Raw genomic sequence first — 82262 nt, 5'->3', positions numbered from 1 at the left:
TAAGTGGGGCTCGATCAAGGACCATTCCTCGTCGGTGAGGTCTCCACGCGCCATGCCCGATGGCCTACCAGGACCGTCGGCCATACCGCAGGCAATCCCTCTGATCTCAACTCCGTACAGGCCCTAGTAGACCGAGATGTGCGGGTGGTCGTAGTGGTTGGCGGTGGTGCCGCCGCGGTCGGACATCGTCCGCCACGTCCCGGTACGCGCGTGCCAGATGCGCTGCCGGTAGATGATGTACATGATGCCCAGCCGCTTGGAGTTCTTGATGGCCCAGGCGGCGATCTCGTTGCCGCGCGCCACCTCGCCGGCCGTGGGCATGGAGCCGCCGCGGCTCAGCATGAAGTCGCACGCCCGGCCGAGCGGGTGCTCGCCGCCGTCCTGGATGGTGCGGTAGCAGCCGATGCCGAACGGCACGTCGAACCGTTCCTGGACGAGGGTCTTGACCAGGCGCATCCGGGGCGTGATGTGGTCGGCGCCCCCGGGGAGCTGGGGCACCCAGGTGCCGTCCGAGCGCCGCACGCCGGGCGCCTGGTAGAGCTGGTCGATCTTGTCCTTGATCTTGTCGATCTGCTTCACCGCCTTGCCCTTGCGCTCGGCGAGGTCGGCCACCTGGTCCGCCAGCTCCGCGGCGCGGGCGGCGGCCTCGGCCTCGGCGCGCGCGTGCTCGTCCCTGACCCGGGCGAACCCGCTCAGCCGGGCGTGCTGCCGGTCGGCGAGGTGCCGGGCGAGGGCCAGCCTGTTCAGCAGCGCGTTCGGGTCCCCGGCGCCGGAGAGAAGCAGCCGGTCGGCGGGCACGGCGTCGATGTACTGGGCGACGGCCATCGCGCGCAGCTCGGTCGACTCCCGGTCCAGGACCTCCTGGGCGGCGGCGAGCCGTTCCTTGGCGGCCTTCTCGGCCTTCTCCGCCTTCTCGCGGGCGATGCGGCCGTTGTAGTAGTCGGTGATGAGCCGGTCCGACTCCTTCTGGAGCGCGGCCAGCTCCTTCTTGAGCTGTTTGACCGTGGGTTTCGGCGCCGCCGTCGCGGGCCTGGGCTCGGCGCCCGTGATCACGGCCCCGCCCAGGGCACCCGTCAGCGTGAGGGCCAGCGCCAGGGGGAGGCGGAAAGGTCTGAGCGGGCCGCGCCGCCGGTGGGCGGGGGACGCAACCGCCACGCTTCTCCTTCGGCCGTGCCGCAGGGCCGCGCCGGGGGGATTTCGTGACGATCCGGCGAACACCCTCTTACCGAGGGTAGATAGTAGGGGATCACGCCGCTTCGCCGGGAATCAGGACATCTGCGGTTGGCGAGGTGGCGGGGGCGCGGGCGCCGGTGCCGTCGAAGGGCCGGCCGTTCCAGATGGCGAGGGCCGCCGCCATCGCGGCGGCGGTGGCGAGCAGCAGCCCGCCCGCGACCGCCCGCCGGGCGACGGGGCTCAGCGCGGGCTGGAACGGGTCACGCCGCCGCGCCGCGGGCCCGCGCGGTGCGTCCGTTGGCTCCGTCACGATGGCGGCGCACCTCCTGGCCGGATAAACCCGAGAAACGTGCCTTTAGGCGGATAAAGATCCTTCTGGCGGACGTTACCCCGCAGTGACGCGGCGTGTCGAGACGCGGACCCGCCGGAGTCGCGATCCATGCGGGATCGGCATGCCGGACGACGACCGGGAGCACTTGAGGACTGGAGAAGCGGCCTCAGGCGGCCTCGGCGGCGGCGAGGAGGTCACGCACGTTGCGGGCGGCGGTGCGGCCCGCGCGGTTGGCGCCGATCGTGCTGGCCGACGGGCCGTAGCCGACGAGCTGGAGGCGGGGCTCGGCCAGGACCCGGGTGCCGTCCACCGCGATCCCGCCGCCCGGTTCGCGCAGGTGGAGCGGCGTGAGGTGGCTCAGCGCCGAGCGGAACCCGGTGGCCCAGACGACGGCGTCGGCCACGGCCTCGGTGCCGTCGGCCCACGCGACGCCGCCGGGGGTGAGCCGGGCGAACATCGGCAGCCGTTCCAGGGCGCCCTTCTCCATGGCCTCACGGACGACCGTGGTGTAGCCGAGGCCGGTCACCGCGACGACGCTCTGCGGCGGCAGCCCGGCGCGTACCCGCTGCTCGACCAGGGCGACCGCCTCCCGGCGGGCGCTCTCGCCGAAGTCGTCCTCGCGGAAGACCGGCGGGCGGCGGGTCACCCACAGCGTGCCCGCCGCGACCCCGGCCAGCTCCGACAGGACGTGGGCGGCGGAATTGCCGCCGCCCACCACGACGACCCGCCGGCCGCGGAACTCCTCGGGCCCGCGGTAGGCGGCGTAGTGGAGCTGCCGGCCGCGGAAGTCGCGGGCGCCCGGATAGTACGGCCAGTGCGGACGGGTCCAGGTGCCCGTGGCGTTGACCACGGCGCGCGCCGCCCACTCCCCCGCGCCGGAGGTGACGGTCAGCCACTCGCCGGGGCCGCGCGTGACGGCGGAGACCTCGACCGGGCGGAGCACCTCCAGGCCGAGGTCGCGCTCGTAGGAGGCGTAGTAGGCGGGCACCACGGCGGCGGCCGGGCGGTCGCCGTCGGCGTCCCGGTCGCGGCCGCTGCCCGGCAGGTCGAACACGCCGTGGACCTTGTCCATGGTCAGGCTCGGCGAGCGGTGCCGCCACGCCCCGCCGGGCCCCTCGGCGGCGTCCAGGACCAGGGGGTCCAGGCCGAAGCGGCGCAGGAAGTACGCGCTGGACAGGCCCGCCTGCCCGGCGCCGATGACCACGACGTCGATCTTCTCCACGCCTCCTTCCAACCACGCGCCCGCGACGCCTCTTCCCGTCCTCGCACGCCCCTCTAGGAGATCCGGCGGAGCGTGCCACCGACGCGCCTCTAAGAGATCCGGCGGAGCGTGCCGCCTACGCGGTAGAGGTCCGCCGGGGCGGTCGCGGCGTGCGCGCGCCCGCCGAGCCGGACGCTCGCCGCCACCTCCGAGCCCAGGTAGCGGTTGACGCCCTTGACGAGGGCGTCGTCGAGCTCGCCCGCCTCCAGCCTGATCACCGCTGCGCCGCCCCGCGCCGCGACGACCTCCAGCTCGCGGCCGTCGAGGTCGATCCGGACCGGGCCCTCGTTGCCGTCCCTGACGAGGACCGTGAGGTGGGCGACGTCCCGTTCGGGGTGCGTCCGCAGGAACACGTCCGCGGCCCCCGCCACCACGCGGGCCCGTGGCGGCGCCGGCGCGGGAGGCGGTCCGGGAGGCAGGGCGGCGGCGAGGACTGTGCACGGGTTCAGGTCCTCGTCCAGGACCGGGACCGCGCCGTCCACCTCGACCACGCCTCCGGCGGCGATGTGGCCGGCCAGCGCGCGCTGCACGTGGCGGTGCAGGAACGGACCGCCCGGGACGGTCAGCCTCGGGTGGCCGGCGAGGTCCCCGGTCTCCAGGTCGACGATCCGGTAGTCGTGGCCGACGGCCCGCATGCGGTCGTGGAAGGCCCGCAGGGAACGGCCGCACACCACACTGTCCCCCGCGTCCCAGGCGGCGAGGCCCGCGTACGGGCGGTAGAGGCCGAAGCTGCCCCCGGTCACCGGGACGCAGGTGAGGAACTCGGCCCCGTGGCGGGCGAGGAAGCCGGCCAGGGCCGCCACGGCGGGCGCCTTCGCCGTCGCCGACCCGTCGGCGGCGATGGGCGCGCAGTCCGGGTACGGCGAGGGGGTGGCCGAGTCGAGCGACGCCGCCCACCCGGAGGTGGACACGCCGGTGTAGACGTTGAACCCGGTCGCCCCGGCCGCCAGCGCGAGCAGCGACTGGTGGAAGCTGGTGGCCGCGTCCTGGTAGGCCCGGTCGTAGAGCTGGGAGAAGCCCCAGTTCTCCTCCATGTTGGGGCCGGGGGCGAGCTTGGCCGCGACGACGTAGCGGAACCAGGCGTCGGGGTCGGCCGAGACGACGCCCATCCAGTTGGTGAACCCGTACGCGATGCCGCCCCACAGGGGCGGGCACACGCGGGCCAGCCAGTCGTCCAGCGCCTCCACCGTCGGCGGGTTGAGGTTGACGACCACGGGGACCCGGCCGTTCACCGCCTCCGCCCAGCGGCGGTAGACCTCGGCGAGGTAGGCGGCGTGGAAGCGGCCCCACCCGGTCAGCGTCGCCGTGTCCTCCCGGCCGGTGCGGGGCGGCTCGGCCCGTCCGGTCCGCTCGCGGTGCAGGGCCAGGGCGGAGGGGCTGTAGTCGTAGGCGGTCAGCGGGCGGGCGCCGTCGGTGTAGACGCCCTCGTTGGCGATCTGCGTGAGGATCACCGGGCCGTTCGGGTGGGCGGCGGCGTCGAGCACCTTCGCGCCGACGGCCGCCAGCCACTCCCCCGCCAGCGTGGCGAACGGCTCGGCCAGCGGGGCGGGCAGCGGCCGGCCGGGGGCGCGCGCCGGTGAGTCCGCCCACCGCGCCGGCTCGCCGGACGCGTCGAGCACCGGCTCGATCGCCGGGTTCCGCTCGGGGCACACCCAGTCGGGAAGCCCGCCGTAGGTGAGCTCGGCGTGGACGAACGGCCCGGGCTTGGCGACGACCTTCAGGCCCAGCCGGTGGCACAGGCCGAGGAAGCCGACCACGTCGCGGCCCGGAGCGGTGTGGCCGGTGAAGTCGGGCGGCGTGTCGGCCTCGGGCTGGTGGTGCCGCCACGGGATGTAGCAGGTCACCACCTCGATGCCCAGGTCGTCGCGCAGCGCCCTGAGCCGGTCGGGCCAGCGCGCCGGGTCGTCCCGGTAGTAGGGGTAGTCGGCGCTGACGAGCACCCGCGGCTCGCCGTCGACGACGATGACTCCCTCGTGGACCTCGATGGTCACGCTCACGCTCCTTACGCGTTCAGGACTTGAGGCCCGTGAAGGCGATGCCCTGCAGGATGCGCCGCTGGAAGACCAGCAGGACGCCGATGACCGGGAGCACGGCGAGCGTGGCGCCCGCCATGACGTAGTAGGCGCGCCCGCCGTCCGGGCTGGCGACGAGCTGCTGCAACGCCAGCGGCAGCGTGTACAGGTCGGGGTCGTTCAGCACGACGAGCGGCCAGACGAGGTCGTTCCAGTGGAACAGGAAGCTCGTGATGGTGACGACCGACAGCACGGGCGTGGACAGCGGCAGGACGACGCGCCAGAAGATCTGCATACGGCCCGCACCGTCGATGAGCGCCGCCTCCTCCAGCTCGACGGGGATCGACAGGAAGAACTGCCGCAGCAGGAAGATGTCGAGGACCGAGGCGACGTTGGGCAGGATCAGCCCCCATCCCGAGTCGAACATGCCGAGCGCCTGGGTGACGTGCAGGCGCGGGATGAGCAGCGTGATGGTGGGCACCATCATGCCGCCGAGCAGGACGACGAACAGCGTGTCCCGGCCGGGGAAGCGGATCCGGGCGAAGGCGTAGGCCGCCAGCGCGTCGATGAGCAGCTTGGCCGGCACCAGCACCAGGCACACCCACACGCTGTTGAGGAAGGCCCGGCCGAGCCCGCCGACCTGCAGCACGTACGCGTAGTTCTCCAGCGTGGCCGCCCACTCGCCGGTCCTGCGGTCGAGCGGCAGCAGGCTGGGGACCTTGGTGTAGATGTCCTGGCCGTGCTTGAACGAGGTCGCCAGCATCCACAGGAACGGCACCACGGACACCGCGACCAGCAGCACCAGGGCGAGGTACACGGAGGCCTTCCTCACGCCGCCTCCCTCCTGACGAACCTGAACTGCAGCGCGGTGACGATCACGATGAGGACGAGCAGGACGAACGACATCGCGCAGGCCGCTCCCATGGCGTCGTAGCGGAAGGCGAACAGGTACAGGTGCAGCACGTAGGTGAGGCCCGACTGCTCGGGACCGCCGGTGACGCTGCGCCCGGCCCCGGAGAAGATGACGTAGACCAGGCCGAACACCTGCAGCGCCGCGATCACCCCGGTGACCACCAGGTAGAACGTCGTGGGCCGGAGCATCGGCATGACCACGCGGCGGAGGCGCTGGACCGGCCCGGCCCCGTCGATCGTGGCCGCCTCGATGATCGCCGTGGGGATGCCCTTCAGCCCCGCCAGGTAGATGATCATCGAGATGCCGCACTGCCAGGCCGACACGAACGCGAGGGCCGGGACGACCAGCTCGGGGGTGTTCAGCCAGTTCTGCCCGGGGACGCCGAACAGCTCCAGGACGCTGTTGATCAGCCCGTACCTGGGGTCGTAGAGCCAGCGCCAGATCGCGCCGACCGCCGCCTCGGCGGTGACCACGGGCAGGAACAGCAGCAGCCGGAACACGTTCGACCCCCTGCGCACGGCGTTGACCAGCAGCGCCTGCACGAGCGCGGCGACCAGCGTCAGCGGGACGGCGATCAGCGTGTACTGGAGGGTGACCCGCACCGAGGTCCAGAAGTGGGGGTACTTGACGTCGTCGAACAGCAGGTCGGTGTAGTTGGCCAGGCCGACCCAGCGGGCGGGGGTGCGCAGGTCCCAGTCCGTGAAGCTGTAGTACAGGGCCGACAGCGCGGGATGGAGCAGGAAGACCAGGAAGTACGCCACCGCGGGGGCGACGAGGAGCCAGCCGATGAGGTGGTCCCGCCGCCGGGCGTCCGGGCGGCGGGGTCGCCGCCGGGGTCCGGGCGCCGCGGTGGGGGTCTCGGCGAGTGCCGGAGAGGCCATGTCAGCCGTTCCAGCCGAGCAGGGTGCGCGTCTTCGCCGCGGCGTCGGTCAGCGCCTGCCGCGGGGTGGCCTTGCCGCTGAGCGCGGTCTCGATGGCGGGTGCGATGATCTCGTCGTTGATCTGGATCCACTGCGGCACGGCGGGGCGGGCGTGCGCGACCTTGAGCTGGGCGAGGAACGCCTCGTTCTCCGGGCCCGTGCCCACGGGGGTGGCCTTGGTGTTGACGGGGAAGCCGCCCGCGGCGTCGGCGACGGCGCCGTTGTTGTCTTCGTCGCCCAGGAACAGCAGCCACTTCCAGGCCAGGTCGGCGTTCTTGGTGGTGGAGTAGACGACGGAGTTCTCGCCGCCGATGTTGCCCGCCGGCGCGGTCTTGTACGGCAGGGGCGCGACGCTGAAGTCGAGGTCGGGGAACTGCTCGCGGATCGTGGGGACGTCCCACGGCCCGGAGATCTGCATGGCCGCCAGGCCGTTCTCGAAGGGCTTGTCCGAGTCGGTGATCTTGCGGGGCGAGGACGGGAGGAGGTCGGCCCACAGGTGCAGGGCCTCCACGGCGGGCGGCTGGTCGAACAGGATCTTCTTGCCGGGCACGTCGGCCATCTCGCCGCCCGCGCCGGCCACCACGCCGGGGAACATCCAGGCGCCGTACCCGTCGCCCTTGGGCACGACCATGCCGGCGACGTCCTGGTGCGCCCGGTGGACCTGGTCGGCGACCTGCTTGAGCTCGTCCCACGTCTTGGGCGGGGTCGGGACGAGCTTCTTGTTGTAGAACAGGGCCACGCCGGTCTGGTCGACGGGCAGGCCGTAGTACTTGCCGTCGGAGCCGAGGTTGGTGTCGAGCGCGCCCTTGAAGTAGGTGCCGTCGGGGAACAGCCCGGCGGGCACCTCCTTGATCGTGCCGTCGAGCGCGTACTTGGACACGAGCGGCTGGTCGAGCACGCTGGCGTCGGGGGCGGTCTTCGCCGCGACGGCGCTGCCGAGCTTGGTGTTGAAGTCGTCCTTCGGAATCTTGACGATCTTGACGGACACGCCGGGGTTGGCCTTCTCGAAGTCCTTGCGGATCTTCTCCAGGACCTGGCCGGCCTGGGGGGTGCGGTCCTGATACGTCCAGTAGGTGAGCGTCCTGCCCTCGGCGGCGTCCGTGCCGCCGCCTCCGCACGCGGTGAGACCCGCGAGCAGGGCCGCCGTGACCGTGACTCCCGCGATCGTTCGGCTCATCTCATCTCCTCGTCAGCGGGGGGTGACCCAGACCATAATCTAAGCCTTAAAAAAAGTCAGCAATCGTACGGAACACTTCAGTAACGCGGATTTCACCGGCGTGCGAGCCACCACAGGAGTGATCATGAGCAGGACCGAGCGCAGGACAGTACGCGACCTCCGGCGCGGTCATCGGGCGATGCTGCTGCGGGCGCTGTACTTCGGCGGCCCCGCCAGCCGCCACGACCTGTGCGCCGCCACCGGCCTGAGCGCCGGGACCGTCAGCACGCTGACGGCCGACCTGCTCGACGAGGACGTCGTCGTGGAGGCCGGGCAGGTCGACTCCGACGGCGGCCGGCCCCGCGTGCTGCTGCGGGTCAACCCCGACCACGGCTACGCGATCGGCGTGGACGTGGGCGAGACGCAGGTCAGGGTGGAGCTGTTCGACCTCGGCATGACCGAGCGGGCCGGCGCCTCCTACGCCCTCCACTCGGCCCGGCACGACCCCGAGCTGGTCGTCCGGCACCTCCTGGAGGGCGTCGACACGGTCCTGGCCGACAGTGGGGTGCCCGCCGAGCGGGTGCTCGGGGTGGGGGTCGGCGTGCCCGGCATCGTGGAGGCGGGGCCCGACGCGCTCGTGCACGCCACCACGTTCGGCTGGAACGCGGTGCCCTTCGGCGCGCTCGTGCGCGCGGGCACGTCGCTGCCGCTGTTCGTGGACAACGGGGCCAAGACGATGGGCCAGGCGGAGCTGTGGTTCGGCTCGTGCCGGGGCGTCAGCGACGCCATCATCGTCTTCATCGGCTCGGGCGTGGGCTGCACGGTCGTCGCCGACGGCGCGATCTACCGCGGATCGGCCAGGGCCGCCGGCGAGCTCGGCCACCTCAAGATCGCCGCTGGCGGGCGGCCGTGCCGGTGCGGCGGTCGCGACTGCTTCGAGGCGTACGTGGGGGCCGAGGGCATCCTCGACCGCGCCGGGATCGCGGCCGACTCCGCCGACCAGCGGCCGGCGCTGGCCCGGCTGCTGGAGGCGGGCTCACCCGTCCTCGCCGGTACGGCGGAGCTCATCGGGCTCGGCCTGTCGAACCTGGTGCACCTGTTCGACCCGGAGCGCATCGTCATCGGCGGGTGGGCGGGGCTCATGCTGGGCGAGGGCCTGCTGGAGCCCATCCGGGCCGCCACGGCCGTCAACACCATGGCGTCCTTCCCGCCCGTGCCCATCGTGCTGGGCGGGCTCGGGGCGGACGCGGTGGCGATGGGCGCGGCGACACTGGTCGTGGAGGAGTTCCTGCGGGGAGCGCAGGCGGCGGGGGCGCAGGCGACCGCGTGACCGTTCCGGGGCTCCGTCTGGCCTGGTCGTACGGGCCGGCTCGCTCCGCGCTGCCCGGGGCGTCGTGCGCTACCCGCCTGGCGTGCCCGTCGTGCCTGGCGTGCCTGGCGTGCCCGTCATGCCTGGCGTGCCTGGCGTGCCTGGCGTGCCCGTCATGCCTGGCGTGCCTGGCGTGCCTGGCGTGCCCGTCGTGCTCGCCGCGGCGAGGAAGCGTTCGTACACGGTGTCGTAGGCGGCGGCGAGGGCCGGATCGCGCGGCTCGGGCTCGCGGGGCAGGACCGGCACGTCGTCGAGGGACCCGCCGGCCTGCCCGGCGACGAGCGCGGCCCCCGCGCACACCGCGTCGCCCGCCCGCACCACCTCCACGGGCGGCACGGACACCGCGGCCTTGACCCGCATCCACAGCGGGATCCTGACCTGCCCGCCGAACACCACGAGCCGCTCCGCCGCCGTCCCGGTCTCGGCGGTGAGCTCGGCGAGCGTCCAGCGCGTGTGCAGGCAGGTGCCCTCGACGGCTGCGGCCAGCAGGTCACCCGCGCCGTGCGCGGCGTCCAGCCCCTCCAACGTCAGGCGCCGCCGCGGGTCGGGCGCCGGGGCGGCCCGCCCGCGCAGGTACGGCTCGACGACGATCCCCGTGGGCAGCCGCACGCCCTCCAGCAACCGGGGCAGCACGGCGTACCTGTCCCCGGAGCCGGACCCGGACCCGGAACCGGCCCCGGACCCGGAGCCGGGGGCGGGGGCGAGGAGGTCGAGCAGCCAGTCGAACAGCGCGCCACTGCTGGACAGGCCACCCACGAGCACGACGTGCCGCCCGTCGAGGGACGGGTCGGCCGTGATGCCGAGGCCCAGGCCCGTCCGGGGGTCAGGGGGCGCGGTGGCGGGGACCATGACGGCCTCCGCCGTGCCCAGCGAGTCGCCGGCGTCGCCGGGGCGGCGGACGCCGGCGGCCCAGCACCCCACCATGTGGTCGTGTCCGGCGATCACCACGGGCGTCCCGGGGGTCACGCCGTCGAGGCCGGCCACCGCGCGGCCGACCGGCTCCACCGCCCCCGCCACCGGCGGCAGCACCTCGGGGGTGAGCCCGGCGAGCGCGAGCAGGTCCGGCTCGTACGTGTGCCCGGCCAGGTCGTAGGCGAGCGTGCGGGCGGCCAGCGTCTCGTGGGTGCGCAGCGCGCCCGTCAGAGCGTGGGCCACGGCGTCGGGCGCACCCGCCCACCAGCGCATCCGGTCCAGGACGGCGCGCTCGTGGCGGCGCAGCCACAGCCACCTGGCCAGCGGCGTCTTGGCGGTGGCACGGTGCCCGGTGACCCCGAACAGCGTCACCGCGTCGCGGGCCAGCTCGGCGGCCTCCTCGGCGCCCCGGGGGTCGGTCCACCACAGGAACGGGGTCAGCGGGCGGCCCTCGGCGTCGAGCGGCACGCCGGTCTCGGCCATGCCGGTGACGCCGATCGCGTCGGGCCGGCGCCCGGTCCGGGCCGCGCACCCCGCCAGCCCCGCACGCACCGCCGCGACCAGGGCGGGCAGCTCGCGCGGGGTCGGCCGGCGCACCTCGGCTACGCACCGGCCGTTCTCGTCGTGGAACCCCACCTTGACGTGCGTCGTCCCGACGTCCACCCCGGCCAGCGTGCGCATGGCCGGGAGCCTACGCGACAGCGCCCCCGCGTACCGGTGCGCGGCCCGCTCCCCCGCCCCCACCACGACCGGCACCGCCCAACCCGCCGCGAGCAGGGGCCCGGCTCGCCCTGGCACCGTGGACACGCGTGATCTGACTCCATGTCAGGCTGTACGTACCCATGACCAGAGACGTCGTACGAGCGACGAGGGAGAGCCGGTGCTGCACGTCAACCACGCCACGACCGCCGCACCCGGCGGTGCCAACGAGGACTACCTGGTCACCGGGCCGGCCTGGATCGCGGTTCTCGACGGGGCGACGGCGCCGCGGGACGTCGACTCCGGGTGCGTCCACGACGTGCGCTGGCTGGTCCGTACCCTCGCCATGGCCGTCGCCGAACGCATCGAGGAGCCGTGGCCGCTGACCCGGGTCCTCAGCGAAGCCATCCACGCGACCATGCGCGCGCACGGCGACGGCTGCGACCTCGTCAACCCCGACTCGCCCTCGGCCACCATCGCCATCGTCCGGCGCACCGGCGACCACGTCGACTACCTCGTGCTGTGCGACTCCCCCATCGCCATCCGGCATCGGGACGGCACCGTCACCGTCGTCGCCGACGACCGTCTAAATCACCTGCCGGGCGGACACCCCTATCGCCTGGAGCTGATCCGGTCACTGCGCAACCAGCCGGACGGGTTCTGGGTGGCCTCCACCGCGCCGCACGCCGCCGCCGAGGCCCTGACCGGCTCCGTGCCGGTGGCCGACGTGACGGGGATCGGCATGTTCACGGACGGCGTGACGAGGCTGGTCGAGTGGTACGGCCGCTCGTGGGAGCAGGTGCTCGACACCCTGACCGAGCGCGGCCCGGCGAGCCTGCTCGCCGACGTCCGCGAGGCCGAGCTCACCTACGGACCGCCGCGACCGGCCAAGGTCCACGACGACGCCACCGCCGCCTGGGTCCTGCCCATCCCCGTCACCTGACGACGACCACAGCCGCCGGATGCCCGGAACCCCGCCGACGGCGCGCGCGCTGACTCCGCCAGGACATCCAGCTCCTCTTCCAGGCCCCCTGCGCGCGCTCGATTCGAGGATGACCGTCGCCGCCCTGATCAGGGACGCGTGGGGGATCGATCCGTCTTGGGCTGGTGCCGCGCGAACGCTGGGACGAGGAGGCGCGCGCCCTGCTGAGCCGGGCCGGGCGGCGTCCCGAGCACACCGGCCGCTACCCGCACCGGTTCTCCGGCGCACAGCGTCAGCGCATCAGCATCCCCCACGCGCTCGCCGTGTGGCCCCGGCTGACCGTCTGCGACGGGGCGGCGTCCGCGCTGGACGTGTCGGCGCGGCCACAGATCCTCGACCTCCTCCAGGAGCTGCATCGCGACCTGGGCGTGGCCTAACTGACCGTCTCGCACGACCCGGGCGTGGCCCACCCGTTCATCTCGCACGACGACCTGGGCGTCGTCGGGCACATCTGCGACCGCATCGCGGTGATTCACCTCGCCAAGGTCGTCGAGACCGGCACAGGGACGAGGTCTACGGCGCCCCCTCGCCCCTGTACACGCACGCCCTGATGTGGGCGCACGCAGGCCCTGATGTGGGCGCACCCTGGCCCCTGATGTCGGCGCACGCCGGGCCCTGATGTCGGCCGCCCGAGCCTGGACGACCGGCGCGACGCCAGCGCGGCGAGATCGTGCTGACCTGCGATGTTCCCTCACCGTTGTCCCCTCCTTCAGGCTGCCGTTCCCGTACGCGCCGCCGGCGGGCCCAAGATCGGTGCCGGGACGAGGAACCGGCGCTGATCGACCGGGGCACGGGTCACCCGATCGCCGGTCACTTCCCCGGAGCCGTCCCGACCGCGATGACGACGGCGGGCGACACGGCCGCCGCGTGAAGGAATGATCCATGCAAGGCAAGATCCTGTCCGTGCTGGCAGCCGGAGCCGTCCTGGCCGCGGCCGCGTCAGCGGGGACCGGCACCGCCGCCGCGAGCGCCGCGACCAGCTGCGCGGACGCGCCGGCAACCCCCGTGACCACCGGCGCGGTGTTCAACGATCCGGCGGCCGGCGACGGGGCCGCCATCGTGACCAGGCTCTGCGGGCTCGTCAAGCAGACGCCCGCGGGAGCGCGCATCCAGGTCGCCCACTTCGTCATGTCCGGCACGGCGGGCACGGAGTTCGCCGGCGAACTGGTCAAGGCCCATCGGCGCGGCGTCGGCGTGCAGGTCATCCTGGACGGCGACACCCGCGGCGCCGCCGTGGCCCGGCAGCTCACGGCCGAGCTGGGCACCGACACCTCGGCCGGCTCGTGGGCGCACGTCTGCGCCGGCCCGCCCTCCGGCGGCACCGCCGCGTGCATCGGCAACAAGGGCCAGCACAACAAGTTCTACCTGTTCTCCCGCACCGGAGCCGCCTCCGACGTGGTGGTGCAGTCGTCGGCCAACCTGACCGACCTCAACTCCACGACGTACTGGAACAACGCGGTCGTCCTGCCCGGCAACAAGCGCCTGTACGCGGCCTACACCGGCTACTTCGCCGACCTGGCGGTCGAGCGCAAGAACCTCGACTACTACCGCGTCACCACGACCGGCGGGCCGGGCGGCTCCGTACGCGCCCACTTCTTCCCCCGGGCGGGCACGGACGCCACCACCGACCCCGTCGTCGAACACCTCGACAAGGTCTCCTGCCAGGGCGGCACGACGATCCGCGTCGGCATGTCCGAGTGGGACACCTACCGCATCGCGATCCCTGAGCGCCTGCGCGACCTGGCCGCCCGCGGCTGCACCGTGCGGATCGTCTACGGGATCATGGAGGACGAGGTCAAGCGGCTCCTGCTGGCCGAACCGCGCATCGAGCTGCGCACGCTCGGCGACGGCGGCGCGCTGCCCGGCCGCGTCCACTCCAAGTACCTGCTCGTCGAGGGCTCCTACGACGGCGACCGTGACGCCCACTGGGTTTTCACCGGCAGCCACAACTACATCGAGACGTCGCTGCGCCGCAACGACGAGACGCTGCTGCGGCTCAACGACAGGACCATCTATCAGCAGTACGTGGCGAATTTCGAGCGTATGCGGACGGTGGCTCCGACCGCGTCCTGAGCCCCGGTCGAGACCGGCCCGCCATCCTGAGCCCCGTCAGGACAGCGCGACCGCCCCTGGCCCCGCCGTCCTGAGCCTCCTCGGGACGGCGCACCGCCCCCGGTCCCACCGTCCCCGCAGGACGGCACAACGCCTCCCGCCCCGCCGTCGTGAGTCCCCACGGGCGGCGCAGCCGCACCCGGCCCCGCTGTCCTGAGTCCCCGCGGGACGGCGCACCGCCCCCGCTCCCACGTCCCCTTAGGACGGCGCAACGCAACCCGCCCCGCCGTCCTGAGTCATCTCGGGACTTAGGACGGTGCAACGCACCCCGCCCCGGCCGTCCTGAGACATCTCGGGACGGCGCGTCGTCCCCGGCCCCGGCGTCCAGAGCCCCCGGGGACGGTGCAACGCACCCCGCCCCGGCCGTCGTGAGTCCTCACGGGACGGCGCGGCCGCCCCCTGTCTCGGCGTTCAGAGCCCTCAGGACGGCGCAACGCACCCCACCCCGTCGCCCCGAGGCCGGATACGGTCAGCGGGCCGAGAAGGCGACGGCTGTCGTGGAGGCGATGAGAGTCGTCACCACCACCATGACGAGCACCGACCCGAGCGGGCTGTGGCGCTTGCGGGCCGGGGCGGCGAGCTTGCGTGGCACATGGGCGGCCACCCGGGCGGGCGTGGGCTCCGGCGTCGGCTCCGCCTTCGGTGAGGTGGTCGCGGACGGCTCCGGTGCAGCGGCGCGCACGGTGTGGCGTGCCGGCGTGCGGACCGGCGCCGAGCTGGGCGTCGGGGCAGGACTCCGCGTGGGCGCGGGGCGTCGCGTCGGCGTCACCCGGGGTGCCGGGGTGCGGGTCGGGGCGGACGAGGGCGTGGCGGTGGGCGACGGGGTGGCCGTCGGAGCGGGCGCGGCGCGGATGCGGCCGCAGGAGCCGATCTCGACGCTCACCACGGGCGGCACGTCCACGCAGACCGGCCCGGGAGGCGGTCCGCAGGAGCCGATGTGCACCAGGGCCACCGGCAGGTCGGCGCACACGGCCAGGCCGCCGCCTCTGCGGCTGTCACCCCCGTCGTCGTCCTGAGGGGCGGCGCCCACCCGTACCCCGGCGATGTCGACGATCGGCTCTCCGCCGCTCGTCGTGCGCCGGGCTCCGGCCTCGTCGCCGGAATCCCGCTTACGGGCCGGACTTCCGACCGATGCATGGACGTCGACCAAGGCCCTCGGCTCGGCGGCGTCGCCGCGGCCCCGCCTGTCGCCCGTCACCGCCGCGCCGTCCCGATCGACGCCAGTCCGGTCGTCGCCGTCCCGATCGACGCCAGTCCGGTCGTCGCCGTCCCGGTGAGCGCCGTCCCGATCGACGCCAGTCGAGTCGTCGCCGTTTCGGTAGGCGCCGTCCCGGTGGGCGCCGTCCCGGTGGGCGCCGTCCACCGGCCCGTGCGTCCCGGCTAGACCGCTCGTCCAGGCAGGGCCGCTCCTCGGGCTGCGGTCGTCGCGCATCGCGGCGCGGGCGAACAGCGGCGCCGCCAGCGGGCCCACGGCAGCCGCCGCGGAGCCGCCCGCCGCGAAGCCGACCCCAGCGGAGCCAACCCCCGTAGAAGAGCCGCCCTCCGCAGGAGAGCCGACCCCCGCGGGAGAACCGTCCCCCGCGGGAGAGCCGCCGTCTGCAGGGGAGCCTTTCGCGGTTCGCGAGCCGGAAGAGCCCGCCCCCGGCAAGCCGCCGACCCTCTCAGCACTCGCCGGAACGACGCTCGCCGGAACGACATTGACCAGAGCACCCCAAAGCGGAGCACCCCCGAGCAGAATGCCCCCGAGCGGAGCACCACCGAGCGGAACGTCCGCGGGGCCGGCCGAGAGAGCGCGGCCGGCCGAGAGAGCACCGCCCGCGAGGGATCGCGTCCCGGCGGCCTCGGCCGCGTGGGCGGCCGCAGGCAGGGACGCGGCGGCCGTCTCCCCCGCGAAGAGGGCGGCCGCAGGCGGAGGGGCGGCGGCCGTCTCCGCGGTGAAGGGGGCGGCCGCGGCCGGGACGCCCACGTACAAGGCCAGCAGCGTGCCGGCCAGGAAGAGCGGCGTGCGCCGGGCGCCCACGGTCACACGCCTCCGCCGATGCGGGCGAACTCCTGCAGCGCCGCCTTGAACGCGTCCGGTCCCACCGCCAGCGGCCCCGCGAACACGTGCGAGATGTCCCACGTCAGGTACGTGCCGAAGCCCAGCAGCGCGGCCATCGCCACGAGCGGGGCGAGCGCCATGCCGCGCGGCCGGGCCCCGGCCAGGAACGGGAAGACGATGACCACGATCCCGGTCAGGATCGTCAGGATGAGCAGGCCGGACGGCGGCGTGGCGGCGGCGTCGGCGGCGCGCTGCGAGCGGGCGGCAGACACGGTGGCCACGTGGTCGAGCACGGCGTCCTTGGCGTCCTTGGCGTCGTCGTCGTCCGTCGCGATGGCCGCGATCCGCGCGCGCAGGGCATCGAGCCGCTCGGTGCCGACCGGGTGCATGCGGCCCTGCTCCATCGCGGGCCACTCGTCGCCGACCACGAAGGTGACGTAGTCGCGCAGCCCGGCGCGGACGAGGCCGGGGGCGGTGCCGGGCAGGGCGGCGGCGGCCCAGTAGGCGTCGACGGCGGCCTGGCTCTCGGCCTGGGCGTTCTGCCGGGCGGCGTCGGCGGTGGTCCACGGCACGATGACGGCGATCGCGAAGACCAGCAGGAACAGCGCCGACAGCATCGCGCCGGCGTGGCCCGCCGAAGGACCGTCGGGCTGGCGGTCGTCCTCGCCGCGGCCCGTCATCCTGTACACAAGCGCGGTGAGCGCCACCACACCCACCGCCGCCGCGATCGCGAGCGCGTACGCCACCATAACGATCTCCTGTCACCTGCCGGATACGGAACGTCACTTGACTATCACAATCCGCGTTCAAAGATGAAGCCGTGATAACCGGAAAGCAAGGATCGACGCCCGGCGGGGCCGCGCGCGGCGCGCGGCTGGACGGATCGACCGCGACGCCGTTCTGACTGCGCCATTCGTCCAGGCGCGCTCTCGTTGTCAGGAAAAGGGCAGGATCATGCCGCGCGTGGAGAACAACCTTCTGAACGGCCGCAGGTTCGTCATGGTGAGCTCGACCGCGAGCGCGGTGGACCCGGAGCAGCCCACCGCGTTCCGCTACTGGGAGTCCGACGGGGTGGTGTGGGGCGACTACGAGGGCGACACCGTCACGCTGGGGCGGTTCGTCGGCAGCCGCGAGGGCGACGCCGTGACCATCTCGTACGTCCACGCCCTGAAGGCGGGCGGACGGGCCGGCGGCCAGAGCGTCAGCCGGGTCGAGCACGAGGACGACGGGCGGCTGCGCCTGGTCGAGGAGTTCCAGTTCGAGGGGGACGACACGCGGCACGTGAGCGTGTGCACCGAGGTGCCGTCCGCCCCCTGACCGAGATGACCGACCCCACGGAAAAGACCGACATGGCCGAAGGGCTCTGAGGTCAGTCGTCCTTGCGGAGGGCCGCACGGCCCTCCGCCGCGCCCACGAAGCGCATCTTGCCCAGGGGCACGTCCCCCTGCGCCTCCTGCGGCATCCGGCGGGCGGGCCGGTTGGCGCGGGCGTCGCGGTCGCTCGGCAGCACGTACGGCCGCCTGAGCACCTCGTCCAGGATGAACACCGTCTCGGTGGCCTTGACGGCCGGGATGTTGGCCAGCCGGTCCGTCACCATGGTGTGGACCTCGGCCACGTCGGCCACCCGCACCTGGATCATGGCGTCGTGCTGCCCCGTGGTGATCGCGCAGTACTCGACCTCCGGCATGCGGGCCAGTTCGGCCCGGAACTGCCGCCACATCTGCTGCCGCACGGTGACGAAGATCAGGGCGGTGATGCCCAGACCGGTGCGGACGTGGTCGATCTCGGCGGTGAACCGCTTGATGACGCCGTCCGCGCGCAGCGCCTCGAAGCGGGTGTAGGCGTTGGCGCGGGAGATGCCCACCCGCTCGGCCAGCGCCGACACCGAGATCCTGCCGTTCTCGCGCAGGACCTCAAGGATCTTCATATGGACGGAGTCCAGCTCGAGGCCGATGCCGATCCGTCCAGGCGGGCCGCCAGGGCCGCCACCATTCCTGGAAATATCACTCATTGTTACCCCTTGACTATTTATATACGTCTCGGGGACCACACGGGTCCTGGACGTTCTGCCGGACAATCCTGGACACCTTTCGACTGATCGTCCAACTGGAGGACCCTATGGCGACCCGCTCGCAGACGGCGGCCGTACTGCTCGCCGGTGCACTCGCTCTCGCCGCCTGCGGCAGCGGCGGCTCCGGGAAGAGCAACGGCGGCGGCTCCACCGCGCAGGGTGGCGGCAAGACGCTGGTCATCGACACCTCGTTCGACCTCAAGACCGCCGACCCGGGGCGCACCTACGAGCCGACCGGGCTGATCATCGGCAAGGCCGCGTACGAGACGCTGCTCACCTTCGAGGGCTCCGACGTGACCAAGCCGGTCCCGGCGCTGGCCGAGTCCTACGAGCTGTCCGAGGACGGCAAGGTCCTCACGCTCAAGCTGAAGAAGGGCGCCACGTTCGCCGACGGCTCGCCCGTCACGGCCGACGACGTGGTGTTCTCGCTGAGCCGCGTGCGCGACATGAAGGGCACCCCGTCGTTCCTGCTGGACGGCGTCGAGGTGGCCAAGACCGACGACTCGACCGTCACGCTGACCTCGAAGCAGGCCAACCCGGCGCTGCCGTACATCCTGCCCAACCCCGCGCTCGGCATCCTCAACAGCAAGCTCGCCAAGTCGCACGGCGCCACCGCCGACTCCCAGGACAAGGCCGAGCAGTACCTGAACTCCTCCTCCGCCGGCTCGGGCCCGTACCAGATCGAGTCGTTCAACGTGAGCAGCCAGGTGGTGCTCAAGAAGAACGACAAGTACTACGGGACCAAGCCGTTCTACGACAAGGTCGTCATCCGCAACGTCGAGGCCGCCACGCAGAAGCTCAACGTGCAGCGCGGTGACAGCCAGGTGGCGCTGAACCTGTCGGGCGACCAGGTCACCGGCATGCCGGCGAGCCTCACGGTCAAGAAGACCCCCTCGGCCAACGTCATCTTCCTGTTCGCCAACCAGGACTCCGGCATCAGCAAGACCACGCCGAACGCCAAGTTCGTCGAGGCCGTGCGCAAGGGCGTCGACTACGCGGGCCTGCTGGAGCTGGCCGGTGAGGGCGCGACGCAGACGCCGGGCGTGATCCCGTCTCAGCTGGTCGGCGCGCTCGGCGCCGACCAGGCGACCAAGCGGGACGTCGAGGGCGCCAAGGCGGCGCTGGCGGCCAGCGGCCTGTCCAACCCGACGGTGAAGCTGGAGTACCCGAGCGAGCTGACGGTGAACGGCCTGTCGTTCCAGCCGCTGGCCGAGCGGATCCAGGCCAACCTCAAGGAGGTCGGCATCACCGTGGACCTCCAGCCGGCGCCGGTCACCACGGCCCTGGACAACTACCGCAACGGCAAGGAGGAGATGGGCCTGTGGTACTGGGGCCCGGACTACCCCGACCCGAGCGACTACCTGGCGTTCCTGCCCGGCAAGACGGTCGGCCTGCGGGCCGGCTGGAAGGACGGCGCGGACAAGGCGGCCTCGGCCGCCGGTGACAAGGCCGCGGCCGCGGTCGGCGACGACGCGCGCAAGCAGGCGTACGCCGACATGCAGAAGCAGCTCAACGCCTCCAGCCCGTTCGTGCCGCTGATCCAGCCGGGCCAGAACATCGTGACCGCCACGTCCGTCACCGGCCTGGAGTACCACCCGGTGTGGACGGTGGACGTCGCCGACCTGGCCGGCAAGTGAGGCTCGTGACGTGTCGGCCATGACGTCCGCCAAGGAGGCCGCGGACGCCGCGCCCCGGGTCCGGCGCGGGCGGGGCGCGCACCCGCTCGCCCGGTTCCTCTTCCGGCGGATCCTGACCGCCGTGCTGCTGGCCTGGGGCATCACACTGGTGACGTTCGTCCTGACGAACCTGGTGCCGGGCGACCCGGTCACCGCCAACCTCGGCCAGCGGGCGCTCGGCGACCCGGCCATCGTGGCGCAGTGGCGCGCCGAGCACGGCCTGGACAAGCCGCTGTGGGAGCAGTATGCGCTGCACCTGCGCGGCCTCGTCCAGGGCGACTTCGGCGTCAGCCAGCAGAGCCACCGGCCGGTCGCCGAGGACCTGGCGCAGTTCGTGCCGGCGACGCTGGAGCTGGCGGGCGCGGCGATCGCCGTCTCGCTGGTGCTGGGCGTGGCCTTCGGCGTGGTCGCCGCGCTGCGCCGCGACCGGCTTCCGGACCACGTGCTGCGCGTGCTGAGCCTGATCGGCATCTCGGTGCCGACGTTCTGGCTGGCGCTGGTGGCGTTCTACGTGTTCTTCTACCGGCTGCAGATCACGCCCGGCAGCGGCCGGGTGGACCCGGCGCTCGGCGAGGCGCCGGCGGTGACCGGGCTGCAGACGGTGGACGCGCTGATCGCCGGTCAGTGGGACGTCTTCGTCTCCGCCGTCGGTCACCTGATCACCCCGGCGCTGGTGCTGGCGCTCTACACGATCGGCCTGCTGACGCGGTTCACCCGCTCGGCGGTGCTGGAGGTGCTCGGGCAGGACTACGTGCGGGCGGCCCGGGCCAAGGGCCTGCCCGGCCGGGTGATCCTGTTCCGCTACGTGCTGCGCTCGGCGCTGGTGCCGGTCATCACGGTGGCGGGCCTGGCGTTCGGCAGCCTGCTGTCCGGCACCGTGCTGGTCGAGGCGATCTTCGCCTGGCCGGGCGTCGGGCAGTACGCCTACAAGAGCGCCACCACCCTCGACCTGCCCGCCGTCATGGGCGTCGGCCTGGTCGTGGGCGTGGTCTACCTCGTCATCAACCTGATCGTGGACGTGCTGTACGGCGTCATCGACCCGCGTGTGAGGCTCCAGTGAAACGCGATCCCCTGGCCCGCAAGGGCCTGCTCGGGCGGCTGCCCGAGGCGTGGCGGCAGCCGCTGGCCGTCGTGGGCGGCGTGGTCGCGCTGGCCTGGCTGGTCGTCGCGCTCGCGGCGCCGCTGCTGGCGCCGCACGACCCGCTCGCGCAGGAGCTGCCGCGCCTGGCCCCGCCCGGTCCCGGGCACTGGTTCGGCACCGACCAGCTCGGCCGCGACATCCTCAGCCGCGTCCTGTACGGCGCGCGGGTGTCGATCCCGCTGACGCTGCTGCTGGTGGTGCTGTCAGTGCTGATCGGCGGCCTGCTCGGCGCGTGCGCCGGCTACTTCGGCCGGTGGGCCGACGAGACGATCATGCGGGTGGCGGACCTGGTGTTCGCCTTCCCCACGGTCATCCTGGCCATGGTGGTGGCCGCGGCGCTGGGCGCGAGCCTGGTCAACGCGGTGCTGGCCGTGCTGGTGGTCGCCTGGCCGGCCTACGCCCGCGTCACCCGCGGCCTGGTGCTGGGGGTGCGGGAGCGGGAGTTCGTGCTGAGCGGGCGGCTGCTGGGCTTCTCGGCCTGGCGCTCGCTGCGCGTGGACGTGCTGCCGAACGTCACCGGCCCGGTCCTGGTGCTGGCGACGCTGGACATCGGCACCGCGCTGCTGCTGCTGTCAGGCCTGTCCTTCCTCGGCCTGGGCGCCAAGCCGCCGTCGCCCGAGTGGGGCGCCATGGTGGCGGGCGGCGTCGAGGTGTTCGACAGCTGGTGGGTCGCGACGTTCCCGGGCCTGGCGATCCTGACGGTGGTGCTCGCGTTCAACTTCCTCGGCGACACCCTGCGCGACGCCCTCGACCCGCGGACGGCCCGCGCCATCAAGGAGCGTGCGCTGTGACCCTCGACATCACGGATCTGAAGGTCACGATCGGCGGCAGGGAGATCCTGCGCGGCGTGGACCTGTCGCTCCAGGAGGGCCGGGTCCACGGCCTGGCCGGCGAGAGCGGGTCCGGCAAGACCATGACCGGCCTGGCCGTGCTGGGTCTGCTGCCGCACGGCGCGCGGGCCACGGGCCGCATCGCGCTCGGCGAGCGCGACCTGCTGACGCTGCCGCCCCGGGAGCTGAACAAGGTGCGCGGCGGCGAGGTGGCCATGGTCTTCCAGGACCCGGCCACGAGCCTGCACCCCATGCTGTCGGTGGGCAGGCAGCTCACCGAGCACATGCGGCACCACCTCAAGCTGGACAAGCGGGAGGCGCGGGCCCGGGCGGTGGAGCTGCTCGGCAAGGTCCGCATCCCGGGCGCCGAGGAGGCCTACGGCCGCTTCCCGCACCAGTTCTCGGGCGGCATGCGCCAGCGCATCGCGATCGCGATCGCGCTGGCCTGCTCGCCGCGGGTGCTCATCGCCGACGAGCCGACGACCGCGCTCGACGTGACCGTGCAGGCCGGCGTGCTGCGGCTGCTGCGCGGGCTGTGCGACGAGCTGGGGCTCGCGGTGCTGCTGGTCACCCATGACCTCGGGGTCATGTCGGCGATCGCCGACGAGGTGAGCGTGATGAAGGACGGGCTCGTCGTGGAGACGGGGCCGCGCGGCAAGGTGCTGCGGGAGCCGTCGCACGCCTACACCCGCTCGCTGCTGGACTCGCTGCCTGGGGAGACCGCATGACGCTGGAAATCAAGGATCTGGTGGTCGAGCACCGCTCCCCCGGGCGTCCGGTGGTGCGGGCGGTGGCGGGGGCCAGCCTCACGGTACGGCCCGGCGAGGTCGTCGGGCTGGTCGGCGAGTCGGGGTGCGGCAAGTCGACGCTGGCCCGCGCGGTGTGCGGGCTGAACCCGGTCACCGAGGGGTCGATCACCTTCGAGGGCGTGCCGGTCACGCCGCTGGGGCTGCGCCGCCGCACGCTGACGGGCGTCCAGATGGTGTTCCAGGACCCGTACGCGTCGCTGAACCCGCGCCGGCGCGTCGGCGACCAGATCGCCGACGGCCTGCGGACCGCGCGCGACGGCGAGACGGACCCGGCCGACCTGCTGGAACGGGTGGGGCTGCCGCGCGAGTTCGCCGGGCGGCACCCGCACGAGTTCTCGGGCGGGCAGCGGCAGCGGATCGCGATCGCGCGGGCGCTGGCGGCCCGGCCGCGGATGCTGATCGGCGACGAGCCGATCTCGGCGCTGGACGCCTCGGCGCAGGCGCAGGTCGCCACGCTGATGCGGGACCTGGCGGTGGACTCGGGCGCGGGGCTGCTGTTCATCAGCCACGACCTGTCGGTGGTGCGGCTGATCGCCGACCGGATCGCCGTGATGTACCTGGGCCGGATCGTCGAGATCGGCGACACGGCCGAGGTGTGGGACAACCCGCGCCACCCGTACACGCAGGCGCTGCTGCGGGCGATCCCCAAGCCCGACGGCATGGGCGTGCTCCCGGAGGAGCTGACCGGGGACGTTCCGGACCCGGCGGCGCCGCCGGAGGGGTGCCGGTTCCATCCGCGCTGCCCGTTCGCGATGGACGTGTGCCGGGTGAAGGAGCCCGAGCCGGGGCCGGTGGCCTGCTGGCTGCACGAGCCCGCGTGACGACCGGCGGGGGGCGCACCCGGCCCGGGGCCGGGGACGGGAGGTCGCCGGCGGTCGCGGGCGCCCCGGAAGGGGGCGGGGGGTCGCCGGCGGTCGCGGGCGCCCCTGAAGGGGGCGGGCGGCTGGCGGCCGTGCGGGCCGCCATGGCCGCCGCGGAGGTGGACGCGCTGGTGCTGCGCCCGTCGCCCGACTTCCGCTTCCTCGGCGGCTCGGGCGGCGGGTTCCTCGTCGTCACGCCGGGGGTGTGCGAGGAGACGGGCGAGCCGGACCTGCTCGTCCCGGCCGGGGCGCGGCGGGTCGGGGTGGACCCGGAGATGCGGGTGCGCGAGTTGTTCGGCCTGTCGCTGGAGGCCGAGCTGGTGCCGGCGGCGGCCGTGCTGGCCCCGCTGCGGCTGCGCAAGGAGCCGGACGAGGTCGAGGCGGTGGCGCGGGCGGCCCAGGCGGCCGCGGCGGTGCTGGCCGGGGCTCGGGAGCTGGCCTGGTTCGGCGCGACCGAGCGGGCGATGGCGCGGCGGCTGGCCGGGATGCTGCTGGAGTCGGGCTGCGAGGAGGTCCTGTCGGTGGTGGTGGCGGCGGGCGAGCACACCGCCCGGCCGTCGCACCCGCCCGGCGACCGGGTGATCAACCCGGGTGACGCGCTGCACGTGTCGCTGTGCGGGCGGTGGGACGGGTACTGCGCGGAGGTGGCGCGGGTCTGCGCGGTGGCGGAGCCGCCGGACGACTTCGAGGCGATGTACTCGGTGGTGCTCGCCGCGCACGCCGCGGCCCGGCGGGCGGTACGGCCGGGTGCGGCGGCCTCGGAGGTGGCCGCGGCCGCGCGCGAGGTGATCGACGGCAGCGGCTACGGCCGGTTCGCCGCCCCGCACGCCGGGAGGGGGGTCGGCCTGAGCCACCAGGAGGGGCCGTGGCTGCGGGCGGGCGACGACACGCTCCTGGAGGCGGGGATGACGCTGTGCGTGGAGCCGGCGATCTACGTGCCGGAGCTGTTCGGGGCGCGGGTGGCGGACGTGGTGGTGTGCGCGGCGGACGGGGCGGCGCCGCTGGACGCGGGGGCGCTGTGGGTGCTGGACCGCTGACGGCGCTGGACTGCCTGATGTACGGTTCTATGCAACCATGCCGGATAAATCATCTTTAAGGTTGTTTGGGTGTTGTTTGAGAAGGGATGGGCTGCGTCCCCCCTGCGGTGGCTGATGGACACCCTGGGGCGCGCCCAGCTGGAACGGATGGCGGGCGAGCCCGGCCTCCTGGCGGCGGTGGACCAGCACGCCGCGGCGCTGCGCGACACGGTCGTCCTCGACCGCGAGACGCTCGGCGACTACCTCCTGGGCTTCGCCGACGAGCTGCGGCACCTCGGCTGGACCTTCCGCGGCGAGCCGGACGCCGTCTCCCTCCGGCTGACCGCCATCTGCTGGCTCACCCACGAGCTCGGGCTGCTGGCCGACGAGTCCCCCGCCTGAACGCGCGGACACCGGGCCCGGGCGCGCCATGCGTGCGCACCCAGGCCCGGAAAGCCCGCGTCGGACGTCGCAACCGGGGCGGGAGTCCAGTGTCGGACGTCGCGGCCGGGCGAGGAGTCGGCGTCAGACGTCGCGGCCGGGGTCGGGGCCGAGGCCGCCTCTCGGGCCGCCCTCGGTCCGCGGACCGTCCTCACCGGTCCGGCCGGTCGGACCCTGCCCGGTGGGCCGGCCCGGGTCCATCGGCTGGCCGGGAGGCATGGGCTGGCCGGACGGCATGGACTCGCCCGGAGGCATGGCCTGGCCGGACGGAGGCATGCTCTGCCCCGACGGGGCGGTGCCGCCCAGCTCGCCCGCCTGCTCGGCGCGCGGCGGCGCGCCGGCCGTCTCGGGCGCCCTGGCGGCCTCGGTCTCCGGGGCCATCCGCCGGGCGTCCTCACGTCCGCGCTGGTACGCCTCGGCCTGCGCCCGGGCCTGCGGCGCCTGGCTCTCCATGCGGGCGAGCCAGCGGTCCCACCGGTCCTGCATCGGCCGCACCATGCCGCCGCCGACGCCGATCGCGAGGATGGCGCCGATGGTCGCGAGCACGGTGATGAGCACCGGCGTGGTCACCGTGGTGGCGACGCCGATCTGGTTGAGCGCGGCGATGATGCCCAGCGCCCAGATGAACACGGCGGCGGCCGTCGCGATCCACCGGCCGTAGGAGAGCCCGCCCAGCATGCCGTTCAGGAGGTCGCGGACGGCGGCGGCGATGGCGCCGGCGACCACCACGATGATGATCGCCACGATCGCCCTGGGCAGCCACCCCACCACAGCGGTCAGCAGCGCCGAGATCGGGTTCGGCCCGAACACGCTGAAGGCGATCTGCAGCGTGACCAGAATGATCGCGTAGAAGATGATTCTCGCGACCAGGGTGCTGGCGTCGTAGCGGCTGCGCTCCATCACTCGCCCCATGCCGCTGCGCTGCACCGCGCGGTCGAAGCCCACCCGCTCGAGAATCTTGTCGGCGACCTTCTCCAGCCCCTTGGCGATCAGCCAGCCGATGACGAGTATGACGATGAAGGCGATCAGCCTGGGGACGAACAACGCGAGCTGCCGGAAGACGTCCGTCAGGCCTTGGCCGAAGTTGATGTCCACGGTTTCCTCCTTCGAGGATCCAACGCAGCAAAGGCACTACCCAAGACCGGACATTTCACGCACTCTCCGCGACCAGACATGCGCCCACCGCCATATCGGACATCGATTCCGCAGGTCAAGCGACAGCCAGCTCGGCCTCACAGTGTGTAATCGCCGATCGCGCAGGGTAATGATCAGGTCATGCTGCGCATCGGCGTCTCGGGCATGCACGGCTCGGCGGACATGGTCATCTGCGGGTGGCGCGACGGCCGGCCGGGCCGGCTCCGCACCGGCGTCAAGCTCGTCTTCGAGGCGGGCGGCGTCGTCCCGCGCCTGCCGGGGCTGCGTACCGGCACCCGGATGGCCCGCGGCGCGGAGGCCATCGCCCGGGAGCTGCGTGACGGCGTGGACGTGGTGCTCACCGCGCCCGGCGACCCGGCCGCGGTGGTCGTGGCGGCGGGCATGTGGCACTACGGCTGGACGAGCGAGGACGTGGGGGCGCTGGCGGGCGCGACGGTCGCGGGCCTGGCCCTGGCCGGGCAGCGCGCGCCCTGCGTCATGGAGATCCGCCGCGACGGCGGCGCCGCGCTCGACGGCGACGTGAAGGTGGACGCGGTGCTCGCCTGCCTGGCCGCCCGCTTCCGGGCGGGCCGCTACCCGACGCCGGTGGTGACGGTCCTGCTCGACTCGGTACGGCTCAGCCAGGAGGCGCCGTGCCGCGTCCGCATCGCCCCCTGCGCGGGAGAGCCCGCCCACGTCCGGTAGCGCGTCCGGTAGCGCGTCCGGTAGCGCGTCCGGTAGCGCGTCCGGTAGCGCGGGAACGGCGTGGGCGGCGGACGGGCGCCCGGCCGCACCGCCTACCGTAGGACGGGGCGGCCCCGCGTGCCGGGTGCCCTTCGACCAGGACCAGCACCCGCGGAGCAGGGAGTCAGCGTGAAGATCACTGGAGTTGAGCTGCGACGGATCGCGATGCCGCTGGTGGCGCCGTTCCGCACGTCGTTCGGCACCGAAACGGCCCGCGACGTGCTGCTGGTCAGGGTCGTCACGCCCGACGCCGAGGGCTGGGGCGAGTGCGTGGCGATGTCCGAGCCGCACTACTCCTCGGAGTACGTGGACGGCGCGGCCGAGGTGATCCGGCGCTTCCTGCTGCCCGCGCTGCCGTCCTCCCCGGACGTCCACGCCGTGGGCCGCGCCCTGGAGCCGGTCAAGGGGCATCGCATGGCCAAGGCGGCCCTGGAGACGGCCGTGCTCGACGCGCAGCTACGCGCGTCGGGCGAGTCGTTCGGCCGCTTCCTCGGCGCGGCGCGCGACCGGGTGCCCTGCGGCGTGTCGGTCGGCATCATGGACTCCGTCCCGCGCCTGCTCGACGCCGTCGAGGGCTACCTCGACGAGGGGTACGTGCGGATCAAGCTGAAGATCGAGCCCGGCTGGGACGTGGAGCCGGTCCGCGCGGTGCGCGAGCGTTTCGGCGACGACCTGCTGCTCCAGGTCGACGCGAACGCCGCCTACACGCTGGTGGACGCCCCCCGCCTGGCCCAGCTCGACGCGTTCGACCTGTTGCTGATCGAGCAGCCGCTGGCCAACGACGACCTCGTGCAGCACGCCCGCCTGGCGCGGCGGCTGCGCACCCCGATCTGCCTGGACGAGTCGATCGAGTCGGCCGAGCACGCCGCCGCGGCGATCGAGCTGGGCTCCTGCTCGATCGTCAACATCAAGCCGGGCCGGATCGGCGGCTACCTAGAGGCCCGGCGCATCCACGACCTGTGCCGGGCCCACGGCGTCGCGGTGTGGTGCGGCGGCATGCTGGAGACCGGGCTCGGCCGGGCCGCGAACGTGGCGCTGGCCGCCCTGCCCGGCTTCACGCTGCCGGGCGACACCTCGGCCTCGCGCCGCTACTACGCCACCGACATCACCGCGCCGTTCGAGCTGAGCGACGGCCACCTGGACGTGCCCACCGGGCCCGGACTGGGCGTGGACCCGGTCCCGTCGATCCTCGACGAGGTCACCACCTCCACCGAGTGGATCCCGCTCTGAGGCGGGGCCGCTTCCGGGCGTTCGTCCTGGGTAGGGGGTAGCGCATGGCTACGCTCATGGACAAGCTGCGCGGGTACCTGCGCAGCCCTCAGGGTCAGCAGACGATCGAGAAGGCCAAGCGGATGGCGAACGATCCGCACAACCAGGAGAAGGCGCGCCGGTTCCTGGACAAGCTGCGCACCAAGCGCCACTGAGCCGGGAGTCCCGGGGCCTCGCGTGAGGGCCCCGGGTCCCGTACGCCCCGACCAGGTCTCGGCCTCAGGCCAGGTCTCAGGCCGGGTCGAAGCGCAGCCGGAAGGCGGCCGGCTCGGCCCGCAGCTCGTAGGCGGGCAGCGTGCCGGGGCCGCAGCTCGCCGTGCCGACGCCCTGCTGGGCGCGGTCCAGGTTGACGTGGACGCGGTCGCCGGGCACGAGGTCGGGCCGGTGGCGGGCGCGTTCGAGGTCGGCCGTGCTCCAGCGCCGGGCCGTGAGCCCGAACACCGGGTCACCCGACACCCGCACGCCCCGCCCGCCGGGCCCGGTCAGCGTGGCCCAGCGGACCTCCGCCCGGTGCCCGTTCTCCTGGGGGCGCACGTACGGGGTCTGCATCGCGTCCACGGACGCCGACCAGCGGCCGACCCGGGCGGCCATCCCGGTGTCGGGGTACGCCTCGCCGGGGCCGCGGCCGAACCAGGTGACGTCGCCCAGCTCGCCGGGCAGCGCCATGACGACGCCGAGCCTGGGGATCGGGCCGGTCCACCCGCCCTCCGGCTCGACCTCGACGGTCAGGACGAGGCCGTCGCCGTCGGCGTCCCAGCGGTAGGTGACGCGCAGGCCGAGGTCGGTCGCGGCGGGGGCGACCCGCGTGCGCACGGCCAGGCCGGTGCCCGCGTCCCCGGTGGTCACCTCGTCCACGCGGTGGGTGAGCCGGTGCAGGCCGGTCGCCCGCCAGGCGGCGACCAGCCCGCCGTAGCGGTCGTTGTCCGTGGGGGCCCGCCACAGCTCCAGGCGCGGCCCGTCCACGTCGAAGCCGAACAGCCGCACGAGACGGCCGCGGGCGTCGAACCGCCCGCCCCCGACGATGTACTCCCCGGCGGCCGGCCCGCGGACGGTGAACTCCCCGGTCGTGGGCTCGCGGACGACACCGTCCGCCGCCGCCCCCTCACCCGCACCGGCACGCGACAGGGCCGCCGGCACGGCCGGGGAGAGGCGGGTCTGGCCCCACGCCACCTCGTGCCCGGCCTCGGCCCACGGCTCGTCGCGGGCCAGGACGGCGCGCACGGTGAGCCACCGCTCCCCCTCGCCCGGCGGCGCGGCGGGCAGCTTGACCTCGCCGCCCTCGGCGGGCACGTCGAGAGCGAAGCGCGCCACCTGCTCCCCCTCCGCCTCCACCGTCGCCACGAACTCCAGGTGCGCCAGGTCGCGGAAGCCGTAGGCGTTACGGACCCGTACGACGCCCTCGTCGAAGGCGAAGCGGACCGGCTCGAACACCTTCTTCAGGTCCAGCAGCCCGGGCGACGGCGTGCGGTCGGGGAAGACGAGCCCGTCGATGACGAAGTTGCCGTCGTGGACCGGCTCGCCGTAGTCGCCGCCGTAGGCGTAGCCGTGCTCGGGGTGGACGAGGCCGTGGTCGATCCACTCCCACACGAAGCCGCCGGCCAGCCGCGGATACCGTTCGAACAGCTCCTGGTACTCGGCCAGGCCGCCGGGCCCGAGGCCCATCGCGTGGGCGTACTCGCACTGCATGAACGGCATCGCGCGCCGCCGCGCGTCGAGCTCCGGGTCGGGCAGCGGGTCCTCGGTGCCGCGGCCGATCGCCTCGACCTCGGCGTGGCCGGCGTACATCCGCGAGTACACGTCGGCGTTCGCGCACGACCAGTCGCCCTCGTAGTGGATCGGCCGGGACGGGTCGCGCTCGCGCGTCCAGCCGGCCATGACGGCGAGGTTGCGGCCGACGCCCGCCTCGTTGCCGAGTGACCACATGATGATGCTCGGGTGGTTCTTGTCGCGCTCGACCATGCGGCGCATGCGGTCGAGCAGCGCCTCCTCCCAGCGCGGGTCGTCGGTGGGGTTGGCGCGCCAGCCGACCTGGCCGAAGCCGTGGGTCTCCAGGTCGCACTCGTCCACGACCCACAGGCCGAGCTCGTCACACAGGTCGAGGAACGCGGGGTGGGGCGGGTAGTGGCTGGTGCGCACGGCGTTGACGTTGTGCCGCTTCATCAGCAGGATGTCCTGCCGCATGGTCTCGTACGGCACGGTCCGCCCGTGCTCGGGGTGGAACTCGTGCCGGTTCACGCCCTTGAGCAGCAGCGGCCGGCCGTTGGCGAGCAGGACGCCGTCCTGGATGGCGACGGTCCGGAAGCCGACGCGCAGGCGCACGGTCTCCTCCGGGCAGGCCACGACGGCGTCGTACAGGCGCGGCGTCTCGGCGGACCACGGCTCCACGTCCACGGTGACCGGCGTGCCGGGCTCCAGGCCGTCGACGCCCAGCTCGGGCACGCTGAGCCGGCCGGGGCCGTCGAAGCTGAGCGTCCCCCGCCCGGTGCCGGCGTCGTAGGAGGCGCGGACGAACACGTCGGCGGTGGACCGGGTGAGCGTGACGTCCCGGAAGATGCCGGGAAGCCACCACATGTCCTGGTCCTCCAGGTAGCTGGCGGCCGACCACTGGTGGACGCGGACGGCCAGCACGTTGCGGCCCGGCCGCAGGTACGGGCCGGCGTCGAACTCGGCGGGCAGCCTGCTGCCGGTGGTGAAGCCGAGCTCGTGGCCGTTGAGCCAGACCCGGGCGTACGACTCGACGCCCTCGAGGCGCAGCCGGCCGCCGCTCCATCCCTCGGGCAGGTCGAAGGCGCGGCGGTAGTCGCCGGTGGGGTTCTCGGTGGGGACGTGCGGCGGGTCGATCGGGAAGGGGTACGACACGTTGGTGTAGGCCGGCGCGCCGTGGCCGTGCAGCGGCCAGTGCGACGGCACGGGCAGCTCGTCCCACGCGGAGTCGTCGTGATCGGGGTCGGCGAAGTCCTCCGGCACGTCGGCCGCGGGCGACAGGCGGAAGCGCCACATGCCGTCGAGGACGAGGGAGGGCGCGTCGGAACGCAGGGCCGCCCGGGGCGCCAGGCGGCCCGAGCCGGGGGTGAAGTGTGCGAGATCCATCGCCGCCCCAGCCTAGAGGTTGCGGCCGGTTTCGTCAGCGATGAGCTGATCGGGCGTCGGAGCTGAGCGTAAGTGTTGCTTGGGCTTGGGCGGGAATCTGTCGGTCTGCCGGGTCTTGGCTTCGGCTGGACGTCCCCGCAAGGTGGGACGGAGGGATCCGGACGACGAGGGACGACGAGGGGGACATGGTGGGCACGGCCGCCGACGACACCCGCACGACCGCAGGCGACGAGACCGGCGGCGAGGGCGCGCGGCTCGCGCGCCTCGTCGCCGCGCTGCGCGAGGCGGGCTGCGGCGAGGTGGCGGCCGACGCCGGCCGGCGCGCCCAGTACTCCGCCGACGCGTCCAACTACCGGCGCGTCCCCATGGCCGTGGTGTTCCCCCGCGAACGGCGGCACGTCGTCGAGGCGGTCGCGGTGTGCCGCCGTCTGGGCGTGCCGATCACCTCGCGCGGCGCCGGGACGAGCACCTCGGGCCAGGCCGTCGGCTCGGGCGTGGTCCTCGACTTCTCCCGCTACCTCAACCGCGTCCTCGCCGTGGACCCGCAGGCGCGCACGGCGACCGTCGAGCCGGGCGTCGTCCTGGACGACCTGCAGGCGGCCGCCGCCGCCCACGGGCTGGTCTTCGGCGCCGACCCGTCCACGCACAGCCGTTGCACGCTCGGCGGCATGATCGGCAACAACGCGTGCGGCTCCCACTCGCTGGCCTGGGGGCGCACCGCCGACAACCTGGTGGAGCTGGAGGTGCTCACCTACGGCGGGACCGTGATGACGGTCGGCGCGATGACCGGCGAGGAGGTCGCGGCGGCGGTGGCCGAGGGCGGCGAGCGCGGCCGGCTGGTCGGCGCGCTGGCGGAGCTGGCCCGCCGCAACCTCGCCACGCTGCGGACCGGCCTCGGCCGTTTCCCCCGGCAGGTGTCGGGCTACGGGCTGGAGCACCTGCTGCCCGAGCACGGCTTCCATCTGGCCCGCGCGCTGGCGGGCAGCGAGGGCACCTGCGCGGTGATCCTGTCGGCGACCGTGCGCCTGGTCGCGCCGCCGCCGGCGCGCGCCCTGGTCGTCCTCGGGTTCGAGGGGGCGGGCGAGGCGGCGGACGCGGTCCCCGCGCTGCTGGAGCACCGGCCGCTGGCCCTGGAGGGCCTGGACCGGGCGCTGACCGGCATCGTGACCCGGCCGGCGACGCGGGCCGAGATCGAGGCGCTGCCGCCGGGGCAGGCGTGGCTGTTCGCCGAGCTGGGCGGCGAGCCGGCGGAGCTGCCCGAGCGGGCGCTGGCCCTGGGCGAGGCCGCGGGGCGGGCGGCCGGGTTCACCGGCGCACTGACCGTCACCGACCCGGAGCGGGCGCGGCGCCTTTGGCGGATCCGGGAGGACGGCGCGGGCCTGGCGACCCGGATGCCCGACGGCTCGGAGGCGTGGCCCGGCTGGGAGGACGCCGCGGTGCCGCCCGAGCGGCTCGGCTCGTACCTGCGCGGCTTCACCGCCCTCATGGACCGCCACGGGCTGCGCGGCGCCGTGTACGGCCACTTCGGCGAGGGCTGCCTGCACGTGCGGATCGACTTCGACTTCGGCACCGACAAGGGCGTGGCGACGTTCCGGTCCTTCGTCACGGACGCGGCCCGCCTGGTGGCCGAGCACGGCGGCTCGCTGTCCGGCGAGCACGGCGACGGCCAGGCCCGCTCCGAGCTGCTGCCGCTCATGTACGGGCCGGAGGTCATGGCCCTGTTCGAGCGGTTCAAGGACCTGTGGGACCCCGACGGCGGCCTCAACCCCGGCATGATCGTCCGGCCCCGGCCGGTGGACGGCGACCTGCGCGTGGACCCGCGGCGGCCGGCGATCCCGCTGGCCACCGTCCTGCCGCTGCACGCCGACGGCGGCGACCTGGCCCGGGCCGCCCGCCGCTGCGTCGGCGTCGGCAAGTGCCGCACCGCCGAGCACCGGGGCGACGTCATGTGCCCCAGCTACCGCGTCACACTCGACGAGAAGGACTCCACGCGCGGGCGCGCCCGCCTGCTGTACGAGATGACGCAGGGGCAGGTGATCAGCACCGGCTGGCGCTCGCCGGAGGTGCGCGACGCGCTCGACCTGTGCCTGTCGTGCAAGGGGTGCAGCGTGGACTGCCCCGTGGGCGTGGACGTGGCCACCTACAAGTCGGAGTTCCTCCACCACCACTACCGCCATCGCCTGCGGCCCGCCTCGCACTACTCGATGGGCTGGCTGCCGCTGCTCGCCCGGCCCGCCTCGCGGATGCCGCGCCTGGTGAACGCGGTGCTGTCCTCGCGCCTGTCGCCGCTGGTCAAGCGGCTCGGCGGGATCGCGGCCGAGCGCGAGCTGCCCCGCTTCGCCGACCGGACGTTCCTGTCGTGGTTCCGGCGCCGGCCGGCCCCGGAGGGCGAGGCGCCGCGCGGGCCGGTGACGCTCTGGGTGGACTCCTTCAACAACCACTTCGCCCCTTCGGTGCTGCGCGCCGGCGTCCGGGTGCTGGAGAGCGCCGGGTACGAGGTGCGCGTGCCGCCGGGCACGCAGTGCTGCGGCCTGACCTGGTTCACCACCGGCCAGCTCGGCACGGCCCGCCGCCTCGGCCGCCGGACCCTGGACGCGCTCGGGCCGTCGCTGGAGGCGGGCGTGCCGGTCGTCGGGCTGGAGCCGAGCTGCACGGCCGCGCTCAGGACGGACGTACCTGAGCTGCTCCACGAGGACGGGCGGGCCCGCCTGCTCGCGGAGTCGACCGTGGGCCTGGCCGAGCTGCTGGTCCGCTCCGGCTGGGAGCCGCCCCGGGCCGGGGGCCGCTCGATCAGCCAGACCCACTGCCACCAGCACGCCACGAGCGGCTTCGACGCCGACGCCGAGCTGCTGCGGCGCATGGGCGTGGACAACACCGTGCTGAGGTCCGGCTGCTGCGGGCTGGCCGGCAACTTCGGGTTCGAGCGGGAGCACTACGCGGTGTCGGTGGCGGCGGGCGAGCAGGTGCTGCTGCCGGCCGTACGGGCCGCCGGGCAGGACACCGCCGTGCTGGCCGACGGCTTCAGCTGCCGCACCCAGATCGCCCAGGGCGCCGGGAGGCGGGCCACCCACCTCGCCGAGCTGATCGCCGAAGCCCTCTGATCCCGATCTTCTTCGCGTACCACCGGGAAAGGCAACGCATGTCAACGATCACCCAGGGGCGGCTGCGTGCCGCGTTCGCGCGCCGCCTGTCGGAGATGTACGGCCGGGAGGTCCCCGCGTACCGGACGCTCGTGGAGGTCTCCCAGGAGGTCAACCTCGACGTCCTGCGGCGGGCCGGGGCCGGGGCGGAGCGGCTGGGCTCCATCGGCCGGGTCACGGCCGAGCGGCACGGCGCCATCCGCGTCGGCACGCCCGGCGAGCTGCGGCAGGTGGCGCGGATCTTCGGGGCGATGGGGATGCGGCCGGTCGGCTTCTACGACCTGCGCGACACGGCCTCCAGCGCCGTGCCCGTCGTCTCGACGGCCTTCCGGCCGGTGACGGAGGACGAGCTGGCCGCCAACCCGTTCCGGGTGTTCACCTCGATGCTCACCCCCGGCGACCCGCGCTTCTTCGACGCCGGTCTGCGGGCGCGGCTGGAGGCGTTCCTGGCGGCCAGGCGGCTGTTCCCACCGGAGCTGCTGGAGCTGGCCGGCGAGGCCGAGGCCGCGGGCGGGCTGCCGGAGGAGCGGGCCGAGCGCTTCCTGCGGCTCGCCGTCGAGGCGTTCGCGCTGTCCACCGAGCCGATCGACCGGGCCTGGTACGAGGAGCTGGAGCGCGTGTCGGCGGTCGCGGCCGACATCGGCGGGGTGGCGAGCACGCACATCAACCACCTGACGCCGCGCGTGCTCGACATCGACGACCTGTACCGGCGGATGACCGAGCGCGGCATCACCATGATCGACGCGATCCAGGGGCCGCCCCGCTGGCCGGGGCCCGACGTGCTGCTCCGGCAGACGTCGTTCCGGGCGCTGGCCGAGCCGCGCGTCCTGCGAGAACCGGACGGGGCGGTGACGACGGGGTCGCTGCGGGTGCGCTTCGGCGAGGTGGAGGCGCGCGGGATCGCGCTCACCCGCGACGGGCGCCGCCTCCACGACGACCTGCTCGCCCGCGCCGACCACCTGGCCCGCGAGACCGTCCCGGCCGGCGCGGGCGCCTCCGGGGGCGCTTCCGGAGGCTCGGGCGGCTCGCCGGTCCCGGGCGGCTCGCCTGTCGGGGCCGGGCGGGGGGAGGCCGCGCGGCGCGACGCGGTGGCCCGCGACCTGTGGGAGCGGGAGTTCCCCGCCTCCGAGCGGGACCTCGCCGCGCGCCGCATGGGGTTCTTCACCTACCACGCGGTCGAGGACCGCCCGCGCGACGGCCGCCCGCCGGTGGCCGGCCTCGCCGAGCTGCTGGACGCCGGCTGGCTGCGCGCCGAGCCCATCGTGTACGAGGACTTCCTGCCCCGCTCGGCGGCCGGGATCTTCCAGTCCAACCTCAGCGGCGAGGGCATCAAGGACGACAGCCTCACCGGCGCCGGGTACGACCTCGGGCTGCTGTCGGAGGCGATCGGCCGCGAGGTGCTGGACCCGTTCGCACTCTACGAGGCCCAGCAGGAGCGCTCCCTCCAGGAGGCCGCCCGCACCCTCGGCCTCCCCGCCATCCCCTGACCGCTCCCCGACCGGCACGCCCTCACCTTCCCCTCAACGGAGACCCGTCCATGACCACGACCGCCCTTCCCTCCACCGACGCGCTGCGACAGCGCGCGCTCGACGTCCTGGCCCGCCTGGACGCCGTCCCCGCCGAGGGCCGCGGCGTGCGCGCCCGCACGCCCGTCACCGGCGAGAGCCTGCTCGACCTGGCCACCACCAGCCCCGACGCCGCGGACGAGGCCGTCGCCGCCGCGCACGCCGCGTTCCTGTCCTGGCGGGCCGTGCCCGCGCCGCGCCGCGGCGAGCTGGTGCGCCGGCTCGGCGACCTGCTCCGCGAGCACAAGGCCGACCTGGCCGACCTCGTCACGATCGAGGCGGGCAAGATCCGCTCGGAGGCGCTCGGCGAGGTCCAGGAGATGATCGACATCTGCGACTTCGCCGTCGGACTGTCCCGCCAGCTCTACGGGCGCACCATCGCCTCCGAGCGGCCGGGCCACCGGCTCACCGAGACCTGGCACCCCCTGGGCGTCGTGGGCGTCATCTCGGCGTTCAACTTCCCTGCGGCCGTGTGGGCGTGGAACACGGCCGTCGCCCTGGTCTGCGGCGACACCGTGGTGTGGAAGCCGTCCGAGCTGACCCCGCTCACCGCGCTGGCCTGCGACCGCCTGCTCGCCAGGGCGGCCGACGAGAGCGGCGCGCCGCGCGAGGTGCACCGGCTGCTGCTCGGCGACCGCGCCCTCGGGGAGTTGCTGGCCGACGACCCGCGGGTGGCCCTGGTCAGCGCCACCGGCTCCGTGCGGATGGGGCGCCAGGTCGGTCCCCGCGTGGCCGCGCGCTTCGGCCGCACGCTGCTGGAGCTGGGCGGCAACAACGCCGCCGTCGTCGCCCCGTCGGCCGACCTGGACCTCGCCGCGCCCGCGATCGTGTTCGCGGCCGCCGGCACGGCCGGGCAGCGCTGCACCACGCTGCGGCGGCTCATCGCGCACGAGGACGTCGCCGACGCCCTCCTCGACCGGCTGACCTCCGCGTACGGGCGGCTGCCCATCGGCGACCCGTTCGACGACGCCACGCTGGTCGGGCCGCTCATCACCGGGCAGGCGCACGACGCGATGCGGCACGCCCTCGGCACCGCCCGGGCCGAGGGCGGCAAGCTGCTCGCCGGCGGCGGCCGCCGCCTGGCCGACGCCGCGCCGGCCGCCTTCTACGCCGAGCCGGCGATCGTGCGCGTCGAGGGACAGAACGGCATCGTGCGGGAGGAGACGTTCGCCCCGATCCTGTACGTCCAGACGTACCGCACGCTGGACGAGGCGATCGAGCTGAACAACGCGGTCCCCCAGGGGCTGTCGTCCAGCGTCTTCACCCGCGACGTGGGCGAGGCCGAGCTGTTCACCTCGGCGACGGGCTCCGACTGCGGGATCGTCAACGTCAACATCGGCACGTCCGGGGCCGAGATCGGCGGGGCGTTCGGCGGGGAGAAGGAGACGGGCGGCGGGCGCGAGTCCGGCTCGGACGCGTGGCGCGCCTACATGCGGCGCTCGACCGCCACCGTGAACTACTCCGACCGGCTCACCCTGGCCCAGAACGTCAGCTTCCTCTGAACGCTCCGCCACCCCATGCCCCCGGGTCCGCGGCCGAACGCCGCGGGACCCGGGGGTCACAGCTATTTTTCAGGGTCGATATCCGGGCAGCTTCCGCGCACCTGGGAGGACCGGCCGATATGACGGAGACGATGGTTTCCGGAACTCTGCGTTGATCTTGTGCGTATAACTGCGCGTCGAGTACCGTCGCAGCGTGCAAACGGTTTCCGCCGACGTGAACCGCCCATAGTCAGAACGCCTCGCCGAAACCGTGCCGGCCGCCCGTCCGGGCGCGACCGGTGACCGCGCAATTCCTTCACCCGTCACGCTGTTCCGCCCTGCCCGAAAAGAATCGGAGTGGATCGTGGCATTGTCAGACCTCCGCGCCCGGAACGCGAAAAGAAAAGCCTCGCGGCTGCTGGCCGCGACTCTCGCCGGGATCGTCTGCGTGAGCATCAGCGCGACCCCCGCGTCCGCACACTGGAACGGGACCGGCCAGCTCATCGCCCGCATCGGCCTCTACCCCTACAACTACAACGACACGTGGCAGAAGCCGATGAACAAGGCGCTGGCCAACTGGAACGCCACGTCCTCCCCCGCCGACATCTACAAGAACCGGAACTCCGGCTCGACCATCACCGTGAAGTCGTACCGGAACACCTGGTACGGGCACTACACCCGATGCGGCGACAGCTGCCTGTACATCAAGCTGAACAGCCGCACCATCAACCGGGACGCGAGCAATTTCTCCAACTACGTGACCGGCGTCTTCGTCCACGAATTGGGGCACGCGCTCAATCTCGCGCACAACAGCACCACCTCCATCATGAACCACAGCAGAAATCGCGACACGATGACCAAACCGCAGTCGCATGACGTCTCGGACGTCAACGCCTATTACTGACCGGCTCCGCCCCGACGACATTCACGAGGAGAACGGGAGTCGAAGTCGATGAAGGCTCGAATGCGGCGGCTCGGGGTGGCCGCCCTGGCTGTGCTGTTGCTGTCCGCCTGCGCGGCGGAGGAGAAGAACGTCATCTACGCGGCGGACTATCCGGCGTACGACAGCGCCGACGCGCTGTTCACCGGGGCGAAGCTGGTGATCGAGGGCCGGCTGACCGGGACGAAACGCGTCATGACGGAGGTCGAGCCGGCGGACGACGCCACCGAGACCGATCCGCGGCTGAATCCGAACGCCGGTGTCACGCCCGACGCGGAGGCTCCGCCCGCCGGGCCGCCCACGGTCATGACGGTCAGTTCCGTCGAGGTGCTCAAGGTGCGCAAGGGGCCGGCCCGGGTCGGCCAGGTCATCCAGGTGAAGGAGCTCGGCGGCACGCTGGACGGCGTGACGTACGAGGAGGCGGACGCGACGCCGTTGAAGACGGGCGTCACGTACATGTTGTTCCTGGAGACCTATCCCGACTCGCCGGCCTCGCTCCTCAACCCGGAGCAGGCCAAGTACGTCGTCACCTCGGCGGGCACGTATTCGGCGATGCCGGACAACCCGGTCAGGCTTGAGGACGCCGACGTCCAGCGGTTGTCGATCAAGGAGTGAGACCGCGCCCCGGCCCTGGAGCGGGACGGCGTCAGGGCCGGGGCGCGGTCAGGTCGTAGACGCGGCGGGCGTTCCCCGCGGCCACCATGGCCGCCACCCGCGCCGCCTGGCCCGCCGACCACTCCCCTTCGGCCACGAACTCGCCCAGGACCCGCGCCAGGGCCCGCCGCCACAGCGTCGCGCCGAGATGGTGCAGCTCGGCCGGACCCCACGCGTCCGAGGAGAACAGCAGCTTGGCGAACGGCGCCACCTCCAGGCTCTGCGCCACCAGGGCGGCGGCGCGGGCGCCGGTGTAGGTGACGCCGAGGCCCACGTCGAGGTGGACGGCCGGGTAGGCGTGGGCGAGGTGGCCGGCGTGGCGGACGTACGGATAGCAGTGGAGCAGCATGATCGGCACCCCGGTCGGCTCGGCCCGCTCGACGAAGCCGCGCAGCAGGAGCGGGTCCGCCCGGCGCAGGTCCACGTCGGGGTCGCCGAAGCCGGTGTGGAACTGGAGCGGGAGCCCTCGGTCGAGGCCGGTCCAGATGAGGTGCCGCAGCAGCACGGGGTCGGTGACCCGCCACCCGCGCCGCCGCTGATCGGCGGCCGTCACCGGCACCGCGTCCTGCACCAGGCCGAGCCGTCTCTCCGGTCCCCTGCGGAATCCGTCGTCCGGTCCCGTCCCGGCTCCTCCCCCGGATCCTCCGTGCGGCGCGTCGTCCGGTCCCGTCCCGGTTCCTCCCCCGGGTCGTCCGGGCGGCGCGTCGTCCGGAGCCGCCTGGCTCTCCCCCGGCCGGCGGCCGGCCGCCTCGGCCTCCCCCAACCGGCGGCCGGCTGCCTCGCCCTCCCCCAACCGGCGGCCGGCTGCCTCGCCCTCCCCCAACCGGCGGCCGGCTGCCTCGCCCTCCCCCAACCGGCGGCCGACTGCCTCGCCCTCCCCCAGCCAGCGGCCGGCCGCCTCCGCGACCTCGGCCGCCGAGGGCCGTGACGGGTCGAAGTCGAGGCCGTGCCGGTAGGCCACGACGGTCTTCAGGCCGCGCGCCGTACGGGTGCGTTCCCACAGCGCCTCGGCGAAGCGCCGCGCGAACGCGCCCGCCCCGCAGCCGGAGGCCGCCACCTGCTCGGCGACCTGCTCCAGCCGCACCACCTCGTCCACGGGCACGCCGGTGACCTCCGCCATACCGCCGGGGCCCAGGATCTCCTCGCCCCGGTAGCCGGTCTCCAGCAGGTAGTGCTCGACGCCGGAGGCGCCGAGGAGCCGCCGGTTGACCTCGTCGGCGCCGAGCCGGGCCCGGCGCGCCAGGTACTCCTCGGGCGAGGTGTGCGGGTCGAGCCCCAGCTCGGGGGCGCAGTGCCGGAGGATGGCGTGCCCGAGCTGGGAGTCGAACATGGTCATCCAGGCCGGCACCGGGCGGTCCGACTCGGTGATCAGCTCCTCGAACGCCCGGCGGGACAGGTCGTGCGCGGTGGCGCCGTGGACGTGGTGGTCCACCAGGGGCAGCTCGTCGACGAGCTCGGTGAGGTCGGCGGCCATCGGCGGTCCTCCCCGGGTTCCGGCGCGCGTCCGATGCCGCCGTACCCACCCGCCGCCCCCCTCAAGCGGCACGCCGGGGCCCCCGCCCGCCGACCTCTCATCCGGCACGCCGCCGGACCCTCCCGCCGACCCCTCAGGCGGCACGCCGGGGGACAGGTGGCCGCCGCATGGGCGAGGGCGCCCGCCCGGGGCCGGGCAGACGCCCTCAAAGCGTCACATCGGGATGTCGAGACGTCGAGACGTCAGGCGGCGGCCTTGGCGGTGATCGCGACCGTGGCCTGGCGGGTGACCCCGCTGACCGTGACCGCGACCGTCACCTGTCCCGCGCGCCGAGCCGTCAGCGTGCCCGTCTCCGGGTCGAGCACCGCCACGTGCCATGGCTTGGCCGTACGGGCCGGGCCGACGTGCAGGTTGGGTGAGCCCGACCAGGCGGCCGACACCGGGTAGGCCGCCGGGACCGCCCGCGTCCCCTGCTTGACCTCGGCCGCGACCCGGTCGGTGCCGCCGGCGGCGAGCGTGGCGGGGGCCGTGAGCGTGAGCTCGTCCACGTGCGGGCGCACCTGCGTGCCGATCCAGGCGGGCGCGTCCACGAACCAGTTGCGCCGGACCTGCTCGGCCTCCTTCGCCGTCACCGGGTCCACGCCCCACAGCGACCACCCGGTGAACCCGCCGTCGTCCGCGGCCGTGGCCGGGTTCTTGCCGGAGTTGCCGTTGATGAAGTACGGCACCGCGTCCACCCGCGAGGCGTGGAAGGTGCCGACGTGCGCGCCGATGTAGGCGGCGCCCTTGCCGGTGGTCCGCTGGAAGTCGGCGAGCCACTGCTCGACCAGCGCGGCCTCCTTGCGGTCGCCGAGCTGGCTGCCCTTGCCGGGCGTGGGGTCACGCGGCGGCACGTGGAACAGCACGGCGACCGAGCCGACCGAGGCGTCGCGGGCCGCCGCGTCGAGCTGCTCGCGCAGCATCGCGACCTGCTCGAAGCCGCCGCCGCGCAGGTTCAGGCGCGAGGTGTCGAGCGTGACGAAGCGGGTGCCCTTGTGGTCGAACGTCTGGTACGTGTCGCCGAAGACGGCCTTGAAGTTGTCGATCTTGCCGCCCATGACCTCGTGGTTGCCGGGCACGTAGTGGTACGGCAGCGCGCCGCCCAGCTCCTCGTCGAGGATGCGCTTGGCCAGCGCGAAGTCCTCCGGCGACGCCTCGTCCACGAGGTCGCCGTTGATGAGCAGGAAGTCCGGCTCGGCGGCCTTGATCTCGCGCAGCGTGCGGCGGGCGTTGCGGACGATGTCGCTGTCGGGGTCGCGGGCCACGAACTGGGCGTCCGACATGACCGCGAACCGCCACGGCATCGCGGCCACGTCCGGCCTGACCACCGGGTCGCTGACCTTGGCGGCGGGCGGGGCCGTCACCGACGGCGGCACCTTGGCGACGAGCCCGTCGATGACGATCTCGTTGGTGTACTTCTGGTCGGCGCGCGTCTCGGCCACGTAGAAGCGCCGCAGCTTCAGCGGGTAGTTGACGCCCGCCGGCACCGCGAACTCGACGTACTTCCAGCCGGTCCACGTCATGTACGGTCCGCGCAGGATCTGCGACTGGCCGAGCGCGTCGTAGAACTCCAGGCTGGGCCACTCGCCCTTGCCGGTGGAGTTGATCCACATCCCGAACGCCTGCGGCTGCCCCGGCACGACGATCTGCTGGGGCGGGCTGGCGTACGCGGCGCGGGTGGCGGTGGACTGGGTGAAGTCGTAGGCCAGCTTGAGGCCGCCCCCGCTCTGCCCGGTCGTGGCCGACAGGGAGCCGGTGGCGCGGGCCGCGGCGAACGTCCAGGACGCGGCGTCGTCGAAGCCGGCGACCGGCTTGTCCTCGAAGCCGACCGTGACGGGCACGGCGGCGCTGATCGAGCCGACCTTGGCGGTGATGAGGCCGGAGCCGGTCTCCTTCTTGGCCTTGACCGTGAAGTACCCCTGGTCGGCCGGCGTCACCTCGAACAGGTCCTTGTCGTAGGACAGGGTCAGGTCGGAGGGCTCGATGGGCGCCGAGTTGCCGTTGCGGTCATAGCCGACGACGCCGAACGTGGCGCTGCCGGAGGCGCCGGGCAGGCCGACGCGGTCGGTGGTGAGGCCGAGGCGCCGCAGCGGCTGCAGGACGGTGAGCTCCAGCGTGCCCTTGGCGGCGCCGCGCGAGGCGGTGACGGTGGTCTGGCCGGGCACGAGGGCGTGGAACTTCCCGTCGCGGACGACGCCGTGGACGGCCGGCTCGGAGCGCCAGGCCGGGGTGCCGGCGGCGGGGCCGTACGTCTCGTCGTACCCGGCGGCGGTCAGGCGCCGGGTGAGGCCGGGGAAGACGCGGTCGGGCCGGCCGCCCGCGACCGGGCCGGTGCCGGGCACGCGGGACGGGTCGCCGGCGGTCTCCAGCCAGAAGCCCTTCAGCTTGCCGCTGCCCTCGGGGGAGAACAGGGCGATGCCGTTGGGGACGTGCCGCTCGCCGCCGTCGGACGGGCTGTTCTCGACCTGGACGTCGGCCTGGCCCGGCTCGCGGGCGAGCATGGTCGAGGAGCCGCCGCCGTCGAGGTTGAGGGCGTTGGCGGCGCCCAGCTCGGCCATCATCGCGGCCAGCTCGTTGAGGGTGACGCCACGGCTGTCGGCCTGGCGGCCGTCCACGGTCAGCAGGTACATCTTGCGGCCGTCGGCGGAGAAGCCGACCGCGGTGCGCGGGTGCGCGGCCGGGTCGGCGGAGTTCTGCACGACGCCGTCCTTGACCAGCACGTAGTTGCCGCCGACGGCGGCCTTGAGCGTGCTGCCGTCGGTCGTCTTCGGCCGGTAGGCGACGTCGATCCGGTCGCCGGCCCTGAGCGCGGCCAGCGCGGCGGCGCCGCCGTCGCGGCCCAGCAGGACGGTCGTGCCCGCCGGGATGGGGCCGGTGCCGGCCGCCTGCCGCACCTCGGCGACGACGCCGTCCCTGAGGACGACCTCGGTGACGGCGGAGGCGCCCTCGACGGCGCGGGCCCGCGTGTAGGAGCCCCACAGCGGCGTGAACAGGCCGACGCCGTCCTTCTGGATCACCTGGTTGAACTGGGTGAGCGTGACCGGCGCGCCGCCCGCCGGGGTGGCGGTGCCCTCGAAGTACGCCTTGAGGACCCGGCCGACGCCGTCGCCGGTGATCGCGACGGCGTTCTCGTGGCCTGCGACGGGCGACTGGATGAGGGTGCCGTTCTGGATGCCGACGCCCTGGGCGGCGCCGGAGGCGTTGATGTCGAAGAAGTCGCCGTTGACGGCCACGACGGCCCGGGCGCGCTTGGCGGGGCCGGACAGCGGCTCGGTCTTGGTGACCTCGCCGGAGTAGACGTAGTCGGCCTTGGCGCCGCCGAGGTCGGCGGTGACGGCGTCGCCGCGCAGCCAGCCGAGCGCGTCGTAGCTGTCGAAGGAGGTGAGCGAGACGCCGGGGGCGACGGGCCGCGTCCGCTTGTCGGTCTCCAGCCGCTGCGTGGCTGCCGCGGCGGTGGCCGTGGCGTCGGCCAGGAGCGTGGAGGCGGGAGGGTAGGACGACGCTTCGAGCGCGTCCTCGGCGGGGGGCTGGGGGTCGGCCTGCGCCGGGAGCGCGACTCCTAACAGGAGCGCGGACGCGGCGGCGGCCACGTAACGGAGGGTCTGCACGACCGAACTCAATCGCTCGCGACTATAACTTTCAAGACTTGGCGATGAACTAAAAGAAAACTTCAAGAGCGGCCGCGGGACAGAGGGCCGTCGCACCCGCGCCCCGGCTCGGCGGGAGCGGGACGCGGGGCGCGGGCGGGTACGCGGAGGGGTCAGGCGGGGGTGGGGGCCGCGCCGTGGGGTTCGAGGGCGTCGGGCTGGGCGTCGCCGGCCTCGGGCTCGGGCATCGGCGAGCGCAGGCCCGCGTACAGCACCAGCGGCACGGCCAGCGACACCGCCATGGACAGCACCGCCGTGCCCGAGTCGTTGACCAGCATGCCCACCACGCCGCTCACCAGCGCGCCCACGAGGCCGGCCCGCAGCATCGGGGCCCGGGCGAACGCCTGCGGCACCAGGCCGGCGCTCACCTTGGCCGGCCGCAGCAGCGCGAAGATGAGGAACGCCAGCCCGACGATCACGATCGGCATGAGGTTGGGCGAGAGCATGGTGTTGAGCATCGCCCCGAGCTTGCGGCCGATCATGGGCAGGAACGTCCCGTCGATCACCTGGCCGACGAACCGGCCGAGGTGCGTCTGCGACGCGACGGGCCGCGTGTGGTCCAGCACCGCGATGATCGTCACCGCCACGCCGCCCAGCACGCAGAACCCGGCGAGCTTGATCAGCGACACCCGCCGTCCCGCCACCAGCATCGCCGTCACCGCGATGCCGGGCACGAAGGCGATCACGCCGCCGAAGTCGCTGCCCACGCCCGGCCAGCCGGCCAGCAGCATGGCGACGAGGCCGAGCGTGGAGACCAGCGCGACCGCGACCGTCCGGCGGCCGACCCGCACGAGGTGGTCGGCGGCGACGGCGGTCACCATGAGCACGGCGGTGGCCAGCAGCGCGAACGGGATGTTGGCCAGCCCGTAGTAGCGGCCGCCCACGACGGCGGTGTAGCCCATGAGGCTGTTGAACTGCAGGGTCGTGCCGCTCAGCAGGTCGCCGACCAGGGTGGCGGCGGTGACCCCGGCGACCACGGCGGGCGGGCCGAGCGGATGGCGCCGCCACGGGCCCGCCACGGCCGCCAGGACGATCAGGGCCGCGATCCCGAGCACCCCGCCGACCAGGGCCGCGGTCGGCACGCCGGCGCGCACCCACGGCAGCAGGTTCACCAGGTACGTGGAGACGGGGATCGAGGCGACCCCCAGGGCGGCGACGCCCACCGCGTAGGGCCGCCTGCGGCGCGAGAGCAGCAGGTAGGCGGTGACGTAGAACGACACCTGCAGGATGGCGAACCCGGTGAAGAACAGGCCGGTCGTGGAGCGCACGGTGGTGCCGGTCAGGTCGGACTCGCGCAGGTGCGCGACGGCCTCGTCCAGTTTCAGCACGGCGCCCGGGTGCCAGGGGACGCCGATGACGGTGGCCGGCGCCGCGATGCCGGCGGCGGCCAGCACGGTGGGGGCGATGTCGGGCAGGATGACGATGTCGTCGCGCCGGGTCGAGGTGGTGCCGAGCAGCGCCCCCGGCTTCGCCTGGGAGCCCTTCCACATGGCCACCCGCAGGTGCGGCATGGTGCCGTGGTCGCCGATGCCGGCCAGCACCACGTCGCTGCCGGCCGGGATCCTGGCCAGTGCCTCGCCGACCTTCGCGTCGGCGGCGCGCGCCGCCTCCTCGCGCCGCGCCGGCGTCAGCGCCTCGGGCTCGGCGGGCAGCCCGCCGCCGGAGACGTACGGGGTGATCAGCTCGTTCACGTCGACGGCCGTCACGCGGCAGCGCGTCCAGTCGGCCAGCGCGGCGGGCTCGGCGGCGTACACGTCCACCTTGCCCTCCAGGTCGGCCAGGGCGAGCGCCGCCCCCGGGCCGACCGCGGCCGTGCACTGCCCGGCGGCGTGGACGGCCTGGCCGAGCGTGCCCGCGTACGTGCCGTCGCGAAGGCCGCGCAGGTCCTGGAAACCGGGCACGACCGCGCCGGTGCCGCGCGTCTCGGGCTCCGGCGGCAGGCCGCAGCCGTGGCCGACCGCGGAGCGGATGCCGGCGGAGACGCTCAGCCAGCCGTCGTACGGGCACGCGACGGTGCCGACGGTCTTGACCGAGACCGATCCGAGCGCGCTCTGGCCCGCGAGCCCCCACAGGTGGGGGGTGCGGGCCGGGTCGAGGTCGTTCCAGTGCAGGCCGGGCACGCCGATGAAGACGACACGCCTGTCCGCGCTCGTTCGCGCCGCCGCGACCGCGCCCTTCGCCGCGGCCGTGCCCGTCGATTCAACCGCGCGCGCGGCCTGCGCCGTCGTGCCGGTCGTTTCCGTGGCCTGGGCCGCGGCGGGCTGTGCCAGCCACAGCGTCGTCGCGGCCGTGAGCAGCAGCGCCCACCTCACCGTCGGTGCCCCCATCCGGATGAGGAGCTCCGCGCGGCTGTGACACCCCGGCCGCCGCCCGGCGCTCGAGTCGGGAAGTGTCGGAAACCTAGCACGTGCCCGTCCCCGGGCGCTCTCCTTTTCGATCACATTTGATCATGCCGTTGACCGCGAATCCGCACGGTGACGGGGTTCTCACGCCGCTCGCCCCCGCGCCGGGCACCTCCGCGGCACAGGTCTCCGAGCAGCTACGTACCCGGCGATCCGGGCACCAACCGCCGGGGGTGCGCCATCGCCCCGAAGCCGTCATTCCTCCGATGTCTCCCCCATCCTTGCCGGCCGCACCCCAGGGACATGGCCGAGCAGGCGGCGAACATCCCATCACTGGCGCTCCCGCGATCGGCGGCGCAGACTGGAATCACGGCGATCCGTCGAGTTGGAGCACCCGTGGACAATTACCTCGATCACATGCCGGTCCTGTCCCGAGGGAGACATCGCAACCCGAAGCGCGGTGCCTGCTTCATGGAGCTGGCGTCCTATCTCGCCGGCGAGCGGTGGAGCGATCACCCGGCCTGCACGCACCCGCTGCTGGCCGCGCTCGCCCGCTTGGTCAACGACAACACGAGCGACGACAACCGGGGCAGGCTCATCGAGCTGGTCCCGTCCATCATCGGCCTGGCCGGCGACGACCTGCGCCTCGACGCGCAGATCTCCCTCCGGTGCGCGACGACTGCGCTGCCGGTGGCGGCCGCCGAGCGGCAGCTCGCGCTGGCGGTCTCGGTGCTGGCGGCCGAGGAGGTCATGTGCCGCCTCGACGGGGCACCGCCGGGGCGGCTGAGCGAGCGCAGCGAAGCGGCACTGGCCCAGGTGCCGCGCGCGGCCGAGCAGGCCAGGAAGTTCAGCCGCGCGGCGAAGCTCACGGAGAAGGGTTTCCGCCGCTACGCCGCGCCGAACGCGGTGCAGCTGTCGGTGGTGGGGATCGTGCAGGCGTGCATCCCCGACCCGGACACGCTGCTGCGGGAGCTGCTGACCGAGGCGATCGCCGACTGTTCGGCGCTCGTCCACGGCCCCGCCCTGCCCGCGCCTCTGCCCGCGCCCCGGCCCGCCACCGGACCGGCGCCGGGCTCCGCCGTCCCGCCGGCCGAAGCCGGCGCGACCGATCCGGCGCCCGCTCTTCGCGCACACCCGTAACGCCTCGAAAGATCGGCCGGGGGCGGTCAGTGACCGCCCCCGGCCGATGCGTCATGACCCTCCACGCCACCCTTCGGCGCGCCTGTCGCGGCACCCGTCCTGACCTGGGGTCCCAGCCCGTCCGGGACCTCCCACGGCCCGAGCAGGTGTTCGATCCGGGCCCGGCTTCCCCGGTAACGCCGCAGCTCAGGCAAGCCTCGCCTTCGTTGCGGCTCCTCCGGAACTATGCCTAAATTTCACATAGAAATAGGCATTTGGAGGCATTGTCATGACCGTCGAGCTCGCCCAGCCGCAGTCCCCCGAGCTGCACCACACCCACCGTGACGTGACGGGCGGATGGCTGCGGCCGGCGGTGTTCGGCGCCATGGACGGACTCGTCTCGAACTTCGCGTTGATCGCCGGTGTCGTGGGCGCCGCGGGCGCGGGCCGCGGGGCGGTGCTGGCCGGGTTCGCCGGGCTGGTCGCGGGCGCGTGCTCGATGGCCGCCGGCGAGTACACCTCCGTGAAGTCGCAGACGGAGCTGATGCGCGCCGAGATCGCCGTGGAGCGGCGCGAGCTCGCGCGCAACCCGGAGGGTGAGCAGGCCGAGCTGGCCGCCCTCTACCGGGCCCGCGGACTGGACGCCGAGCTGGCCCGCAAGGTCGCCGCCGGGCTGTCGGCGGACCCGGAGCAGGCGCTGCGCGTCCACGTGCGCGAGGAGCTGGGCGTGGACCCCGACGACCTGCCCTCGCCGCGGCTGGCCGCCGCCTCGTCGTTCGGCGCGTTCGCCGCCGGGGCTCTGGTGCCGCTGGCGCCCTTCCTGTTCGGGGCGTCGGGGCTGACGGTGGCGGTGGTGCTGAGCGTGCTGGCGCTGTTCGGGTTCGGCGCGGTGGTGGCGCGCATGACGGCCCGGCCCTGGTGGCTGGGCGGCCTGCGCCAGCTCGCCCTGGGCGTCGGCGCCGCGGCCGTGACCTTCGGCATCGGCCATCTGCTGGGCGTCACCGTCTCCTGATCCGCCCCTTGAACGGCGGAGGGTCCCGTACGCCCGGAAAACGTACGGGACCCTCGCCGGGCTAACGGCGGCGGCGCTTCTTGAGGATGGACCGGAGCATGAGCAGAAGCACGACGAAGGTGATCTGGCCGCCGATCACGATGCGGGTGACGTCCACCGCGGGCTGCCAGCGCACGTCGTCGTTCTTGATCACGTAGACGCCCGCGGGCCAGGCGGCGTAGCCGAAGCCGCCGCCGCTGCCCGTGCCGCTCTCCTCCCCCTCCGCCGCCTGGCGCCTGCCCTCGCCGCCGCCGCCCCCTCCGGCGACGCGGGCGACCGGGACGACGGTGACATCGCCCTGACGCACAGGCTCACCGAAGACGCGCCTCACGACCCCGGCGTCCCCGGACTTCTCGATGAGCTGTTTGATGTCCATCCCGTCATGATCCGCCCTGGACGCGGCGGAGCGCCACCATCTCGCTGCGGTAGTCGGGCCCGTACAGCGACCACGAGGCCGGGGTCAGTCCGTGGTGCATGAGCGCCGCCCCGTGCCGGCGCACGCCGGCCCCGTCCTCGTAGAGCGCTTCGGGGTCGAGCCCCTCCAGGCGCAGTCTGCGGGGCGGCCGCTCGTCCAGCTTGTACGGGTTGTAGGCGAGCACCACGACCCGGTCGCCCAGCGTGTACTGCACCGCCGAGGCCGTGACGCCCGGCGAGCCGGTCAGGCGGCGCAGCTCGCCGTGCTGGATGACCGGCCGCACCTCCTTGTACGCGGCGACCAGCTCCCGCGCCTCGGCCAGCTCCTCCTCGCTCCAGCGGGTCAGGTCACCGCCGATGCCGAGCGTGCCGGCCATGGCCACGTGGAAGCGGTAGCGCAGCGGCACCTCCCGCCCGGTGATCGGGTTGGGGCTGTCGGTCACCCAGCACGACATCACGCTCGCCGGGTACAGGTAGGAGAAGCCGTCCTGGATGGCCTGGCGGTCGCGGGCGTCGGTGTTGTCGGAGGTCCACACCTGGTCGGTGCGGCGCAGGATGCCGAGGTCTGCCCGGCCGCCGCCGCCGGAGCACGACTCGATCCGCAGGCCGGGGTGGCGGGCGCGCAGCTCGTCCATGATGGCGTACACGCCGCGGGTGTGCTCGATCCACAGCAGGTCGCCGCCCTCGGCCCAGCCGGCCTGGCTGAAGCTGCGGTTCATGTCCCACTTGAGGTAGGCCAGGCCGTACTCGGTGACGAGCCCGTCCAGCCAGGCGAGCGCCCAGGCGCGCACGTCCTCGCGGCCGAAGTTGAGGACGAGCTGGTTGCGCATGGTGTCGCGGCGGCGGCCCGGGAAGTGCAGCGTCCAGTCGGGGTGCTCGCGGTAGAGGTCGCTGTCGGGGTTGACCATCTCGGGCTCCACCCAGAGCCCGGCCTGCATGCCCAGGTCGCGGGCGCCGTCGAACAGCTTGCCGAGCCCCTGCGGGAAGCGGTCGGGGTTGGGCCACCAGTCGCCGAGGCCGCGCGTGTCGTCGGTGCGGGTGCCGAACCAGCCGTCGTCGACGACGAACAGCTCGACGCCCAGCTCGGCGGCCCGCCGGGCGAGCGCGAGCTGGCCGTCCTCGGTGACGTCGAAGCCGGTGGCCTCCCACGAGTTGTACAGGACGGGCCGCTCCTCGGCCGGGGTGGGCAGCACGTGCCCGCGCGCGTAGGCGTGCCAGGCGCGGCTGGCGGCGCCGTACCCGCCGGTGGTGTGCAGCCCGAGGGCGGACGGCGTGCGCAGGGCCGCGCCCGGCGCGAGGGGCCAGGTGAGGCCCTCGTGGCCGAACCCGGCGGTGACGGCCACGTCGCCCTCGGGGCGGCGCTGCGCGGTGAGCCGCCACGAGCCGCTCCAGGCCAGCGCGACGCTCCACACCTCCCCGGTGGTCTCACCGGCGTCGCCGATCATGATCCAGGGGTTGGCCCGGTGCGAGGTGGTGCCGGTCCTGCTGGTGAACGTGGTCTCGCCGACCGGCAGCTCGCCCCGGTGGAGCCGGGTCTCGCGGCCCCAGGCGCCGGCCACGCCGGTGCAGCGGTGCCCGGCCTGCTCGGGCAGCGCCCACGCGCCGGAGTCGAGCCGCTGCAGGTGGACGGGCTCGCCGGATTCGTTGGTCACCGCGGTCCAGCGCTCGACCACGTCGGTGTCGTCGTGGACGCGCACGAACAGGCCGACGCGCAGGCCGTGGACCTGGTCGCGCAGCACCAGCTCCAGCTCGCCGGGCCCGTGCTCGACGGCCCGGTCGAAGGACAGCTCGACCGAGCGGACGCCGCCGGGATACACGGCCTGCAGCGACGGCACCCCCCAGCGGCGCCCGCCGTCGACGGGCAGCAGCTCGCAGACGTCGGCCGGGTCGTGGAAACCGGTGACGAACCAGGCCGTGGCGTCGGCGGCGACCTCCTCGAGCGCGGCCCCGGGCAGCCTCGGCCCCCAGTAGTGCTGGACGACGCGGGTGTCGTCGGCGCTCTCGACGCCGAAGACGTACGCGGTGGCCGGGGTGAGGGCGGCCCAGGTGTGCTGGCGGCCGGGAACCGGGATGACTGGCATGGGAGAGATCCTCCGGTGCCCCGGCACGCCACGTCAATCGGGCCGGCGGCGCCACCCGCCGGGGCCGCCGAGAGGGTCAGGCGCGCCGGCCGCGCAGCTCGCGGTAGCGGCGGACGAGCGTGGCCGTGGACGGGTCCGGGAGGTCGCTCGGCGGCTGCTCGCCGGTGAGGGCGGGCGCGAGGTCGAGCGCCATCTTCTTGCCCAGCTCCACGCCCCACTGGTCGAAGGAGTCGATCCCCCAGATCGTGCCCTCGACGAACACGATGTGCTCGTACAGGGCGACGAGCTGCCCCAGCGTGGACGGGGTGAGCTTGGGCGCGAGGATGGTGGAGCTGGGCCGGTTGCCGGGCATCACCTTGTGCGGCGCGATGTGCGCCGGCGTGCCCTCGGCGGCGATCTCCCCGGCGGTCTTGCCGAACGCCAGCGCGGAGCTCTGCGCGAACAGGTTGGCCGACAGCAGGTCGTGCATGCCCTCGCGGTCCTCGTACGGCTCGGCGAAGCCGATGAAGTCGGCGGGGACGAGGCGCGTGCCCTGGTGGAGGAGCTGGTAGAAGGCGTGCTGGCCGTTGGTGCCGGGCTCGCCCCAGAAGATCTCGCCGGTGTCGGTGGTGACCGGCTCGCCGTCGGCGCGCACCGACTTGCCGTTGGACTCCATGGTGAGCTGCTGGAGGTAGGCGGGGAAGCGGTGCAGGCGCTGGCTGTAGGGCAGGACGGCGTGGGTCTCGGCGTCGAAGAAGTCGGTGTACCACACCCCGAGCAGGCCCATCAGGACCGGCATGTTGGCGTCCAGCGGGGCGGTGCGGAAGTGCTCGTCGATCGCGTGGAAGCCGGCCAGCATCTCGCGGAACCGCTCCGGCCCGATGGCGATCATGAGGGAGAGGCCGATGGCGCCGTCGTAGGAGTAGCGGCCGCCGACCCAGTCCCAGAAGCCGAACATGTTGTCGGTGTCGATGCCGAACTCGGCGACCTTGGCGGCGTTGGTGGAGACGGCCACGAAGTGCTTGGCCACGGCCTCCTCGCCGAGCGCGCCGACCAGCCACTGCCGGGCCACCTTGGCGTTGGTGAGCGTCTCCAGCGTGGTGAACGTCTTGGAGCTGACCACGACGAGCGTGGTGGCCGGGTCGAGGCCGGCCAGGGTGCCGGTGATGTCGGCCGGGTCGATGTTGGAGACGAACCGGGCCTCGATGCCGGCGTCGGCGTAGTCGCGCAGCGCCTCGTAGGCCATGGCGGGGCCGAGGTCGGAGCCGCCGATGCCGATGTTGACGACGGTGGCGATGGGCTGCCCGGTGGCGCCGCGCCACTGCTGGGAGCGGACCCGCTCGGCGAAGGCGCTCATCTTGTCGAGCACGGCGTGGACGTCGCCGGCCACGTCCTGCCCGTCGACGGTCAGGTCGGCGCCGGGCGGCAGGCGCAGCGCCGTGTGCAGGACGGCGCGGTCCTCGCTGACGTTGATGTGCTCGCCGGAGAACATGGCGTCGATCCGCTCGCGCAGCCCGGCCCGCTCGGCCAGCGCCACGAGCAGGTCGATCGTCTCGCCGGTGGCGCGGTGCTTGGCGTAGTCGAGGAACAGGTCGCCGGCGGTCAGCGTCATCCGCTCCGCGCGCCCCGGATCCTCCGCGAACAGCTCGCGCAGGTGCCTGCCGGCCAGCTCCTCGTGGTGCTTGCCCAGCGCCGCCCACTCCTGGCTGCGGGTGATGTCGCCGCTCACTTGTCCTCCTGCGTCATCGTTCAAGGGTGCCGTCAATCCGATCACACGGTTCACATGGTTCCGTAACCCCGTACCCCGGGGGACGGATTCCGCGCATGGCGCAGGCCACTCTTTGCCGCGGGGAGAGGGGACGGGGTCAGTGGGAGTCGCGGCCCACCGCGTCGCCGCCGGAGCCGATGAGGAAGTCGAGGTCGGCGCCCCGGTCGGCCTGGGTGACGTGGTCGACGTAGAGGCGTTCCCAGCCGCGTACGGGCCGGGCGTGGCCGGTCGTGACGGGGTCGCGGGCGGCCAGCTCGCCGTCGGGCAGGTCGACGTCGAGGCGGCGGGCGGCCACGTCGAGCACGATCGGGTCGCCGGTGCGGACCCGCGCCAGCGGCCCGCCGGCGGCGGCCTCGGGCGAGGTGTGCAGGACGACGGTGCCGTAGGCGGTGCCGCTCATGCGGGCGTCGCTGACGCGCACCATGTCGCGCACGCCCTTGGCGAGCAGCTTGGCGGGCAGCGGCAGGTTGCCGACCTCGGGCATGCCGGGGTAGCCCTTGGGGCCGCAGCCGCGCAGCACGAGGACGGAGGTCTCGTCCACGTCGAGGCCGGGCGCGTCGAGCCGGGCGTGCAGGTCCTCGACGCTGTCGAAGACGACGGCCCGGCCGCGGTGGCGCAGCAGCCCGGGCGAGGCGGCGGCGGGCTTGATCACGGCGCCGCCGGGGGCGAGGTTGCCGCGCAGGACCGCGATGCCCGCGTCGGGCAGCAGCGGCTCGGCGCGCCGCCGGATGACGGTCTCGTCCCAGATCTCGGCCTCGGCGAGGTAGGCGGTGAGCGGCCGGCCGGTGACGGTGACGGGACGCGGGTCGAGCAGGTCCTCGACCTCGCGCAGCAGGGCCAGCAGCCCGCCCGCGCGGTACAGGTCGTCCATGAGGTGGCGGCCGGCCGGCTGCAGGTCGGCGAGCAGCGGGACTCCGGCGCCGGTGCGGTCGAAGTCGTCGAGGTCGAGCGGCACGCCGAGGCGGCCGGCGATGGCCAGCAGATGGATGACGGCGTTGGTGGAGCCGCCGATCGCGGCGAGGGTGACGATCGCGTTGAGGAACGAGCCGCGGGTCATCACCTGGCTGGGGCGGCGCTCCCGCCGTACGAGCTCGACGGCCAGCTCGCCCGCGGCGTGGGAGCGTTCGAGCAGCATGCTGTCGGGGGCGGGGGTGCCGGCGGTGCCGGGGATGGTCATGCCGAGCGCCTCGGCCACGCAGGCCATGGTGGAGGCGGTGCCCATGGTGTTGCAGTGGCCGCGGCTGCGCACCATCGACGACTCCGAGCGCAGGAACGCCTCGCGCGACAGGGTGCCGGCGCGCACCTCCTCGCTGAGCCGCCACACGTCGGTGCCGCAGCCGAGCGGCACGCCGCGGTAGTGGCCGGTCAGCATGGGGCCGCCGGGCACGACGAGCGCGGGCAGGTCGACGGAGGCCGCGGCCATGAGCAGCGAGGGGATCGTCTTGTCGCACCCGCCGAGCAGCACCACGCCGTCGATCGGGTTGGCGCGCAGCATCTCCTCGGTGGCCATGGCGGCGAGGTTGCGCCACAGCATGGCGGTGGGCCGGAGGTTGGTCTCGCCGAGGGAGACGACGGGCAGGTCGAGCGGGACGCCGCCCGCGGCCCACACGCCGTGCTGCACGCTCTCGGCCACCTCGTTCAGGTGGGCGTTGCAGGGGGTGAGGTCGGAGGCGGTGTTGGCGATCGCGATGTGCGGCCGGTCGCCGCCGAAGGCCGACGCGGGCAGTCCGCGGCGCATCCAGGCGCGGTGGATGTAGGAGTTCCGGTCGTCGCCGGAGTACCACCGCGCGCTACGGAGCCCCATGGGGCGCAGCCTATCGTGTGGTCTTCATCACCATGTGAACGGTCGTTCCGCCCGGACCGGTGGCGAAGGCGGCGCCGTCGGTCAGGCGGCGGATCAGCCAGATGCCGCGCCCGCCCACCTGCGAGGGGGCGGGCAGGTCGGTCTCCTCCAGGAAGGACGCCGGGATGCCGGGGCCGAAGTCGCGGATCTCGCACAGCAGCCGGTCGCCGTCGTGCCACAGGCGCAGCCGGCCGCGTCCGCCCGCGTGGGCGACGACGTTGACCAGGCACTCGTTGACCGCCATGACGAAGTCGAGGAGCCGGGTGGACTCGAGCCCGTTGGCCTCCGACAGGCGCTGCGCGTCGGCGCGCGTGCCGGAAAGGGTGTCCTTCTCGAAGAAGGTGTCGAGCAGCGGAGGAGTGTCCGCCGGGCCGCGATCGGAGTTCACGGGTCGCCTGCCTGGGTGGTTGGCCTGCGTGGATGGGCTGCGCCGTCAGGTCGCCTCGCGCTCCCGGCCGGGCAGCGACATCGCGATGCGCACGGCGGTGCCGTCCGGGCCGGTCGTGATGGCGACCTTATCGGCCAGGCGCCTGATGAGCCAAATGCCCCAACCGCCCGCCGAGGTCATGGGCGGCGGGTCCTCCTTGTCCAGCGTGCGCCCGGAGATCCCGCTCCCGTAGTCACGGATCTCGCACATCACGCTGTCGCCGTCCCTCCACAGTCGTAGCACCCCCCTTCCGTCGGCGTAGGCGATCGCGTTGACGACCGCCTCGTTGACGGCGAGCACGAGATCGACGGCGCGCTCGTCCGCCAGGCCGTGGGCCAGCGCGAACCGTTCCACGGCTCCGCGTGCCCCCGCCACGTCCGCCTCGGTGAATGTCATGGCGAACGCCTGTGTTCTCGATGACCGGATGTCCATGACGCCTCACTCAGCCGGTTGCCTGGTCCCCTGCCACAGGAGGGCCGTTCTAATCAACGCGTGTGAGCCGTCGGTCTGAAGGAACCATCATGGGATGGACGATATCGACGCATACTGGCGGGCGGCGAACTATCTGTCGGTCGGCCAGATCTATCTGCTCGACAATCCTCTCCTGACGGAGCCGCTCCGGCCCGAGCACGTCAAACCGCGACTGCTGGGCCACTGGGGCACCACGCCGGGGCTGAACTTCAGCTTCGCCCACCTCAACCGGGTCATCCGGCAGCGCGACCAGGACATGATCTACATCGCGGGGCCCGGTCACGGGGGGCCGGCGGCGGTGGCGCACGCCTGGCTGGAGGGCTCCTACACCGAGCGGTACCCGGACATCGGCCAGGACCAGGAGGGCATGCGGCGGCTGTTCCGCCAGTTCTCCTTCCCGGGCGGCATCCCGAGCCACGTGGCGCCGGAGACGCCCGGCTCGATCCACGAGGGCGGCGAGCTCGGCTATTCGCTGGCGCATGCCTTCGGCGCGGCCTTCGACAACCCGGACCTGGTCGTCGCGTGCGTCGTCGGCGACGGCGAGGCGGAGACCGGCCCGCTGGCGGCGAGCTGGCACTCCAACAAGCTGCTCGACCGGCGCCATGACGGCGCGGTCCTGCCCATCCTGCACCTCAACGGCTACAAGATCGCCAATCCGACGGTGCTGGCCCGGATCCCCGAGGCGGACCTGCTCCAGCTCATGCGCGGCTACGGCTACCTGCCGCACGTGGTGGGCCCGGACCACCAGGAGATGGCCGCGACGCTGGACACGGTGTTCGACGAGATCGCCGCGTACAAGGGGGGCGACTCCGACCGGCTGCCCATGATCGTGCTGCGCACCCCCAAGGGCTGGACCGGGCCGAAGGAGGTGGACGGGCTGCCGGTGGAGGGCACGTGGCGCGCCCACCAGGTGCCCCTCGGAGACGTGCGCAACCACCCGGAGCGGCTGGAGCAGCTCGAGGCGTGGATGCGCTCCTACCGGCCCGAGGAGCTGTTCGCGCCGGACGGCGGCCCGGTGCCCGCGATCAGGCGGACCGTGCCCGAGGGGCCGCGCCGGATGAGCGCCAACCCGCACGCCAACGGGGGCGAGCTGCTGGCGCCGCTGCGGCTGCCGGACTTCCGCGAGCACGCCGTGGAGGTCAAGTCGCCGGCCGCCACGACCAGCGAGCCGACCCGCGTGCTCGGCGGGCTGCTGCGCGACGTGATCGCGGCCAACCCGCGCACGTTCCGGCTGATGGGGCCGGACGAGACCGCCTCGAACCGGCTGTCGGAGGTCTTCGAGGTCACCGACCGCGCCTGGAACGCCGAGCTGAAGCCCACGGACGAGAACCTGGCGCCCGGCGGCCGGGTCATGGAGGTCCTGTCGGAGCACCTGTGCCAGGGCTGGCTGGAGGGCTACCTGCTGACCGGCCGGCACGGGCTGTTCAACTGCTACGAGGCGTTCATCCACATCATCGACGCCATGTTCAACCAGCACGCCAAGTGGCTGGAGTCGTCGAAGAAGATCCCGTGGCGGCGGCCGGTGGCCTCGCTGACGTACCTGCTGTCGTCGCACGTGTGGCGGCAGGACCACAACGGCTTCAGCCACCAGGACCCGGGCTTCCTGGACGTGGTGGTCAACAAGAAGCCGTCCGTGGTGCGGGTCTACCTGCCGCCGGACGCGAACACGCTGCTGTCGGTGGGCGACCACTGCCTGCGCTCGCGCGACTACGTCAACGTCATCGTCGCCGGCAAGCAGCCGGTGCTCGACCTGTTCACCATGGACGAGGCGATCGCGCACTGCACGCGCGGGCTCGGCATCCTGCCGTGGGCGAGCACCGACGACGGCACCGCGCCGGACGTGGTGCTGGCCTGCGCGGGCGACGTGCCCACGCTGGAGACGCTGGCCGCGGCGGCGATGCTGCGCGAGCACCTGCCGGAGCTGAAAGTGCGCGTGATCAACGTGGTCGACCTCATGCGGCTGCAGCCGCGCTCGGAGCACCCGCACGGCATGACGGACGCCGAGTACGACGCCCTGTTCACCACCGACAAGCCGGTGATCTTCAACTTCCACGGCTATCCGCAGCTCATCCACCGGCTCACCTACCGGCGGAGCAACCACGCGAACCTGCACGTGCGCGGCTACAAGGAGGAGGGCACCACCACGACGCCGTTCGACATGGCGATGCTCAACGACATCGACCGCTACCACCTCGTCATGGACGTCATCGACCGCGTCCCCGGTCTCGGCACCACCGCTGCGCACCTGCGCCAGCGCATGTCGGACACCCGGCTGCGGGCCCGCGCGCACACCCGCGAGCACGGCGAGGACGCTCCCGAGATCAGCGGGTGGACATGGCCGCACGGATCCTCGTCCTGAACACCGGCTCCTCCTCCATCAAGTACGAGCTGATCGACGTCGGCTCCCGCGAGCGCGCGGCCCGGGGGCTGGTCGAGCGGATCGGCGAGGAGGAGGGGCGGCTGACGCACCGGGCGGACGCCGGGCGGGGCCGGCCGTACGCGTGCGAGCGGGCGTTCCCCGGGCACGCGGAGGCCCTGGCGGCCGTGCTGGAGGCGTTCGACAAGGCCGGCCCGGAGCTGGAACCGGTCGCGGTCGGGCACCGGGTCGTGCACGGCGGGACCCGCTTCCGGGAGGCCGTGCTCGTGGACGACGGCGTGATCGCCGCCATCGAGGAGCTGGCGCCGCTCGCCCCGCTGCACAACCCGGTGAACCTGGCCGGGGTGCGGGTGGCGCGCGACGCCTTCCCGGGCGTGCCGCAGGTCGCCGTGTTCGACACGGCCTTCCACCGGACGCTGCCGCCGGAGGCGTACACGTACGCGGTGCCCCGGGAGTGGGGGGTGCGGCGGTTCGGCTTCCACGGGACGTCGTGCGCGTACGTGTCGCGGCGGGCGGCCGAGCTGCTGGGCCGTACCCCGGAGGAGACGAACCTGATCGTGCTGCACCTCGGCAACGGCGCGAGCGCCACCGCGATCGAGGGCGGCCGCAGCGTGGACACCTCGATGGGGCTTTCGCCGCTGGAGGGCCTGGTCATGGGCACCCGCTCCGGCGACGTGGACCCCGCGCTGCTGGGTTACCTGAAGCGGGCGCGCGGGCTGGACGTCGAGGAGGCCGAGCGGGCGCTGAGCCGGGAGGCCGGCCTGCTCGCGCTGGCCGGGTCCGGCGACATGCGGGAGGTGCGCCGGCGCGCCGCCGGCGGCGACGGGCGGGCGCGCCTGGCGCTGGAGGTCTACACGCGGCGGATCCGCAAGTACGTCGGCGCCTACTGCGCGCTGCTCGGCCGGGTGGACGCGGTCGTGTTCACCGGCGGCGTCGGCGAGCACGACGCCGCCACCCGGGCCGGGGCGCTGGCCGGGATGGACCGCTTCGGCCTGGCCCTGGACGAGGCGCGCAACGCCGCGGACGCCTCCGGGGAGCGGTTCGTGTCGGCGGACGGGTCCGCGACGGCGGTGCTCGTCGTCCCCACCGACGAGGAGTGGGAGATCGCCCGCCAGGCGCTCGCCCTCCTCTGACGCTCACCTCATTTCGCACAACTGGGACGGAAGCCGCTAAATGGTACGGTCTCCGTGTCATCAGCGGATCACACGAGCGGGGAGACGGGTGGAGGTCGAGCAGACGGCGCTGCCGGGCATCGGACTGCGGCACGAGTTCACGACGCAGAGCGGCAGACGCGTGGCGGTGATCTCCCACCGCACCGGCCGCCGCGACCTCGTGATCTACGACAAGGGCGACCCGGACCGCGCCTGCGAGACGGTCAAGCTGAACGACGAGGAGGCCGAGGCGCTGGTCGAGCTGCTCGGCGCGCCCCGCATCGTGCAGCGGCTCAACCAGCTCCACCAGCAGGTCGAGGGCCTGGTCAGCGTCCAGCTCCCCGTGCCGTCCACCTCTCCGTACGCCGGGCGGCCCATGGGCGACGCCCGCGTGCGCACCCGCACCGGCGCGTCCGTCGTCGCCGTGGTGCGCGGGCCGCAGGTCGTCACCAGCCCCGGCCCCGACTTCGGCCTCGCGGCCAACGACATCGTGGTGGTCGTGGGCGGCGCGGACAGCACCGCCGAGGTGGCCGACATCCTGGCGCACGGGTAGGGCCGCGGGTGCACGATACCGCGATCCTCCTGCTCGAAATCGGCGCGGTCCTGCTGGGTCTCGGCGTGCTCGGCGCCCTGGCCCTGCGGGCCGGCATCTCCCCCATCCCCCTCTACCTGATCGCCGGGCTGGCCTTCGGCACCGGCGGCGTGCTGCCCCTCGCCACCAGCACGGACTTCATCTCCGCGGGCGCTGAGCTGGGCGTCGTCCTGCTGCTGCTCACGCTCGGCCTGGAGTACAACGCCGACGAGCTCGTCACCAGCCTGCGCGGCAACGCCCGGGCCGGGCTCGTGGACCTGGTGCTCAACGCCGCGCCGGGCGCGATCTGCGCGCTGCTGCTCGGCTGGGGGCCGGTGGCGGCGGTCGCCATGGCCGGCGTCACCTACGCCACCTCCTCCGGCATCACCGCCAAGGTCCTGTCAGACCTCGGCTGGATCGGCAACCGCGAGACGCCGACGGTGCTGTCGCTGCTGGTGTTCGAGGACCTGACGATGGCCCTCTACCTGCCGGTGCTGACGGCCCTGCTGGCCGGGCTGAGCCTGCTGAGCGGGGCGCTCACCGTCGCGATCGCGCTGGCCACGGTCAGCGTGGTGCTCCTGGTCGCGCTGCGCTTCGGCCGCTTCATCGAGGCGTTCGTCTCCAGCCCGAACTCCGAGGTGCTGCTGCTCAAGGTCGTCGGGCTCGCGCTGCTGGTGGCCGGGCTGGCCCAGCAGCTCCAGGTGTCGGCGGCCGTCGGGGCGTTCCTCGTGGGCATCGCCCTGTCGGGGCAGCTCGCCCACGACGCGCGGGCGCTGCTGGAGCCGCTGCGCGACCTGTTCGCCGCGGTGTTCTTCGTCTTCTTCGGCTTCCAGACCGACCCCGGCAAGATCCTGCCGGTGGCGGGGCTGGCGGCGTTACTGGCCGTGGTCAGCATGGCGACCAAGCTGCTGACCGGCATGTACGCGGCCCGGCGGGCGGGCATCGCCCGCGCCGGTCAGGCCCGGGCCGGCATCGCGCTCATCCCCCGGGGCGAGTTCAACATCGTGATCGCGGGGCTGGCGGTGGCGGCCGGCGTCCACCCGGACCTCGGGCCGCTGGCGGCGGCGTACGTGCTGATCCTGGCCGCCTTCGGGCCGCTCGCGGCCAAGCTCGTGCAGCCCCTCATCACGTCGCTGACCCGGCGCGCCGCCGGCGAGACCGCCTGACGGCCGGTCCGGGGACATTTTGTCGGTCGCGGTTTTGTCGGTGGCGGTGGCTAGCCTGCCCGCATGGCCGAACGTATGCACGGGCACCGCCCTCCGCCGACCGACACGGAGATCCACTCCGCCGACTGGGACGGCCGCGAGCTGGACCGCGAGGTCCACCGGCGGGTCCTGTTCGCCGACGTGGACATGACGGAGGCGACCGACCGCGGGTCCGTGTTCGACGAGTGCGTCTTCCGCGACGTCCGGTTCAACGTGTCGGTCCACGAGGACGCCCGGTTCGCGAGCTGCACGTTCGTGCGCTGCTCGTTCTTCGACGCCACGTTCCGGGGGTGCAAGCTGACGGGGAGCATGTTCGACGACTGCTCGTACGGGCTGCTCAAGGTCGAGGGGGGCGACTGGTCGTTCGCCGGGCTCGCGGGCGCCGACCTGCGGGGCAGCAGTTTCCGCGAGGTACGGCTGCGCGAGGCCGACCTCACCGGGGCCCGGCTCGAAGGCGCCTCGCTGCTGCGCTGCGACCTGTCCGGCGCCTTGGTGCACAGCGCCGACCTCACCCGGTGCGATCTGCGGGGCAGCGACCTCGACGGGCTCGACCTGCTCACCGCCAAGATCGGCGGGGCGGTCGTCGACGTCCAGCAGGCGACGGTCGTGGCCGCCACCCTGGGCCTCGACGTGCGCTGACGCCGCGCCGATTCGGCGTGCCCTGGCTCGGGTTCGGCGTGCCCCGGCTCGGCGTGCCCCGGTTCGGGCGTCGACGTCTCGGGGCACCGTCCCTGATCGCGGCGAGGCACCCCGGCGCGTCCGAGAGGATCCCGCCCCGGGACGCGCGGAGGAGGACGCGCTTCCCCGGACACGCGGAAGGGTTCCCAGGACACGGGGAAGGGGATGTGCCTCCCCGGACGCGAGGAGTTCCCCGGACACGCGGAGGGGGACGCGCCGCCCCGGACACCCGGAGGGGTTTCCGGACGTCCGGACGGGGACGCGCCTCCCCGCACGCGTAGAAAGGAATGCGCCTCCGGACACGCGGAGGGGTTCCCCGGACGTGCGGAAGAAGGCGCGCCTCCCCGCACGCGTGGAAGGGGATGCCCCCCGCCCCGCCGTGACCGGGCGGTGTGAGGTTCTGAGAGGCTGATGGGGTCGGCATGAGGGTGAGTCTGGGGAGGCGGACGTGAGCGACGAGTTCGACGTGATCGTGATCGGCGGCGGGCCGGCCGGGGAGAACGTGGCGGCACGAGCCGTGCGCGGCGGGCTCACGGCCGCCGTCGTGGAGAACCGCCTGCTCGGCGGCGAATGCTCGTACTGGGCGTGCATCCCGAGCAAGGCCCTGCTGCGTCCGGTGGAGCTGGCCGCCGAGGTCGGGCGGGTGCCCGGCCTGACGATCGGCCCCATCGAGGCGGGCAAGGTGCTGGCCCGGCGCGACGAGGCGGTGTCCCACTACGACGACTCCGGGCAGGTGCGGTGGCTGGACGGGGTGCCGGCCACGTTCCTGCGCGGCGCCGGACGGCTCGACGGGCCGCGCCGCGTCCGGGTCACCGCCCCCGACGGCTCCGAGCGCACCGTCACCGCGCGCCACGCGGTGGTGCTGGCCACCGGCAGCACCGCGGCCGTCCCGCCGGTGCCCGGGCTGCGCGAGGCCAGTCCCTGGACCAGCCACGAGGTGACCGCCGCCACGTCCGTGCCCGAGCGGCTGGCCGTCATCGGCGGCGGCGTGGTGGCCTGCGAGATGGCCCAGGCCATGCACGGCCTCGGCGCCCGGCAGACCACGATGCTCGTGCGCGGCGACCGGCTGCTGCCCCGGATGGAGCCGTTCGCCGGCGAGCTGCTGGCCGCCTCGTTCGCCGACGCGGGGATCGACGTGCGGCTGCGCACCGGCGCCGTCGCGGTCGAGCGGCCGGAGCCCGGCGGCAAGGTGACGATCCGGCTGCCCGACGGGCCGCCGCTGGAGGCCGACGAGCTGCTCGTCGCGACCGGCCGCAAGCCGGCCACCTCCCAGGTCGGCCTCGACACCGTGGGGCTCGAGCGGGGCCGGTACGTCGAGGTCGACGACAGCATGCGCGCCACCGGCGTCGACGGCGGCTGGCTGTACGCGGTCGGCGACGCCAACGGCCGCAACCTGCTCACCCACATGGGCAAGTACCAGGCGCGGGTCTGCGGCGACGTCATCGCCGCCCGGGCCAAGGGCGAGCCCGACGACCTGCCGGCGCTGCGCGACACGGCCGACGGCCGCGGCGCGCCCCAGGTGGTCTTCACCGACCCGCAGATCTGCTCCGTCGGCCTCACCGAGGCCGCCGCCCGCGAGGCGGGCTTCCGGATCAGGACCGTGGAGTACGACCTGGGCTCGGTGTCGGGCGCGTACCTGCTCGGCGACGGCTACCGGGGACGGGCCAAGGCCGTGGTGGACGAGGACCGCCAGGTGCTGCTCGGGGTGACGTTCGCCGGGCCGGGCGTGGCCGAGCTGCTGCACGCGGCGACGATCGCGGTCACCGGCGAGGTGCCGCTGGAGCGGCTGTGGCATGCCGTGCCGTCGTTCCCGACGGTCAGCGAGATCTGGCTGCGCCTGCTGGAGACGTACGGGCTCTGACGCGCGGGCTCTGGCTGCCGGGCTCTGACTGCCGAGGTCTGATGACCGGGCCCTGACGACCGGGCCCTGACGACCGGCGTCTTGGCGGGAGGCGAGTCTTGACGCGGAGGGGGCGGGCCGCCCCGTCGATGGCGCGGCCCGCCCCCGGCACGCCGGGTGTGAACTCCCTTTACCGGGCCCGGTCCTCGTCGTCCTCGTTGTCGTAGATGGTCGGTTCGAGGTTCGCCGGGACGTGCACCGTGGCGCTTCCGGTCTGCTGGGCCGGGTGCGCTGACACGGCGGCGGCGACGGCGCCCGAGACGGTGAAGGCTCCGGCCACCACGGCGGCGGCGACGAGCAGGTGCTTCAGCATCGTGGATCACTCCGTGGATGTCGGGTGGTCCGGGTGGTCCGGACCGGACGGAGCGTCGACTGGGTTCCCGGGAATCGCCCATGCGGCGCGGAACACCTCTCAACGTAGCCAGGGGCTCGCGGCGGGGTCGCCCGCGCGGCGGCAAAGCCTCGCCCATGGCGACCGGCCCCACGTTCGGGCGAACCTCCCCGGCGAGTCAGGCTTCCCCGGCGGCTCGTCGCGATCCACGAACCCGGGACGATCCGTTGACTCAGGAGGGCTTGCCGGACGTCGTGCTGTTCCTGTCGCCGTCCGGCGCCGGACTGTTCCCGTCGCCGGACGACGACCGGCGGTTCTCGGCGACGCGGCGGCCCGCCCACAGCAGGATCGCCGCCGCGGCGAGGCCGAGCAGGATGTTGGTGCCCGTCCCGACGTACTGCTCCACCCGCGACCAGTTGTCGCCCAGCAGGTAGCCCGCCACGACGAGCAGGGTGTTCCAGACGAGACTGCCGATCGCGGTCAGCGCGCAGAACGTGGCCAGCGGCATGCGCTCCAGACCGGCCGGCACGGAGATGAGGCTGCGGATGACCGGCACCATCCGCCCGAACAGCACCGTCCTGCGGCCGTGCCGGTCGAACCAGTCCTCGGCCTTCTCGACGTCCGACGGCTTGACCAGCGGCACCTTGGCGGCCAGGGCGTGGATGCGCTCGCGTCCGAGCAGCGCGCCCAGCCCGTACAGGACCAGCGCCCCCGCCACCGCGCCGAGCGTCGTCCAGACCAGCACCTCCCACAGCGCCATCCGGCCCTTGCCCGCCGAGAATCCGGCCAGCGGCAGGATGACCTCGCTCGGCAGCGGCGGGAACACGTGCTCCAGCGCCACGATGAGCCCGGCGCCCGGCGCGCCGAGCGCGTCCATGAGCCCCATGGCCCAGCCGGCGATCCCGTCGGGGGCGGGGGACGTCCCGGTGGACGCCACGGTCGCGGAGGTCATCGATCCGGCTCCTCGTCTGTCGTCGGCGGTGTCCGGAAGATCCTCTAGCCGGTGCGGACGGGTGTATGCGTGACCGGGCGTCAGGAATGGACGCGGCCACGGCGGGAACATGATCGTCGTGAGCCCCCCGCCCATCGACGCCGCCATGCTGGAGAGCCGGGTCCGCCGGCGGCTCTCGGAGGCGGGATTCACCGTGGAACGCCGCGACGCGGACGGCGACGGCGGGCTGCGGGTGTGGCACGAGCCGGGCCGCGGCGTGGTCGTCTCGTGGGAGCCGGACGCCGTGCCCGGCGAGGAGCACGCGGCGCGTTACCGGCTGATCCGGGGCGCGGTGCGGCTCGCGTTACGGACCCTCCTCGCCGACGCCGGCTACCACGTGCGCGAGGACGAAGGCCGGATGATCGTCACGTCCCGCGACCAGCCCTGACGCCGAGCGGGCCAGGGAGTTCAGCCGGTCACGCAGCCACGCGGAGGTCGACCGGGTGGTCAGGGGGCGGTCGACCGGGTGGTCAGGGGGCGGTCGGCCGGGTGGTCAGGGGGCGGTCAGTGCCGCGTCGATGGCCTTGGCTTCGCGCTCCAGCCACGCCTCGCGTCTTTTGATCCTGTCGCCGACGCCCTCCTCCCACATGCGCGCCCAGCCGCCGCCCCGTTCCTCGGCGATCTGCTTCATGGAGAACCACGCCCGCCGGGTGCGCAGCACGGCGACCTCGACGAGGCGGGAACGGTCGGCGCCCGACATCCCGTAGGCGTCGGCGACGATGCGGCAGCGGCGCGGCACGTTCACCTCGCGCAGCGGCGGATCGGCGTCGGCGGGGTCGCCCAGCGGCGCCCAGTACAGCATCACGTTCAGCGCCTCCTCCACCCTGGCGACCGGTTTCGCCATGTCGAAGTCGATCAACGCGGCCGCCTCGCCGCCGCGGAACACGATGTTGTCCGGCGTGCAGTCCATGTGGCCGACCAGCTCGGCCGGGTACGGGGGCTTGGGCGGCATGCCCGGCGGCTCCGCGAACCCGTACCCCGGCCGCACCCCCTCGGGCACGACGAACCCCGCGACGGCGTCGTCGTAGTCGCGCACGAGCCGCCCGACGGAGGCCAGCCGTTCCTCGTCGGCGATCCACGCCGGCCTCGGCCGCCCGGCGACCTCGCCGGGAACGAAGGTCAGCACCTCCCGCCCGGCCGCGTCGATGCCGAGGAACCGCGGAGCGCCCGCGAACCCGACCTCCTCCAGATGGCGCAACAGCGCGTGGACGAGCGGGGCGTTGGGCCCGACCGGACGGCGCACCGTGTCGCCGACCCGCACGACGCCCTCGGTGACGTCCCCGCCGGCGAGCGGGATCTCGGGCCCGGGTTCGTGCGGTTCGGTGTACGTGCCAGAGGTCATGTCCGCTCCGGGGGTAGAGGGCCCCGCGGCTCGGCCCGCCGGGCGAAATCCCGATCTTACGAGCCACGCGGCCGCGCCGGGCGGCAAGGCGGAGTACCCGTCACCACTCCGGGATCCATCGCCACTCCAGGACCCCGTCACCTGTCCCCGGACCCGTCACCTTTCCGGGCCCCTCACCTCTCCAGCGCGCGGTCGCGGCAGGCGTGCGGCGCGTTCACCGGGTTGCAGCGGGCGACGGCGCCGCCGGGCAGCTCGGCCGTGTAGTCGCTGCCGTGGCGCGCCGACAGGCCGATCACCGGGAAGTCGGTGCTGACCATCTGCGCCCCGCTCGACAGCGCGGCCTCCAGCCGGCTCGTGTCGCCGGTGCGGGCCTCGGTGAACGGCACGTCGGCGCGGGTGCGCACGTAGTAGCCGCGCCGCACCATGTCGCGGATCTGCGCGGTGTTGTCGCCCTGGGGCTCGTTCCAGCCGACGAACGCGGCGTCGGCGCGGCCGGGCCGGGAGTTGGTGAACAGCACCCGTCCTTCCAGGCTGGGCCGTCCCTCCAGGTACGCGGCCTGGAGCGCGGGGGTCTGGTTGTCCATGAAGAACATCACCTTGCCGCGCGAGGACGCGAGCTCCGGCCAGCCGCGGGTCAGGACCGACTGCTCCAGCGTCAGGCCGGGGCGGCGGACGTCGTCCGGGGTGATCATCCGCTCGGCGGGGAAGACCGAGCGGATCTCCTTGTCCAGCGCCTCCAGCAGCGCCTTGTTCCAGGCCGGGCTCTTGGCGCCGCCCTGCGCCTCCTTGGCCGGGTCGGTGCTCTTCAGCTCGGTGAGGATGGTCAGCGGAACGTGGCCGGGGTGCGCGTCGGACCAGCGGCGCACCTGGCGCAGGCAGGCGGTCAGGGTGGAGCAGACGGTGCCGTAGTCGTGGTCGGCCCAGTGCAGCACCTTGAAGCCCGGTTCCCGCAGGGCGGGGTCGCTCAGCGGGGGCAGGCCGGCGTCGCGGCGGACGAGCGGCGCGGTGTAGAGGCCGCCGGCGGGGTCGGGGAAGACGTCGAGCTCGATGCCGCGCACGCGCTGGTCGGCGAACTGGCGGTCGAGCGCCGGATAGGAGTACTGGAGGTTCCACCAGTTGGCGTCGGTCCTGCGCTGGACGTCCTTCTCGGCGTCGGCCAGCTCCCGGTGGTAGCTGTTGTGGGTGGCCATGGTCTGGAGCTGGTTGACGCGTACCGCGTCCCGTCCGGTGGATACGGCGGTCTGCCGCGAGGTGGCCGCCTGGGAGGCGGTGGCGGTGGGGAGTGCTGCCATCGCGGCGAGCACGGCGCCGGTGAGCAAGGGGGCGGTCAGCAGGGCGGGGACGCGGCGGGGGCGCATGGGTCTCCTAGCGGTTCGGGGTGTACCGGGACAGACCGTGTGGGGAGCGGGTTAACACCTGATCATGAAATATCCAAACAAGACCGGAAAAATGCGCGAATAGCCCGGCGGTCGAGGTGCGCCACACCGGGAACCTCTCGGGGGCGTGAAGACGGGCCGCCGTCCGAGGTCGCGCGACGGCCCGGTCAGGTCAGGGCAGGTCGGGGCGAGTCGAGGCGGAAGGGGGCGAGGCGGGTCACGTCATTGCGGGTCAGATCAGGGCGGGTCAGATCAGGCGGGTCAGGTGAGGGCGCGGGCGTTCCAGGCGCGGATCGTGGCGTGGCAGGGTTCCCAGGCCCGCCACACGTCGCGGCCCCACTCCCAGACGAGGCGTCCGTGCTCGGCCGGGTCCCGGGCGGCCAGCACGTCGGCGACCGTCATCAAGCCGTCCAGCCGGGGCGGCCGCAGCCAGTGGAAGTAGTCCGGGCGGCCGGCCATCATCCGCTTGTGCAGCGCCGGGCCGTCACGGGGGTCGGCGCCCTCCTCGACGAACAGGCACAACGTCATCAGGCACAACGCCAGGCGCTGGACCTCCCGCCGGCCGTCGCCCCCGGGGTGCTGGGCGACGTACGCGTCCACGACGAGCTGGTGCACGGGGCGGTGGCCGGCGATGCCGTACGAGCGGGCCAGCAGCTCTCCGTAACGCTCCCAGCACTCCGCCGACGCCCCGTACGCGTCAGGTCGTGCCCCTCCCCCGGCCGGGGCCGCCAGCCCGCACCCGGGACAGACCACCACCACGCTCACCACCGCCCCCTCCTCCCGTCACCACGACACGACATTCCCTCACCGCGCCGTCTTGACGACCCGGCGATCGCGCCGTGGGCGACGTTACGGCCTCACGCGGCGTGAGGGTCCAACCGCCGCCCCACCCGCGACGCCCACTTCTGATCATGGATGCGGGACGGTAGGTTGATCCACGGTGTGCCGGGAAGGCTGGTCGGCGGTCCTGTCGTCATGCCCCGGAGAGCCCCATGCGTGCCCGTGACCTCGTCGCCGACTTCCCCACCGTGGGCCTCGACACCCCGGTGGCCGACGCCGCCCGGCTGCTGGCCGACCACGACCTGCCGGGCCTGATCGTGGTGGACGAGCACGGTCTCCCGGCCGGGATCCTGCCCGGCACCCAGGTGCTGCGGCTGGCCGTGCCGGGCTACTGCCTCGACGATCCGGCGCTGGCGCGGGTGGTGGACGAGGCGCACGCCGACGTGTTCATGCGCTCGATCTCCGGCCGTACGGTACGCGAGGCGATGCCGCCCCGCCCACGGGAGCTGCCCGTGACCGACCCGGACGCGACGGTGCTGGAGCTGGCCGCGCTCATGGCGCGCACCCACAGCCCGCTCGTGGCCGTCGTCGACGCCGGCGGGCTGCGGGGCGCCGTGACGCTCCAGGCGCTGGTGGACCGGCTGGTCGAGCAGTGACGCTCCAGGCGCTGATGAACTGGCTGGTCGAGCAGTGACGCTCACCGCGTGGCTGGCGGTCGCCGCCTTCCTCGGGGCGTACGCGCTGATCGCGACGGAGAGGGTGCACCGCGTCGCCGCCGCGCTGGGCGGGGCGGCGGTCATGCTGGTGATCCACGCCACCGCCGCCGGGCCGGCGTTCTTCTCCGAGCGCACCGGCATCGACTGGAACGTCGTCTTCCTGCTGCTCGGCATGATGATCATCGTGGGAGTGCTGAAGCGCACCGGCGTGTTCGAGTACCTCGCCATCTGGGCCGCCAAGCGTGCCCGGGGCCGGCCGTACCGGCTCATGGTGCTGCTCGTGGTGATCACCGCGTCGGCGTCGGCGCTGCTCGACAACGTGACGACCGTGCTGCTCGTCGCGCCCGTGACGTTCCTGGTGTGCGAGCGGCTGGCGCTGCCGGTGGCGCCGTACCTCATCGCCGAGGCCATGGCCTCCAACATCGGCGGCACCGCCACGCTCGTCGGCGACCCGCCGAACATCATCATCGCCAGCCGGGCCGGCCTGACCTTCAACGACTTCCTCCTGCACCTGACGCCGCTGGTCGTGGTGCTGGTGGCGGTGTTCGCACTGCTGTGCCGGGTGCTGTTCCGCGACGCGTTCCGGTACGACCCCGACCGGGCCGCCGAGATCATGGCGCTGAACGAGCGGGAGGCCATCGCCGACCGGCGGCTGCTGTGGCAGAGCCTGACCGTGCTCGCGCTGGTCATGGCGGCGTTCGTGCTGCACCCGGTGCTGCACTACGAGCCCTCGGTGGTGGCGCTGCTGGGCGCCGGGGCGCTGGTCGCGCTCACGGAGATCACCACGGAGGAGGCGATCGCCGAGGTCGAGTGGCCGACGCTGGTGTTCTTCGCCGGGTTGTTCGTCATGGTCGGCGCGCTGGTCCACACCGGGGTCATCGGGGAGGTGGCGCGGGCGGCGGCCGGGGCGGCCGAGGGACGGCCGGAGGCCACCGTGATGGCGATGCTGTGGGGCTCGGCCGGGCTGTCGGCCATCGTGGACAACATCCCGTACGTCGCCACCATGAGCCCCATCGTCGAGCAGCTCGTGCATGCCGCCGGGGGCGGCGACCAGGCGCGGGCGCTGTGGTGGGCGCTCGCGCTCGGCGCCGACCTCGGCGGCAACGCGACGGCCGTCGGCGCGGCGGCCAACGTGGTGGTGATCGGCATCGCCGCCCGCAACGGGACGCGGATCAGCTTCTGGGGGTTCACCCGGTACGGCCTGATCGTGACGGTCACCACGGTCGCGCTGGCGACGCCGTACCTGTGGCTGCGCTACCTGCTCTGACGCCCGGCGGTCCGGTCAGCCGGCGGCGCGGTGCCGCTCGTAGAGCTGGCCGAGGCGGTCGATGCGCCAGAGCTGGCCGAGCACCACCAGCGTGGCCCCGAAGACGGTCGGCCAGACCTCCAGCGCCACCAGTCCCCAGATCAGCAGGGCGAAACCGGTGACGCCGACGGCGACCAGCAGCCGCTGCACCCTCCGGTGGTCGCCGTCGACGAGCGACCTGTCGTACAGCCACAGCTTCTCGCCGTAGATGCCCTTGGCGGCCCAGCTCTCGGCCCGCTCGACGGCCGGGAAGACGTGCGGGTTGGCCGCCAGCCACACGACGACCAGCGCCACCCCGGCCAGGCACCACCAGCCGACCCACGCCCGGCTCCAGACGGCCAGGATCATGAGCGGGATGGCCGCGAACCTGGTCCAGACGCTCCACGGGTTGGCGTGGCGTCTCCACGCCTCGTCGGTCATGCCGGCGGCCGTGGCGTATCTCTTCAGCACGCTCATGCGGTGAGCCCCCTCGCCAGCGCGTCGATGGTGGCGTCCAGCACCTGCTCGTGGTCGGCGCCGAACCGGTCGCGGTTCAGCACGACGAGCCCGGCCGTGCGGACGACGCCCACGAGGATCTCGGGCGGCACACCGGGAATGATCACGCCGTCGGCCTGGCCCTGGGCGAAGTAGCGGATCAGCGGCTGCACCAGGTGCGGGGTGACGCGGGCGATCTCCTCGGGCCCCACCCGGCGGGCGACCGCCTGCAGCTCGTCGGGGTGGGTGAGCAGGCGCCGGTAGAACGGGTCGCCGGTCAGCACCTCGGTCGCCGCCCGCATGAGCGCGGCCAGCGCCTCCGTGCTGGGCGGTCTGCTCAACGCCTCCGCCAGCCGCCTGCCGACCAGGGGCGCCCTGCGGATCATCACGTCCTTGTAGAGGGCCTCCTTCGAGTCGTAGAACGCGTAGAAGCTGCCCTTGGCGATGCCGGAGGGCGCGACGAGCTCCTCCAGCGACGTCTTCTTCAGCCCCTGGGTCGCGAAGAGCTCCTCGGCGGTGTCGAGGAGGGAGGCGGTGATGCGCTCCCTGTCCTCGGCGGTGAACGCCACAGCCATACTGACCACCTATGACCGGATCGGATATTGGGTCATAGCCTAACACCAGCTCGCCCCCCTGATCCTGAAAAATCATGAGAAAGGAGGGTTGAGGGCACGACAACCGGGCATGGCAGGACATTCCTGCACGTCAACCACGAGGAGGGGCCTAGTGCTCACCCTGACAGAAAACGCTGCCCAGGCCATCCGCGACCTCACGGCGTCCGCGCCGGAGCCGTCGCAGAGCGGCGTCCGCATCGCGTCGCAGGGGCAGGACACGGGCACGCTCACCCTTTCGCTGGCCAGCCAGCCGGAGCCGACCGACGCCGTCGTCGAGGAGCAGGGGGCGCGCGTCTATCTCGACCCGGTCGCGGCGACCGTGCTCGACGACAAGTCGCTGGACGCGGGGGCCGACGAGAAGGGCGCCGTGTCGTTCCTGGTGACCGACCAGTCCGCCACCACCTGACCTCTCACCGGTCCGGCCGCGCCCGGACCCGCCCACCGGCCCGGTACGTTCATCCGTACCGGGCCGGCGGCGTTCCGGCGCCAGGAGTGAGGGGCGAGCGGACGGGTCAGGCGTCGGAGAGCAGCTTGTGGACGTACCGGAGCTGCTCCTCGCGCTGGAAGCCCTGGCCGCCCTCGTGCCCGTTCCACGGCCAGACCGTGATCTCCTTGGGGCCCTGCCAGTGGTTGTAGGCGGCGAAGACCGTGGACGGCGGGCAGACGTCGTCCATCAGCGCCACCGAGTACAGGACGGGGACCTGGCCGCGGGCGGCGAAGTGGAGGCCGTCGAAGTAGGCCAGGGTGCGGAAGACCTGCTCCTCGTCGCCGCGGCGGGTGGCGAGGAAGCGCACGATCTCCTGGTACGGGTCGCGATCGGTGATCTCGACGGCCCGGCGGAAGTGCGTCAGGAACGGCACGTCGATGAGCGCCCCCGCGACCGACGGGCACAGGGCGGCGGTGGCCTGCGCGATGCCGCCGCCCTGGCTGCCGCCCGAGACGATGATCCGGTTCTCGTCCACGGCCGGGTGCGTGGCGGCCACCTCGACGGCGCGCACGGCGTCGGTGAAGACCCGCCGGTAGTAGTACTCCTCCGGGTCGAGGATGCCCTTGGTCATCATGCCGGGGGCGTGCGGGTGCGTGGCGCCGTGGGGGTCGCCGGTGGCGCCCGGATGCCCGACGCTGGCGCCGCCGTGGCCGCGGGTCTCCATGACGAGCACGGCGTACCCGGCGGCCGGCCACATCAGGTGGTCGTGCGGGAAGCCACGTCCGCCGCTGTAGCCGATGTAGTGCATCACGCAGGGGATCGGGCCCTCGGCGTCACGCGGGGTGATGAACCAGCCGCTGATCCGGTGACCGCCCCAGCCGGCGAACGACACGTCGTACACGTCCACGGAGGCGAACGGCAGGTCGTAGCGCGTGAACTCCGGCGCGAGGTCGAAGCCCCGCGCCTCCTCCAGCGTGCGCGTCCAGAAGTCCGCGAAGTCGGCGGGCTCGTCACGCTCGGGACGGTACGTGCGGAGCTGCTCAAGCGGCAGGTCGAACAGGGCCACGAAGATCTCCAACCTGGGGAACCCGGGGACAGGGGTGGAGCCATTTCACCGCATCTGACCAGGCAAGCGCTATCCCGTAGGCGGGGAAGCTTTCCCGGGCGCTTCCCGGGTAGGTGCGGGGGAATGAACGATCACCTGGTGAGGATCGCGCACCCCCGCCTCCGTCCCGGCCTGGCCATGGAGGCGCCCGTTGACCCGAGCGACTTCCTGCTGCTGTTCACGGACGACACCGAGGCGCGGGCGCGGCTCGCGCGCGACGACTCGGGACGGCCGGTGCTGCGGGTGGGCGCCCGGATGCGGCTGGACGGGACGGTGGTCGACGAGGAGATCTGGACGGTGCGCGAGCTGGTGCGCCGGCCAGGCCTGACCGTCATCCGGCTAGGCGACGCCCTGACCTGACCCGGCCACCCCGCTCCGCCGTCGCCGGGTCACTCGACGACGAGCTCGACCGGGATGTTGCCGCGGGTGGCGTTGGAGTACGGGCACACCTGGTGGGCGGCCTCCACCAGGGCGCGCCCCTCCTCCCCCTGAAGGTGGTCGGGCAGCTCGACCCGGAGGACGACCGACAGCGCGAAGCCGCCGTCGCCGTTCGGGCCGATGCCGACCTCCGCGGTGACGGACGCCTCCGAGACGTCGGCCTTGGCCCGCCTGGCCACGACCCCGAGGGCGCTGGCGAAGCAGGCGGCGTAGCCGGCGGCGAAGAGCTGCTCGGGGTTGGTGCCGGCGCCGGTGCCGCCCAGCTCCTTCGGCGGGGCGAGGGCCACGTCGAGCTTGCCGTCGGAGGTGACGGCGCGGCCCTCACGGCCGGCGGCGGTGGCGATCGCGGTGTAGAGGACGCTCACGGCTGCGCTCCTTATCGATTGGGTGCAACTCGATTGTGCACAACTCAATTGATGCCCGTCAAATCGGCTACGATGGGGGCATGGACGCTCTCCGCCTCGACGACCAGGTGTGCTTCGCCGTGCACGCCGCCTCGCGCGCCCTCGACGCGGTCTACCGGCGGGAGCTGGCGGCGCTGGGGCTGACGTACCCGCAGTACCTCGTGATGCTCGTGCTGTGGGAGCGGGGCCAGGTCTCGGTCAAGGACCTCGGCGTGGCGCTGCGGCTCGACTCCGGCACGCTGTCGCCGCTGCTCAAGCGCCTGGAGGCGGCCGGGGTCGTGCGCCGCGAGCGCGACCCGGGCGACGAGCGGTCGGTGCTGGTGCGGCTCACGCCCGAGGGCGCGCTGCTGCGGGCGCGGGCCGAGCCGCTGCCCCGGCGCATCATGGAGGCGTCGGGGATGGGGCCGGACGAACTGGCCGACCTGCACCGGACCCTGGGCCGCCTGACCCGCTCCCTCACCGAGTCCGCCACCCGCGCCTGACCCGCTCCCTCACCGAGTCCGCCACCCGCGCCTGACCTGCTCCCTCACCGAGCCGTCACCGAGCCGTCATGTGCATCTGCCTCGCGTGCGGCCGGGGACAACGGTCAGCGGGCGTCCGGTCGGGTGGAGGGGACGGCGCAGTGGCCGGCCTTGACCCCGGCCACCTTCCAGCCGGAGTCCGGGAACGGCGACATGAAGTGCGTCAGCAGATCCACCGCGTAGTCCGGCACCTGGCCGCCCGGGTCGAGCAGCGACACCATCTGCGGCCCGTCCGCGCCGCGCAGCGTGATGGAGTTGCCCTCGCGCCCCTCCGCGAACCCCGGCCGGGCGTCCACCGTCAGGCACGCCAGCCGCACCCCGGCGGCGCTGATCGACTGCCGGGCGCCGATGCGCCGCATCCGCTGGTCGTAGCGGCGCAGCGCGAGGGAGGTGGCGCGGCCCAGCCGCACCGAGTCGCGGAAGACGTCGGCGCCGACCTTGCGGCTCAGGCGCACGTCCAGCCGTACGTCGGGCCGCAGGTCCACGCCCTTGGCCGCGAGGTCCAGCCGGCCGTACGCGCCCTCGAAGCCCGGCGTGAGGTACCCCACCGCCGCCGGCGCCTTCAGCCCGAACGGGACCTTGCCCGGCCGCACCCGCAGCCACGACACGCGGCGCGCCGCGATCGAGAGGTCCTGGACCGCGCTGCGCTCCAGCCCGAACTCGCCGCTGACCTGGTAGGACAGGAAGCCGGTCGTGTACGGGACGTCCTTGGCGACGGCCAGGCGCTGGCGGGCGACCGGGTCGATGGTGAGGCCGGCGCGCACCGCGAGCCGTCCGGTGGGCACGGGCCTGGACATCAGGTCGGCGCCCTGGCCGCCGGGGCCAGGGCGGATGGTGGTGTCGGCGGCCAGGTCGGTGACGGAGAGCGCCACGCCGCCGAGCCGCCCGCTCGGGTCGACGAGCCCGCCCTCCACGGCCAGCCGCCCGTCGAGGCCGTTCAGCCCCTTGCCCGCGATCAGCCGCCTCTTGCTTTCGGTCAGCCCCTTGCCCGCGATCAGCCGCCTCTTGCTTTCGGTCAGCCCCTTGCCCGCGGTCAGCCCCTTGCCCGCGGCCTTGCCCGCGGTCAGCCCCTTGGCCGGGGCCAGCCCCTTGGCCGCGGCACGGCCCGTCTTGCCGCCCGCGTCCTGGCCCGTTCCGGCTCCGGGGGCGGAAACGGCCTTGTAGGTGAGGGCGGGGACGCGCAGGGCGCCGCCGGACGCGTCGGTGTCCAGGCCGAAGACGGCCGGCACGTCGCCGAGCTCCAGCTCGCCGCTGCCCGCCCCCGGCACGGTGACCGCGGCGCTGAGCCGCCTGACCGGCGCCGAGTCGGTGACGCGGACGCGGGTACGCGCCCCGTACGTGCCCTGGACGTCCAGCGCCGCGGGCACCGGATCGACGGCCAGCCGCCCGCGCACGCCGCCCGCCTCCGCGTGGACGGTGAGCGACCCCAGCGTCACGGCCGGGCGCACCCGGTACGCGGCCCGTACGACGCCGTGCCCGCCCACCTCGAACGGCCCGATCGCCATGCTCGTGACGGTGCGCGGCAGGCCGGTGAGCGTGGCGCGCGCCTGCACCGGGACGGGCGCGAGGACGGAGCTGGCGAGGTAGACGTCGAGGCCGCCGCCCCGCGGCCGGAAGCCGTCGAACGTGACCGCCCTCCTGGCCGGGTCCACGGTGACGCGGTCGGGCAGCCCGTTCAGGTCCACGTACGCCTGGACGCCGAAACAGCCGCGCCCGGCGACGCAGAACGCCCCCTCCTGGCAGCCAGGCGTCCCGGGGGCGCAGCGGCCGTCGACCAGCGAGACGCCGCCGCTCACGGCCGGGGCGGCGGCCATGCCGCGCAGGGCGCCCACCTTCCCGGCCCAGGCCCGTGCCCGCAGGTCCAGCCCGGCGCCCACGCCCTGCCCTGTCTCCGCGCCCGTGCCTGCCCGCGCGCCTGTGCCTGCCCGCGTTCCCGTGCCTGTCCCTGTCCGGGTGCCTGTCTCGGTGCCCGGTTGCGCGCCGCCGGCGCCCTCGCGGGAGTCGGCCGGGCCGCCGGTGTAGGTGATCACTCCGTTCGCGGACGTGACGGACAGCCGTCCCGGAAGCGGCCCGACGTGTCCCAGCAGCCCGAATCGCAGGTCGCCCCGGGTGACGTCGGCGTCGAGCGCCAGCCGCTGCCGCGCCGCCCCCAGCCCGGCCGTGAAGCCCGCCTCCTCCGTGGTGAAGTCCACGGTCCTCAGGCCCGTGACGCGCACGCTCGCGTCGAGGTCGCCGGTGGCCTCGTCGTAGTGGGCCGCCAGGTGCGGTCCCGTGGGCACGCGGACGCCGTCGTGGTTGCTGAACGCCAGCTCCGCCGACCTCACCGGCCCCGACAGGCCGCGGAACCGGTACGCCCCGGGGGCCCAGGAGGCGTCGAAGCGGGCCGGCACGCCGGTGACGCGCGCGGAGGCCCTGACGTACCGGCCGTCCACCTTGGCTCGGGCCAGCGCGGCGACGGAGCCGACGGACCGGTCGGACGTCCAGGTGAGGGTGCGGTCCGCGGTGTCGGCCACCAGCCGCACCCGCCGCCCCGCACCCGCGATCTCCGCCCGCACGTCGTCCCCCTTGCCGCCATCGCCCACAGTCACGGAGGCGGGGGCGCCCGGGGCCGCGGCGGCGGTGGCGGCCGGGGCCGCGGCGGCCGGGGCGGCTGGGGCTGCCGGAGCGGCCGGGCCCCTGGCGGCGTACAGCCGGACCCGGGGCAGCCGCGAGCCGCCCGTGACCTCGACCTCGGACCTCTCCCCCAGCGTCCAGGACGCCGCCACCTCGCCGCGCGTCCCGAACACGGTCGCGTCGAGGGTCGGCCCCTGCTTCAGGTCCGTGTACGCGACCCGCGCCTCGCGGATCACGCCCGACCCCCGATAGACGGCCTTGCGGGCGGCCGGCGCGAGGGTCACGTCCACGTCGCCGGGCGTGTTGGACAGCTCGACCCGGGCCAGCCGGGTGCCGTCGAGGCTCGCCGCGGCGACGAACGACCGTCCCGGAGCGCCCTTCAGGCTGGCGCGGGGCGTGGCCCCGTAGGTCACGTCCAGCCCGGACACCCCGGACACCAGCGCCGAGACGCCCAGCGCGGCCCCGTCCTTGATCATGGTGACGTGGCCGCCGCGCGGGCTGGACACCGCGCCGCCGCCCCGCTGGAGCACCACCGCGAGCCGACCGATCGCCGAGGCCGACGTCTCGGTGACCCGGCGCGCGGCCGGGTCGGTCTCCAGCCGTACCTTGGCCGGCAGCCCGTCGAGCTCGGCCCGCAGCACGGTCTCGGCGGCGGCCCGGTCGAAGCAGACCAGCTCGGCCGATCCCGCCCGCCCCCCGCCGGACGTCACCTCCAGCGCGTGGCGTCCCTGGTCGGTCTCGTACGAGGCCGTCAGCGCCGGCGGGACGTCGCGCAGCTTCGCGCTCATCGCCCGGGAGAGGCGGCCGTCGCGGTAGGCGTAGCTGCGCAGCTCGGCCCGCCCGGCCGGGCTCGACCCGGAGAAGCGCACCCGGGCGCTCCCGTCGCGCCGGGCCAGCTCGACCCGGGCGCGGGTGGGCATGCGGTCGAGCACCGCGCGGACGTACCTGCCGCCGTCCACGGCCACCGCGTCCACCCGGGCGGGGGCGGAGGCGGACATCTCCAGCGCGGGGGTGCCGAGCGTGGCGTCCACGGTGAGGCTCCCGGTGACGGGCGTCTGGGTGAGGCTGACCGCGGTACGGCCGGTCAGACCGGCCACGACGGCCGCGGACGCGCCCGGGTCCGTGCGCTTGACCTCGGCCCGTACCCGCTTGCCGGACAGGTCGACCGTGAACGTCCCGCGGTCGGCGGCCGACAGCGACGCCCCCTTCCGGAGCCCGTCGAACCCGACCGAGACCCGCCCGTCGTACTCCGCCCACACGCGCGCCCTCGGCTTCTCCGCCGCACCGGGCAGCCGCCGCACGGCGAACCCGAGCCCCACGGCGCCCTCCTGGGGGCGGGCGGCCGGCACCAGGTCGGCGGCCAGATCCGGAACGCCGTCACCCGTCACGTCGGCCATCGCGGGCACCGCCACGGGCCGGACGGCCGAGCAGGAGACCGGCACCTCGACGCTCTCCACGCACAGCCGGTACGTCAGCCCGGGCGCCGCCACCGCCGCGCCGTCCGCCCTTGCACTGCCTCCGGCCATACCCCCTCCCCCTCCGCCCAGCGCGCCGGTGAGGGCGTCGGCGAGGGAGCGGGACAGGGCGGCCGACGGGTTCTTCAGCGTCAGGGGGCGGGCGTCCTCGGTGCCGGGGAGCACGGACCGCACGTCGGGGCCCTTCGCGCCGACCTGGCGGGACGCCTCGCGCTCGACCTCGCTCACCAGCCGCGAGCCCGCCGGGACGGTGATCTCCGGCGCGGCGGGGCCGGCGGGCCGCCCTCCGGTCTCCCGGAGGGCGGGCGAGGGCTCCATGGGGACGTTCACGGTGGCGGGAGCGGGCCGGCGGACGGACGGCACGGGCCGCACCTCCGCCCCGGAAGCAGAGGCGGAGGAATGCGCCGTCCGGGCGGCGCCGGAGACTTGCGCCGCCCGGACGGTACCCCGCATCGGGTGGGGCGCCGCGGCGTCCACCGCCGCGCCCGCCGGCTCCGCGGCCGACGCGGGTTCCGCCGCTGTGGAACCCGCCGTCAGTACGGCACCGGCCAAGGACGCGGAGGCGAGCACGCGCGCGAACGCGTGCCGTGGATACCGCGACATCTAACGCCTTACCCCCGAAGCGGTCTCAATCATCACATCTCTAACAAGAGTTACGACCCGACCACATTTCCTCACTGGTCGTCAATCTGGACCCGACATGGGGCTCCAGGTGTCGATCACTCTGCCGGTGCGATGCCGCCCCGTATGACGCGTTCAGCGCTCCAGGACCGTGACGCCGAGCGCCTGCGGCAGGTACCTGACCTCGCTGTACACCGAGCGGCTCTTCCCGCCGATCTTGGCCACCCCACTGTGGATGCCGTACGCGGAGGTGCCGTTGAACCAGGGACCGCCGCTGTCCCCGGGCTTGGTGACCGCCTTGTCCATCGCGACCATGTCGCACTCCCGGTCGAAGCACAGGTTGATCCGGTAGATCTTGGCGCTGGACTTGTAGCCGCTCGTCCGGCCGTAGTTCGACAGGCGCACGCCCTGCACGGCCCAGCGGGTCTCGTCCACGTACCGGGTCTTGCCCTTGTTGTAGTAGAAGGTCTTCGCCGCCGTGTAGCTGCCGCGCGAGAACCACGCCACGTCGCCGTGGCCGCCGCTGTGGCTGCCCTTGCGGGTGACGATGGTGTAGTCGTTCGTGTCGTGGTTGTGGTAGCGCTGCTTGGAGGGATACCCGCAGTGGGCCGCCGTCGAGACCCCCGTCGTGCTGCCCTTCTTGACGGTGAACCCGGTCGTGCAGACCGCTTCGCCGCCCGTGGTGTTCAGCAGACCGCCGCCGCGGATGTACGCCTGGGGCTGGAACTCCAGTTGGTCGGCGACCTCGATGTCGATCTTGATGGCGGGGTTGGAGGAAGCCAGCCGGGCGGGCAGCAGAGCAGCGCGGAAGCGCTCCTTGGCCGCCGGGTCGGTGATCGGCTCCTTCGGCTGCGTCTGGATGGTGATGACGCCGGTCTCGACGTCGTACTCGCCGGAGCTGGTGGCGACGTCGGGCCGGGCGAGGATCTCGTAGTGCGTGGCCTTGAGCGTCTGCCGCAGCTCCTCCTCGGAGTACGGCCGGCCGCCGAGGACCTTCACGGGGTGGCGCACGGTCTTGGCGAGGTTCGTCACCGTCACGGGAGCCTCGCCCTTGAAGGCGATCGACGCGCTGGAACCGTCCTCGGCGACCACCGCTCCGGCGTAGGTGTCCGGGAAGGAGTCCCGCGCCTGGTTGGCTACCCTGACGAAGTCGTCCTGCCAGCCGTAGCGGGTGACGGCCTCCTCCAGCGTGATGCCTTCCTCGGTGGCGGCCTGCCGGAGGTCCTCCATCTCGGCGGCGTCGACGTTGCCGACGCTGGCCGTGTCCTCCGCGGTCTCCTCCGGGCCGCTCTCCTCGGGCACATCCGTGCTGTCGTCCTGCTCGACGGCCGGGGGTGTGGGGGTGTCACCCTGCGCGGCCGTCCCGGACTCCGGGGTGGCGCCGTACGCGACGGCGGGGGCGACGGATATCGCGACGGTGGCCGCGACCGCGACCCCGAGTAACTTCCTGTACACGTGCCGATCCTTTCCTCGTGTCCCTCATGCGGGACGAACGCGGCAGGATCATCACAGGTGGCGGTTCACAAACGGTTCACCTCACAGCGTCAGCGAACATCACATATCGTCCTCTGTCGTGAGATCTACGTCGCGCCGTGAGGCCTGAGTGGAGGTACGCCTCCTGGGCGCGCTGCACGTCCTGACCGCGGACGGCCGTACCGTCGCGGTGACGCGGCGCAAGCACCGCCAGCTCCTCGCCCTGCTGTGCCTGACCCCGGGCCTGGGCGTCTCGGTGGACCGGCTGGTCCGCGGGCTCTGGAACGGCCGGGAGCCGCGCTCCGCGCGGGGCAACGTCAAGACCTACGTCTGCGACCTGCGCGTGCTGCTCGGTCCGGAGGTCAGGATCGAGGCCGTCCCCCACGGGTACCGCGTCGGCGGCGCCGACGTGGACGCCGTGCGGTTCGCGGCCCTGGCCGACGCGGGCCGGCGGGCCCTGGAGGCCGGACGGTACGAGGAGGCGGCCCGCGAGCTGGCGGCGGCGCTGGCGCTGTGGACCGGGCCCGCCCTCGACGGCCTCGGCGACGGCGCCGACCTCCTCGGCCTGGCCGCCGACCAGCTCGCCGGCCGGCGCCTGTCCGCGGTGCACGATCACGTCGAGGCGCTGCTGGCGCTGCGGCGCCTGGACGAGGCCGTCGCCCACCTGCGGGCGGCGCTGGCCGACGACCCGCTGCGCGAGCGGCTCTGGGCGCAGCTCATGCTGGCCCTGTACCGGGACGGCCGGCGGGCGGAGGCCCTGGACGCCTACCGGGAGGCCTGGGCGGTCATCACGGAGTCCCAGGGGCTGGACCCCGGCAGGGACCTGGCGACCCTGCACGCGAGGATCCTGTCCGACGACCCGTCCCTGGGCTGAGCTTCGCTACCGGGCGGCCCCCTGGGGCAGCAGCGCCTCGGCCAGCCGCCGCCACTGCGGCATGGCCGTGCGCCCCGGCTCGACGCCGAGCACCTGCACGCCGACGTGGTCGGCCCCGGCGTCGAGGTGGTCGTGCAGCCTGCGGACGATCGTGTCGAGGTCGCCCCAGTACACCAGGGCGTCGACGAGCCGGTCGCTGCCCCGGCCGCCGTCGAGGTCGGCCTCGGTGTAGCCGAGCCGCAGGAACTTGGCCACGTTGTACGGGCTCGTGAAGTACCCGTGCAGGTGCTCGCGCGCGATCGCGCGCGCCGTGGCCGGATCGGTCTCGAACAGGACCGCCTGCTCGACGCCCAGGAACGGCCGCTCGCCCAGCACCTCGCGGGCCTGCGCCGTGTGCTCCACCGTCACGTGGTACGTGTGCGCGCCCTGGGCCCGGTCGCGGGCCAGCTCCAGCATCTTCGGCCCGTACCCGGCCAGCAGCCGCCGCATCGGCGAGCGGGGCAGCGGGTTCGCGCTCGTGGCGGCGTCCATCTCGTCCAGGTAGTCGCTCATGGCCCGCAGCGGGCGGGCCGTGGGGGCGCCGCCGACGCCGAGGCCGAGCAGGTGGCGGCCGGGGTAGGCGTCGGCGAGGAGCAGCGCCGCGCCCCTGGTCCAGCGCGGCCCGCGGGAGCCGATCCGCGCGATGCCGTTGACGACCGTCATGCGCTCGGTGCTCGCCAGCAGGAACCCGGCGTGCGTCAGCGCCTCGCGCCCGTCCCGCTCCGGGATCCAGAACGCCTGCCAGCCGAGCTCCTCCAGCTCCTGGACGGACTCCCGCATCATGCTCGCCGGCTGGTCCTCGAAGTCGAACGTCCAGACCCCGAAGCGGCCCAGGTCCATCCCGTCGATCGCGCCCATGTCTCCTCCTGCCGAACGGCGACGACGTGGAGCCGGCCTTCGCGGCATCCACATATCGAAGTATCGCAGAAATTCGATATGAGAAGTCACATCGCACCCCGCCACGGTGTCGCAATCGCGACATGGCAGACAAACGGCACGGGCGACACCTGGTGTGGCCGGCACCCCATCACCCACTCTCGTGTCCACTGGTTGCTGCTACGAG

The 82262-nt window shown here is 73.7% G+C and carries 69 protein-coding genes; 35 read left to right on the top strand and 34 right to left on the bottom strand.

The window, feature by feature from the left end:
- Positions 1-123: 123 nt before the first annotated feature.
- From HTZ77_RS23280 to HTZ77_RS23250, 7 genes are all read right to left on the bottom strand, one after another.
- Positions 124-1155: a coiled-coil domain-containing protein gene (locus HTZ77_RS23280; RefSeq protein WP_175591754.1), complete on the bottom strand. Its 1032-nt coding sequence runs from the start codon at positions 1153-1155 to the stop codon at positions 124-126.
- A 91-nt stretch (positions 1156-1246) separates the two neighbouring features.
- Positions 1247-1483, bottom strand: coding sequence for a hypothetical protein (locus HTZ77_RS23275; RefSeq protein WP_175591753.1), 237 nt, complete (start codon positions 1481-1483; stop codon positions 1247-1249).
- 187 nt (positions 1484-1670) lie between these two features.
- Entirely contained in the window at positions 1671-2726 is a 1056-nt protein-coding gene (locus HTZ77_RS23270; protein WP_175591752.1) for an FAD-dependent oxidoreductase, read from the bottom strand.
- A gap of 89 nt (positions 2727-2815) precedes the next feature.
- A complete protein-coding gene (locus HTZ77_RS23265) occupies positions 2816-4756 on the bottom strand; it encodes a beta-galactosidase (protein ID WP_175591751.1) in 1941 nt (646 codons plus the stop codon).
- A 19-nt stretch (positions 4757-4775) separates the two neighbouring features.
- Positions 4776-5609 (bottom strand): carbohydrate ABC transporter permease, encoded by an 834-nt coding sequence (locus HTZ77_RS47585; RefSeq protein ID WP_175591750.1) that lies wholly within the window; start codon positions 5607-5609, stop codon positions 4776-4778.
- Entirely contained in the window at positions 5606-6571 is a 966-nt protein-coding gene (locus HTZ77_RS23255) for a carbohydrate ABC transporter permease (protein ID WP_175591749.1), read from the bottom strand. Before HTZ77_RS23255 ends, HTZ77_RS47585 begins: the two co-directional genes overlap by 4 nt.
- A gap of 1 nt (position 6572) precedes the next feature.
- On the bottom strand, positions 6573-7787 hold the full coding sequence (locus HTZ77_RS23250; RefSeq protein ID WP_175591748.1) for a sugar ABC transporter substrate-binding protein: 1215 nt from the start codon (positions 7785-7787) through the stop codon (positions 6573-6575).
- 124 nt (positions 7788-7911) lie between these two features.
- Between HTZ77_RS23250 and HTZ77_RS23245 the strand changes: the two genes are divergently transcribed.
- A complete protein-coding gene (locus tag HTZ77_RS23245) occupies positions 7912-9096 on the top strand; it encodes an ROK family transcriptional regulator (RefSeq protein WP_175591747.1) in 1185 nt (394 codons plus the stop codon).
- A 69-nt stretch (positions 9097-9165) separates the two neighbouring features.
- Here HTZ77_RS23245 and HTZ77_RS23240 read toward each other — a convergent pair whose 3' ends face one another.
- Positions 9166-10854, bottom strand: a complete 1689-nt coding sequence (locus HTZ77_RS23240) for an FGGY-family carbohydrate kinase (RefSeq protein WP_328808719.1) — start codon at positions 10852-10854, stop codon at positions 9166-9168.
- Positions 10855-10927: 73 nt separating this feature from the next.
- Here HTZ77_RS23240 and HTZ77_RS23235 point away from each other — a divergent pair, with 73 nt between their 5' ends.
- From HTZ77_RS23235 to HTZ77_RS23225, 3 genes are all read left to right on the top strand, one after another.
- Positions 10928-11689, top strand: coding sequence for a protein phosphatase 2C domain-containing protein (locus HTZ77_RS23235; protein ID WP_328808718.1), 762 nt, complete (start codon positions 10928-10930; stop codon positions 11687-11689).
- A 164-nt stretch (positions 11690-11853) separates the two neighbouring features.
- Complete coding sequence (locus HTZ77_RS23230; protein ID WP_175591745.1) at positions 11854-12105, top strand: ABC transporter ATP-binding protein; 252 nt, start codon at positions 11854-11856, stop codon at positions 12103-12105.
- A 505-nt stretch (positions 12106-12610) separates the two neighbouring features.
- Positions 12611-13801, top strand: coding sequence for a phospholipase D-like domain-containing protein (locus HTZ77_RS23225; RefSeq protein WP_175591744.1), 1191 nt, complete (start codon positions 12611-12613; stop codon positions 13799-13801).
- A gap of 508 nt (positions 13802-14309) precedes the next feature.
- On the opposite strand, the gene HTZ77_RS23220 is transcribed toward HTZ77_RS23225, so the two are convergent.
- Both HTZ77_RS23220 and HTZ77_RS23215 read right to left on the bottom strand, forming a co-directional pair.
- Positions 14310-15311 (bottom strand): hypothetical protein, encoded by a 1002-nt coding sequence (locus tag HTZ77_RS23220; protein ID WP_175591743.1) that lies wholly within the window; start codon positions 15309-15311, stop codon positions 14310-14312.
- Between the two features lie 551 nt (positions 15312-15862).
- Complete coding sequence (locus HTZ77_RS23215; protein WP_175591742.1) at positions 15863-16630, bottom strand: bestrophin-like domain; 768 nt, start codon at positions 16628-16630, stop codon at positions 15863-15865.
- 214 nt (positions 16631-16844) lie between these two features.
- On the opposite strand from HTZ77_RS23215, the gene HTZ77_RS23210 reads away from it, so the two are divergent.
- Complete coding sequence (locus HTZ77_RS23210) at positions 16845-17198, top strand: hypothetical protein (RefSeq protein ID WP_328808717.1); 354 nt, start codon at positions 16845-16847, stop codon at positions 17196-17198.
- Positions 17199-17250: 52 nt separating this feature from the next.
- On the opposite strand, the gene HTZ77_RS23205 is transcribed toward HTZ77_RS23210, so the two are convergent.
- Positions 17251-17892: an Lrp/AsnC family transcriptional regulator gene (locus HTZ77_RS23205; RefSeq protein ID WP_175591741.1), complete on the bottom strand. Its 642-nt coding sequence runs from the start codon at positions 17890-17892 to the stop codon at positions 17251-17253.
- Positions 17893-17999: 107 nt separating this feature from the next.
- On the opposite strand from HTZ77_RS23205, the gene HTZ77_RS23200 reads away from it, so the two are divergent.
- The 7 genes from HTZ77_RS23200 to HTZ77_RS23170 all read left to right on the top strand — a co-directional run bounded on the left by HTZ77_RS23200 (position 18000) and on the right by HTZ77_RS23170 (position 24686).
- Entirely contained in the window at positions 18000-19589 is a 1590-nt protein-coding gene (locus HTZ77_RS23200; RefSeq protein ID WP_175591740.1) for an ABC transporter substrate-binding protein, read from the top strand.
- A 19-nt stretch (positions 19590-19608) separates the two neighbouring features.
- Positions 19609-20688, top strand: a complete 1080-nt coding sequence (locus HTZ77_RS23195) for an ABC transporter permease (RefSeq protein WP_175591739.1) — start codon at positions 19609-19611, stop codon at positions 20686-20688.
- The gene (locus HTZ77_RS23190; RefSeq protein WP_328808716.1) at positions 20685-21560 is read left to right on the top strand and encodes an ABC transporter permease; all 876 of its coding nucleotides are present in this window, start codon (positions 20685-20687) and stop codon (positions 21558-21560) included. The genes HTZ77_RS23195 and HTZ77_RS23190 overlap by 4 nt, the downstream gene beginning before the upstream one ends.
- Positions 21557-22327, top strand: a complete 771-nt coding sequence (locus HTZ77_RS23185) for an ABC transporter ATP-binding protein (protein WP_175591738.1) — start codon at positions 21557-21559, stop codon at positions 22325-22327. The genes HTZ77_RS23190 and HTZ77_RS23185 overlap by 4 nt, the downstream gene beginning before the upstream one ends.
- A complete protein-coding gene (locus HTZ77_RS23180; protein ID WP_175591737.1) occupies positions 22324-23229 on the top strand; it encodes an ABC transporter ATP-binding protein in 906 nt (301 codons plus the stop codon). The genes HTZ77_RS23185 and HTZ77_RS23180 overlap by 4 nt, the downstream gene beginning before the upstream one ends.
- A complete protein-coding gene (locus HTZ77_RS23175) occupies positions 23226-24305 on the top strand; it encodes a M24 family metallopeptidase (protein ID WP_328808715.1) in 1080 nt (359 codons plus the stop codon). Before HTZ77_RS23180 ends, HTZ77_RS23175 begins: the two co-directional genes overlap by 4 nt.
- 114 nt (positions 24306-24419) lie before the next feature.
- On the top strand, positions 24420-24686 hold the full coding sequence (locus HTZ77_RS23170) for a DUF6401 family natural product biosynthesis protein (RefSeq protein WP_175591736.1): 267 nt from the start codon (positions 24420-24422) through the stop codon (positions 24684-24686).
- 123 nt (positions 24687-24809) lie between these two features.
- Here HTZ77_RS23170 and HTZ77_RS47580 read toward each other — a convergent pair whose 3' ends face one another.
- Complete coding sequence (locus HTZ77_RS47580) at positions 24810-25820, bottom strand: mechanosensitive ion channel family protein (protein ID WP_175591735.1); 1011 nt, start codon at positions 25818-25820, stop codon at positions 24810-24812.
- Between the two features lie 180 nt (positions 25821-26000).
- Between HTZ77_RS47580 and HTZ77_RS23160 the strand changes: the two genes are divergently transcribed.
- From HTZ77_RS23160 to HTZ77_RS23150, 3 genes are all read left to right on the top strand, one after another.
- Positions 26001-26564: an acyclic terpene utilization AtuA family protein gene (locus HTZ77_RS23160; RefSeq protein ID WP_175591734.1), complete on the top strand. Its 564-nt coding sequence runs from the start codon at positions 26001-26003 to the stop codon at positions 26562-26564.
- A gap of 168 nt (positions 26565-26732) precedes the next feature.
- Positions 26733-27833, top strand: coding sequence for an o-succinylbenzoate synthase (gene menC, locus HTZ77_RS23155; RefSeq protein ID WP_175591733.1), 1101 nt, complete (start codon positions 26733-26735; stop codon positions 27831-27833).
- A gap of 44 nt (positions 27834-27877) precedes the next feature.
- A complete protein-coding gene (locus HTZ77_RS23150) occupies positions 27878-28027 on the top strand; it encodes a hypothetical protein (RefSeq protein WP_175591732.1) in 150 nt (49 codons plus the stop codon).
- Positions 28028-28103: 76 nt separating this feature from the next.
- On the opposite strand, the gene HTZ77_RS23145 is transcribed toward HTZ77_RS23150, so the two are convergent.
- A complete protein-coding gene (locus HTZ77_RS23145; RefSeq protein WP_175591731.1) occupies positions 28104-30962 on the bottom strand; it encodes a glycoside hydrolase family 2 TIM barrel-domain containing protein in 2859 nt (952 codons plus the stop codon).
- A 185-nt stretch (positions 30963-31147) separates the two neighbouring features.
- Between HTZ77_RS23145 and HTZ77_RS23140 the strand changes: the two genes are divergently transcribed.
- From HTZ77_RS23140 to HTZ77_RS23120, 5 genes are all read left to right on the top strand, one after another.
- Positions 31148-34063 carry an FAD-binding and (Fe-S)-binding domain-containing protein gene (locus HTZ77_RS23140; protein WP_175591730.1) on the top strand — a complete coding sequence of 972 codons (2916 nt, stop codon included), beginning with the start codon at positions 31148-31150 and terminating at the stop codon, positions 34061-34063.
- A 38-nt stretch (positions 34064-34101) separates the two neighbouring features.
- Positions 34102-35589, top strand: a complete 1488-nt coding sequence (gene hglS, locus HTZ77_RS23135) for a 2-oxoadipate dioxygenase/decarboxylase (RefSeq protein ID WP_175591729.1) — start codon at positions 34102-34104, stop codon at positions 35587-35589.
- Between the two features lie 50 nt (positions 35590-35639).
- Positions 35640-37169: an L-piperidine-6-carboxylate dehydrogenase gene (amaB, locus tag HTZ77_RS23130; RefSeq protein ID WP_175591728.1), complete on the top strand. Its 1530-nt coding sequence runs from the start codon at positions 35640-35642 to the stop codon at positions 37167-37169.
- Between the two features lie 343 nt (positions 37170-37512).
- Positions 37513-38052: a zinc metalloprotease gene (locus HTZ77_RS23125; protein WP_175591727.1), complete on the top strand. Its 540-nt coding sequence runs from the start codon at positions 37513-37515 to the stop codon at positions 38050-38052.
- Positions 38053-38100: 48 nt separating this feature from the next.
- The gene (locus tag HTZ77_RS23120) at positions 38101-38703 is read left to right on the top strand and encodes a hypothetical protein (protein WP_175591726.1); all 603 of its coding nucleotides are present in this window, start codon (positions 38101-38103) and stop codon (positions 38701-38703) included.
- Between the two features lie 31 nt (positions 38704-38734).
- Here the strand turns inward: HTZ77_RS23120 and HTZ77_RS23115 are convergent, their stop codons facing one another.
- The 3 genes from HTZ77_RS23115 to HTZ77_RS23105 form a co-directional block, all read right to left on the bottom strand.
- Entirely contained in the window at positions 38735-40216 is a 1482-nt protein-coding gene (locus HTZ77_RS23115; protein WP_175591725.1) for an amidohydrolase family protein, read from the bottom strand.
- A gap of 242 nt (positions 40217-40458) precedes the next feature.
- Positions 40459-43863, bottom strand: coding sequence for a phosphodiester glycosidase family protein (locus tag HTZ77_RS23110; RefSeq protein WP_328808714.1), 3405 nt, complete (start codon positions 43861-43863; stop codon positions 40459-40461).
- Between the two features lie 152 nt (positions 43864-44015).
- Complete coding sequence (locus HTZ77_RS23105; RefSeq protein WP_175591724.1) at positions 44016-46229, bottom strand: hypothetical protein; 2214 nt, start codon at positions 46227-46229, stop codon at positions 44016-44018.
- 486 nt (positions 46230-46715) lie between these two features.
- Between HTZ77_RS23105 and HTZ77_RS23100 the strand changes: the two genes are divergently transcribed.
- Positions 46716-47384 carry a hypothetical protein gene (locus HTZ77_RS23100; protein ID WP_205303069.1) on the top strand — a complete coding sequence of 223 codons (669 nt, stop codon included), beginning with the start codon at positions 46716-46718 and terminating at the stop codon, positions 47382-47384.
- Positions 47385-47652: 268 nt separating this feature from the next.
- Positions 47653-48375, top strand: coding sequence for a VIT1/CCC1 transporter family protein (locus HTZ77_RS23095; RefSeq protein WP_175591723.1), 723 nt, complete (start codon positions 47653-47655; stop codon positions 48373-48375).
- Positions 48376-48436: 61 nt separating this feature from the next.
- On the opposite strand, the gene HTZ77_RS23090 is transcribed toward HTZ77_RS23095, so the two are convergent.
- The 6 genes from HTZ77_RS23090 to HTZ77_RS23065 form a co-directional block, all read right to left on the bottom strand.
- The gene (locus HTZ77_RS23090) at positions 48437-48790 is read right to left on the bottom strand and encodes a spore germination protein GerW family protein (RefSeq protein ID WP_175591722.1); all 354 of its coding nucleotides are present in this window, start codon (positions 48788-48790) and stop codon (positions 48437-48439) included.
- Positions 48791-48794: 4 nt separating this feature from the next.
- Positions 48795-50909 (bottom strand): alpha-galactosidase, encoded by a 2115-nt coding sequence (locus HTZ77_RS23085; RefSeq protein WP_175591721.1) that lies wholly within the window; start codon positions 50907-50909, stop codon positions 48795-48797.
- Positions 50910-50985: 76 nt separating this feature from the next.
- Entirely contained in the window at positions 50986-52617 is a 1632-nt protein-coding gene (pgi, locus tag HTZ77_RS23080) for a glucose-6-phosphate isomerase (protein WP_175591720.1), read from the bottom strand.
- A 136-nt stretch (positions 52618-52753) separates the two neighbouring features.
- Complete coding sequence (locus HTZ77_RS23075) at positions 52754-54460, bottom strand: IlvD/Edd family dehydratase (RefSeq protein ID WP_175591719.1); 1707 nt, start codon at positions 54458-54460, stop codon at positions 52754-52756.
- A gap of 10 nt (positions 54461-54470) precedes the next feature.
- A complete protein-coding gene (locus tag HTZ77_RS23070) occupies positions 54471-54887 on the bottom strand; it encodes an ATP-binding protein (protein ID WP_175591718.1) in 417 nt (138 codons plus the stop codon).
- Positions 54888-54932: 45 nt separating this feature from the next.
- Positions 54933-55322 carry an ATP-binding protein gene (locus HTZ77_RS23065; RefSeq protein ID WP_175591717.1) on the bottom strand — a complete coding sequence of 130 codons (390 nt, stop codon included), beginning with the start codon at positions 55320-55322 and terminating at the stop codon, positions 54933-54935.
- Between the two features lie 130 nt (positions 55323-55452).
- Between HTZ77_RS23065 and HTZ77_RS23060 the strand changes: the two genes are divergently transcribed.
- From HTZ77_RS23060 to HTZ77_RS48315, 6 genes are all read left to right on the top strand, one after another.
- Positions 55453-57756 carry a phosphoketolase family protein gene (locus tag HTZ77_RS23060; RefSeq protein WP_175591716.1) on the top strand — a complete coding sequence of 768 codons (2304 nt, stop codon included), beginning with the start codon at positions 55453-55455 and terminating at the stop codon, positions 57754-57756.
- On the top strand, positions 57732-58907 hold the full coding sequence (locus tag HTZ77_RS23055) for an acetate/propionate family kinase (RefSeq protein WP_175591715.1): 1176 nt from the start codon (positions 57732-57734) through the stop codon (positions 58905-58907). The genes HTZ77_RS23060 and HTZ77_RS23055 overlap by 25 nt, the downstream gene beginning before the upstream one ends.
- Before the next feature lie 88 nt (positions 58908-58995).
- On the top strand, positions 58996-59478 hold the full coding sequence (locus tag HTZ77_RS23050) for a cation:proton antiporter regulatory subunit (RefSeq protein WP_175591714.1): 483 nt from the start codon (positions 58996-58998) through the stop codon (positions 59476-59478).
- An 8-nt stretch (positions 59479-59486) separates the two neighbouring features.
- The gene (locus tag HTZ77_RS23045) at positions 59487-60662 is read left to right on the top strand and encodes a cation:proton antiporter (RefSeq protein ID WP_175591713.1); all 1176 of its coding nucleotides are present in this window, start codon (positions 59487-59489) and stop codon (positions 60660-60662) included.
- Positions 60663-60725: 63 nt separating this feature from the next.
- Positions 60726-61340: a pentapeptide repeat-containing protein gene (locus HTZ77_RS23040; protein WP_175591712.1), complete on the top strand. Its 615-nt coding sequence runs from the start codon at positions 60726-60728 to the stop codon at positions 61338-61340.
- 487 nt (positions 61341-61827) lie between these two features.
- Positions 61828-63240 carry a dihydrolipoyl dehydrogenase family protein gene (locus tag HTZ77_RS48315; protein ID WP_328808713.1) on the top strand — a complete coding sequence of 471 codons (1413 nt, stop codon included), beginning with the start codon at positions 61828-61830 and terminating at the stop codon, positions 63238-63240.
- 169 nt (positions 63241-63409) lie between these two features.
- Here HTZ77_RS48315 and HTZ77_RS23030 read toward each other — a convergent pair whose 3' ends face one another.
- On the bottom strand, positions 63410-63592 hold the full coding sequence (locus tag HTZ77_RS23030) for a hypothetical protein (RefSeq protein WP_175591711.1): 183 nt from the start codon (positions 63590-63592) through the stop codon (positions 63410-63412).
- A 250-nt stretch (positions 63593-63842) separates the two neighbouring features.
- A complete protein-coding gene (locus tag HTZ77_RS23025; protein WP_175591710.1) occupies positions 63843-64562 on the bottom strand; it encodes a DedA family protein in 720 nt (239 codons plus the stop codon).
- Between the two features lie 118 nt (positions 64563-64680).
- Here HTZ77_RS23025 and HTZ77_RS23020 point away from each other — a divergent pair, with 118 nt between their 5' ends.
- Positions 64681-64989 carry a hypothetical protein gene (locus HTZ77_RS23020; protein WP_175591709.1) on the top strand — a complete coding sequence of 103 codons (309 nt, stop codon included), beginning with the start codon at positions 64681-64683 and terminating at the stop codon, positions 64987-64989.
- 105 nt (positions 64990-65094) lie between these two features.
- On the opposite strand, the gene HTZ77_RS23015 is transcribed toward HTZ77_RS23020, so the two are convergent.
- The 3 genes from HTZ77_RS23015 to HTZ77_RS23005 all read right to left on the bottom strand — a co-directional run bounded on the left by HTZ77_RS23015 (position 65095) and on the right by HTZ77_RS23005 (position 68087).
- Complete coding sequence (locus HTZ77_RS23015) at positions 65095-65943, bottom strand: phosphotransferase (protein ID WP_175591708.1); 849 nt, start codon at positions 65941-65943, stop codon at positions 65095-65097.
- Positions 65944-66116: 173 nt separating this feature from the next.
- Positions 66117-67301, bottom strand: a complete 1185-nt coding sequence (locus tag HTZ77_RS23010; RefSeq protein ID WP_205303065.1) for a phosphatidylinositol-specific phospholipase C1-like protein — start codon at positions 67299-67301, stop codon at positions 66117-66119.
- Between the two features lie 279 nt (positions 67302-67580).
- Positions 67581-68087 carry a DUF5946 family protein gene (locus tag HTZ77_RS23005; RefSeq protein ID WP_328808712.1) on the bottom strand — a complete coding sequence of 169 codons (507 nt, stop codon included), beginning with the start codon at positions 68085-68087 and terminating at the stop codon, positions 67581-67583.
- Positions 68088-68311: 224 nt separating this feature from the next.
- Here HTZ77_RS23005 and HTZ77_RS23000 point away from each other — a divergent pair, with 224 nt between their 5' ends.
- Both HTZ77_RS23000 and HTZ77_RS22995 read left to right on the top strand, forming a co-directional pair.
- Positions 68312-68755 carry a CBS domain-containing protein gene (locus HTZ77_RS23000; protein WP_175591707.1) on the top strand — a complete coding sequence of 148 codons (444 nt, stop codon included), beginning with the start codon at positions 68312-68314 and terminating at the stop codon, positions 68753-68755.
- Positions 68756-68789: 34 nt separating this feature from the next.
- Positions 68790-70082: an ArsB/NhaD family transporter gene (locus tag HTZ77_RS22995; protein ID WP_175591706.1), complete on the top strand. Its 1293-nt coding sequence runs from the start codon at positions 68790-68792 to the stop codon at positions 70080-70082.
- A gap of 15 nt (positions 70083-70097) precedes the next feature.
- On the opposite strand, the gene HTZ77_RS22990 is transcribed toward HTZ77_RS22995, so the two are convergent.
- Together HTZ77_RS22990 and HTZ77_RS22985 are read right to left on the bottom strand one after the other, a co-directional pair.
- Positions 70098-70577: a DUF6653 family protein gene (locus HTZ77_RS22990; RefSeq protein ID WP_175591705.1), complete on the bottom strand. Its 480-nt coding sequence runs from the start codon at positions 70575-70577 to the stop codon at positions 70098-70100.
- Positions 70574-71170 (bottom strand): TetR/AcrR family transcriptional regulator, encoded by a 597-nt coding sequence (locus HTZ77_RS22985; RefSeq protein WP_175591704.1) that lies wholly within the window; start codon positions 71168-71170, stop codon positions 70574-70576. The genes HTZ77_RS22990 and HTZ77_RS22985 overlap by 4 nt, the downstream gene beginning before the upstream one ends.
- A gap of 151 nt (positions 71171-71321) precedes the next feature.
- Here HTZ77_RS22985 and HTZ77_RS22980 point away from each other — a divergent pair, with 151 nt between their 5' ends.
- Positions 71322-71615, top strand: a complete 294-nt coding sequence (locus HTZ77_RS22980) for a Fe-S cluster assembly protein HesB (RefSeq protein WP_175591703.1) — start codon at positions 71322-71324, stop codon at positions 71613-71615.
- Between the two features lie 106 nt (positions 71616-71721).
- Here the strand turns inward: HTZ77_RS22980 and HTZ77_RS22975 are convergent, their stop codons facing one another.
- Entirely contained in the window at positions 71722-72714 is a 993-nt protein-coding gene (locus HTZ77_RS22975; protein ID WP_205303060.1) for an acetylxylan esterase, read from the bottom strand.
- Positions 72715-72825: 111 nt separating this feature from the next.
- Here HTZ77_RS22975 and HTZ77_RS22970 point away from each other — a divergent pair, with 111 nt between their 5' ends.
- Positions 72826-73101: a hypothetical protein gene (locus HTZ77_RS22970; RefSeq protein ID WP_175591702.1), complete on the top strand. Its 276-nt coding sequence runs from the start codon at positions 72826-72828 to the stop codon at positions 73099-73101.
- Positions 73102-73130: 29 nt separating this feature from the next.
- On the opposite strand, the gene HTZ77_RS22965 is transcribed toward HTZ77_RS22970, so the two are convergent.
- Complete coding sequence (locus tag HTZ77_RS22965) at positions 73131-73544, bottom strand: organic hydroperoxide resistance protein (protein ID WP_175591701.1); 414 nt, start codon at positions 73542-73544, stop codon at positions 73131-73133.
- An 80-nt stretch (positions 73545-73624) separates the two neighbouring features.
- Between HTZ77_RS22965 and HTZ77_RS22960 the strand changes: the two genes are divergently transcribed.
- Positions 73625-74065: a MarR family winged helix-turn-helix transcriptional regulator gene (locus HTZ77_RS22960; protein ID WP_175591700.1), complete on the top strand. Its 441-nt coding sequence runs from the start codon at positions 73625-73627 to the stop codon at positions 74063-74065.
- Positions 74066-74169: 104 nt separating this feature from the next.
- Here HTZ77_RS22960 and HTZ77_RS22955 read toward each other — a convergent pair whose 3' ends face one another.
- Together HTZ77_RS22955 and HTZ77_RS22950 are read right to left on the bottom strand one after the other, a co-directional pair.
- Positions 74170-78555, bottom strand: coding sequence for a hypothetical protein (locus HTZ77_RS22955; RefSeq protein WP_175591699.1), 4386 nt, complete (start codon positions 78553-78555; stop codon positions 74170-74172).
- Between the two features lie 393 nt (positions 78556-78948).
- Positions 78949-80268, bottom strand: a complete 1320-nt coding sequence (locus HTZ77_RS22950) for a chymotrypsin family serine protease (RefSeq protein ID WP_175591698.1) — start codon at positions 80266-80268, stop codon at positions 78949-78951.
- A 148-nt stretch (positions 80269-80416) separates the two neighbouring features.
- Here HTZ77_RS22950 and HTZ77_RS46475 point away from each other — a divergent pair, with 148 nt between their 5' ends.
- A complete protein-coding gene (locus HTZ77_RS46475; RefSeq protein ID WP_175591697.1) occupies positions 80417-81160 on the top strand; it encodes an AfsR/SARP family transcriptional regulator in 744 nt (247 codons plus the stop codon).
- 6 nt (positions 81161-81166) lie between these two features.
- Here HTZ77_RS46475 and HTZ77_RS22940 read toward each other — a convergent pair whose 3' ends face one another.
- Positions 81167-82057: a TIGR03620 family F420-dependent LLM class oxidoreductase gene (locus HTZ77_RS22940; RefSeq protein WP_235994966.1), complete on the bottom strand. Its 891-nt coding sequence runs from the start codon at positions 82055-82057 to the stop codon at positions 81167-81169.
- Between the last annotated feature and the right edge of the window lie 205 nt (positions 82058-82262).

The organism is Nonomuraea montanisoli, assembly GCF_013363975.1.
In the GTDB taxonomy this organism is placed as follows: Bacteria; Actinomycetota; Actinomycetes; order Streptosporangiales; family Streptosporangiaceae; genus Nonomuraea; species Nonomuraea montanisoli.
This window is presented reverse-complemented; position numbering and strand designations above follow the sequence as displayed.

What these genes read in the sequence shown, in the direction of transcription:
- HTZ77_RS23030 (WP_175591711.1), bottom strand. Translation starts at nt 63,592, where the DNA reads ATGCTGAAGCACCTGCTCGTCGCCGCCGCCGTGGTGGCCGGAGCCTTC.
- HTZ77_RS23025 (WP_175591710.1), bottom strand. Translation starts at nt 64,562, where the DNA reads ATGACCTCCGCGACCGTGGCGTCCACCGGGACGTCCCCCGCCCCCGAC.
- HTZ77_RS23060 (WP_175591716.1), top strand. Translation starts at nt 55,453, where the DNA reads ATGGACGATATCGACGCATACTGGCGGGCGGCGAACTATCTGTCGGTC.
- HTZ77_RS23075 (WP_175591719.1), bottom strand. Translation starts at nt 54,460, where the DNA reads ATGGGGCTCCGTAGCGCGCGGTGGTACTCCGGCGACGACCGGAACTCC.
- HTZ77_RS23015 (WP_175591708.1), bottom strand. Translation starts at nt 65,943, where the DNA reads ATGACCTCTGGCACGTACACCGAACCGCACGAACCCGGGCCCGAGATC.
- HTZ77_RS23140 (WP_175591730.1), top strand. Translation starts at nt 31,148, where the DNA reads ATGGTGGGCACGGCCGCCGACGACACCCGCACGACCGCAGGCGACGAG.
- HTZ77_RS23090 (WP_175591722.1), bottom strand. Translation starts at nt 48,790, where the DNA reads ATGGACATCAAACAGCTCATCGAGAAGTCCGGGGACGCCGGGGTCGTG.
- HTZ77_RS23215 (WP_175591742.1), bottom strand. Translation starts at nt 16,630, where the DNA reads ATGGTGGCGTACGCGCTCGCGATCGCGGCGGCGGTGGGTGTGGTGGCG.
- HTZ77_RS22985 (WP_175591704.1), bottom strand. Translation starts at nt 71,170, where the DNA reads ATGGCTGTGGCGTTCACCGCCGAGGACAGGGAGCGCATCACCGCCTCC.
- amaB (WP_175591728.1), top strand. Translation starts at nt 35,640, where the DNA reads ATGACCACGACCGCCCTTCCCTCCACCGACGCGCTGCGACAGCGCGCG.
- HTZ77_RS23180 (WP_175591737.1), top strand. Translation starts at nt 22,324, where the DNA reads ATGACGCTGGAAATCAAGGATCTGGTGGTCGAGCACCGCTCCCCCGGG.
- HTZ77_RS23115 (WP_175591725.1), bottom strand. Translation starts at nt 40,216, where the DNA reads ATGGCCGCCGACCTCACCGAGCTCGTCGACGAGCTGCCCCTGGTGGAC.
- HTZ77_RS22990 (WP_175591705.1), bottom strand. Translation starts at nt 70,577, where the DNA reads ATGAGCGTGCTGAAGAGATACGCCACGGCCGCCGGCATGACCGACGAG.
- HTZ77_RS23195 (WP_175591739.1), top strand. Translation starts at nt 19,609, where the DNA reads ATGACGTCCGCCAAGGAGGCCGCGGACGCCGCGCCCCGGGTCCGGCGC.
- HTZ77_RS23245 (WP_175591747.1), top strand. Translation starts at nt 7,912, where the DNA reads ATGAGCAGGACCGAGCGCAGGACAGTACGCGACCTCCGGCGCGGTCAT.
- HTZ77_RS23040 (WP_175591712.1), top strand. Translation starts at nt 60,726, where the DNA reads ATGGCCGAACGTATGCACGGGCACCGCCCTCCGCCGACCGACACGGAG.
- HTZ77_RS23205 (WP_175591741.1), bottom strand. Translation starts at nt 17,892, where the DNA reads ATGAGTGATATTTCCAGGAATGGTGGCGGCCCTGGCGGCCCGCCTGGA.
- HTZ77_RS23150 (WP_175591732.1), top strand. Translation starts at nt 27,878, where the DNA reads ATGGCTACGCTCATGGACAAGCTGCGCGGGTACCTGCGCAGCCCTCAG.
- HTZ77_RS23100 (WP_205303069.1), top strand. Translation starts at nt 46,716, where the DNA reads ATGGAGCTGGCGTCCTATCTCGCCGGCGAGCGGTGGAGCGATCACCCG.
- HTZ77_RS23000 (WP_175591707.1), top strand. Translation starts at nt 68,312, where the DNA reads ATGCGTGCCCGTGACCTCGTCGCCGACTTCCCCACCGTGGGCCTCGAC.
- HTZ77_RS22940 (WP_235994966.1), bottom strand. Translation starts at nt 82,057, where the DNA reads ATGGGCGCGATCGACGGGATGGACCTGGGCCGCTTCGGGGTCTGGACG.
- hglS (WP_175591729.1), top strand. Translation starts at nt 34,102, where the DNA reads ATGTCAACGATCACCCAGGGGCGGCTGCGTGCCGCGTTCGCGCGCCGC.
- HTZ77_RS23105 (WP_175591724.1), bottom strand. Translation starts at nt 46,229, where the DNA reads ATGGGGGCACCGACGGTGAGGTGGGCGCTGCTGCTCACGGCCGCGACG.
- HTZ77_RS23250 (WP_175591748.1), bottom strand. Translation starts at nt 7,787, where the DNA reads ATGAGCCGAACGATCGCGGGAGTCACGGTCACGGCGGCCCTGCTCGCG.
- HTZ77_RS23120 (WP_175591726.1), top strand. Translation starts at nt 38,101, where the DNA reads ATGAAGGCTCGAATGCGGCGGCTCGGGGTGGCCGCCCTGGCTGTGCTG.
- HTZ77_RS23055 (WP_175591715.1), top strand. Translation starts at nt 57,732, where the DNA reads ATGGCCGCACGGATCCTCGTCCTGAACACCGGCTCCTCCTCCATCAAG.
- HTZ77_RS23145 (WP_175591731.1), bottom strand. Translation starts at nt 30,962, where the DNA reads ATGGATCTCGCACACTTCACCCCCGGCTCGGGCCGCCTGGCGCCCCGG.
- HTZ77_RS23010 (WP_205303065.1), bottom strand. Translation starts at nt 67,301, where the DNA reads ATGCGCCCCCGCCGCGTCCCCGCCCTGCTGACCGCCCCCTTGCTCACC.
- HTZ77_RS23255 (WP_175591749.1), bottom strand. Translation starts at nt 6,571, where the DNA reads ATGGCCTCTCCGGCACTCGCCGAGACCCCCACCGCGGCGCCCGGACCC.
- HTZ77_RS23160 (WP_175591734.1), top strand. Translation starts at nt 26,001, where the DNA reads ATGCTGCGCATCGGCGTCTCGGGCATGCACGGCTCGGCGGACATGGTC.
- HTZ77_RS23225 (WP_175591744.1), top strand. Translation starts at nt 12,611, where the DNA reads ATGCAAGGCAAGATCCTGTCCGTGCTGGCAGCCGGAGCCGTCCTGGCC.
- HTZ77_RS23095 (WP_175591723.1), top strand. Translation starts at nt 47,653, where the DNA reads ATGACCGTCGAGCTCGCCCAGCCGCAGTCCCCCGAGCTGCACCACACC.
- HTZ77_RS23085 (WP_175591721.1), bottom strand. Translation starts at nt 50,909, where the DNA reads ATGCCAGTCATCCCGGTTCCCGGCCGCCAGCACACCTGGGCCGCCCTC.
- HTZ77_RS22970 (WP_175591702.1), top strand. Translation starts at nt 72,826, where the DNA reads ATGAACGATCACCTGGTGAGGATCGCGCACCCCCGCCTCCGTCCCGGC.
- HTZ77_RS23200 (WP_175591740.1), top strand. Translation starts at nt 18,000, where the DNA reads ATGGCGACCCGCTCGCAGACGGCGGCCGTACTGCTCGCCGGTGCACTC.
- HTZ77_RS23065 (WP_175591717.1), bottom strand. Translation starts at nt 55,322, where the DNA reads ATGACATTCACCGAGGCGGACGTGGCGGGGGCACGCGGAGCCGTGGAA.
- HTZ77_RS22960 (WP_175591700.1), top strand. Translation starts at nt 73,625, where the DNA reads ATGGACGCTCTCCGCCTCGACGACCAGGTGTGCTTCGCCGTGCACGCC.
- HTZ77_RS23170 (WP_175591736.1), top strand. Translation starts at nt 24,420, where the DNA reads ATGGACACCCTGGGGCGCGCCCAGCTGGAACGGATGGCGGGCGAGCCC.